Source organism: Microbacterium zouquanmingi (genome assembly GCF_052266695.1).
Classification (GTDB): Bacteria; Actinomycetota; Actinomycetes; order Actinomycetales; family Microbacteriaceae; genus Microbacterium.
The window spans coordinates 1-115343 of record NZ_JBQPQZ010000005.1 but is presented as its reverse complement, the minus strand read 5'-3'; the positions used below and the strand labels follow the sequence as shown (position 1 = coordinate 115343).

Here is a 115343-nt window from a genome sequence, read left to right as displayed (position 1 = left end):
GCGAAGAAGAGCACCAGAACGAAGAGCACGATCACGCCGACGAAGAGATATCCCGCGAAGTGCACGCGGTCGACGAGTTCGCGGAATCCGCCGGCTGCGAGCGAAGCGATGCTCACGTATGCGACGGCCCACAGCACGCACGCGGGTGCAGTCCAGGCGAGAAAACGGCGGTAGGAGTACTCGCTCATGCCGACAGTGAGCGGGACGAGGGAGTGCAGCACCGGGAGGAACCGAGAGAGAAAGATGGCGAGCCCACCGCGCCGCTGCAGGTAGATCTCTGCGCGCGTCCAGTTCTTCTCGCCGATCTTGTGCCCGATCCAGGAGCGCTGGATGCGTGGGCCGAGCCATCGACCGAGCCAGAAGCCGATGCTTTCGCCTATGAGTGCGCCGATGACAACCGCGATCGCGAGCGCGATGGCCTCGACGGGGCCGTCGACTCCCATCGATGCGATGATCACGATCGTGTCGCCGGGGACGATCAGCCCGATGAGGATGCTGGTCTCCAGCATCACCGCGAGACCGGCGATGAGTGTGCGGGCAATGGGATCAACGGCCTGCACGGCATCCAGAAGCCAGAGCAGGAAGTCGTCCACCCACATGAGGATACGCACCTTACGCTGAGATCGTGCCTCACGATCTCCTGCTCGCCGCCCGCCGCGTGGAAACGAGTGCGGATCTTGCGCTCGTGTTCGCTTCTCTGGCAGCGGACAGCGCCGACGTCTTCTGGTTGGATGCTGGCGCGGGAGCCACCGAAGGGTGGAGCATCCTCGGTATCGGCCAACCGGATGCTGAGGGGCCGGGGAGCGTGCGAATCGATGTTGATTCGGGGGAGGCGGATGATCTGCCCCCGTTCCGCGGAGGCTGGATCGGCTGGCTCGACTACGAATCAGGCGCCGCCGCAGCGGGCGCGCCGACGGGCCTTTCCGAGGGCGGCGCTGCATGGTTGCGGGTGAGCGCGGCGACAGCTGTGAACCACGCGACCGGCGCCGTCTGGGAACTCGGCGAGCCGCTGGTCACGAGCGACACAGCGACACCGAGGCATCCGGTGGCGGCGCCGCGTCACTTCGCTGCAGCCCGCCACACTCCGGTCGAGTACGCGTCGCTGATCGAGCGCTGCCGTGACGCGATTCGTGCGGGGGACGCTTACCAACTGTGCTTGACGACGCGATTCAGCGTCACAGGAGCTCACGATCCCATTGAGACCTACCTGCGTCTGCGTGAGGTCACTCCGGCGCATCACGGCGGATTCATCCGAATCGGTGACAGGGCTCTGCTCAGCGCGAGCCCCGAGACCTTTCTGCACGCGTCCGGTGGACGCATCCGCACTCGTCCGATCAAGGGCACCCGCCCGCGCGGGACAGATGAGGAGTCGGACACCGCCCTGGCCGCCGAGCTCCTCGCAAGCGCCAAAGAGCGCGCTGAGAATGTCATGATCGTCGATCTCATGCGCAACGACCTCTCGCAGATATGCGAACCCTCATCGATCCGGGTCGAGGGACTGTGGGAGGTGGAGTCCTATCCCGCCGTGCACCAGCTCGTGAGCACAGTGAGCGGTGTGCCGAAGGCAGGACTGACCGTGCAGAGGCTGTGGGATGCTGTCTTCCCAGCAGGGAGCATGACCGGGGCACCGAAACTGTCTGCGATGACACTGCTGCACGAGCTCGAGGCAGGTCGCCCGCGCGGCGTCTACAGCGGATGCTTCGGCTATATCGGCGCGGATGGTGCGATCGATCTGGCGATGGTGATCCGCAGCATCGTCATAAGTGAGCACAGTGCTGTCATCGGCGCGGGTGGAGGGATCACCTGGGGGTCGATCGCTGCCGATGAGGTCGATGAAGTGGCGACCAAGGCGAGGGCGCCATTGGCGGCTCTCGGCGCCGAGCTTCCTGAAGAGTGGCGTGGCGACTGATCCGATATCCTGGAACTTCTTGACTGTTCGTCACGCCGCTTCCTGAGATTGGCCGTTCGTTGTCTGAAATCCACGCTTCCTCCACCGAGGCCACCGACGAGTCACAGTCGGTGCACGCCATCCAAGCCAAGTGGCAGAAGTACTGGGCCGACAACGATACGTTCCTCGCCGGCGGCGCGGACGACACGCGCCCGCGCAAATACGTGCTGGCGATGTTCCCCTACCCCTCGGGTGATCTGCACATGGGGCACGCCGAGAACTACCTCTACTCCGACATCGTCGCGCGTTTCTGGCGCCACCGGGGGCACAACGTGCTCAACCCCATCGGTTGGGACTCCTTCGGTCTGCCCGCTGAGAACGCCGCGATCCGTCGCGGCGCAGACCCGCGGGAGTGGACGTACCAGAACATCGACCAGCAGAAGTCGGCTTTCAAGTCATACGGCGTCTCGTTCGACTGGTCGCGCGAACTGCATACCTCTGACCCGGAGTACTACCAGTGGAACCAGTGGCTGTTCCTGCAGCTGCACGAGCGCGGGTTGGCGTACCGCAAGAAGAGTCCGGTCAACTGGTGTCCGAACGACCAGACGGTGCTGGCGAACGAACAAGTCGTCGACGGTCGCTGCGAACGCTGCGGCGCCGAGGTCATCAAGAAGAAGCTGACCCAGTGGTACTTCAAGATCACCGACTATGCGGACCGGCTGCTCGATGACCTCAACCAGCTCGAGGGTCGCTGGCCCCATCGCGTGCTGCAGATGCAGCGCAACTGGATCGGTCGCTCTGTCGGTGCAGACGTGGACTTCCGCATCGAAGGGCGCGATGAGCCGATCACTGTCTTCACGACCCGTCCTGACACTCTGCACGGCGCAACGTTCTTCGTGGTCGCGCCGGATGCGGACCTCGCTACTGAACTCGTCGCGACATCGTCGCCGCAGGCGCAGGAGTGCTTCCGCAGCTACCTGGCCGATGTGCAGAAGACGACCGACATCGACCGTCAGTCCAGCGACCGCCCGAAGACCGGCGTGTTCCTGGAGCGCTTCGCAATCAACCCTGTGAACGGCGAGAGGCTGCCGATCTGGGCTGCCGATTATGTGCTCGCAGACTACGGTCATGGTGCGGTCATGGCTGTGCCTGCGCACGATCAGCGTGACCTCGACTTCGCGCGTGCCTTCGACCTACCGGTCAAGGTGGTCGTTGACACCACGGCGCCCGTCACCGGCGCGATGCCCGTCATCGATGTCGACGACGACGGTGTGCCGATCGAGCCCGCCGATGACCAGCATCCCTCGGTCACCGGAATCGCGCTCTCTGGCGAGGGGCGCATGATCAACTCGGGTGATTTGAACGGCCTGTCCAAGCGCAATGCCGTCGCTCGTACGATCGAGCAGCTCACCGCTGCCGGCACCGGCCGCGCTGCCAAGAACTACCGCCTGCGCGACTGGCTGATCTCCCGCCAGCGCTTCTGGGGTACTCCGATCCCGATGCTTCACCACGAAGACGGTTCGGTGACCCCGGTACCTGCAGATCACCTGCCGGTCAGGCTGCCGAGCGTCAAGGGCCTCGACCTCTCACCGAAGGGCTCGTCGCCGCTGGGCGCCGCAGAGTCGTGGGTACGCACTGTCGACCCGGTCTCTGGTGACCCGGTGCTGCGCGATGCCGACACGATGGACACCTTCGTCGACAGCTCCTGGTACTTCTTGCGGTACTTGTCTCCGAACAGCGATCAGTTCGCCTTCGACCCGGCCGAGGCGGCGCGATGGGCTCCCGTCGACACTTACGTCGGCGGTGTCGAGCACGCGATCCTGCACCTGCTCTATGCGCGCTTCATCACCAAGGTCCTGTTCGACATGGGACTGATCGACTTCACCGAGCCGTTCAGCAGCCTGATCAACCAGGGCATGGTGATTCTGAACGGCGCGAAGATGTCCAAGAGCAAGGGCAACCTCGTGCTCTTCGAAGATGAGCTCGGCGCGTACGGAGCTGACGCCGTGCGCGTCGGTATGGCCTTCGCGGGTCCTGTGGAAGACGAGAAGGACTGGGCGGATGTCTCAATGACCGGCGCGCAGAAGTTCTTGGCGCGTGCGTTGCGACTGAGCCACCAGGTCTCGAGCCCGGTCGATGTTCTGTTCAAGGACGGCGACGCCGTGCTCCGTCGCGGCACGCATAGATTGCTCGCCGATGCTCCGGCACTCGTCGAGCAGACCAAGTTCAACGTTCTGGTCGCCCGCCTCATGGAGCTGGTGAACCTCACTCGCAAGACCGTCGACACCGGCGCGGGTGCTGCTGATCCTGCCGTGCGCGAAGCATTGGAGACTGTCACGGTGATGCTCGACCTCATCGCCCCGCACACCGCGGAGGAGATGTGGGAAGCGCTCGGACACGAGCCGTCGGTAGGTCTTGTGACCTGGCGTCAGGCGGACCCGGCGCTCCTCGTCGAAGACACGATCACCGCTGTCGCGCAGGTGAACGGAAAGGTGCGGGCGCAGCTCGAAGTGCCGGCGAAGATCACGGCGGACGAGCTTGAAGCGCTCGCTCGCGGCGATGAGCGCGTCATCCGCGCGATCGGTGACAAGGAGATCGTCAAGGTCATCGTCCGCGCCCCGAAGCTGGTGAACTTCGCCGTCAAGGGCTGACTCGCGTCCCCGGTGCCACGCGCCGTCGACTCGTTCTGCACATCTGACGCGCTTGCGAAGTTGTTCGGGATGCCGTCGTTCGACGGGTTCGGACGCGTTCATCGCCGTAGCGTGGCGGGGTGCCAGCCCGTGATTCCGCGCCTGCGACCCCCGCGCGGTCGCGTCTGCGGCTGAGCATCGGCGCGGCGGTTGTGCTTGGCCTGGTCGTGCTTTCCGGTGCCGTGGGTCTCGGGATCATGCGCGGCCAGGCGCAGCCGTCACAGACGGTGCAGATCGCAGCCGAGGAGGGGGCCGAAGACGCCGTCGAGGGTGGCGAGCTGTACGTGCATGTACTCGGGCAGGTCCAGCAACCTGGACTCTACGTACTCGAGTCGGATGCGAGAGTAGTGGATGCTCTCGCTGCCGCCGGCGGCACTCTCGACGATGCAGATCTGCAGGCTGTCAACCTCGCCCGTCTCCTGAGCGACGGCGAGCAGCTGGTCGTTCCTATGATCGGTGCAGCAGCAGAAGGAGGAGGGTCAGGCGTCGTCGGAGATGACCTCATAGATCTCAACAACGCCGACCAGGCGGAGCTCGAGACTCTGCCGCGCATCGGCCCGGCGATCGCGCAGAGAATCATCGAGTGGCGCGAGACCAACGGGCGCTTCGGATCGGTTGACGATCTGCTCGCTGTGTCGGGCATCGGTGAGAAGCTGCTCGCGGGCGTTCGGGACTTGGTGCGGGTGTGAACGGCGGCACCCGCGTGCGTGATCTGCGACTCGTGCCGCTGGCTCTCCTCATCTGGGGTATTGCTCTGCTGTGCGTTTTCGTGCCAGAGATCTCCTGGTGGGTGGTGGGAGTCGCCGGCATCGGTGGTGTGATCGCGCTGCTGTTGATGTGGCGGCGAATGGATGGCGCTCGCCCGCAGGGAGGGCTTGCTGCCGTGATCCTTCTCGGGATGTCGGCCGTGGCGATGACTGCGGGCTTCGCGGTACCGCAACGCGACGCTGCCACTGAGCTCAGTGGGCGGGTCATCGAGGTGGTCGGTGAGATCTCGTCCTCATCATCGAAGGGTGCTGATGGTCGGCTCTGGTTCGACGTGCAGACGATGCGAGCAGGCACGCTCGGTGCACCGGAGCCGCTCTCGGTGCCGATCCGCGTCGGAGTCGACCCGGAGAGCGGGCTCGATCTCGGGGCTGTCATCCGGATCGCGGGAGACACGATGGCGACTGATCCGGGTGAACGGGCAGTGCTCGTGGTCTTCGGGATGCGGGTCGAGATAGTGCAACCTGCTCAGGGCGCGTTCGGTATCGCCGCTCAGGTGCGGGAGGACTTCGTCGAGCGTGCCACGAAGCTTCCTGAACCGGGCGCTGGCCTCCTGCCCGGGCTCGCTGTCGGCGACACCAGGGCAGTGACCGAGGAGCTCAATGCGGCGATGCTCACCAGCGGTCTGAGCCATCTGACCGCCGTCTCCGGCGCAAACTGCGCGATCGTCGTGGGCGCCGTCTTCTGGCTGGTCGGACTGTGCGGGGGCGGACGCGCACTGCGCGTGGTGCTGGCGCTGGCTGCGCTGGCAGCATTCGTCGTGCTCGTCACGCCTGAGCCGAGCGTCATTCGAGCTTCAGTGATGGCTGCGCTCGCGATGCTGACGCTGCTCTGTGGAAGGCCGGGTGCCGGTGTGGGAGTGCTGTGTCTTGCTGCAGCCGGCATTCTCATCTCCGACCCGTGGCTCGCAGCCACGCCGGGCTTCGCGCTGTCGGCGGCCGCAACCGCAGCGCTGATCGTTCTCGCGCCGCCGCTCGCCAGGGGAATGTCGCGATGGATGCCGCAGCCGCTGGCCCTCGCGATCGGCATTCCGGTCGCGGCCCAGCTGGCGTGCGGCCCGATCATCGCGCTGTTCGCCGAGCAGCAGTCGATCATCGGCATCCCGGCGAACATGCTCGCAGATCCAGTGGCTCCCATCGCGACGGTCGTGGGGCTGCTGGCCTGTCTTGCCGCTCCGATCCCACCGCTGGCGGATCTGCTCGCCGCATCCGCCTGGCTGCCCGCCGCATGGATCTCGGCGACGGCGACGGTGTCGGCTGCGGTGCCAGGGGGGACAGTCCTGGTGCTGCCGGGGATCGGCGCGGCGCTCGTCGTTGCGATGCTGAGCGTCGCAATCGGTTTCTTGCTCGCCGGCACTACGCCGTTCGCGGGTGCGCTGGCACGTTGGGCGCGGATCGCGTCTGTCGGCGTGGTGGTCGTAGCGAGCGGATTGCTCGGAGCGCGGGTGCTGCTCACAGGCCCGCTCGTAGGCGTCACCGTTCCGCAGTCTTGGTCGATCTCCGCCTGCGACGTCGGCCAAGGCGATGCGCTCGTCTTGCGTTCTGAAGAGCGCATTGCGCTCATCGATACCGGGATGGAGCCCGAACCCCTGTTGACGTGTCTGAGCGCTCTCGGCGTCGACCGCATCGATCTGCTGGTCCTCACACACTTCGATGCCGACCACGTCGGTGCGGCGGGGAGCGTGGTCGGCAGGGCTGACACGGTGCTCCACGGGCCCACGGCGTCATCGGATGAACGCCACCTGCTCGAGGACTTCGAAAGCGCGGGAGCGCGGGTGGTATCGGCATCTGCGGGGATGCAGGGCAGTCTGGGCGGCGCGCAGTGGCGTGTACTGTGGCCGCGCCCCAACTCTGCAGCGTTCCCAGCGGGCAATGACGCGAGCGTCGTGCTGGAGTTCGATGGCGGGGGAGTTCCGCGCTCGCTGTTCCTCGGTGATCTCTCCGCGGTGCCGCAGAGAATGCTCACCGCGAGTCTGCACGGGAACTACACGGTGGTGAAGGTCGCCCATCACGGCAGTGCAGACCAGGATCCAGGTCTGTATGCGGCAGCCCATCCCCGCGTCGCGATCTTCAGCGCAGGCGCCGACAACGATTACGGACATCCGAGAACGGAGACGATTGACATCACCGCGTCCTTGGGCGCGCTCACGCTGCGAACCGATCAGCAGGGGCGAATCCTGATCGGCCTCGATGGTGAGGCTCTGACGGTGTGGACAGAGCGCAATGACGCCCCCGGCGGGGCGGATGATGTCGGCGACGCCGAGTAGGCTCTTACTCATGGCCGCACCTCGTTCCTCAGCTCGTGGCGGCGCGAAGGCGACGAAGGTCGCGCAGGTGTCCTGGCGCGAGCCTCGACCTGCTCCTGTCGTCCTCGTCTCGGGCCCAGAAGAAGTCTGTGCGGAGCGTGCGACCGCGGGGATCCGCGACTATCTGCGGGCCGAAGATCCGGCGCTCGAGGTCAGTGACGTTCGCGCCGACGATTACGCTCCAGGAACACTGCTTGCGCTCACGTCACCATCGCTGTTCGGCGAACCGCGGTTGGTACGGGTCTCCGGCGTCGAGAAATGCACGGATGCCTTCATTCAAGAGGCTGTCTCGTATCTCGAGCACCCGCAGGAGGGTGCGACCGTGATCCTGCGCCACACCGGAGCGAGCGTGCGCGGTAAGAAGCTGCTCGATGCCCTGCGAGGCGGCTCAGGCGGCGGCATCGAGATCGCGTGTCCGACGATCAAACGCGATAGTGACCGGGTCGACTTCGCTGCTGGCGAGTTCAAGGCCGCCCGCCGCAGAATCGCCCCCAACGCCCTGCGAGCACTCGTCTCTGCCTTTGCCGACGATCTCACCGAGCTCGCCTCCGCGTGCCAGCAGCTGCTCCGCGACGTCGACGGCGACATCAGTGAGGAAACGGTCAACAAGTACTACGGCGGCCGCGTCGAGGTCTCGGCCTTCGTCGTCGCCGACACCGCGATCGCCGGTCGCTATGGTGAAGCGCTCGTGGCGCTGCGGCACGCGCTCGACTCCGGTGCTGATCCGGTGCCGATGGTCGCGGCTTTCGCCATGAAACTGCGAACGATGGCCCGGGTTGCCGGTCAGCGCGAACCCAGTCGCAGTCTCGCCCAGAGGCTCGGGATGAAGGACTGGCAGGTCGATCGTGCCCGTCGCGATCTGAGCGGGTGGAATGAACGATCGCTCGGTCTTGCGATTCAGGCGACGGCCAGAGCCGATGCTGAGGTGAAGGGCGCGGCTCGCGATCCGATCTTCGCACTGGAGCGGATGGTTGCTGTCATCGCCACTCGCACGCCGTTCGGCGAATGAACACCGAAGGCCCGTTCCCTTGAGGGGAACGGGCCTTCGAAATTCAGTGTGAGAACTGAGCTCAGAGAGCAGCAACCTGCTTGGCAAGCGAAGACTTGCGGTTCGCGGCCTGGTTCTCGTGGATGACGCCCTTGCTGACGGCCTTGTCGAGCTTCGTCGACGCCACCTGCAGGGTTGCCGATGCGACAGCCTTGTCACCGGAGGCGATGGCCTCGCGGGTCTTGCGGACATGAGTCTTGAGCTCGGACTTGACGGCCTTGTTGCGCAGGGTCGCCTTCTCGTTGGTCTTGATGCGCTTGATCTGCGACTTGATGTTTGCCACGCGTGGAAACTTTCGTTCAGGGATGGATGGAGTGTGTCGTAAGCAGGAAGAGGGCTGCTGTCCGACGGTCGTGAGGGATAAACCCACACGCAAGCCAAGAATCAAGTCTACCAGGTCTGCGGACTTTCCTTTGCCCGCCTCTCGCGCTGAGCGATTCGGATGCGGCAAGCTGGGCATACCCGAGCAAAGGAGCTCTGTATGACGGATGCGTCGATTCCGACCTTCCACGTGCCTGCGGGAATCCGCTGGTCTGCAGCGACAGCGGCTTTTCAAGTGGAAGGAGCCCGAACCGCTGACGGACGCGGAAGATCGATCTGGGATGACTTCGTCGATACACCGGGGCGCGTGCTCGATGGGTCCGCTGCAGAGCCCGGGCCCGAGAGCTACCACCGGGCGCCCCAGGATATTGCCCTGCTCCGCACTCTCGGCGTCGACCGGTACCGCTTCTCGATCTCGTGGGTGCGTGTGCAGCCGGACGGGGTGGGTGCCGCATCCACGGCGGGGATCGCCTACTACGACCGACTCGTCGACGGTCTGCTCGAGGCCGGCATCACACCATTCCCGACGCTCTATCACTGGGATCTGCCTTCCATGCTCGAAGCGGAAGGAGGATGGCTCGCCCGCGACACCGCAGAGCGTTTCGGAGAGTACAGCACGATCGTCGCGCAGGCTCTGGGCGACCGGGTCAAGGACTGGTACACGATCAACGAACCGGTCTCGACCTCGCTGCAGGGTTATGCGATCGGCGAGCTCGCCCCCGGCAAGCAGCTGCTGTTCGGCTGCCTTCCCACCGTTCACCACCAACTGCTCGCGCACGGTCGTGCTGTTGCCGCGCTGCGGGCGCACGGTGCGCAGAGCGTCGGCATCGTGAACAACCACACCTGGGTCAGGCCCGCGGCCGATACGGATGCTGATCGCACTGCCGCTCATCTGTACGACCTCATCCACAACAGACTCTTCGCTGAGCCCGTACTCACCGGCAGCTATCCGGATCTTTCGCCCTTCGGGGCGGAGATGCCGATTCAGGAGGGCGATATGCAGGCGATCGCCGCGGCATCCGATTTCTATGGCGTGAATTTCTACAATCCAACGACGATCGCGGCTGCGCCCGAGGGCGCGCCGGTTCCGTTCGTTCAGGTGCCGACTCCCGGTGCGAAGCACACCGGATTCGGCGAGCTGTGGCCGGTTGAGCCCGCCGCGCTCACCGCATTCCTTGTCGATGCGAAGAAGCGCTACGGCGACGCGCTGCCGCCGATCATCATCGGGGAGAACGGCGCTTCATTCCCCGAACCCGACAAGACCGATTCGCGTATCGACGATAGTGACCGGGTGTCATATGCTGCGGGCCACATCAGTGCGGTGGCGGATGCGGTGGCGCAGGGCGTCGACGTCGAGGAGTACACCGTGTGGAGCCTGCTCGACAACTTCGAATGGGCCGAGGGCTTCACCCAGCGCTTCGGTCTCGTGCACGTCGATCAGGAGACTTCCGTGCGCACGCCCAAGGCCTCGTTCGAGTGGTACCGCGCTCTCATCGCAGGCACGCGATGAGTGGTGTGCCCGCACGACAGGGCCTCTCGCCACGAAGCGGCAGAGTCGGTGGCGCGTGGATGACGCTGTTCGGCCTGGCGTGGCTGGCGGTGTGGACGGTTCAGCTGACCCCTGTCCAACTGCTCCTGCCGCTGCAACTGGACACACCCGGCGGGCCCGCAGACTGGATCACCGGCGTCATCTGGTCGGGACTCATTCTCTCGATCGGCGGACTGGCAGGTGTGATCGCGGGGCCGCTGGCAGGGGCGCTCTCTGACCGCACGCGTTCCAGGTGGGGGCGACGTCGGCCCTGGATGATCGGCGGGTCGCTGCTGACGGCGGCATCGTTGCTCTTGACCGGTTCCGCAACCGACCCGGTTGCCGTCGGCGCAGCCTGGGTCGGCGTATCGATCGGCGTGGCGGTGGTCTCCGCGTCGCTGACCGCCATGATCGCCGACCAGATCTTCGCGCAGCGCGGCGCGGCATCGGCCCTTGTGAGCTCCGCGCAGGCCGTCGGAATCGTCGTCGGAGTGGGTGCTGTGGTGCTGCTGGGCTTGGGCATCGGGGCGAGTTACGTCGCACTGGCAGGATTCATCCTCGTCGTCGGCATCGGAACCGCGTTGTTGCTGCCGGATCCGAAGGCCGCGCACACCATCACGCCCTCGGCGCAGCAGACGTGGCGCGAGCGACTCGGTGCACTGCAGGACCGCAACTTCGGGTGGGTGCTCGCCAGTCGTCTCACCGTGAACCTCGGAAACGCGCTCGGCACCGCGCTGCTGCTGTTCTTCCTGCTGTACGGCGTCGGGTCGCCCGCTGACCGCGCAGAGGACGACCTTCTGGTGCTCATCGTGATCTATACGGTCTTCGTCGTCGCGGCATCCATCATCGCCGGATCGATCTCCGACCGCACGGGAAAGCGGAAGTCCATCGTGATCATCGCGGCGCTCGTGCAAGCGCTCTCGGCGGTGATGATCCTGATCTCGCCCACCTTCACCGGTACCGCCATCGCAGCCGGCGTCATGGGTGTCGGATACGGCGCGTACATGGCAGTGAGCCTCGCGCTTGCCACCGATCTGCTCCCGCGTCCAGAGCATCACGCACGTGATCTGGGTGTGGTGAACGTCTCAGCGAACCTCGGTCAGCTGCTGGGGCCGCTGCTGGGCGCCGCACTTGTGGCACTGGTGGGCGGATTCTGGCTGCTCTTCCTCACTGCAGGAGTGCTGTCTGTCCTCGGCGGGATCATGACGATCGCAGTGCACCCTGCGACTGCGTCGCCTGGTTCTGAAGAGTTGCCACAGCCAGATCCAGCAGCGCGTTGAAGACTCGTGGCCGCATCGCGGTCACGAGGTGCGAGGTGCGAGGCACGACGATGAGCTCGGAATGCGGAGTGAGCCGCTGGAAGAGGCGCTCCTGCATCCGCAGCTGATCGAACTGTCCGTTGATCCACCACAGCGGCATGTGCAGGCGTCGCAGGTCCGCGGCGAGTTCGAGCCCGCCGAGGCTGGCGAGGGCGAGATCCTGCGCGTCGAGCGCGTAGCCGCCGGCGCCGAAGTCCGGTCTGGTGTCGTCGGGGAGAGTAGCTGCGAGCACGCGGTTCGTCAGCCACATGCCCTGATCGGGCAGGGCGTTGAAGGTTCGCGCGAACGTGCGATACGTCGCAAGAGCCGCGCCGCGCGGAAACGAGGTGCACGATGCGCCGATGAAACCGGCGACGGGGGGAGCAGCTTCGGCTCCCGCATAAGCGACCGAGACCAGGCCTCCCATGGAATGGCCGACGAGGAGCACGGGACCTCTGGCCGCGGCATCCTGAACGGCCTCATCGACGGTTGTGAACGCGCCGTCGAGGGTGAAGGGCTCCGCCATGCGTGATCCATGACCCGGGAGGTCAACCGCAACGGCGGGGATGTCGCGCTCGGCAAGATGCTCGAGCTGTGAACGCCACATGGTGCGAGACGTGCGGATGCCGTGGACGAGGACGACCTGGATACTCACAGCTCCAGCATACGAGCCGCTGGAACACGAAAAAGCGGGGCCGCAGGTAGAACCTGCGACCCCGCCTTCACTGTCGAAGTATTACTTCTCCCAGCCCATGTCCTCAACGGGCTGGACGCCGAAGCCGTCCAGGCCCACGTAAGGCTCAGGGGTGAGGTTGGCAAGACCGGTCTTGACAGCCGAGATCGACGGGCCGTTGTAGAGCGGGATGAGGCCCCACTCCTGGAAGATCTCCGCCTCGAGCTTCATGGCTGCGGCCGTCTGCTCGTCAGCGGTCGTCAGCGACTCGACCTCGTCGTGGATGCGCTGGTCCATCTCAGGCGTCTGGACGCCGGAGAGGTTCAGGCCCATGTCCATGCAGTACAGCTGGCAGAACCAGGCAGCACCGAACGGGTCGGACGAGGTGAAGCGCAGGGACGCGATGTCCCAGTTCTTCGAGGTGTAGTCGTTCGAGAAGTCGGTCGACGGGCGAACGTCGATCTGAACGTCGATGCCGACAGCCTTCTCCTGTGCCTGCAGAGCCTTCGCAAGCGCTTGGATCGTCGGGTCATCGCTGAAGATGGGGTACACGACAGACAGCTTCTCGCCGTCTTTCTCGCGGATGCCGTCTTCGCCCTCGACCCAGCCAGCCTCGTCTAGCAGCTTCTTGGCGGCGTCGGGGTCGAACTTCCAGCCGGCCTCGGACAGTGCGTCCTCGTAGCCGGGCTGGAACGGGAACAGCGTGAGGGAGCCGGCGGGCGCCTCTTCGTAGTCAAGACCGTTCCAGGCGATCTCCTTCTGCTGGTCGATGTTGACAGCCTTGAAGAACGCCTCGCGGACCTTGACATCCGCGAACTGCGGCTTGTCGGCGTCAACCTCGAGCAGGGTGCTCGCGGTCTGCGTGGAGCGGTAGATGGTGATGTCCTTCATGTCCTTGACCTGCTCCATGCGGTCCTTGGTGCCGACACCGACCATGTCGATCTCGTCAGCCTTGAACGCGTTCATGGCAGCCGAAGCCTCGAGTGCGGTGAAGGAGACCTTGTCGAGCAGCGGCTCGTTGCCCCACCACTCGGGGTTGGGCACGAACGAGACGTAGCCGGCGTTGGCGTCGAACTCGTCGATCATGTACGGGCCTGCGCCCCACTCAGCGTGCGGGTCGCCGATCATCGCCTCGTTGAAGGTCGCCGGGTCGTTCAGTGCGGGGTGGATGATGCCCGTGAGGAACGGCATCTCCGGCCAGGCGAACTCGCCGTCGAACGTGACGATCGCGGTCTTCGCGGTGTCTCCCTGCTCAACCGAGGCGATGTTCTTGTAGCCGTCGGTCGCATTCGGGTTGAACTCTTCGTTCGTGCCGTTGTTGGCCTTCCACGTCGCCTCGATGGCGGTCCAGTCCATCTGGGAGCCGTCGTTCCAGTGCGCCTCATCCGTGAAGGTGAAGGTGATCTGGGTGTTGCCGTCGACCGTGTCGATCTTCCACTCGTCGAGGTACGCGTCGTTCTTGTACGGGGTGCCGTCATCCTTCTGCAGCAGGATCTGCGGCATGTACCACGCGGCGATGCGGGCAGTGTCGGCAGAACCATCTCCGTTGAAGGCGTTCAGCTGCTCTGGGATCTCGTTGATCGCGAAGCGGGCTTCCCCGCCCGTCTTCAGGTTCTCGCGAGGCTGCGGGTTGTAGTCCGAGGCTTTCGTCTCGACGGGCGTGTTGCCGCTGTCACCGTTGCTGCCGGTGTCAGCTGCACAGCCCGCAAGGGCGAGTGCGAGGGCTCCGCTGAACGCGAGCGCCCCCATCAGCTTGTGCTGCTTCATGGTGCTCCTTTCGCCTTTCGGCGTGTCATAAGGCGAGAATAGTTCGCACGGTGGCCGAATTCACTGTGAGCACAGTGAATCGCCCTTAACTGTTATCGGACGGTGACCGAGCGTTACCGGCCGTTAACAATTCAACGGACGACAGGCTCCGCCTGCATGGTCTCGGGGTTGAAGATGAGTCGCTCGCGGCTGCGCTCGATGTCGGGATCTGGTACGGGAATCGCCGAGAGCAACGCCTTCGTATAGGGATGCTTCGGATTCTCGAAGATCTCCTGCACGTCACCGTGCTCGACGAAATCGCCGAGATACATGACCGCGACGCGATCTGCGATGTGCCGAATGACCGAGAGATCGTGCGCCACGAACAGGTAGGACAGGTCGAGCTTCGCCTTCAGCTCGTCGAGCAGGTTGATGACACCGGCCTGGATCGACACGTCGAGTGCGGAGACCGGCTCATCGAGCACGATGATCTTCGGGTTGGTCGACAGTGCACGGGCGATGCCGATGCGCTGGCGCTGGCCACCCGAGAACGCGCCGGGGAAGCGATCGACGTGTGCCGGGTTGAGTCCTACGAGGTCCATCAGCTCTTTGACGCGACGGTGCACTTCGTCCTTCGGCGTTCCGATGGCACGCAGCGGTTCGGCGATGACGTCCGCGACCGTCATGCGCGGGTCGAGCGCACCCATCGGGTCCTGGAAGACGATCTGGATGTCGCGACGCACCTGTCGCTCGATCTTGCGGCTGGTGATGTCGTTGACACTGGTGCCGTTGATGATGATGTCGCCGTCTTGCTGCTTGACGAGGTCCATGATCTGCAGGAGCGTTGTGGTCTTTCCAGAACCGGACTCACCGACGATGGCCATCGTCTCGCCCTCGCGCACGTCGAACGTGACGTTCTTGACGGCGTGGACTTCGCCGACCCTGCGCTTGATGAAGGCGCCCTTCATGAGCGAGAACGTCTTGTTCAGGTTGCGCACGTCAAGAGTGACAGGGCGCTCCTCACGCGGTGTGCGCGTCAGGACGCTCTCGGGAACCTCGCGGATGGGGTAGACCGGCAGCCCGCCGAGCTGTCCGCCGTCTTCGATCTCGTTTGCACGGATGCAGGCGACCTGGTGCGAGGCTCCGGTACCGGTCGCGACCTCCATGAGGTCGGGCTCACGGGTGCGACAGGCATCGATCACGATCGGGCAGCGATCAGCGAACGGGCAGGCGTCCGGCAGGTTGATCAGCAGGGGAGGGTTTCCCTTGATCGGAACGAGTGGTTCCTTCTCGGCCTTGTCCACGCGCGGGATCGCACCGAGAAGTCCGATCGAGTACGGCATCCGCGTGTGGTGGAAGAGCTCGCCGACAGGGGCATGCTCGATCGGCTTGCCCGCATACATCACCATGACGTCATCGGCCATGCGCGCCACAACGCCCATGTCGTGAGTGATCATGATGGTTGCAGCCCCCGTCTCGTCCTGAGCCTTCTCGATCAGATCGAGGATCTGCGCCTGGATGGTGACATCCAGAGCAGTCGTCGGCTCGTCGGCGATGATGAGCTTCGGGTTGTTCGCCATCGCAATGGCGATCACCACGCGCTGGCGCATGCCGCCGGAGAACTCGTGCGGGAAGCCCTTCATACGCTTCTCCGGTTGGGGGATACCGACCAGACGCAGCAGCTCGACCGAGCGATCCCACGCCTGCTTCTTGGACAGACCGCGGTGCACCGTCAGCGCCTCGATCAGTTGATCGCCGATCGTGAACACCGGGGTCAGCGAGGTCAGCGGATCCTGGAAGATCATCGCGAGGCCATTGCCGCGAATGACGGACATCTGCTTGTCTGTCTTGCCGAGCAGCTCCTGCCCGTCGTACATGATCGAGCCGGTGACCTTGGCGTTCTCATCGAGAAGCCCCATGATCGCAAGCGAGGTGACCGACTTTCCGGAGCCGGATTCACCGACGATACCGAGCGTCTTGCCGGCTTCCAGATCGAAGGAGACGCCGCGGACGGCATCCACGCGTCCTGCCTCTGAGGCGAAGCTGACCTTGAGGTCGCGGACCGAGATGATGGCGCTCATGCGCGGCCTCCTGCCGCCGAAGTCGGATCGAGGGCATCGCGCAGACCGTCTGAGACCAGGGCCATCGAGACGGTGAGCAGCGTCAGTGCCGCCGCGGGGAAGTAGAACAGCCACGGTGCGCTGGTGATGGTGTTGGCGCCGGTACCGATGAGGGATCCGAGCGAGACATCCGGGATCTTCACGCCGAAGCCGATGAAGGACAGTCCCGTCTCTGCCATGACCGCGCTGACGATTCCCAGCGTGAAGTTGATCACCAGGAGAGAGCCGATGTTGGGCAGCAGATGGCGCATCACGATGCGCATTCCGGAGACGCCCATGTAGCGCGCCGCATGCACGTACTCACGCTCACGCAGTGAAAGGGCCGTTGTCCAGACCACGCGTGCCGGGAAGTACCAGCCGACGACGAACACCATGATCAACGAGATGACCAGCCAGTTTCCGCCTGCGCGGTTCGACATCAGCGAAAGGATGAGGAAGCTGGGGATCACCATCATGAAGTGGATGACGGTGAGGGTGATCTTCTCTGTCCACCCGCCGAAGTAGGCAGCTGCCGTGCCGATGATGGCCGAGAGGATCGTGACGCCGACCGAGACAGTCACGGCGATCATCAGCGAACGTTGGGTGCCGAGCGCCACCTGGGCGAACGTGTCGTTGCCTGCTGCTGTCGTTCCGAACCAGTGGTCGGCGGATGGGCCGGTGCCGAGGTTCAGGAAGTCGAGTTCGATGTGATCGTAACGCCCGATCAGCGGTCCGATGATCGCGAACAACACGAGCAGAACGAAGATCACGATGCCGGCGACGGCGGGCTTGTTGCGCATGAAGCGCCGCGAGTAGAGCGTCCATTTCGACATGGGCTTGCTGGTGGTCTCAGCGAGCACCGAATCGGTGGGGGCGTGCACTGTGGGGTCGATCATGTCGCTCATGGTCAGCTCACCCGCACTCTCGGGTCGAGGGCAACGACCGCGACATCGGAGAGGATCGCCCCGATCGCGGTAAGAAGTCCGGCGAAGGCCGCGGTGGCGACGACGCCGTTGATGTCGCTCTTGTTGATGGTCTCGAGGAAGTACTTGCCCATACCGTTCCAGGCGAAGATGATCTCGGTCAGGATCGCGCCGGTGAACACCCCGGGGATGCTGAAGGCAACCTGGGTCGCGACAGGGATGAGCGAGGTGCGCAGTGCGTGCTTGCGAATGGCCTGCTGCTTGGTGAGGCCCTTGGCGCGAGCGGTGCGCACGTAGTCGGCGTTGATGTTGTCGAGCAGCAGTGAGCGCTGCAGGAAGTGCGTGCCCGCGTATCCGACGATCACCAGCGCGATCGTCGGCAGGGTCAGATGCTGCAACTTGTCTATCAGCACCGGGAAGAAGCCTTCGACACCCTTGCTGGAGGCTCCGGTGACGTAGAAAATGCGGGTGCCGACGAGATTGTTCAGGCCGATCGCGAGCAGCACGATGCCGAGGGCCGCGACGATGATGTTGATGTTCATCGTGATGATCGACGTCGCCTGGCCGATGCGGTCGGCGAGCTTGTACTGGCGCGACGCGGTGTACACACCGAGTGCGATGCCGAGCACGGTCATGAGGACCGTGGCTCCGAGCACGAGCTCGGCGCTGACCCACATGCGGTAGCCGATCTGCTCGTTGACTGATCCTCCGGTGGGGCTCACGCCCCAGTCCCAGCGGAACAGGATCGAGCTGAACCAGTTCCACCACCTCTCCCAGATCGGCACAGTGTCACTGAGGTTGCGTGGTTCGAGGAGGTTGACGATCTGCTCTTCACTGAGCGGAGGTCGTCGACCGACGAAATTGTTCCTCGGGTTGAGGAAGCCCCAGGCGAGGAAGAACGTGATGTTTGTGGCGATCACGATCATCATCAGCCAGCCGAGGGTGCGGCGCAGGAGATACTTGATCAAGATGGTGTCTTTCTCTTTGCAGGCGCGCTCGGGATCGACCGATACGACTGGTACGGAGTCGGGCTGCAGCTGAAACTCAATGTCATCGAGTTGTACAGAGCAACCTCGCGAGACTATCACCGCAATTGCCCGATTGAACATCAGAAGCACGCGAATCGAGCATTGGGAGCCCCTCACGTAGACTGTCGAGGACATGTCACCACGCGCTCTCACTCCGCTCTCGCCTGCCGCGACGCCGCCCTCGCAGATCCGAAACTTCTGCATCATCGCTCACATCGATCACGGCAAGTCGACCCTCGCGGACCGCATGCTCCAGATCACCGGTGTGGTGTCGGATCGCGACATGCGCGCGCAGTACCTCGACCGTATGGATATCGAGCGCGAGCGGGGCATCACGATCAAGAGCCAGGCAGTGCGGATGCCGTGGGCAGGGCAGGACGAGACCTTCGCGCTGAATATGATCGATACGCCCGGTCACGTCGACTTCACCTACGAGGTTTCGCGTTCTCTTGCGGCCTGCGAGGGTGCCATTCTGCTGGTCGACGCAGCGCAGGGCATCGAGGCGCAGACTCTTGCGAACCTCTACCTCGCGCTCGAGAACGATCTGCACATCATCCCGGTGCTGAACAAGATCGACCTCCCTGCCGCAGACCCCGATCGATTCGCCAAGGAGCTTGCCGACCTCATCGGGGGCAAGCCCGAGGACGTACTGCGCGTTTCCGGCAAGACCGGACAGGGCGTAGAAGAGCTGCTCGACCGCATCGTCGCTGACATCCCGGCTCCGGTGGGAAACGCGGATGCTCCGGCCCGAGCCATGATCTTCGACTCGGTGTACGACTCCTACCGAGGCGTTGTCACCTACGTCCGAATGATCGATGGCAACCTCTCGCCGCGAGAGCGGATCCAGATGATGTCGACCAACGCCAACCACGAACTGCTCGAGATCGGCGTATCGAGTCCTGAGCCGATCCCCTCGAAGGGACTCGGTGTTGGCGAGGTCGGCTACCTGATCACCGGCGTGAAGGACGTGCGCCAGTCCAAGGTCGGCGACACGGTCACGACCTCGCGCGCTCCGGCGACCGAAGCCCTGGCCGGCTACACCGACCCGAAGCCGATGGTCTTCTCCGGCGTCTACCCGATCGACGGCAGCGACTACGGTGACCTGCGCGAGGCGCTCGACAAGCTCAAGCTGTCGGATGCGTCGCTGCAGTACGAGCCGGAGACCTCGGTCGCTCTCGGATTCGGATTCCGTTGTGGGTTCCTGGGTCTTCTGCACCTCGAGATCATCACGGAGCGCCTCAGCCGCGAGTTCGGGCTCGATCTGATTACCACCGCTCCCAGCGTGATCTACGAAGTCACCACAGACACCGGTGAGACCGTCGTCGTCACCAACCCGAGCGAGTACCCTGATGGCCGAGTCGCCTCCGTCGCCGAGCCGATGGTGAAGACAGCGATCCTGCTGCCCAAGGACTACGTCGGAACCGTGATGGAGCTATGCCAGTCTCGTCGCGGGGCGCTCCTGGGCATGGAGTACTTCAGTGAAGAGCGCGTCGAGCTCCGTTACATGATGCCGCTGGGTGAGATCGTGTTCGACTTCTTCGATCACCTCAAGTCCAAGACGCAGGGCTACGCGAGCCTCGACTACGAGCCCGCGGGGCAGCAGACCGCAGACCTGGTGAAGGTCGACGTGCTGCTGCAGGGTGACAAGGTCGACGCATTCAGTGCCATCGTCCACCGGGAGAAGGCATATGCATACGGCACGCTCATGACTGAGCGGCTTCGCAAGCTCATCCCTCGTCAGAACTTCGAGGTTCCGATCCAGGCGGCCATCGGTGCCAGGATCATTGCCCGCGAGACGATCCGCGCCCTGCGCAAGGACGTGCTCGCCAAGTGCTACGGCGGTGACATCAGCCGTAAGCGCAAACTGCTCGAGAAGCAGAAGGAGGGCAAGAAGCGCATGAAGATGGTGGGCCGCGTCGAGGTTCCGCAGGAGGCGTTCATCGCTGCGCTCTCCGGCGACGTCGAGACCAAGGACAAGAAGTAACGGACCCCGACGGCGGGATTCCTTCAGGTAACACAAGTAGTCTGGATCTCATGCGGCGCGGGACTTTCCGAGACGGCACGGTGGACTATGCGGCCGTGGGAGCAACCCATGCGCCCGATCTCATGCAGTATCCACCGGAGCGAAGCATCCCGGCTGAGGCGAGCTGGCGCCTGGGCAGCGGCGAGGAGCGCTTCCGCACTGCGGGAGATTCGCTCCTGTCATGGACCGCGCAACGTGCAGCGGGTCTGAGCGTCGAGGATGTGCGCCCTGCATCCGGGCCGGCATACGCCGGTGTGAGCTTTGACGCTGAAGGAAACCCTGTCGCGCCGGTGAAGCGCGAAATCGAGCAGCGATTCGACGCTGAGGGTACCCCGTTCGCGGGCCCCGGGATGACTCTCCGGCTGCACGGACGCGTCGCCGGCATGAGCGCAGACGCGCAGCTGCGCGTGATCTCGGCCACCGAGGACCCGCGGTGTATCAGCCTGGTGCTCGGCACCGTCGATGGCTCTGTAGTCAGCGGCGAGGAGCTGTTCCAGATCGACTGGCATGAGGAGACCGACGAGGTCTGGTTCACGGTGCGAGCGTTCGACGCTCCCAACTCCGTGCTCTACCGCTTCATTCCTGGTCTTGTGAAACGGCGCCGCAAAGAGCTCTTCGCCCGCTACCTGCGTGCGATCTCGCCGCTGTATGCGACGCCGCTCTGATGGCGGGTCCTCTTCCGATCGGTGATCCAGCCCCCGTCGACGGCCGCCTGCCTGCAGACCTGCCTATTGATCTGAACGTGCCGTTCTCGGCATATCTGCATGTGCCGTTCTGCCGCGTCCGCTGCGGATACTGCGACTTCAACACCTATACGTCGGGTGAGCTGCGCGGCGCCCGGCAGGATGAGTACGCCGACACTCTCTTGACGGAGATCTCGCTGGCACGCCGTGTCCTTGCAGAGGCGGGCGCACTGCGTCCGATGGACACGGTCTTCTTCGGCGGGGGGACTCCGACGCTGCTCCCAGCCGGGGACCTCGCGAAGATGCTGGATGCCGCGGTATCCGCCTTCGGAATCGCAGACGGCGCTGAGGTGACCGTAGAAGCGAACCCCGACACCGTGACGCCCGACGTGGTGCGCACCCTGGTGGATGCCGGGGTGACCAGGCTCTCGATCGGAATGCAGTCTGCGGTTCCGCACGTGCTTGCCGCCCTTGACCGCACTCATCAGCCAGAGAACGTGCGCACTGCTGTGGATGCTGCAAAGGATGCTGGACTCGCGGTCAGCGTCGATCTGATCTACGGCGCACCCGGGGAGTCGCTCGCCGATTGGGAAGCTTCGCTCGACGCGGCCATCGCGCTGGACTCCGACCACATCTCCGCCTATGCACTGATCATCGAAGACGGCACGAAGCTCGCGCGGCAGATCCGCCGGGGCGAGGTCGCCACACCGGACGACGATCTCCAGGCAGATATGTACGAGCTCGTCGATGCGCGGCTCGCCGATGCGGGGTTCGACTGGTACGAAGTGAGCAACTGGGCGCGCCCTTCGACGGGCTCAGGGAACGAATCGGACAATCGATCCCGGCACAACCTCGCGTACTGGCGGGGGAACGACTGGTGGGGCTTCGGCCCCGGCGCCCACAGCCACGTCGCAGGACTGCGCTGGTGGAATGTGAAGCATCCGGCGGCGTACGCGCAGCGGCTCGCGGCATCCGAATCTCCCGCGGCAGGAACCGAGCGCCCCGATCGGCGATCGCATCTTCTCGAACGCGTGCTTCTGGAAACAAGGCTTTCAGATGGCATGGCCATCTCCGACCTCCCAGAGGGCAACCGGGCGGGTGTGGCAGGACTCATCGCTGATGGTCTCGTCGACGCGGCAAGCGCTTTCGCTGGCCGGATCCGGCTGACTCTCAAGGGCCGTCTGCTCGCCGATGCCGTTGTACGCGAGCTGACTGACTAGCCGAACGGGTAGAATTGGCACTCTTAGCGTGTGAGTGCCAGCAGAGAGGAGCGCATGATGGTCAGTGAACGTGGACTTCAGGTGCTCCGTGCGATCGTGCAGGACTATGTCGAGACCCATGAGCCCGTCGGCAGCAGATCGATCGTTGATCGTCACTCTTTCGGAGTCTCGGCGGCGACGATCCGCAATGACATGGCACTCCTCGAAGATGAAGAGCTCATCGCTGCACCGCACACGTCATCGGGTCGAGTCCCCACCGACAAGGGCTACCGCGTCTTCGTCAACCACCTCGCCCAGCTGCGTCCGCTTTCGGGCGCCCAGCGCGGTGCGATCGAGTCGTTCCTGACGGAGCCTGCCGATCTCGATGACCTGATGGCTCGCACCGTGCGGGTGCTCACTCAGCTCACCGGCCAGGTCGCACTCGCGCAGTACCCCTCTTTCGCCCGCGCCCACCTGACGCACATCGAACTGGTGCCGCTTGCACCCAATCGGCTTCTCGTCGTGCTCGTCACCGATGCCGGCGGCGTATCGCAACGGATCGCCGGACTGCCCGTCGATCTCGACGATTCCGACGTCGCAGTGCTGCGCGCACGGCTTTCCGCGCTGCTCACCGGACAGACGGTTCGCGAGGCGACGGACAGGGTGCAGACGCTCCTCAGTGACAGCACGGGGGCGAACACCGACAAGGCGCTCCAGCAGCTGGCCGTCATCATCGGCGAAGAGCTGGCGGAGTTCCGTCAGGAGAAGCTGGTCATGGCAGGGGCTGCGACTCTCGCTCGTCGTGAACAGGACTTCCGCGGCAGCATTCACCCACTCCTCGAGGCGATCGAGGAACAGGTGACGCTGCTGCGTCTTATGAGCGAGATGGTGCCAGACGAACACGGCCTCGCAGCCAGCATCGGCGCAGAGAACGAGCCGTTCGGGCTTCCGGAGGCATCGATCGTGGCGAGCAACTACCTGGCACCGGGTGGAACGGCGCGCGTCGGCGTCATGGGGCCGACGCGGATGGACTATCCGAGCAATCTCGCGGCGGCACGGGCGGTAGCCCGCTATCTGTCGCGGCTGCTCGACGAAGACGAAGCGGGCCGCTGAGCGGCGCGCGACAACAGCACGCAGACGCAGGAAGGTGATTGTGGCGGACCACTATGAGGTTCTCGGAGTGTCACGGGACGCATCGACGGACGAGATCAAGAAGGCGTACCGAAAGCTGGCACGTCAGCTGCACCCCGATGTGAACCCGGGGGAGGATGCGGCCGAGCGGTTCAAGCTCGTCACGCATGCCTATGACGTACTCAGCGACGACGATTCCCGGCGACGCTACGACATGGGCGGCGGAGACAGCGCAAGCGGCGGCGACTTCGGCGGGTTCGGTGGCTTCGGCGACATCTTCGAGACCTTCTTCGGAGCATCGCAGGGCGGCGGCCGCGGTGGTCGCCCCCGCTCACGCAAAGAACGCGGCCAAGACGCGCTCGTGCGTGTCACCCTCGATCTCGGCGACGTCATCTTCGGCGCGCACCGTGACATCGAGGTCGACACCGCCGTGCTCTGCGAGACCTGCCAGGGTTCGTGCACGCAACCGGGTACGCAGCCTGTCACGTGCGACATCTGCCATGGCACCGGCCACGTGCAGCGCCAGGTGCGGAGCCTGCTCGGCAATGTCGTGACCTCTGCGCCGTGCGGGAGCTGCCAGGGCTACGGCACAGTCATCCCGCACCCGTGCGGAACGTGCAGCGGACAGGGGCGCGTGCGCTCGCGTCGGACTGTTGCACTGGACATCCCGGCCGGCGTCGAGACGGGACTGCGTCTGCAGCTGCCCGGATCGGGCGAGGTCGGTCAGGCCGGTGGCCCGAACGGCGACCTGTACATCGAGGTCACGGTCTCTCCTCACGCGGCGTTCAGCCGCGACGGCGACGATCTGCTGGCAACGCTCGAGGTGTCGATGGCCGATGCCATCCTCGGCACCGAGACCTCGATCGACGGACTCGACGGCAAGGTCGATCTGGAGATCCGACCCGGCGTGCAGTCCGGCGACGTACTGACCATCAAGGGTCGCGGGATCACTCCTCTGCGGGGCAACCAGCGCGGAGATCTTCGCGTGGGGGTGCAGGTCGTGACGCCCACGAAGCTCGACTCCGCGCAGCGCGCGCTCATCGAGGACTTCGCCAAGAAGCAGAAGTCGCCTGATCCGCAGCTGGCGCAGTTCCAGCAGGGGCTGTTCTCCAAGCTGCGCGACCGATTCCGGCACTGATATGGCACTGCACTTTCTCGTAGACGGATCGTCCGATGCCGGCATCGGCGACACCGTCTCGCTTTCAGGTGCGGAGGCCAAGCACGCAGCCGTGGTCCGCCGCGTGCGCGTGGGCGAGTCGGTGACCATCGGAGACGGCCGCGGCAGATGGCTCGAGGGCACGGTGCGGGATGTGTCGGCATCCCGCGTGGATGTCACCATCACCGCGCGTGCCGTTGTGGATGCTCCGGCCGTGCGCCTCATCCTCGTGCAGGCGCTTGCCAAGGGCGATCGTGACGAGCTCGCCGTACAGGCGGCTTGCGAACTCGGGGTCGACGAGGTGATTCCGTGGCAGGCCTCGCGCAGCATCTCGCGCTGGGAGGGCCCGAAAGCCGCCAAGGGCCGAGAACGCTGGGCGACGATCGTGCGCGAGGCGGCGAAGCAGGCGCATCGTTCGTGGGTGCCGGGCGTCACCGAGCCGCTCACGACAGGGCAGCTGGCAGAGTTCGCAGGACAAACCCGGATGCTCGTGCTCGATCCGACCGCGACGGTACGGCTCTCGGAGATCACCGTCGCCCCCGACGCGCAGCAGGACATCGTTCTCGTCGTGGGTCCAGAGGGCGGGATCAGCCCTGAGGAGCTCACGAAGCTGGAAGCAGCCAGCGCTGAGCGCGTGCGTCTGGGAGAAACGGTGCTTCGCACCTCCACCGCCGGGCCCGCGGCGATCGCCGTGCTGTCGGTGGCTCTGGGCCGCTGGTGAGGGCGCCGCATAGAATGAGCACATGAGCGAACCATCGATCTTCACGCGCATCCTCAGTGGAGAGATTCCCGGGGACATCGTGATCGAGACCGAAAAGGTCTTCGCGATCCGCGACATCAACCCGCAGGCTCCGCTGCACATGCTCGTCATTCCGAAGACTGAGCAGTATCGCGATGTCACGGAGCTCGCCGCAGGCGACCCCGCGCTCTTGGCCGACATGGTCGCCGTCGCGAAGCAGATCGCCGACGAGCACGCGAACGGCGAGTATCGTCTGATCTTCAACAACGGACCCAGCGCCGCGCAGTCCGTCTTCCACGTGCACGCTCACGTGCTCGGCAATTTCGAGGAGAACAAGCTCGTTGGCTTCTGACGAATCGAACACCCCGCCTGTGGCAGAGCGCATCTACGCCGACGGCGTCGCCATGGTGCAACTGCTCGGCCCACAGGACCGGCTGCTCCGCATGCTCGAGAAGCAGCATCCGGATGTCGAGGTTCATGTGCGCGGCAACGAGATCACACTCAGCGGAGAACCGGGCCCCGTCGCGGCGGCGAAGGCTCTGGTCAATGAGCTGATCACGATCACCCGCGAGGGTGCAGACCTCGTTCCTTCTGACGTCGAGACATCGGCCAGGCTCATGCGCAACGAGACGGGGCCGCGTCCGAGCGAGGTGCTCGGTGAGGCCATTCTCTCCACGCGCGGCAAGGTCATCCGTCCGAAAACGGCGGGCCAGAAGGAGTACGTCGACGCGATCGAAGAGAACACGATCGTATTCGGAATCGGTCCCGCAGGAACCGGCAAGACTTACCTTGCGATGGCGAAGGCCGTCCAGGCCCTGCAGCGCAAAGAAGTCACTCGCATCATCCTCACCCGTCCCGCGGTGGAGGCAGGCGAACGGCTCGGCTTCCTGCCAGGCACACTGACCGACAAGATCGATCCGTACCTGCGTCCGTTGTACGACGCGCTGAACGAGATGATGGACCCGGAGATCGTGCCTCGCCTGATGGCGACGGGAACGATCGAGGTCGCCCCGCTCGCATACATGCGCGGACGCACCCTCAACGACTCGTTCGTCGTGCTCGACGAAGCACAGAACACCACGCCCGAGCAGATGAAGATGTTCCTGACGCGCCTCGGGTTCGGCACGAAGATGGTCGTCACCGGCGACATCACGCAGGTCGATCTTCCGCAGGGAGCATCCGGCCTGCGCCTTGTCACACGGGTGCTCGACGAGATCGATGACATCCATTTCAGCAGGCTCACCAGTGACGATGTCGTGCGCCACTCGCTCGTCGGTCGAATCGTCGACGCGTACAGCGAGTATGACGAGCAGCGCACCGCGGCACGGCAAGAACGTGAGCAGGCGCATGAATTCGCCAATCGCGCAGATCGGCGCGCGACCCCGCGCCCCGGCCCCCGCGATCGCCAGCCCAGACGAGGACACTCATCATGATCGAGATCAACAACGAGTCGGCCATCGAGGTCGATGAGACGGTTCTGCAGCGCCTCACCGATTTCAACCTCGCGCAGCTGCACGTCAGTGCGGATGCTGAGGTCGCGATCGTCCTCGTCGACGAGGGTGCCATGGAGGCTCTGCACGTTCAGTGGATGGACGAACCCGGCCCCACAGATGTACTGAGCTTCCCGATGGACGAGCTGCGCCCAGGCACGGAGGACCGGCCGACGGCTCCTGGCCTTCTCGGCGACATCGTGCTGTGCCCGCAGGTTGCGGAGGCCCAGGCCCAGACGGCCGGCCACACTCTGATGGATGAACTCATCCTTCTCACGACTCACGGGCTTCTGCACCTGCTTGGGTTCGACCATGCTGAGCCCGACGAGGAGCGTGAGATGTTCGGTCTGCAGAAGGAGCTCATTGCGGGTTTCGCGCGCGCTGAACGCAGCCGATGACCGAGATCCTCTTCTTGATCGCCGCTGTGCTGCTGGTGGCGTTCGGCGGTCTCATGGCCGCCATCGATGCGGCATACGGGGTGACCTCTCGCGCCGATCTCGATGAGATGGCACTCGAAGGACGCCACTCTGTCGCGCTCAGTCGCATCGCGGACGACCTCGACGCTCACGTGAACGCTGTCTCCTTCATCCGAGTGCTCGTCGAAGTGACCGCGGCGGTGCTCGTGACCGCGGCGTTCACGATCATGTTCGAGAACGTGTGGTGGGCGATGCTCGCCGCTGCGGTACTGATGACGGGAATCACGTTCGTCCTCGTCGGTGCCAGCCCCCGGACTTTCGGACGGCAGCGTTCGGAGACGATGATTCGGAGGACGGCGTCGATCATCCGCGGTCTTCGGGTCATTCTCGGGCCGGTGGCCCAGGGGCTCGTGGTGCTGAGTGACAAGGTGACTCCTGGCGCCGGCCGCAGCTCGTTCACGAGCGAGGATCAGCTGCTGAGCATGGTCGATGAGGCAGCATCCAACGACCTCATCGAAGAAGACGATCGCGACCTCATTCACTCGGTCTTCGATTTCACAGACCAGTTCGTGCGCGCCGTCATGGTGCCCCGCACCGACCTGGTCACCGTGGATGCCGCGGCCACCACCGATGAGGCGATGTCGCTGTTCCTGCAGCGTGGGGTGTCGCGGATGCCGGTGGTCGATGACGACGCGGATGATGTGGTGGGCGTCCTCTACCTTAAGGATCTCGTCCAGTTCGCTTATCGCGATGACACCGCATGGCGGACGGCGTCTATTCGCCCGATCGCCAGGCCAGCAACGTTCGTGCCGGAATCCATGCGCGCGGAGACCCTGCTTCAGCAGATGAAGCGCGACGCCGTGCACGTCTGCCTCGTCATCGACGAACACGGTGGCATCTCCGGTCTCGTCACCCTCGAGGATCTCATCGAAGAGCTGGTCGGTGAGATCTCCGACGAGTATGATCGCGCGGCGGCAGAGATCGTGGAGCTCGGCCCGAACCAGTACCGCGTCAGCGCGAGACTGTCGCTGGACGATGTCGGCGATCTGTTCGGCATCGAGCTCGAGGATGAAGACGTCGACTCCATCGGCGGTCTTCTGGGCAAGGCAGTGGACCAGGTTCCGCAGCCGGGCGTCACCGCGACCATCGATGGACTCGTACTGACCGGAGGTGCATCGCGCGGTCGAGGACGCGGCATCGCAACAGTTTTTGTGGAGCGGGCTGCCGCACCAGCAGAGGAGACAGAAGATGACTGAGAACACCCGAAGCGGGTTCGTGACGTTCGTCGGACGCCCCAACGTCGGCAAGTCCACGCTGACGAACGCGCTCGTCGGCGAGAAGATCGCGATCACCAGTGAGAAGCCGCAGACGACCAGACGCGCGATCCGCGGCATCCTGAATCGCCCAGCCGGTCAGCTCGTGATCGTGGACACGCCTGGTATCCACAAGCCTCGGACACTGCTCGGCGAACGGCTCAACGATCTCGTCGAGCAGGTGCTGGGAGATGTCGATGTGATCGGCTTCTGCGTGCCGGCAACCGAGAAGGTCGGTCCCGGCGACCGTCGCATTGCCGCGTCGCTGGATGGATACTCCCGCGCCAAGAAGATCGCGATCGTTACCAAGACTGACGTCGCCACGCGCGACCAGATCACCGAGCGACTCTTGGAGGTCGATTCACTGCGGGAGGACTGGGCCGCAGTCATTCCGCTCTCAGCGCTCACACGCGAGCAGCTCGACGTTCTCACCGACGAGATGCTGGTGCTCATGCCGGAAGGGCCAGCGCTGTATCCGGAGGGCGTCGTGACCGACGAGTCCGTCGAAGATCGCATCGCCGAGATGATTCGCGAAGCAGCGCTCGAGGGCGTGCGCGATGAACTGCCGCACTCCATCGCCGTGATCGTTGATGATATCGCCCCGCGAGAGGGCACTGACCTCACCGACGTGCACGCTCAGATCGTCGTCGAGCGCGACAGCCAGAAAGCGATCATCATCGGACGAAAGGGCTCGCGCCTCGCGGATGTCGGAAAGCGCGCGCGTGTCGGGATCGAAGAGCTTCTCGGCACCAGGGTCTTCCTCGGTCTGCACGTGAAGGTCGCCAAGGAGTGGCAGCGCGACCCCAAGCAGCTCGGCCGGCTCGGGTTCTGAGACAGAGGCGCCGCAATGGCGAAGCACTGGATCGCAACAGAGCCGGGCACCCCGGACAGCTGGGTATTCGTCGAGTACGAAGTGCCGGCGCCGGGTCCTGGTGAGATCACCGTTCGGGTGCGGGCGGCGGGGATGAATCCGGCTGATCGCAAGCACCTCGCACGCCAGGGCGTGGAGTTCCCCGTGGCGATCGGCTACGAGGTCTCCGGCGAGATCGTCGCCATCGGCGCAGACACCGTCATCGGATCGGGACCGGCTGAGATCGGTGAAGAGGTGGTCGCGTTCCGCGTCAGCGGCGGCTACTCCACAGAGGTCACGATTCCTGCGGAGAAGGCCTTCGCCAAACCGACCACGCTCACGCACGCGGCTGCGGCGAACCTGCTCCTGGTCGGCACGACCGCTGCCGAGATGCTCGCCGCCGTCGATGCGAAGGCAGGGGATACCGTACTCCTCCACGGTGCATCGGGCGCGGTCGGCGTGAGCGTGCTGCAGCAGGCGGCGCGCCAGGGCATCTGCGTGGTCGGCACTGCCAGCGAAGCGCGCTTCGATGACGTGCGGCGCTTCGGCGGCATCCCCATCGCGTACGGCGACGGCCTCGCTTCGCGCGCTCGGGATGCGGCGGGTGCACACTTCAGCGCGGCCCTCGATGCCGCGGGAACCGATGAAGCAGTCGATGCCTCGCTCGAGCTCGTCGCCGACCGCAGCCGCATCGTCACGATCGTGACGCCGACGCGCGCGGAACGCGACGGGTTCCGTTGGATCGTCGGGGCGCTCCCTGAGAGCACGCGCTTCCGCGACAGCATCCGTGGTGATCTCGTCGATTCGGCCGAGCAGGGACTGCTGGAGGTTCCCGTCGCACGCACCTATCCGCTCGCAGATGCGGTCGAGGCCACCCGCTTCCTGGCGGAGGGGCACCCCGGCGGGAAGATCGCGCTCATCCCTTGATCCGAGCAGGCGGTTTGGTGAATGTCTGGCGCGGGGGAGTACTATCGGAGCATGCCATTCGGCGGTCTGCTTCTTCTTAGTAGCCGCGACGAGTCCTAAAGCCAGGGCCTTCCTCGTCGCGGCGCTTGTGTTGGCCCGATAAATCTGACGAAGAGAAGAAGCCCACCATGCAGAACTCCCAGCGCCCGTCCTCGATGCCGATCCACAAGTATCGGCCCTTCCACGAGCAGATCTCGGTCGATCTCCCGGACCGCACGTGGCCGTCCAAGCGCATCACTGAAGCACCCCGCTGGTGCGCCGTCGACCTTCGCGATGGCAACCAGGCACTCATCGACCCGATGTCGCCTGAGCGCAAGCGCGTCATGTTCGAGCTGCTCGTCAGCATGGGCTACAAGGAGATCGAGGTCGGATTCCCCTCGGCCAGCCAGACGGACTTCGATTTCGTCCGTCAGCTGATCGAAGAGAACCTCATTCCTGATGACGTCACGATCCAGGTGCTGACCCAGGCGCGCGAACACCTGATCGAGCGCACGTATGAGTCGATCAGGGGTGCGAAGCAGGCGATCGTGCACCTGTACAACTCCACCAGCGTGCTGCAGCGCGAGGTGGTGTTCCGCTCTGACAAGCAAGGCATCATCGATATCGCGCTCGAGGGTGCACGTCTGTGCAAGAAGTACGAGAAGACGGTGCCAGACACCGAGGTGTACTACGAGTACTCGCCCGAGTCGTACACCGGCACCGAGCTGGAATACGCGCTCGAGGTGTGCAACCAGGTCATCGAGATCTTCGAGCCGACGCCCGACCGCAAGGTCATCATCAACCTGCCGGCCACCGTCGAGATGGCGACGCCGAACGTGTACGCGGACTCGATCGAGTGGATGAGCCGGCGCCTGGCGCACCGCGAGAACGTCATCCTGTCGCTGCACCCGCACAACGACCGTGGCACGGCTGTCGCCGCCGCCGAACTCGGCTACATGGCAGGCGCTGACCGCATCGAAGGATGCCTCTTCGGAAACGGCGAGCGCACCGGAAACGTCGACCTCGTGGCCCTGGGCATCAACATGTTCACGCAGGGCATCGACCCGCAGATCGACTTCAGTGACATCGATCAGGTCAAGCGCACGGTCGAGTACTGCAACCAGTTGCCGGTGCCTGAGCGCAGCCCGTGGGCCGGCGACCTCGTCTTCACCGCGTTCAGCGGATCGCACCAGGACGCCATCAAGAAGGGCTTCGAGGCGATGGCTGCCCGCGCCGAGGCGGAGGGCAAGACCGTCGACGAGATCGAGTGGGCGGTTCCGTACCTGCCCATCGACCCCAAGGATCTTGGCCGCTCGTATGAAGCGGTCATCCGTGTGAATTCGCAGTCGGGCAAGGGCGGCGTCGCGTACCTGCTGAAGACCGACCACGCGATCGATCTGCCGCGCAAGCTCCAGATCGAGTTTTCGGGTGTCGTGCAGTCGATGACCGATGCCGAGGGCGGCGAGGTCACCAGCGACCAGATCTGGTCGATCTTCAATGACGAGTACCTGCCAGCCGAAGCCGACGACGCGAAGTGGGGCCGGTACGAGCTGCTGGGCACGCAGACGCGCAGCGACATGTCGGGAGAAGTCGTGCTCGATGTGACGCTCCGCGACGGCGACGGAGAGCATGACGTCACCGCAGAGGGCAACGGTCCTGTCGCCGCCTTCGTCGAGGTGCTGCGCGGCCAGGGCTTCGACATCACCGTCTACGACTACGTCGAGCACGCTCTCAGCGCCGGCGGCGACGCGCAGGCGGCGGCCTATGTCGAGCTGCAGGTCGACGACCAGCGTCTGTGGGGCGTCGGCGTCGATGGAGATATCTCGACCGCATCGCTTAAGGCGATCGTCTCCGGAGTCAACCGCGCGATCCGCACGCGGGATCTGCAGCTCGCGACGGTCTGACAGCTGACGCAGCAACGCCCCCTCGGTCATCGGCCGAGGGGGCGTTGCTCATCTCGGCATCAGCCCCTGCGGCGGGAGCCACCGCTCAGGCATCGTGGCGTAGCCATGCTGTCGCCACCCCTCGTAGGCCGCAACGGCTGCGGAGTTCGAGAGATTCAGCGACCGGATCTGGTCCAGCATCGGGATGCGCACCGCATCGGTGATGCGCGCGTCGTTCAGCACCTCGTCGGGGAGTCCCGTCGTCTCGGTGCCGAACAGCAGCGTGTCGCCCTGCTCATACGAAACGTCGGAGAACGAACGTTCAGCCCGGCCGGTGAACGCGAAAAGGCGCCCGGTGCCGTGCACAGTGACGAAGTCGACCGCGGTATCGAAGTCGGGGTGCACGTAGACCCTGGCAAGGTCGTGGTAGTCGAGCCCGGCGCGGCGCAGGTGCGCGTTGCTGAGGTCGAAGCCGAGAGGCTCCACCAGATGCAGGGCTGCGCCGGTTGCGGCGACCATGCGGATGGCATTGCCGGTGTTGGGCGGAATCAGGGGATTGTGAAACATCACGTGGAACACCCTGACATTCTCTCGCACGGGGGATAATCAAGGGGTGCCCACCTATCGAGACGAAGCGGTGATCCTGCGCACCCACAAGCTCGGTGAGGCGGATCGCATCGTCACCATGCTCTCGCGCCGGAACGGCAAGATCCGTGCGGTGGCGAAGGGTGTGCGCCGTACCTCCTCGAAGTTCGGCTCGAGGCTCGAGCCGTTCATGGTGGCCGATGTGCAGCTCTATCGAGGACGCTCACTCGACATCGTGCAGCAGGCGGAATCGCTCGGGTCGTACGGCAGCGAGATCGCCGCGCATTATGAGCGGTTCACCTCTGCCAGCGCCATGGTCGAGACCGCGGATCGTCTGAATGACTCAGAGGCGACGCCGCAGCAGTATCTGCTGCTCGTCGGTGGACTGCGAGCCCTCTCGCGAGGCGAGCACGCTGCCCGCAGCATCCTGGACTCCTACCTGCTGAGAGTGATGGCGCTTTCTGGATGGGCGCCGTCACTGGATGATTGCGCCCGATGCGCGGCGACAGGGCCGCACCGGAGCTTCGTCGTACAGCTGGGTGGGATGGTCTGCGTGAACTGCGCACCTGCGGGCAGCCCGCGCGTGGCGGAGTCGACGATTGCTCTGCTTCGTTCGTTGATCCGCGGTGAGTGGGATGCCGTGGACGCGGCAGCAGCTTCGGACACCGCCGCCGCTTCAGGTCTGGTCTCGGCGTACACGCAGTTCCACCTGGAGCGAGGAATCCGCTCGCTCGCCCATGTCACAGGCCCCGATCGAGAGGGAGTCTGTTGACCCCGAAGCCCTACACGCACAAAGACGCCATCGCCTATCGGTCGCTGGACTGGACCGGCGTATACCCGCCGAAGTTCCCGAAGGTGCCTGAGCACGTCGCGATCGTCATGGACGGGAACGGCCGGTGGGCAAATCGCCAGGGCCTCACCCGCATCCAGGGTCACAAGGCAGGCGAAGAGGTGCTGCTCGATGTCGTCGCGGGTGCCATCCAAGCGGGTGTGAAGCACCTGTCGGTCTACGCGTTCTCGACGGAGAACTGGGCGCGTTCGCCCGAAGAGGTGCGCTTTCTCATGGGGTACAACCGTGACGTGCTGCACCGCCGCCGCGATCAGCTCAACGAGTGGGGTGTGCGCGTGCGTTGGGCTGGTCGCAAGCCGCGCCTGTGGGGCTCGGTCATCAAAGAGCTGCAGTATGCCGAGAAGCTCACCGAGGCCAACGACGTGCTGACCCTCACGATGTGCGTGAACTATGGCGGGCGCGTTGAACTCGTGGATGCCGTGCGCAGACTCGCCGCGGAAGTTGCAGCCGGAAAGCTCAAGCCGAACGCGATCAGCGAGAAGATGATCCGTCGGAATCTCTACGTGCCGGATATGCCCGATGTCGATCTGTTCCTGCGTTCATCGGGGGAGCAGCGCACCTCGAACTTCCTGCTGTGGCAGTCGGCGTATGCCGAGATGGTCTTCCTCGACACGCTCTGGCCGGACTTCTCTCGCGAGGAGCTCTGGCGCGCGATCGAGATCTACCTGTCGCGGGACCGGCGCTTCGGCGGCGCAGTGGATGCGCCAGATACGGCCTGAGCGCGCAGCCAGCGCTCCGTCTCGCGCGGATGAGCGAGGCGCACGATCGTCAGGTGCGGGAACTGCGTCATGATTTCCGGCATCCGATCGTCCCATTTGAAACGCGTGTCGGTCTGCCAGCGCATGATGTCGTTTTCGCCGGTCCAGGCATCGCGGCTCCACAGGGCAGGCTCGACGTTACCGTTCCACAATCGGGTGCGGAACAGCCGGCGATTCAAAGTGCGAGTGATCAACCGGCGTCGCACCAGCGACCATGGGTAGTCCAGCCAGACCATAAGGTCGGCTCGCACCGGCAGGATCTCGTTGGTGCCCTTGCCGGTGTACTGCCATTCGGTGACCCAGCGGGAGGTTTCGGCGAAGGCGCGCACGTCGTTGAGGAACTCCGGGCGCGGCGTCCAGTTCGGGCCGTGGTGGAGGGCGTCGATCTCGTGGTGCTCGAGACTCCACAGCGTCGCGATGCGTCCCGCGAGTGTCGTCTTCCCCGAGCCGGTGACGCCGGCGATCAGCACTCGCTGCGGGTGGATTGGCAGCGGATCATCGGCGGAGAGCATCCGAAGATTCTATCCGCGGAATACATGCCGCCGCCGGTCGGTTGCACCGGTTGTGACTGAACCCATCTCCATCGACATCTGGTCCGACATCGCCTGCCCCTGGTGCTACATCGGCAAGCGCAATCTCGAGGCGGGCCTCGCATCCCTTCGACAGGCTCAGGGATCAGGAGGGGATGGGGAAGACATCCCGCAGGTGAATGTCACCTTCCACTCCTTCGAGCTGTCTCCCGACACTCCTGTCGACTTCGACGGCGATGAGATCGACTTCCTCGCCGGGCACAAGGGAATGCCCCGCGAGCAGGTGGTGCAGATGCTCGACAACGTCACCGACGTCGCGAAGAACGCCGGTCTCGAGTACCGGTTCGACCTGCTCAAGCACACCAACACCGTCAAGGCGCACGAACTGCTCCACCATGCCAAGGCCGAGGGGCTGCAGCACGAGATGGAGGAGCGGCTGATGTCCGCATACTTCACTGAGGGCAAGCACGTCGGCCGCATCGACGACCTCGTCGAGCTCGCGGTCGAGGTGGGGCTGGATGCCGACGCCACCCGTGACGCGCTCGAGAACGACAGGTACCTGCCGGCAGTCCGCCAGGACCAGGCGCAGGCGCGGTCCTACGGCATCCAGGGCGTGCCGTTCTTCGTCATCGACGGCCAGTACGGCATCTCCGGTGCGCAGCCGCCGGCCACCTTCGAGAGCGTGCTGCGCGATCTATGGGCGAAGCGCGGAGAGCTGGCCGACGAGGACGAAGACACCAACGCCTCGGTCTGAGCGTTTCGGACTGATTACGCGACAGGCCGCCAGATCAAGGCGCCCGATGCGCTGGTCTCTGCCGTGCGAGCGAGCGGGCGGCTGCCTTCGATGACAGCGACCCCGCGGTCGCTGGCTGCGGTGATGAGCTGCTCGCGCAGCTTCTTCCAGGCCTTCATGCCGTTGAGTGTCCCAGCGAACTCGATCGCACGCGAGCAGCGGTGCGACGATGGACCGGGCGGTTACCTCATCGGCGTTGAACGTGAGCGTCGCGCCCAGACCGTCGTCAGCAGCCTGTCGATCCTTCTTCGCTTCCCAGCGCTGTGCTCCGGCACGACTCCTAGTGAGTCAGCGCGCTCTCGATCGCCTCGACGATCTCGGGGGAGTCGGGCTTCTGCTTCGGGCGGAAGCGCTTGATCTCTCCGTCGGGCAGCACGAGGAACTTCTCGAAGTTCCACTCCACGCGGCCCGCCTTTCCGCTGGCATCCGGTGTCTGCTTGAGGGTTTTGTAGAGCTCGACCGCGCTGCGGCCGTTCACCTTGACCTTGTCATTGATCGGGAACGTCACGCCGTACGTGGCGGAGCAGAACTCCTGGATCTGCTCGAGTGACCCTGGCTCCTGGCCCATGAACTGGTTGCACGGAAAGCCCACGACGCTGAATCCGCGGTCGCCGTAGGTGCGCTGAAGCTCTTCGAGCTGTTCGTACTGCGGCGTGAGTCCGCACTTGGAGGCCACGTTGACGACCAGAACCACCTCGGTGCCGAGGTCATCGAGAGTCTTCTGGGCTCCGCTGGCATCAGTGAACGGGATCCGGCGCACGAGGGAATCAGTCATATCCACACCCTACGTCCCGATGCGACGCAGGGCGCTGGGGGATGGGAGAATGAAGAGGAGATGACTATTGCCGCAGCACCCGCCCGCGCACTGCGCATCGGCCCGATCGACCTCGACGTGCCGGTCGTTCTCGCGCCCATGGCAGGGATCACGAACACCGCTTTCCGTCGTCTGTGCCGAGAATACGGAGCCGGACTCTACGTCAGCGAGATGATCACCTCGCGCGCGCTCGTCGAACATAACGACACGACGATGCGCCTGATCCAGCATCACGAGTCAGAGACGCCGCGCTCGATCCAGTTGTACGGCGTCGACCCGAAGACGATCGCAGAGGCCGTGCGCATCATCGTCGCCGAAGATCACGCAGACCACATCGATCTGAACTTCGGTTGCCCTGTTCCCAAGGTCACCCGCAAGGGTGGGGGAGCAGCCCTCCCATGGAAGACGAAGCTGTTTGCAGACATCGTCGACCAGGCTGTGAAGGCCGCAGGTCCCCTGCCGCTGACGGTCAAGATGCGCAAGGGCATCGACGCGGATCACCTCACCTTCATCGACGCGGGGCGTGCGGCAGAAGACGCCGGCGCCGCAGCTGTGGCCCTGCATGCGCGAACTGCCAGCGAGTTCTACTCCGGCCACGCCGACTGGAGCGCGATCGGTGAGCTCAAGCAGGCCGTCACCAGCATCCCGGTGTTGGGAAACGGTGACATCTGGTCTGCTGAGGATGCTGTGCGGATGATGGCCGAGACGGACTGCGACGGCGTCGTCGTCGGACGAGGATGCCTCGGTCGCCCCTGGCTGTTCGGCGACCTCGCCGCAGCGTTCGGAGCGCCGTCGCGTTCGGTCGACGCCACCCTCGGTTTTGTCGCCGATGCCTTCCGCCGGCATGCGGAACTGCTGGTCGACTTCCTCGAGGACGAGGATCACGGATGCCGCGACATCCGCAAGCACGTCGCCTGGTATTTCAAGGGCTATCCGGTAGGCAGCGATATCCGCACCGGCCTTGCGACCGCACAGAGCCTCGCGCACATCGACGAATTGCTCGGGCAGCTCGATCATGACGCTCCGTACCCCGGTGCGGATGCTGAAGGACAGCGCGGCCGCGCCGGCCGTCCCAAGCGTCCGGCGCTGCCGGACAAGTGGCTCGAGTCGCGCGAGATCGCGGCCGATACCGGTGAGATGCTGCGTGGAGCGGAGATCGAGAACAGTGGCGGTTGACATCGCGTCCGACACGGGCGCTCGGGCCGACGGATACGAGCCGCGCGATGCCGAGCGATTCTTCACCCAGGCTCACCGATCAGAACGCGACGACTTCGCGCGTGATCGCGCGCGCGTGCTGCATTCCGCGGCGCTTCGACGCCTTGCCGCGAAGACGCAGGTGCTCAGCCCCGCCAGCACGGCGGACTTCGCGCGCAACCGTCTGACCCATTCGCTCGAAGTCGCGCAGGTCGGCCGTGAGCTCGCGGTCGCACTCGGAGTCTCGGCAGATGTTGTCGATACCGCCTGCCTCAGTCATGATCTCGGACACCCGCCGTTCGGACACAACGGCGAACGCGCGTTGAACGACTGGGCGGCGCCCATCGGAGGGTTCGAAGGGAACGCGCAGTCATTGCGCATTCTCACCCGCCTTGAAGCCAAGGTTCTCGACGCGGACGGTCATTCCGTCGGCCTCAACCTCACCAGGGCAAGTCTCGATGCCACGTGCAAATACCCCTGGACAGTCGACAACCCCGTGCCCGACCCGGGTGGGCGGCTGAAGTTCGGCGTGTATCCCGAGGACGAGCCGGTCTTCCGCTGGATGCGTGAGGGAGCGCCGGGACGCCTGCGGTGCATCGAAGCCGAGATCATGGATCTCTCCGACGACATCGGCTACTCGGTTCACGACTTCGAAGACGCGATCGTCAACGGCTACCTCGACGTCGCTCAGCTCTCCGATCCCGCCGAACATCACGCGCTCGTCGGCCGCATCCAGCAGTGGGTGGGTTACGACTTCACTCGTGAAGAGCTGGCCGATGCGCTGTACCGGCTCACGAACCAGGAGATGTGGCTGAAGTCCTTCGATCGATCGCGACAGGATCTCGCCCGTCTCAAGAACCTCACCAGTGATCTCATCGGTCGTTTCGCGCGGGCAGCGGTGACGGCGACCCGCGATGCGTACGCGGGGTCCTCTCTGGTTCGCTACAACGCGCACGTCGTCGTGCCGCGAGTCGTCGAGACGGAGATCGCCGTGCTCAAGGGGATCATGGGGCAGGCGATCGTGACGATCGATGCGCGCAAGGGTGTGTACAAGGAGCAGAGGCGGGTGCTCACGCGCCTCGCCGACGCGCTGTGGTCAACGGATGCGCTGTGGAACGCAGGCGCCGACGTGCTCGAGCCTGCCTTCGCGGCCGATTTCGTTGCGGCACAGACGGATGCCGAGCGGGCGCGCGTCGTCGTAGACCAGATCGCAAGTCTCACCGACCAGACAGCACTCGACTGGCACGGGCGACTGGTGGGCGACGTCGACCCCGCCGAGGTCGGCATCTGGACTCCGCGCACTGCCCGTACCGGCACGCGGGCCCAGACACACGGTCCGGTGCGCCTCTCCGAAGGCGTGCACTGATGGCCCGCATCCGCCAGGCAGACGTCGATGAGGTCAAATCCCGGACGAACATCGGTGACATCGTCGGCGAGCGTGTGTCGTTGAAGTCTGCGGGAGTCGGCTCCCTCAAGGGTCTCTGCCCGTTTCACGATGAGAAGAGCCCGAGCTTTCACGTACGGCCGCAGGTCGGTTTCTACCACTGCTTCGGGTGCGGCGAATCAGGCGACGTCTACTCGTTCCTGCGGGCGATGGATCATGTCAGCTTCACCGAGGCGGTCGAGCGGCTCGCCGGTCGCCTCGGCTACACGCTGCACTACGAAGACGGCGGCGCGGCCCCCGAGACGAGCGGTCGCAGTCGCCTCTACGCGGCGAACACCGCAGCGGCCGAGTTCTTCCGCACCCAGCTGCTGACGGCAGAAGCAGAGACCGCCCGGCGCTTCCTCGGTGAACGCGGCTTCGACGCCGGCGCTGCTGCGCACTTCGGCGTCGGTTACGCGCCGCGTGGCTGGGAGGGCATGATGAAGGCGCTCACGGCAGAGGGCTTCACTCGCGACGAGCTCCTGGCGGCAGGCCTCGTCTCTCAAGGGCAGCGTGGCGTGTACGACCGCTTCCGCGGCCGACTCGTCTGGCCGATCCGAGATGTCACGGGTCAGACGATCGGATTCGGTGCGCGCAAGCTCTACGACGACGACCAGGGGCCGAAGTACCTGAACACCCCCGAGACGATCATTTACAAGAAGGCTCAAGTCCTGTACGGACTCGATCTCGCCAAACGTGACATCTCACGCGGCGACCCGCGCAGAGTCGTCGTCGTCGAGGGATACACCGACGTCATGGCCTGCCACCTCGCCGGCGTCACCACCGCGATCGCGACGTGTGGCACGGCTTTCGGCTCCGAACACATCAAGGTGCTGCGCCGCGTGATGGGCGATGACTCCAGCTCGGGCGAGATCGTGTTCACCTTCGATGGCGATGAAGCCGGTCAGAAGGCGGCATTACGTGCCTTCAGCGAGGACGATCGATTCAACGCGCAGACCTTCGTCGCTGTTGCACCCAACGGCCTCGACCCGTGCGATCTGCGTCTGCAGCGTGGCGATGCTGCAGTGCGGGGCCTCATGGACGCCAAAGTCCCGATGTTCGAGTTCGCGATCGATCGCAAGCTCGCGAGTTTCGACCTCGCCACCGTCGAGGGGCAGGTCGGTGCGTTGCGCGCCGCAGCGCCCATCGTCGCAGAGATCCGCGACCGTCTGCTGCGGCCGGGGTATGAGCGGGTGCTGGCCAGGCGTCTCGGCATGGATCCGACCGAGGTGCATACCGAGGTCGAGCGGGCCGCCCGCGGTGCGGGCGCTGCCCGTGCACAGAATCCAGGTCAGCCGAAGGCGCCGTCTTCGGACGCAGCGCCAGCTGCCCCGGAGCTGACGTTGGCAAGTCTTCCCCGCACCGCGGATATCGCGCTCGAGCGGGGAATGCTCATGGGGGCTCTCCAATACGGTCATCAGGTGGACCAGGAGATGCTTGCGCGTGCCCTGGGTGAACCGTTCCGGCATCCCGCTCTTGAGGCGGTGCGCGAGGCCATTGCGGCCGCACCTGACCGCATCAGGACGGGGTGGTCGATGGATGCCGTGAACACCGTCCGGGAGCCGTACCGGTCGTTGGCCGGTGAGCTGCTGATGAGTCCGTTCCCCGCGAGAGACGAGGCCGGAGCTGTGGCATCGACTGCGGATCTTTCGCGGCGCATGATCGTGCGTGGCCTCGCACGAGAGAAACAGGAACTGCTCGGTGCTATTCAGCGGGTGCCGGCAGATTCCGATGGTGGGCGTGCGCTCCGCATGCGGTTGCGTGACATCGACGCCGAGCGTCAGCGCTTCGCCGAGTCGTAACGCGGTCTCCCGGGTGGTGCACGAGAGGATGGGCTAATGTCACGTAGACCTCACTCTCCGAATGTGATCGACTGCTCCGACCTCGTCATCGATCGGATCGGGCACAGCGCACCCACCCGCGCGGTCGACGGCGTGACATTCGCGTTGCCCCCCGGAGAGCTCATCTGCATTGCAGGCCCTACCGGCTCCGGAAAATCGACTCTGGTCGCAGCTCTTGCCGGATCGACTGATCCCTCTGTGCGCGTGGTGGGCGGACATGCAGAAGTGTGCGGTGTGAACATCCGAAAGCCCGGGCGCCGTCACCGCGAGCTCACGTACCTGACCGGGTACATTCCTCAGGCGGCCGGGGCCGATCTTCCTCCGACGCTCACTGTGAGCGAGGTCATCGCCGAGCCGATCTTCATTCGCGAGAAGCGTGTGAACAGCAGAGCTCTCTCCATCCGCGTCGCCACACTTCTCGATGAGATGCACCTGCCGCTGGGAACAGCGGCGAAGTTCCCTTATGAGCTGAGCGCGGGAATGCGGCAGCGCGTGGCCATTGCGCGAGCGTTCGTGCTGGAGCCGAAGGTGCTCATCGCCGACGAGCCGCTTGCCAATCTCGACCTCGAAGTGAGACCGGTGGTGTTCGACGCGATCACCCGTCGCCGGAAGGAAGAGGGGATGGGCGCGCTGATGGTGACCAATGATGCGGCTTTCATCCGGGAACTCGATGCGGAGACGCTGATGCTGCGCGGCGGCCACGTGGTGGCCAGAGGGGTCGGCAAAGACCTACTGTGGGTGCCGGGCGCGCAAGCTGATTCGCCCGGCTGGTGACCGGCAGCACGACACGCCCGACCGGGCCCGTCGATGTCACAGAGGGGCGTGGGAGTTTGCTAGGATTGTGGAGTTGCCTCGGCGACGAAGCATAATCCCCGATAGCTCAATTGGCAGAGCAGCCGGCTGTTAACCGGCAGGTTGTTGGTTCGAGTCCAACTCGGGGAGCAGCATGAAGAAGGCCCCATCCTGTGGATGGGGCCTTCTTCATTGAGCGGGAGAGCTCAGCGCGCCGCGCCCTTGAATGACCCGGTCACGTCGAGCGCTGTCATCCCGGTCGTGTCCTCCGGGTCCGGGTCGTAGATCATGCACTGGATCAGGCGGTCGTTTGCCTGGGTCCAGGTCTCGTCCGTCGGAGTTATCCACCGGAGTGCGAGGGCTGATTCGAAATAGTCCACGCCGACGAAGTCAGCGAAAGCCGGTACGCACTGCGCTTCGATCTCGGTCAGAATCTCCTCTTCGGCGGGCAGGTGGTCGGTCGTGAGTTCGAACTCGAAGAACACCTCGTCGCTGTGGGGATCTGCACACGGCACCACGTCGATCTGAGTGATGTCGCCGGCCGAGTCGAACGCGGGGATGCAGTCACCCACCGACAGCGAGAAGATGTCGATGCGCGCATCTTCAGTGACCTGGTTATCTGCGTTCCGCTGGGGATCGCTGCCGTCACCCGTGATGGCCGCCAGCATGCTGCAGCCACTCAGTGCGAGGCTCAGCGCGAGAGCCGATCCCACTATGGCGATTCGGTGCTTCGTGTGCATCAGGGGTCAGCCTTCCAGGTCGTCGACACCGGGCATCCATTGCGCGCCCGGCCGTCCCCAGCCACGCTTGCGCGCGATCTTCTGAACGGTCTTCCAGTCGCTGTCAGAGAGCCGGTCAATGTACAGAATGCCGTCGAGATGATCGAACTCGTGCTGCATGATCCGCGCGCGCCAGCCATCGACCTCGATGCGCACTGCTGTGCCGTCGAGGTCGATCCCCGTCACCAGAACGCGATCCGCCCGGCGAAGAGGGAACCTTTCGCCCGGCACGGACAGGCAGCCCTCGGACTCCTCGTCGGGATCGGGAGACCCAGGCTCGGGCGGCGACATCCACAGCACCGGGTTAATGATCACGCCGCGCCACGGCTGGTCATCGTCGTCCACGTACGCGTAGGTATATATCCTCAGCGGTTCACCTACCTGCGGGGCCGCGAGTCCGACGCCTGGAGCGGCATCCATCGTCTCGAACATGTCGCCGACGAGCAGGCGGATCTCATCCGTGATCTCATCGACTTCGGATGCGGGGGAGTGCAGGACGGGATCGCCCATGATGCGAATCGGAAGAACAGCCACGCCACAACACTACTGTCCGCGGATAGGCAGGTAGGGTTTTAGTGTGAGCCCCGAGGTGTGGATGTCAGTTGATGAAGTCAGCGATCAGCTGGTCGGGGCTTTCCAGAACCCCGCCCTCCTTCTGGGCATTCCGCTCGCTCTCGCCGGCGCCGTCTGCATGTCGTTCGGCGCGCAGTATCAGCATCGTGGCGTCACCAAAGTCGAACGACTCAGCGGTGCGAACGGTGCGACGGGGCTCAGCGCACGCCAGGTCAAGGGGCTCCTCACTCGGCCGTCATGGCTGATCGGCACGCTGCTGCTCGGCCTCGCGATCATCTTCCAGCTCGCGGCTCTCGCGGTTGCTCCTCTGATCGTGGTGCAGCCTCTCGGGGCGATCGCTCTGGTCATCACCACACTCCTGAATGCGCGTGTGTCGGGGCACTCTCCGACGAGGAAGTCCGTGACGTCGATCATCGCCTGCGTTGGCGGTATCTTCCTGTTCGTGTTCCTCGCGGCCATCTTCGCCACAGAGAAGGACGTGACGACCCAGAACCTCTTTGTCATTCTCGCGGCCCTGGTACTGGTGATCGTCGTTCTCGGGGCCTGCTGGCTGATTCTGCGGCACCGGATGCGGGCCCTGTTCTACGTGATCGGCGCCGGCGTCCTGTACGGATTCGTCGCGACCCTCGCGAAGGCGATCATCAAGCGCGTGCAGGCCGAGAACTTCGACTGGTTGACCCTGGTCTGCGTGGTCGCGCTCATCGCGGCGACGATCGTCGGCGCATACTTCGTGCAGACCGCTTACAGCTCGGGCCCACCGGACCTCGTCATCGCCGGCCTCACCGTCGTCGACCCGCTGGTCGCGGTGATCATCGGCATCGTCGTGCTCGGCGAGGCGGCAGCAGCGCCCGCATGGGCGATGGTGGCGTTCGTCGTCATCGGGGCTGTCGCGGTATGGGGAGTGGTCGGACTCGCCCGGTACCACCCGCAGGTGCTCAGCGACAGTCAGGATCTCGGGATCACGCGCGGAAGCAACGGGACGCCGGGATCGTCGACGAGCCCCGAGAACGGTCAGTAGGCCTGATCGATGAGGTCCTCGGCGACCTCAGCAGCTGCGGCCTCATCGACGAAGAAGATCGTGCGCTTGCGGCCCTTGGCACCCGCCGCAGGCACGTTCGTATAGCTCGCACCCGCGAGCGCGAGCCCGAGCGCCGAGGCTTTGTCTGCCCCGGTGAGTACGAGCCACACGCGCTTCGACGAGTTGATGACGGGCCGGGTGAGGGTTATCCGCTCCGATGGCGGCTTCGGAGAGTCGCGCACCGGCAGCACCGAGGCATCCGTTTCAGTGACTTCCGTGCGATCGGGGAAGAGCGATGCGATATGACCGTCGGGTCCGACACCGAGGAAGCACACCGCGAATGACGGCCATGGCTCATCCTCCGTGCCGAACCGGGCGAGTTCTGCCGCGTATGCGGCGGCAGCCTCATCGAGGGTCAGACCGCTGTCGGCCGCGGGGGCCTCATGCACGTTCTCGGCAGGAACAGAGATGTGGTTCAAGAGCGCGTTTCGCGACTGCAACGCGTTTCGATCGGCAGCATCTCGGGCGACGAAACGCTCATCGCCCCACCAGAAGTGCACCAGAGACCAGTCGATCTGCGCAACCTTCGCATGCGCTGCCACGGACTGCAGCACCGCCGGTCCCATCGACCCACCGGTGAGGGCGATATGGGCGATGCGACCATTGCGAGTGCGCGCCTTCACCCTGGTGAGGAACCGGTCGGCGACTCGGGCAGCGACTGCTGCCGGAGTCGGCTCGACGACGACGAGCTTCTCAGCGGATCCTGCTTCCATGCGCTTCAGGCTACCGCCTCCGGTGGCCCCAGCTGCTCCCAGCCCGCGGTGATCACACGGCCGTAGAGCACATCGGGGTCGAGCCGGCGCAGCTCCTCGGCAAGGCACTCGCGCAGTGTGCGGCGCGGGAGCACCAGGTCATGATCGGGCTGGTCGGGCTGGGTGAGCACCGCCACGCCGGGCTCGGTGCGCTCCAGCAGGATGTCGCCGCTCGCACGGCTGAGACGCACCGACTTGATTCCCTCGGACCAGAGCTCTGGGTCCTCATACGACCAGCGAACCGGCACCTGCAGCGCCAGCTGCAGCCATGCTGCCAGCAGGGCGGTGGACGGCGATCCGGCAGCGCCTCGCACGTCGACCGCAGTCACGGCCTCGAACGGGGGCTGGTCGAGAACTGCGGCCAGCTGCTCACGCCAGTGCGTGAGTCGAGTCCATGCCAGGTCTGTGTCGCCAGGTGCGTGGGTGCGCCCCCGGAGGGAGAGCCGATCGCGCACATCGGGTGTGGTCGCGGCATCGGTGATACGACGTTGCGCGATCTTTCCTAGCGGAGAAGATGCCGGATCGGAAGGAGCCTCATCGGGCCACCATGCGACAACTGGTGCGTCGGGAAGCAGCAGCCCGGTGATGAGGCTCTCCTCATTGCTCGCTGCGTCGCCGTAGGCCCTCAGCACGATGACCTCACTCGCCCCGGCGTCTCCGCCGATGCGGATCTGCGCATCGATGTGCGCATCGCCTTCGCCTGTGGTCACCACGATGACGCGCATCGGGTGCTCGCGCGACGCATCGTTGGCCGCGTCGATCGCCGCCTCTGCAACGCCGTTGCGCGCCGAGATGACGAGTGTCAGTACGCGGCCGAGGGCGACTGCGCCGCCCTCTTCACGCACCTTCACGAGCTGCTTTGCAACCTTGCTGACGGTGGTGTCGGGAAGATCGATGATCACGGGCGTCTCCAAACTCGTCCGTCGCGGGCAAGAAGCGCGTCAGCGGATTCCGGGCCCCAGGAACCGGGGGCGTACTGCTCCAGAGGGCCGCCCTCGCCGGCCCAGTACTGTTCTACCGGGTCGAGGATCTTCCAGCTGAGCTCGACCTCTTCATGGCGGGGGAACAGAGGTGGGTCTCCCAGCAGCACGTCAAGGATGAGGCGTTCATATGCCTCTGGGCTGGCCTCGGTGAAGGCGTGGCCGTAGCCGAAGTCCATCGTCACGTCGCGCACGTTCGTGCCGGTGCCAGGAACCTTGGAACCGAATCGGATCGTGACGCCCTCATCGGGCTGGACGCGGATGACCAGTGCGTTCTGGCCGAGCTCAGCGGCATTGCCGCGTCCGAACAGGTGCTCGGGGGCCCGGTTGAACACCACAGCGATCTCGGTGACGCGCCTGCCGAGGCGCTTTCCGCTGCGCAGGTAGAACGGCACACCAGCCCAGCGACGGTTGGCGATCTCGAGCTTGATGGCCGCGTAGGTCTCGGTGATCGAGGCCGGGTTCATGCCGTCTTCTTCAAGGAAGCCGTCGACCTGCTGACCGCCCTGCCAGCCGCCTGCGTACTGCCCGCGGGCGGTGGCAAGAGACAGGTCTTCTGGGAGCTTCACCGCCGCGAGGACCTTCTCCTTCTCTGCGCGCAGGTTCTCGGCGGAGAGGCTGATGGGCTCTTCCATCGCCGTGAGTGCGAGCAGCTGGAGGAGGTGGTTCTGGATCACGTCGCGGGCGGCGCCGATACCGTCGTAGTATCCGGCCCGTCCGCCGACACCGATGTCCTCGGCCATCGTGATCTGCACATGGTCGACGAAGTTGCGGTTCCAGATCGGCTCATACAGCGCATTCGCGAAGCGCAGCGCGAGGATGTTCTGGACCGTCTCCTTACCGAGATAGTGGTCGATGCGGAAGATCGAGTCCGCAGGGAATGCCACCTCGAGAGCCTCGTTCAGTGCACGTGCGGATTCGAGGTCGTTGCCGAAAGGCTTCTCGATCACGACGCGACGCCACTGGTCGTCACCGCGGTCGTCGCCGACCAGGCCGGATTCCTTGAGCTGCTTGGCAACTAGCGGGAAGGACTTCGGCGGAATCGACAGGTAATAGGCGTGGTTGCCCATCGTGCCTCGTTCGACGTCGAGCCTCTCGACGGTCTCGCGAAGCTTCGCGAACGACTCAGGGTTGTCGAACTCGCCGGAGACGAAACGGATGCCCTGCAGGAGCTGCTGCCAGGTCTCTTCGCGGAACTCGGTGCGGGCGTGCTCTTTGACGGCGTCGTAGACCACCTTCGCGAAGTCTTGGTCCTCCCAGTCGCGCCGGGCGAACCCGACGAGCGCGAACCCGGGTGGCAACAGGCCACGGTTGGCGAGGTCGTAGACCGCCGGCATGAGCTTCTTGCGGGACAAGTCGCCGGTCACACCGAAGATCACCAGGGCACTGGGTCCTGCGATTCGATTGAGACGGCGGTCATCGGGGTCGCGCAGCGGGTTGTGGCCGCGTGATACGGGAACGGTCATCGGTGGGGGATGCTCCAGGTGGAAGGATTATTTCTGGGCGGCTTCGAAAAGAGTGAGTACGTCAGCTGAGTCGTCCGTAATGGTCAACGTCACGACAGGGCGACCGTGTTCCGCGAGTACTGCTGCGTCACCGATCGCCTGAGCCTGGATGAGCTGACCATAGGTGAACGGACGCCCGGGGATCTCGAGGTCGACGTCGGTGCGCTCGAGGATCTGCAGGAAGACTCCCTGCTCCGGTCCGCCCTTGTGATACTGGCCGGTCGAATGCAGGAAGCGCGGGCCCCAGCCGAACGTCGTCGGTCGTCCGCAATCAGCGGCGACCAGCTCTCGCAGACCCTGGAGCTGCGGAATCTCGATGCGATTCACGTAGGCCTGGATCGCAACGTAGCCGTCTTCGGGAAGACGAGCCCACAGCGCATCCATGACGGCTTCGATGTCGCCCGACTCGGTGAGTGCGGCATCCGATGCGCGCACCTCGATTCCGTTCTGGACGAATGCCGGGGCGACAGCCTCGGGGCGGGAGTCGAGAAGACCGCGTGCGGCGACCTTCGCGGATTCGACATCGGGCTGGTCGAAGGGGTTGATGCCGAGCAGTCGGCCAGCGATCGCCGTGGCGTACTCCCACACGATGAAGTTCGCTCCGAGCGAGCCGCTGACGAGGATCTCGCCCTGGTGGCGTTCTCTGAGGTGGAACTGGTTCGCGTCATCGACCAGGCGCACGATCTGCAGATCGACCGGCAGCTCGTCGAGCTCAGGCGAGACGGGCAGGAGGACGACGGGCAGGATGCCGGTGCCGTTCTTTCCCGTCGATTCTGCGACCAGCTGCTCGATCCAGTCCGGGAGCCCCACGATGTGGGTGCCGTCCGTGACGAGACCGAGCTTGTCACGCCGCGGCTGTGTTGCGGCGATCGCCGCTCCCAGCCGAAGTGCGGGGTTATCCGCCTGGTCGATGGCCACCTGCAGCAGCGTCGCCTCGGCCTCGTCGAGGAGCTCGTCGATGTCGACGCCGGCGAGTCCAGAGGGCACGAGGCCGAACGCTGTGAGTGCCGAGTAGCGGCCGCCGACGTTCGGGTCTGCATTGAAGACCCGGTAACCGGCTTCGCGTGCGGAGATGTCCAGGGGAGAGCCGGGATCGGTGACGACGACGATCCGCCCGACCGGGTCGATGCCGATGTCGCGGAACGCCGTCTCGAAGGTGCGCCGCTGCGAGTCGGTCTCGATCGTGGAGCCCGACTTCGACGACACGACCAGGACTGTCTCGGCCAGCTTCTCATCCAGCGCCGCGAGCACCTGGCCGGGGGCAGTCGAATCGAGGATGGTCAGCGGCACACCTGCGGTCTGGGCGATGACCTCGGGTGCAAGAGAGGATCCACCCATGCCCGCGAGCACGACGCGGCGCACGCCCGCGGCGCGAAGCTCGTCGCGCAGAGCGACGATCTCGGCCACGAGCGGGCGCGAAAGCGAGACAGCCTCGACCCAGCCCAGGCGCTTGGATGCCTCTTCTTGAGCATCTGCACCCCACAGGGTCGAATCGAAGGCGGTGAGGCGCGAGGCGACGAGTTCGTCGACGAGGTGCGGAACAACGTCTTCGATGGCGGCCTTGGCCGCACCGGAGGCATGGATGGAGATAGTCATCGCTGAGCCTTGAGACCCTCTGCTACCTGCGTGAGCAGGTCATGCCAGGAATCGATGAACTTGGCCACGCCCTCGTCCTCGAGCACCTGGGTGACATCGGCGAAGTCGACGCCGACCTTCTCCAGGCCCACGAAGACGTCGCGGGCCTCTTCGTAGCCTGCGGTGATCGTGTCGCCGCCGATGACGCCGTGGTCGAAGGTTGCCTCGAGAGTCTTCTCGGGCATGGTGTTCACAACGCCCTTGGCGACCAGCTCGGTGACGTAGAGCGTGTCGGGGAGGGCGGGATCCTTGACACCGGTGGAGGCCCACAGCGGGCGCTGCAGGTTCGCACCGGCGTCCAGAAGCGCCGTGGCGCGATCGCCGGCGAACGTCTTCTCGAACAGCTCGTAGGCGAGACGTGCGTTTGCAAGGCCCGCCTTGCTCTTCAGTGCCAGCGCCTCATCGGTGCCGATCACTGCAAGGCGCTTGTCGGTCTCGGTGTCGACGCGAGAGACGAAGAAGGATGCAACGGACTCGATCGTGGACAGATCGATGCCGGCGGCCTTGGCAGTCTCAAGGCCGGTGAGGTAAGCCTCGATGACCTCCGCGTAGCGCTCCAGGCTGAAGATGAGCGTGACGTTGATACTGATGCCCGCACCGATCGCCTGCGCGATGGCCGGAAGTCCCGCCTTGGTGGCCGGAATCTTCACCAGCAGGTTCGGGCGATCGATCTTGGCCCACAGCTCCTTCGCCTGCGCGACGGTGCCGTCGGTGTCGTGCGCGAGGTCGGGGGAGACCTCGATCGATACGCGACCGTCGACGTGGCCGGAGGCCTCCCACACCGGGCGGAAGACGTCGAGCGCTGCGCCGACATCCTGCGTGGTCGCGGCGAACACTGCTTCTTCTGCGGTCGCACCGGAGGCCGCGAGCTCAGCGACCTGCGCGTCGTACGACGTGTCGTTCTTATCGGTGATCGCGTTCGCGAAGATCGTCGGGTTCGTGGTGACGCCCGTGACGTTTCGGGATTCGATCAGCTCGGCAAGGTTGCCGGAGTTGATGCGGGTGCGCGAGAGGTCGTCCAGCCAGATGCTGACGCCGGCGTCGTGAAGCTGAGAGGTGGGGGTGCTCATGCGTTCTCCTTGATGGTCTCGCGGGCCGCCTCGACGACGGCTTCGGCGGTGATGCCGAACTTCTGGAACAGGGTCTTGTAATCGGCGGATGCGCCGAAGTGATCGATTGCGATGGAGCGGCCGGTGTCGCCGACGATGCCACGCCAGGTGAGGGCGGAGCCTGCTTCGACCGAGACACGGGCCTTGACGCCCTTCGGCAGGACGGACTCGCGGTACGCAGCATCCTGCTCGTCGAACCACTCCAGCGACGGAGCCGAGACGACGCGAGCGTTGATGCCCTCGCCGGCGAGCGTCTCCCGAGCGGCCACCGCGAGCTGCACCTCGGATCCTGTGGCGATGAGGATGACGTCCGGGGTGCCGCTCGGAGCCTCAGCGAGCACGTACGCACCCTTGGCAGTGTTGTCGGCCGACGCGAATGCGTCACCCGATGCTGCGCCTTCACCACGCACGAAGTTCGGCACGTTCTGGCGGGTCAGGGCGATACCGGTCGGGCCCCCGTGGCGACGGAGGATCTCCAGCCACGCGGCTGCCGTCTCATTGCCGTCCGCGGGGCGCACGACAGTGAAGTTGGGGATCGCGCGGAGCGTTGCGAGCTGCTCGATCGGCTGGTGGGTGGGGCCGTCCTCGCCCAGTGCGACGGAGTCGTGCGTCCACACGAAGATGCTCGGGATGTTCATCAGCGCAGCCAGGCGGACAGCGGGACGCATGTAGTCGCTGAAGATCAGGAACGTGCCGCCGAAGGAGCGGGTCTTGCCGTGCAGCGTGATGCCGTTGAGGATCGCTCCCATCGCGTGCTCACGGATGCCGAAGTGCAGCACGCGGCCGTAAGGACTGCCCGACCACTCGTTGGTCGTCCACTCGGTGGGGATGAACGACTTCGCACCGGCGATGGTGGTGTTGTTGGATCCTGCGAGGTCGGCGGATCCGCCCCACAGCTCGGGAAGCTCGGGGGCGAGGGCATTGATGACCTTGCCGGATGCTGCACGCGTGGATACCTCGGTGCCGCCCTCGAACGCGGGGAGGGCCTTCTCGATGCCTTCGGGCAGCGCCTGTGCCTCGAGGCGGTCGAGGAGAGCCTTGTTCTCGGGGTTCGCAGCTGCCCAGGCGTCGAAGTCAGCCTGCCAGGCCGCACGAGCCGCTGCCGCACGTGAGGCGAGTTCGCGGGTGTGCGCGATGACGGCGTCCTCGACGACGAAGCTCTTCTTCGGGTCGAATCCGAGGACCTCCTTGGTCGCTGCGACCTCGTCGGCACCCAGCGCGTTGCCGTGCACCGACTCTGTGCCGGCCTTGTTCGGAGCCGGGTAGCCGATGATCGTCTTGAGGATGACCAGGGTCGGCTTCTCGGTCTCTGCCTTGCCCGTCTCGATCGCGTCGAAGAGCTCCTGAGCGTCTTCGATGTAAGCGCCGGTGCGAGTCCAGTCGACCTCGAGCACCTGCCAGCCGTACGCACGGTAGCGGGCAGCGACATCTTCGGTGAATGCGACGTCGGTGTCGCCCTCGATCGAGATCCGGTTCGAGTCGTAGATCGCGATCAGGTTGCCGAGTTGCTGGTGGCCGGCCAGTGAGGAAGCCTCGCTGGTGACGCCTTCCTGCAGGTCGCCATCGCCGGCGATGACGTATACGAAGTGATCGAACGGGCTCGTGCCCGCGACTGCCTCGGGGTCAAACAGACCGCGCTCGTAGCGTGCGGCATAGGCGAAGCCGACCGCGGAAGCGAGCCCCTGGCCGAGGGGGCCGGTGGTGATCTCCACGCCCTTGGTGTGGCCATACTCAGGGTGACCCGGCGTGAGCGATCCCCAGGTGCGCAGCGCTTCGAGGTCGCTCAGCTCCAGGCCGAACCCGCCGAGGTAGAGCTGCACGTACTGGGTGAGCGAGGAGTGGCCGACCGAGAGGACGAATCGGTCGCGGCCCAGCCAGTCGGTGTCATTCGGGTCGTGGCGGAGTACCCGCTGGTAGAGCAGGTACGCAACAGGCGCGAGGCTCATCGCGGTGCCTGGGTGACCGTTGCCGACCTTCTGCACGGCATCCGCCGCAAGAATTCGCGCGGTATCCACGGCGCGTCGGTCGATCTCTTCCCACTGCAGTTCGGTCACGGTCATGCCCTTTCCAACAACTTACGAGGGCGCCCGATTCCATAGCGTTCCGCGTCGTCGGGGACAAATGCACAGCGCCGGGCGCGCGAGTGATTTTCAGCTTAGCGTCGTGCCGATGGTCTCGATACGACATTTCGTTCTCTTGCATACCAGTGCAGATAGCCTGCATTAGACTGGAGAAGTTGTCACAGCGCGTGCGGAGGAGGCGATCGGTATCTCGACCATGTCCCAGCCGACGGCGGTGAAGAAGCCGATCGGTCAGACGATCAAGGCTTATGTCGCACTGACGAAGCCGCGTGTCCTTGAGCTTCTGCTTGTGTCGACGGTGCCTGTCATGTTCCTCGCTGCGGGCGGCATGCCGAATCTCTGGCTCGTGCTCGCCACGGTCATCGGCGGCGCGATGAGTGCCGGTTCTGCCGCATCGTTCAACATGTACATCGACCGCGACATGGATGCGCACATGCATCGGACGCAGAACCGTCCCATCATCACCGGTCAGGTCACGCCGCGCGCTGCGCTGATCTTCTCGTGGGTGCTCGCCGTCGCATCGACCCTCTGGCTGCTCGCGACGACCAACCTGTTGACTGCTTCGCTCTCGGTCGCCGCGATCTTCTTCTACGTCGTGATCTACACGCTGATCCTCAAGCGCCGCACCGAGCAGAACATCATCTGGGGCGGTATCGCCGGATGCTTCCCCGTCGTCATCGGCTGGTCTGCTGTCACCGGCGACGTGGCATGGCCCGCCATCGTGCTTTTCGTGCTCATCTTCCTGTGGACTCCGGCACATTACTGGCCGCTGTCGATGAAGTACCGCGATGACTACTCCGGCGCGGACGTTCCCATGCTCGGTGTGACCCGCAACGCGTCCCAGGTAGGCCTCCAGGTGATCCTCTACGCATGGGCCACCGTGGCATGCTCGCTGCTGTTGATCCCCGTCGCAGACATGGGGCTGGTGTACACGGTTTCCGCTCTCGTCTTCGGCGGCTGGTTCATCTACGAGTCGCACCGCCTGTATGACCAGGCGGTGCGAGGCTCGAATCCGCGTCCGATGCGTGTGTTCCACGCATCGATCACCTACTTGACGCTGGTCTTCGTGGCGGTCGCGATCGACCCGCTGCTGCCGTTCTGATCCGGTTCTTCGAGCTCTGACGTATCTTCGAGCTCTGACGCCTCTTCTGGCGCTGAGAATTCGATCTCAGCGCCTCCGTCGCTCTCTTCGAAAGTCGCGGGAGTGGGCGAGGCCACAACGGCCCTCACCGCCGCGAGGCCGAGTGCGAGCAGGGCCCCGATGATGCCCGCTGCGAGAACCGCGGCGCCGGCTGTGATCCACGCCTGTCCGACGTAGACCTCGATGTTGGTCGCGCTGCCGTCGAGAAGGGTCCGCTGCATCGTGCTCGTGTTGTCCAAGACGAGCCAGCCGCCGACGAACGCGGCGACGAGGGAGAGCGCCAAGAGAAGCCAGTAAGGGATGCTGCGCGAGAGCGACGTGTTCTTCATGCCCGCCAGCATCCACAGTCTTCTGATGCAGACGCGATGTGCGCGCTATGGGCGGGCTGGGCGCTTCAGCCGAAGGACGACGACCGTGTACGCCGCAGCCGACAGCGCCGCGAGAACCATGTGGATGCCGACGAGAAGCGCCGGCAGCCCTTCCCGGGCCTGCCAGACGCCGACGAAGATCTGCACGCCCACAGCGATCGCAAGCGTGATGAGCCAGTATCGCGGCTGCAATCGCAGCACCCAGGCCGAAATGACCAGGGCGGCGATGAGCGCCGCGAGGATGTACCCGGGCCACGAGTGCACGTGCGCGAGCACGGTCGCGTCGAAGCCGTCCCTGATGACGTTGGCGTCGCCGGAGTGCGGGCCGGAGCCGGTCGTCAGCACGCCGAAGAAGATCGTGGCAGCCAGGGCGAGGCCCGTCAGGTGCGAGAGCCCAGCGAACCAGTGCGGAACCACGCTGACGCGCTGCACATCAGGTTCTTTCATGCGCACGAGGAAAGCCGCGGTCACGCACACGAGCGCGAGCGAGGAGGCGTAATGGAACCCGACGATGAACGGATTGAGCCCGGTCAGCACAGTGATGCCGCCCACGAAGGCCTGTGCGACGACGCCGATCAGCACGATCCACGCCAGTGTCGTCAGATCACGACGGGCGGAGGTGATTCGCAGCGAGTGCACGGCACCCAGGATCGTGACCAGGATCAGGCCGAGCGTGAAGAACGGGAAGGCTTCATCGGTGAACAGCAGGGCCACCGCATAGGAGACGAGGCCCGTGACGATGCCAGCCAGAGCGAACCACAGTGCCGCCCGCAACGAGCGGCGCCCGCCCACCGCGTGCAGAGTGAGCAGCAGCACCGCGATGGCGAGGATGCCGACGAGTCCGGTCATGGTGCGGTTGCCGAACTCGATGAGACCGTGGATTCCCTGCACCTCGTAGATCGGCACGAGCGATTCAGGAGTGCACAGCGGCCAATCCGAGCAGCCGAGTCCCGATCCGGTGAGGCGCACGGCGCCACCGGTGCCGATGATGATCACTTCGGCGATGAACGACAGCCAGGCGAACACGCGCAGCGGACGACCGATGACGGCCGATGGTTGTCCCTTTCGAGTGGAACGGACATCGGGGGCGACGATCTCGGGCATGTGTCCTCCGGTCCGCGCCTGGACACACGGACACGGCCCGGATGTCAGGGGAACCTGTAGAATCGGATTGTTGCGATGCATGCCCGCTTGGCGAGAAAGCACCGTTAACAGTTTAGGCGCGAAGATCGCGTCCGTGATGAGGCCCACCAGCGGCACCGAAGCACATCGCCACAGATGTGATTCGACGTGTCGGGGCGGATGACACCGTTTGGGCCCAACGAGGAGAGTGTGATGTCCGATGTGCTGATCGACCGTCCAGAGCTCGATGGTCTGGGGGTGTACGAATTCGGCTGGCACGATGAAGACGCCGCCGGTGCTATCGCGAAACGCGGACTCTCCGAGGACGTCGTCCGCGGAATCTCAGGTCTCAAGAGCGAGCCGGACTGGATGCTGAAGACTCGTCTGAAGGGCCTGCAGCTGTTCGGACGCAAGCCGATGCCCACCTGGGGCGCGGACCTCAGCGACATCGACTTCGACAACATCAAGTACTTCGTCCGGTCCACAGAGAAGCAGGCGCAGTCCTGGGAAGATCTTCCCGCCGAGATCCGCGACACTTACGAGAAGCTCGGCATTCCCGAGGCTGAGCGTCAGCGCCTGGTCGCCGGCGTTGCGGCACAGTACGAGTCCGAGGTCGTCTACCACCAGATCCGCGAAGACCTCGAGCAGCAGGGCGTCATCTTCATGGACACCGACACGGCGCTTCGCGAGCACCCCGAGTTCTTCGAAGAGTACTTCGGCACCGTGATCCCCTCTGGGGACAACAAGTTCGCCGCTCTCAACACCGCAGTCTGGTCGGGCGGCTCCTTCGTGTACGTGCCCAAGGGCGTTCACGTCGAGATCCCGCTGCAGGCGTACTTCCGCATCAACACCGAGAACATGGGTCAGTTCGAGCGCACCCTCATCATCGCCGACGAAGACAGCTACGTCCACTACATCGAGGGCTGCACCGCCCCGATCTACAAGTCGGACTCACTGCACTCCGCTGTGGTCGAGATCATCGTCAAGAAGAACGCTCGCGTTCGCTACACGACGATTCAGAACTGGTCGAACAACGTCTACAACCTCGTCACCAAGCGTGCGGTCGCTCACGAGGGCGCCACCATGGAGTGGGTCGACGGCAACATCGGCTCCAAGGTCACGATGAAGTACCCGTCGATCTACCTGATGGGCGAGCACGCCAAGGGCGAGACGCTCTCGGTCGCATTCGCCGGCCCGGGACAGCACCAGGATGCCGGCGCGAAGATGGTCCACATGGCGCCGTACACGCAGTCGTCGATCGTGTCGAAGTCGATCGCGCGTGGTGGCGGTCGTTCGGCTTACCGAGGCGAGGTCCGTGTGGACCCGGCCGCTCACCATTCGGCGAACTCCGTGGTCTGCGACGCGCTTCTGATCGACACGCAGTCGCGTTCCGACACCTACCCGTCGATCGACATCCGCGTCGACGACGTGCAGCTCGGCCATGAGGCCACGGTCTCGAAGGTCAGTGCGGAGCAGCTCTTCTACCTGCAGTCGCGCGGTTTGGAAGAGACCGAGGCGATGGCGATGATCGTGCGCGGCTTCATTGAGCCGATCGCACGCGAACTGCCGATGGAATACGCCATGGAGTTGAACAAGCTCATTGAAATGGGCATGGAAGGATCGGTCGGCTAAATGGCGGCCCAGGCTACCGCGCCCGCAGAGGCGCAGCACACGAACGCGCACACCGACCCGGCGGCTCAGCTGGCGAACTCGGGTTTCGTTCCGGTTCAGACCCGTTCGGAGCGTCCGCGCTCCTTCGACCCTGACGACTTCGGTGCGCCCACAGGCCGCGAGGTCAACTGGAAGCACACTCCCGTCGCGCAGCTGACTGCGCTGTTCAGCACCGCCGAGCAGAACGACGGCGTCACCTACGAGATCGAGGCCGGCGCGCAGTACGTCGCCGCTTCACTCGCTGCCGGTGACGCACCACGGGGAGAGTTCTTCGTTCCCGAGGACATCGTCTCCGCCGTCGCATGGCAGGGTGCCGATGCGGGCATGCACGTGCGCATCCCACGCGATGAAGAAGTTGCCGAGCCCGTGTTCATCACGATCACCGGCCAGGGTGCTGACCGGCGCGCCGATGCGCACATCGTCATCGAAGCACTCGAGAACAGCGCAGCGACGGTCGTGCTGCGCCACCTCGGTTCCGCGCAGTATGCGCAGAACGTCGAGATCCTCGCCCGACCGGGTTCACGTCTGACAGTCATCAGCGTGCAGCGCTGGGAAGATGATGCGGTTCACGCAGCGTCCCACCAGGCTCGCGTCGACAAGGATGCACTCCTTAAGCACTTCGTCATCAGCTTCGGCGGTGGCATTGTTCGCGTGAATCCGAACGTCGAGCTTTCGGGCACGGGCTCCGAAGGGCGCATGTACGGGCTGAGCTATGCCGACGCAGGACAGCACCTGGAGAGCCAGGTCTACCTGCACCACAAGGGTGCTCACACGATCGGTGACGTTCTCTACAAGGGGGCATTGCAGGGCGAGAAGGCACACAGCGTGTGGATCGGCGACGTGCTCATCGGCGCGGACGCCACCGGTACCGACTCGTACGAAGCGAACCGCAACCTGGTGCTCACCGAGGGCGCACGCGCCGACTCGATCCCGAACCTCGAGATCAAGACCGGTGACATCCTCGGCGCAGGTCACGCCAGTGCGACCGGTCGTTTCGACGATGAGCAGCTGTTCTACCTGCAGGCTCGTGGCATCGATGAAGAAGAGGCCCGCCGCCTGGTGGTTCTCGGCTTCCTCATCGATGTCGTGCAGCGCCTCGGCATTCCCGCTCTGGAAGAGGAGCTGCTCGCTGCGATCGACGCCGAGCTTGCGGCGGTGAGCGCATGACCGCTCAGCGCGCGTGCAGTGCAAGCGAGCTCGAGCAGGACACACCGCTGCGCGTTGAGCTCGACGGTGTGCCGATCGCCATTGTGAAGGACTCGAACGATGAGATCCACGCGATCGGCGACACCTGCACCCACGGTGCGATCTCGCTCTCCGAAGGATTCGTCGAAGGCGACACGCTGGAATGCTGGGCCCACGGCTCGCAGTTCTCGTTGCTCACCGGCATCCCCCAGAATCTCCCCGCTTATGAGCCCGTTCCGGTCTACGTCGTCACGATCGACGGCGACGACGTGCTCATTGATCCGACTGTGACGAAGGAAGTCTGAAATGTCTGTTCTTGAAATCCGCGACCTGCATGTCTCGGTCGAGACCGAGGCCGGGTCGACCCCGATCCTCAACGGAATCAACCTCACCATGAAGACCGGTGAGACCCACGCCATCATGGGCCCCAACGGCTCGGGCAAGTCCACCCTCGCGTATACGATCTCGGGTCACCCGAAGTACACCGTCACCGGTGGAACGATCACCTTCGACGGTGAGGACGTCCTTGCGATGTCCGTCGACGAGCGCGCACGCGCAGGGCTCTTCCTCGCGATGCAGTATCCCGTCGAGATCCCTGGCGTCACGGTCACCAACTTCCTGCGCACCGCCAAGACGGCACTCGACGGCGAAGCGCCCTCGATCCGCTCCTGGACCAAGGACGTCAAGTCCGCGATGACGAATCTGCGTATGGATCCGAAGTTCGCGCAGCGCAACGTGAACGAAGGTTTCTCGGGCGGAGAGAAGAAGCGTCACGAGATCCTGCAGCTCGAGGTGCTCAAGCCGAAGTTCGCGATTCTTGACGAAACCGACTCCGGTCTTGACGTCGACGCGTTGAAGATCGTTTCCGAGGGTGTCAACCGCGCGAAGGAGGCTACCGGTCTCGGTGTGCTGCTCATCACGCACTACACGCGCATCCTCCGCTACATCCGTCCGGAGTTCGTGCACGTCATCGTCGCAGGGAAGATCGTTGAAGAGGGCGGCCCCGAGCTCGCTGACCGTCTCGAGGAAGAGGGCTACGACCGCTTCCTCGACCCTGCTGCCCCGATCGAGGCGTAGGCTGAGGCCATGAGCGCGACTCTTGCACCTGAGAAGTTCGAAGAGGTCACCGAGGCTCTCAAAGACGTCATGGATCCCGAACTCGGGATCAACGTCGTCGACCTCGGCCTGATCTACGATCTGGCCTGGGACGATGAGAACGATGCCCTCGTCATTCACATGACGCTCACCAGCGCTGGCTGCCCGCTCACCGATGTGCTCGAAGAGCAGACCGCGCAGGCTCTGGACTCCGTCGTCGACCGGTTCCGCATCAACTGGGTGTGGATGCCGCCGTGGGGTCCCGAGAAGATCACGGACGACGGGCGCGACATGATGCGCGCGCTCGGCTTCGCGATCTGACGTGATCCAGAAGGTCTCGGCACTTCCGCTGGAGCAGCTCAGGCAGCGCACCAGCGAGAAGTGGCGTGAGTATCCCGAGGACGTTCTGCCACTGTTCGTCGCCGAGACCGACTTTCCGCTGGCTCCAGCGATCACCGCGGCGCTCGAGCGTGCGGTGCGCACGGGCGATACCGGTTATGTTGCCTCGCGCACCCCGCTCGCCGAGGCCTTTGTGGGCTTCGCGCAGCGTCGATACGGCTGGACACCGGATGCTGCTCGGATGCGGTCGACCGCCGATGTCAGTATGGGTATCGTCGAGATCTTGCGGCGGGTGACGAGTCCGGGGGACCGGGTCATCGTCACGACTCCCGTCTACCCGCCGTTCTTCGATCTCGTCGAAGAAGCTGGCGCCACCGTCGAACGTGTTCCGCTGCGCGACGTGGGTGATCTCTGGGAGCTGGATCTCGACGGCATCCGTATCGCGCTGGAGAACGGTGCGCGTGCGGTTCTGCTGTGCAATCCGCATAACCCGACCGGCACTGTGCACTCGGCGGCGTCTCTCGCGGCTCTCGCCGAGCTCGCGGCGGCTCACGGCGCTGCCGTGGTCTCTGATGAGATCCACGCGCCGCTTGCTCAGCCTGACTCGGGATTCGCCCCGTTCCTGGGCGTATCGGATGCCGCGCGCACCGTCGGCTACGCCGTCGTCAGCGCGAGCAAGGCATTCAACCTTGCGGGCCTCAAGTGCGCGCTGATGGTCACCGCCGCAGACGACACCACGCGGCTACTGCGAAGCCTGCCTATTGAGGTGGAATGGCGTACGGGTCAGTTCGGGATGCTCGCAGCCACTGCCGCTTTCGCGCCGGAGAGCGACGTATGGCTGGATGGACTGCTCGTCACTCTTGATGGGAATCGTCGTCTCATCGCAGACCTCCTCGCTGAGCACCTTCCCGGCGCGCACTATCGGATCCCGGATGCCGGCTATCTCGCCTGGATCGACCTCACGGATCTCGGCTGGGGCGCGAACCCCTCTAAACGCATTCTCCACGAGGCCAAGGTTGCCCTGCACTTCGGGCCGGCGTTCGGCGCCGAAGGGGCAGGCCATGTCCGGCTGAACTTCGGCACGAGTCCTGAGATCATCACCGAAGCGATCACCCGCATCGCCGCTCTCGGTCTGCGTGAATCTTCGCCCCGCGCATGAGCCTGCAGGCTGTCCCATCGATCTGGGATAGGGAGCGCGTCTGGGTCACGATCGGTGCGATCGCGCTGATCTTCTTCGCAGCGATTGAATCGCTCGCCGTCACCACCGTCATGCCCGTGGTCAGCGCGGCTCTGGATGGCGAAGCTCTCTACGCGGTGGCGTTCGCGGGGACATTGGCGACCAGCGTCATCGGCATGGTCGCATGCGGCGCGTGGTCGGACGCACGGGGTCCGCGTGGGCCTCTGTACGTCGCTGTGTCGCTGTTCATCGCTGGTCTGCTGATCTCTGGGTTCGCGTTCTCGATGGAGCAGTTCCTCGTAGGCCGCCTCGTGCAGGGTCTTGGTGCAGGTGGCGAGACTGTCGCACTCTACGTCGTCGTCGCACGGCTCTACCCGTCGCAGCTGCACGGACGGATCTTCGCGGCATTCGCCGCCGCGTGGGTTGTACCCGCAATGATCGGACCATTCCTGGCCGGCGCTGTTGCAGAGTTCCTCGACTGGCGATGGGCGTTCCTCGGCGTCGCGGTGCTCACCGCGATCGCTTTCGTCATGATCGCGGTCAGGCTTCGCGCGCTGGAGCTCGGTGGCGGCGACGCCTCCAGCATCAAAGGTCTCACCCGTCGGCTGCTGCTCGCGGTCCTTGTGGCAGTGGCTGCTGTCGCCGTGGGCCTGACTGCCGACGCTCCGCCGACGGTGGGGTGGCCGATCGCGCTCATTGCGCTGGTCGTGATCGGGTTCGCCGTCGTGCCACTGCTGCCCAAGGGCACACTTCGCGCCGCCCGAGGACTGCCGAGCGTGGTGCTCGTGCGAGGTCTCGTCGCTGGCGCATTCTTCGCCACCGAGGCGTATATCCCGTATCTGCTGATGGCCGAGTTCGGCTTCACTCCGACCTGGGCGGGAATCGCGCTGATGTTCGCGGCCTTCGCCTGGGCCGGGGGATCCGCGATCCAGGGGCGGTTCGGCGAAGAACTCGGCAACCGCCGCATCGCCTTCATCAGCCTCGCGCTGCTCCTCGTCGCCGTCATGAGTGTGCTGGTCACTGCCCTGACCGCCGCGAGCCCGCTCATCGTCGTGATCGGCTGGGCACTCGCCGGCGGCGGCATGGGGCTGCTGTACCCGCGGCTCACCGTGCTGACGCTGGCATACTCCGCACCGGGGAATGCAGGGTTCAACTCTTCGGCACTCTCGATCTCCGACGCCACGGGCTCGTCGGTTGCCGTCGCTCTCGCCGGGCTGGGTGTTGCGACGCTGGGCGGAGGCGCGGGAGCATTTCCGCTCGTCTTCGTCTTCTCGGCCATCGTGCTGCTGTTGGCGCTGCTTCCGGGATTCCGGCTCGGTCGCGGAGCTGAACTGAGCTGAGGGGACCGTGCGAGCCGCAGCGCGGCGATCATCAAGAGCACGGCCAGTAGTGCTGTGAGCGGTGTCGCGCCGAGGACCAGAAGTTCAGCGATGGCGGCGATGCCAAGTGCAGATGCCGCGGTGAGGCGCACGGTGGACCGTGTTGCCCTGGGAGTGGGACGCGCTTCGATCCGTGCCAGAGCCCAAGCGACCAGCGCTGTCAAGGTGAAGACGACGGCAAGCCACAGCGGACGCGTCATCCACCACCCGAGACTGCTCGGCTCTGGCAGCAGGATGCCAGTGGTCATCGCGAACACGGCGCTCGCGCCAGCCATCGCGAGCAGCACGGGCATGTGCCAGAGATAGATCGTCATCGCACGCGGTGTGACGAACTTGCGCAGGTGCCTGCCCAGAGGCATCCTGCTCCAGGCGTTCAGCCGCTCGCGCAGGAGCGACATCAGCATGGTGTGCGCCACGCCGACGAACAGGAGCGCTGTCGTCGGCGGGTTGATGTTCTCGATGAGATCGGAAGAATAGATGCCCGCAGTGACGCTGAGGATGAGCCCGCCCAAAGCGGCGAGCGCGATGACCGCGCGCATCCGGCGGGACACCGACCCGATTCGCCCGTCGGCGAGGAAGAATCCCACCTGCTGCAGTGCGAGCCACACGAATGCGAGGTTCAGGAAGCCGAGTGCATCGACCCCGGTGAAGAACCGCACGGCATCGACGACCGCGGCGCCGGCGACGAGAAGTGCGATCGTGCACCAGGGAGCGCGCTCATGAGCGCGCATGAGCGCGGGCATTAGCACCTGGCAGAGCAGGAACACCCCGAGGAACCAGAGCGGCTGTCCGAATCGGAACCCTGCGATTCCCACCAGGTCTCCTGGTACGCCGTACGCGAGGAGCGCGGTAAGACCGATAGCGACGATTCCGACAGTCCACACGGCAGGCAGGAGAAGGCGATGGATCCGCGCGGCGACGAAGGCCGATGCTGTGCCGCCGCGATTACGTGAGCGGATGAACGACGTGTAGCCGGCGAACCCGGCGATCACGAAGAACAGCGGCATGACCTGAAGCAGCCAGCTCAGCGGTGCGATCCACGCTGACCCATCGCTCGCGTTGGCGAACATGGGACCGGCATCGGTCACTGTGACGCCGACCATGAGCGAGTGGATCAGGACGACTCCGACCACGCAGAAGGCGCGGACGAGGTCGATGCCGGTATCTCTGGCGCCACCGGACGACGACGCAGCTGGCGTAGGCGTTCGAGTGGTGATCGGACGCAGATCCGCGATGGCCATGTGATTCCTCCTCAGTAGGTGTCTGAGGAGGTTATGAACCTGATGCCGGTGGCCGCATCACACGATGGTGCCGACCTGCCCCATACCGTCGTACGGGGTCTCAGGCGGGTTCAGCGAGGCCGGTGTCGTACGCGAAGATCACGGCCTGCACGCGGTCGCGTGCGCCGATCTTCGCGAGCACCTTGCCTACGTGCGTCTTCACTGTCTGCTCGGCGATGAACAGGGTAGAAGCGATTTCGCCGTTGGAGCGTCCTTGGCCGATCAGCACGAGCACCTCGCGCTCACGATCGGTGAGTTCGGCAAGCAGGTTCGTGGATGCTGTGGTCCGTGGCTTCTGCGTGGCGAACTGCGCGATCATGCGGCGGGTCACGCTCGGGGACAGAAGAGCATCGCCGGCGGCGATCACCCGTACGGCGTGCACCAGCTCTTCTGGGAGAGCATCCTTCAGCAGAAATCCGCTGGCGCCCGCCTGCAGCGCATCGTAGATGTAGTCGTCGATGTCGAACGTCGTGAGCATGAGGATGCGCGGCACCTTGGCGGCGGCGTAGCCGGGGCCGAGGATTCGACGCGTGGCCTCTATGCCGTCCAGCTGCGGCATTCGCACATCCATCAGGATCACGTCCGGATCGACGCGTGCCGCAAGAGACACCGCTTCGAGCCCGTCGGAGGCTTGCCCTGTCACGGTGATGCCGTCGTGTGCGTCGAGGAGCGCGGCGAAGCCCGCTCTGACCATTGCCTGGTCATCGGCGATGAGGACTTCGATCGTCACGGGCATCCTGCCGTCATGGTGTTCCTTCCAACGATGCGTTCGGATGCCGCGGCATCCGCGCTGTCACTGTCCAGAGCCCCTCGGCATCGGGACCTGCAACGCAACTGCCATCGAGGAGCATGGCACGCTCTTGCATGCCACGCAGTCCATGACCGCCCGGAACCTCGGTTGCTTCGGTGTCGTACGCGTTGCGTACGACGAGTGTCACATCCGTGTCATCCGCTGACAACGATACCGAGATCGGGGACCCGGGGGAGTGTCGGAGGGCGTTGCTCAGCGCTTCCTGCGTGATCCGATAGATGGCAAGCTGCGTGGCGGTGGAGACATCGCCGCTGACGGCGTGGTCCAGCGATACTGCGGCCCCTGCACGGCGGGTCGTCTCCACGAGCGTGGGGACTTCTTCGATGCCGTAATGCGGTGCGAGTTCTGCGGTTTGATCTTCTGTGCGGAGCACACCGAGAATGCGGCGCATCTCAGTGAGCGCCCCCCGAGCGGATGCAGCGATGTCATCGAACTCGGACACGGCATCCGGTGCGAGACCGGGGACTCGGTACCGGGCTGTGGAGGCCTGGACCTGGATGAGCGACATACTGTGCGCCACGACGTCATGCAGTTCGCGCGCGATGCGGGTGCGCTCCTCGACGAGTTCGCGCCTGGACTGTTCCTGTGCAGTGTTGGCCCGCTCGCGGGTGAGCTCCTCGCCGAGCCGAAGACGTCCGGCGAGCAGGAGCGCTATCAGGTAGATGCCGGCGACGATCGAGGTTGTGACGATCAGAGAGTTACCGCTCGGAATGGACGGCTGCATGATCGCCGCGATGACGCCGGCGGCACTGCCGAGGGCGAACTGGATGAGCCCGGGTCGCCAGCCCCGCCGGAATGTCACGGTCGCGACGACGACGACGAAGGCGATCAGCATCGGCACCGACCACGGCCAGGGTGCGCTCACCGACGCCTCGCGCGAAACCATCAAGGGGAAGAGCACCGCCGACACCGTGAACAGGATCACGGCGAGGTTCGGATACCAGAGCGAGACCAGTGGCGCGCCGACCGCCGCGAGCGCGAGAGCCATGGTGACCGCGACCGGTGCGCCGTAGATGGCAGCGTGCACGGGCACGAGCACGGCATAGAGGATCACGGCGATCACGGCCAGGATCACGGTGAGCACGAAGGTGCGGTCGCGTGGCAGAACGTTGCGGTGTCTCCCGCGCTTGCTCTTGGTCGCCTCCATGGGAGTCATCCTGTCACCTCAGCGGTGGCGTGCTCGGACAGCTCGCTCTCCGCAGCAGCGCGCTCCGCTGCGTCCTGGTCCCGTCGGCGACGGCGAATCGTCGTCACCCGGTCGATCACGAAGCCGATGATCAAGGCCGCAGCGATTCCGATCACGGCGCTCAGCAATGGCTGATCCACGAGCCATTTCCCGGCGAGGAGGCCGATGCTGACGCTGTAGATCGCCCATGAGACTGCCGCCACCATGCTGATCGGCAGGAAACGCCGCCACGGATATCCGAGTGCACCGGCAGACATGTTCACCGCAACGCGGCCGACCGGGATGTACCGGGCGCCGAGGATGAGCGGAGCGCCGCTGCTGGTCAGTCGGCTCTGCGCACGTGCGAACACCGCGGCAACGCGAGGGCGTCGCATCCAGGCGAAGCGGGTCGTGCCCACAGAGCGGCCGATGGCATACGCGATGTTGTCGCCGATCAAGGCGCCGAGGGCTGCGAGAGAGACCAGCAGCACGAGATCGGTACCACCGGTGGATGCTGCGACCGCAGCCGCGGCAACGAGCACCGTCTCGCTCGGAATCGGCGGGAAGAAGCCGTCGATCACTGCTGTCGCGAAGATGACCAGATACAGCCACGGAGAGGCAACCGCCTGCATGATGAGCTCGTTGATGATGTCCACGAGGAGAACCTACGTGCGAGGTTCAGCACACCACATCACCCCCGGGTATCGATCCCGTCATACTTCAGGGGGGTCTTGAGCATCGGGGATCCGCGCAGGCGGCGCGACGTATACTGAGGGGCTGGTCCGGTGTCTTCACACTTCGCGGGCCGCTCCATCCCCCCTGACGAAACGGACAATTGCTGTGCTTGCCGTGCACGACCTCGAGATTCGCGTTGGCGCCCGCCTCCTTATGGATGGCGTGTCGTTCCGCGTCTCCGACGGCGACAAGATCGGACTGGTCGGACGCAACGGCGCCGGCAAGACCACTCTGACGAAGGTGCTCGCGGGTGACCTGCTGCCTTCGGAAGGCAAGGTGACGAAGTCCGGAGAGCTGGGCTACCTCCCGCAGGACCCCCGCTCGGGCGATCCGGAGATGCTCGCGCGCACCCGCATCCTGGATGCACGAGGTCTCGGCACCATTCAGCTGGGTCTGAGCAAAGCTGCCGAAGACATGGCATCCGCTGACCCGGCCGTCGCCGAGAAGGCGATGCGTCGCTTCGGCAACCTCACCGAGCAGTTCGAGGGCCTCGGCGGCTACGCGGCCGAGGCTGAGGCCGCATCCATCGCGAACAACCTCTCACTGCCCGATCGCATCCTCGATCAGCCGTTGAAGTCGCTCTCCGGCGGGCAGCGGCGACGCATCGAGCTCGCGCGCATCCTGTTCTCCGATGCCGAGACGATGATCCTCGATGAGCCGACCAACCACCTCGACGCCGACAGTGTCGTGTGGCTGCGCGAATTCCTGAAGAACTACAAGGGCGGGCTGATCGTGATCAGCCACGATATCGAGATCGTCGGCGAGACTGTGAACCGGGTGTTCTACCTCGACGCCAACCGTCAGAGCATCGACATCTACAACATGAACTGGAAGAACTACCTGCGCCAGCGGGTGGCTGACGAGGAGCGCCGCAAGAAGGAGCGCGCGAACGCCGAGAAGAAGGCGACTTCGCTGCAGCAGCAGGCCGCCCGCTTCGGTGCCAAGGCATCCAAGGCTGCGGCTGCGCACCAGATGGTCGCGCGCGCAGAGAAGCTGCTCGCCGGTCTGGACGACGTGCGCGAGGTGGATCGGGTCGCAAAGCTCCGGTTCCCGAAGCCGGCGCCCTGCGGCAAGACGCCGATGATGGCGTCAGGCCTGTCGAAGTCGTACGGTTCGCTGGAGATCTTCACCGATGTCGACCTCGCGATCGACCGCGGCTCCAAGGTCGTTGTACTCGGCCTCAACGGTGCCGGCAAAACCACGCTGCTACGGATGCTGGCTGGCGTCGATGAGCCGGACACGGGGGAGCTGCAGCCGGGATTCGGCGTGAAGATCGGCTACTACGCGCAGGAGCACGAGAACCTCGACGTCGAACGATCCGTGCTGCAGAACATGGTCTCGGCGGCTCCCCACATCACCGAGATGGAGGCGCGGCGCGTACTGGGTTCGTTCCTGTTCACCGGTGACGATGTGCTCAAGCCCGCCGGGGTCCTCTCTGGCGGCGAGAAGACTCGTCTGTCGCTCGCGACGCTGGTCGTGTCATCCGCGAACCTGCTGCTGCTCGACGAGCCGACGAACAACCTCGACCCCGCGTCGCGCGAAGAGATCCTCGACGCACTCGCGCACTACGAGGGTGCAGTCGTGCTCGTCTCGCATGATCCCGGTGCTGTTGCGTCCCTGAACCCCGAGCGCGTTCTGATCCTGCCCGACGGCGTCGAGGACATCTGGAACCAGGAGTACCAGGACCTCATAGAGCTCGCCTGACGCGCTTTTCGCGTGAGACAGGCATAACGGAGCAGCACGATAGCGTCGAAGCATGGTGGATCAGCGATTGGCGAAGTCGTTCGAGAGCATCGGCGAGGAGTACGACCGCTTTCGGCCCGGCTTTCCGGATGCCGCAGCCGAGGACATCGTGCCGAAGCGGGTGGATGCTGTGCTCGACCTTGGCGCCGGCACGGGCAAGTTCACTGAGCTGCTGATCGAGCGCGCTGATCGGGTGGTTGCTGTCGAGCCGTCGGCGGCGATGCTCGATGTGCTGCGGGCGAAGCTCCCGTCGGTGGAGTCACTGGACGGTGGTGCCGAGAGCATCCCGCTTCCAGATGAGTCCGTGGATGCCGTCACCGTCGCGCAGGCTTTCCACTGGTTCGATCGGGATGCCGCATGCACCGAGATCCGGCGCGTGCTGGTGCCAGGTGGGACGCTGGGACTGCTGTGGAACCATTCCGACCCGGACTGCACGTGGGATCGAGCCTGTCACCGTGTCGCGCATCCGGCGGTCAGCACTGAAGCTGACTCGACGACGGCAACGGCTGTCGATGAACTGCCCGGATTCGTGTTCGATCACCACACAGAGATCGCCTGGTCAGAGCACATCACGCGAGAGGACTATCTGCGGCGCTGGCTCACAGTCAGCAGCTTCCTCGCAGCTGAGGAAGCGACGCGCACCGCGATGATCTCCGAACTCGCCCGCATCCTCGACACCGATCCGGCGACTGCGGGGAGGGCGGAGTTCACCCTCCCGATGGTGACCGAGGTGTTCGTCTACTCACGAGCCGGGAGCGTGCGGGACGACGTCGCTACTTGACGCCGAGGAAGCTGCGGTCGGTCAGAACGATCGGGCCGTCGGCGGTGATCGCCACCGTGTGCTCGGAGTGTGCGCCGCGTGAGCCATCCGCACTGCGGAGAGTCCACCCGTCGGCATCGGTGCGCAGTTCGTCAGTGGTTTCCAGGAACCAGGGCTCGAGCGCGAGAACGAGACCATCGCGCAGTGGGAAGCCCCGGCCTGCGCGGCCGTCGTTCGCCACGTGCGGGTCGCCGTGCATGGTCCGCCCGACACCGTGTCCGCCGAAGTCGGTGTTGATCGAGTAACCCTCGCCGTGCGCGATGGTGGCGACAGCAGCAGAGATATCGCCGATGCGGTTGCCGACCGTGGCGGCGGCGATCGCCGCATCCAGCGCGCGCTCGGTCGTATCGATCAGGCGCAGATCCTCTTCGCGTGCGGTGCCGACGACGAAGGAGACCGCTGAGTCGGCGACCCATCCATCGACCGCGACGGCAAAGTCCAGCGAGACGAGATCGCCGTCGCGCAGCGTGTAGTCGTGGGGGAGTCCGTGCAGCACGGCGTCGTTGATCGACGTGCAGATGACTTTGCCGAACGGGCCGTTGCCGAATGACGGCGCGTAGTCGATGTAGCAGGATTCTGCTCCGGCCTTGCGGATCAGCTCGTGTGCCCTGCGATCGATCGACAGCAGATTCGTGCCGATCTTCGTCTCGTCGCGCAGCGTCGCCAGGGTTTCGGCGACGAAACGTCCCGCAGCCTTCATCTCTTCGATCTCGGCCGGGGTGCGCAGTTCGATCATGGTGTTCCTCTCGTCTTCTCCATTCTCCCTGATCCAGACGTGCACCCGCTCACAGCGAACACACGAACCCGCGCATGCCTGCGCAAGTACGATCAGAGCATGTGGTTGCGAGGCGCTTTCTATCGCTGGATGTTCCCGGCGGCCGTCATTCTGCCGCTGTGGCTGCTGATCGGCTGGGGGATCTTCAACGCCGGCGGGTGGGCCTTCCTCTGGGTGCTGTTCATCGCGATCCCGTCGGTCTTCATCGGTCAGCTCGTTCTGACCCTCCTGCAGCGTGCGCGTACTTCTGCGCGTGAGACGCGCATGGCGTCGTGGTGGGATGTGCTCGGAATCGGCGTCTGGCATCTGCTGACCATCGCAGTCGGGTGCTACCCGCAGGCGTGGTTCCCGCTCCTGTTGACCGCCGCGATCGTCGTGGCTCTTGCGCTTTTCTGGCTGATGTTGTGGCAACTGTGGGGCGAAGCGCGGGCAGCGGGCTCCAGCATCCGATTCATGACGTCGGCCACGACGGACGCCAGCTTCGAGCCCCGTCATCACGCTCCCGCCGATGGCGAGGTCTTCGTCATCCGGGAGAAGCCCGCCTCCGAGAACTGACGCGGTTTTGTCGGATCCCGGATCCGTGGCAGAATGGTTGTTTGTGCCGTGACCGACTCTGCCTCAGGGGAGTCCGCGTGCGCTTCATGCGCCGTTCAGCACACACTTCACGTATTCCTTCCATATTCATGCATCCGACCTGTGGCGAGTGCAGAGAGAGACGATCATGCAGATCCTGGACGCCGTCGACGCGGCTTCGCTCCGTTCCGACATTCCCGAGTTCCGTCCCGGCGACACCGTCAAGGTGCACGTCAACATCACTGAGGGCTCCCGCTCCCGCATCCAGGTCTTCCAGGGCGTTGTCCTCGGTCGCCAGGGTGATGGCGTGCGCGAGACTTTCACGGTCCGCAAGATCAGCTTCCAGGTGGGCGTCGAGCGTACCTTCCCGGTGCACTCCCCGGCGATCGACCACATTGAGGTCGTGACTCGTGGTGACGTGCGTCGCGCGAAGCTCTACTACCTCCGCAACCTGCGCGGCAAGAAGGCCAAGATCAAGGAGAAGCGCGACAACTGATCGCCGCTTTTCGTACACAGCACCCCGAGACACAGCGTCTCGGGGTGCTGTGTTCTCTGCGGAATGTGCGAACCTTGAAGGTGCCGTCGTCCGCGGTGTGAACAACCCCTGTTAAGGAATACGATGACCTCTGAACCCGTCCCGGACGTACCGGCGAAGCGACGGCGCGGGGTCTGGATCTTCCTTCGCGACGTCCTGGTGATTATTGTCATCGCCGCGCTGGTGTCGTTCGTGGTGAAGAGTTTCGTCGTGCGGTCGTTCTATATTCCGTCGGCATCGATGGAGAAGACGCTTCTGGTGAACGACCGGATCCTCGTCGACGAGCTCACCCCGCGCTGGACCGGTTACGAACGCGGCGATGTCGTTGTGTTCACCGATCCCGGCGGATGGCTTCCCGTGCAGCAGAAGGCACCGCCTCGCCCACTGATCATCGAGTGGTTCGACGGGCTGCTGACCCTGGTCGGACTCTCGTCCTCTGACAGTGAGGACCACCTCGTCAAGCGCATCATCGGACTCCCGGGCGACCACGTCGTGTGCTGCAACTCGCTGGGGCAGATCACGATCAATGGCGCACCCATCGATGAGCTGTCTTATCTGAACCTTCCTGAGGGTGACACCGCGGCATCTAACGAGCCGTTCGATGTGACCGTTCCAGAGGGCTCGATCTGGGTGCTCGGAGACAACCGCGATCGCTCGCAGGATGCGCGTGCTCACCAGGATCTGCCGAGCGGCGGCTTCGTGCCGCTGGACAATGTGGTCGGCAAGGCGTTCCTCACCACCTGGCCGCTCTCGCGCATCGGCACGATCGATGGGCACCACGACATCTTCAACGGCGTCCCGGATCCTGAATGATGACGGTCGCGACGCCACGGCTCACTCTCGAGCGGAAGCTGCTTGCAGAGTACGACCTCATCATCTCGCTTGACGAGGTGGGGCGAGGCGCCTTGGCAGGCCCCGTCGTCGTCGGTGCTGCAATGATGGATGCTTCTGGTGCGCGTCGTCGCGTGCCGGAAGGACTCCGCGACTCGAAGCTCGTCACGGAGAAGCGCAGGCCCGATGTCGCGGCCCGTGCAGCGGCATGGGTGCAGGCATCGGGAACCGGGTGGGCAAGCGCTGCAGAGGTCGACGAGGTGGGCATCATGCGCGCGCTGGGGCTTGCCGCATCGAGGGCGGTCGACGCGATCGCAGCGCTGGGGGCCGTGACCGAACGGACCTTGGTCATTCTTGATGGCAATCACGACTACCTCTCGCGCGTGCACGCGACTCCCATCGAGGTGCGAACAGTCATCAAGGGCGACCGCGATTGCGCCTCGGTCTCGGCAGCCTCTGTCATCGCGAAGGTCGCGCGTGACTCGTATATGGCACAGCGGCATGACGAGCATCCGATGTATCAGTGGAATCGCAACAAGGGCTACGCGAGTGCAGAGCATCGTGCGGCGATCCGCGACTGCGGCCTTTCGCCGCTGCACCGTTCCTCATGGGCGATCGCTGATGCCCCGACGCTGTTTTGAACTCATAGGATGGACTCATCATGGATGAAGAGGCATTCGACGACTACGACCGCGATCTCGAGCTCGCGCTGTTCCGCGAATATCGCGATGTGGTGGGTCAGTTTCAGTACGTCGTCGAGACCGAACGCCGGTTCTATCTCGCTAACGAGGTGAACGTCGTCCGGCGGGACACCGAGCACGATTTCTACTTCGAGATCTCGATGGCCGATGTGTGGGTCTGGGATATCTATCGTGCTGATCGTTTTGTGAAGGCGGTGCGCGTACTCACCTTCAAGGACGTCAACGTCGAAGAACTGCAGCGCCGAGAGTTCGAGATCCCGGAAGACCTGTCGCTCGACGGCAAGTGACTTCTCCTGCACGGATCGAGCTCTAGAGCTCGTATCCACGGTTCACGGGTTTACGGTGAACGCCGCAGTGCGGGGCAGTCCAAGCTGTCTGCATGGCAGCGAAAGACATCTTCGGGCGTGCAGGCGAGGACCGCGCCGCTGAGCACCTGAGCGAGCACGGCTACCAGATCCTCGCGCGCAATTGGCGTTGCTCGCAGGGCGAGATCGACATCATCGCCGAGCGTGCGGGCGTGATCTGCGTCGTCGAGGTGAAGACGCGTACGAGCCTGAGTTTTGGGCATCCGTTCGACGCCGTCGACGATCGCAAGCGCGAGCGGCTCTGGCGTCTCGGCTACGCCTGGTGCCGAGACCACGCCGAACTGGCGAAGAATCGGGTGCTGCGCGTCGATGTGATCGGCATCGTCGGTGCGGACCCGCGCGCGGGCGCGCTGGAGCACCTGGTGGACCTGCGATGAGGACCGCGCGCACGTGGGCGGTAGCGCTGAGCGGGGTTGACGGGCACCTCGTGGAGATCGAGGCGGATGTCTCCAACCAGACACCCGGGTTCAAGATCGTCGGGCTGCCGGATAAGGCGCTGGGCGAGGCCGCTCAGCGGGTGCACAACGCTGTCACGAACGCTGAGCTCGAGCTCACCAGACGCCGGCTGACCGTCAATCTGTCGCCGGCGAGTCTGCCCAAGCATGGCAGTGGGTTCGACCTCGGCATCGCGATCTCCGCTGTTGCGACAGGGGGCGTGCTCGACGCCGACTCGATCGCCCGCACGGTGCACATCGGAGAACTCGGTCTCGATGGCCGGGTGCGTCCGGTTCCGGGAGTCCTGCCTGCCGTCTTCGCCGCGTCGCGAGCCGGTTTCGATCGGGTGATCGTGCCGCACGCGAATGAAGCGGAAGCACGTCTGGTGCCGGGGATGCAGGTGCAGGCGGCGACGACGCTCGCCGAGGTCGCAATGTGGCACGGTGCCGACGTCGCGGTAGCCGATGTCGAGCCAGTCCGCGCCGAGTTCGCAGCCTCGTCCGCGCAAGAGATGCTGGACCTCGCAGACGTCGTCGGCCAGGAAGAGGCGGTCGAGGCGTTGATCGTCGCGGCGGCAGGTGGGCATCATCTGCTCATGAGCGGGCCACCAGGTGCGGGCAAGACCATGCTCGCGCGCCGGCTGCCCGGCATCCTGCCGCCGCTGACAGAAGACGAGGCCCTGGAGGTCGCCGCCGTCCGTTCGCTCTCCGGCGCGCCCGTGAATGTGCTCGATGAGCTGCCGCCGCTGGAGGCGCCACACCACAGTGCTTCGGTCGCCGCGCTGGTCGGTGGCGGGTCGCGCGCGGTGCGCCCTGGTGCGATCGTCAGGGCGCACCGCGGCGTCCTGTTCCTCGACGAGGCTGCGGAGTTCTCGCGCGTAGCGCTGGACGCCCTGCGGCAGCCGCTGGAATCCGGTTCCATCGAGATCGATCGTGCCGGGTTCCGCGCGCGCTTTCCGGCGCGGTTCCAGCTCGTGCTGGCCACCAACCCGTGTCCGTGCGGCAACTACGGCGTCCGCGGCGCGGAGTGCATCTGCCCTCCCATCGCGATCCGGCGGTACTCCGCACGCCTTTCCGGACCGCTGCGCGACCGCATCGACATCGACCTCCAGGTCGCGCGTGTGGCGGCATCGCGGGCGACGTCGAGTGAGCGCGCGGCGATGACGAGCGCGGATGCCGCCACCCAGGTGACGGCGGCGCGCGCACGCGCCGCGCACCGGTGGGCACAGACGCCCTGGAAGCTGAACGCGGAAGTGGCTGGGGCCCGGCTGCGCCAGGGAGCGCTGCGTCTGCCGCACGACGTCCGGGCGCCGCTGGACCGGGCGCTCGAGCGCGGACAGCTGACTCTCCGGGGCTACGACAGGGTTCTGAGACTCGCGTGGACCATGGCCGATCTCGCCGGAGTGGACATGCCGGGGCGCGACGAGCTGGGACGCGCGTTATTCCTGAAGAGAGGACTGATCGCATGATCGACGCACTGCTCGGCGACGCCGAGACCCGACGTGCCGCGCTGGCGGCGCGCCCGGATGACGACCCTGCCCAGACGCTGGCCCGGGTGGCGTGGGGTGTGGTGGCAGAACCGGGCGATGGAGTCGCCGGCGCGGTGATCGCCGAGTTCGGAGCAGCCGAGGCACTGCGATTCGCGCTGTCGGACGAAGCTTTCGGTCTCGCCGAGAAGGCCGTTCAGGAAGGTCGGCGGCGATGGGCTCCTCGCGCACAGCCCAGAGCGATCCGCGATGCGCTAAGAGGCGCACGCGAAGCAGGAGCACTCCTCTTGCTACCCGGCGACCCAGAATGGCCCGGCGCACTCCACGACCTCGGCGACCACGCGCCGGCGCTGCTGTGGGTGCGCGGAGAGCCCGCTCTCTTGTCAGCGGCGAGTCGGGTATCGATCGTCGGTGCCAGGGCTGCGACAGCCTACGGCGATTCAGTGTCGGGTGAACTCGCCGGCGATCTCGCCGCGACAGGCAGCGTCGTCGTCTCCGGTGGCGCCTACGGCATCGACGGCACCGCACATCGCGCCGCGCTCGGCGTCGGCGGCGACACGGTCGCCTTTCTGGCGGGCGGCGTGGACCGCGCCTACCCCGCCGGACACCAGCAGCTGTTCGAGCGCATCCGCTCCGCAGGGGCGGTCGTGAGCGAGCTGCCGTGCGGCGCCGCGCCGACGAAGTGGAGGTTCCTGGCGCGCAACCGTCTCATCGCCGCGCTGGGGGATGCCACCGTCGTCGTCGAAGCCGGGTGGCGGAGTGGTTCGCTGAACACTGCCGGGCACGCGTCGTCGCTGGGCCGCCCACTCGGCGCCGTGCCAGGACCGGTGACTTCCGCCGCCTCCGCCGGGTGCCACCGGCTGATGCGCGAGTACGACGCACAGTGCGTCACGAACGCCGCTGAGGTGCGGGAACTGATGGGCGTTGAACCGGCGGGCACCGCAGGCGCGCAGTCGCGGACAGACCCCGACCAGACCCGGCTGCTCGATGCCATGAGCACGAGAACCGCGCATCCTCCTGCGGAGCTGGCTCGGATCGCCGGACTGTCGGAGGAGCGTACCCGATCGCTGCTGGGCACGCTGAGCCTCGAGGGCCACGTGGTGCCGAACGGCGCCGGGTGGTGCGCTGCGACGGCATGATCAGCTCAGCCGGTACCCGACACCGCGAACGGTCTCGATGCGCTCGGCGCCGATCTTCTGCCGCAGGTACCCGACATAGACATCCGCCACGTTCGAGCCAGGGTCGAAGTCGTAACCCCACACCCGGCTCAGCAGCTGCTCGCGGCTCAGCACCTGCCCTGCGTGGCGGATGAGCTCCTCCGCGAGGGCGAACTCGCGCGCCGACAGCTCGACTGCATGATTTCCGACCCGTGCCCTCCGGGTGCGGATGTCGAGATGCAGGTCACCGTGCGACAGATCGGAACCGCCGACCTGCTCATCCCGTCGCATCCGCAGCCGGATGCGTGCGAGCAGTTCGTCGAAGCGGAACGGCTTGCCCAGATAGTCGTCCGCGCCGCCCTCCAGACCCGCGATCGTGTCGTGGAGCTCGACCCGGGCCGTCAGCATGATCACGGGCAGTTTCGAACCGGACCCGCGAAGCCGCTCCAGCACCTCGAACCCGTCGAAGCCAGGGAGGTTCACGTCGAGCACGAGCAGATCGAACTCATCGGTCTGCGCGAGGTCCAGCGCCTCCGGGCCGGACGCGGCGACGCGCGTCGCGAAGCCTGCGGCGCGCAGTCCCTTCTCGATGAAGCCCGAGATGCGCGGCTCGTCGTCGGCGATCAGAATGGATGCCACGATTCATCGGCCTCCTTCGTCGGCGGGATTCCCGGGCTGCGGCTGCTCGGGCAGCGGGGGGCGTGGGGGGATCACGAGATCATCGGCGGCGTTCTCCTCCCGCTGTCCGGACACGAGGCGCGGCACGCTGAGCACGAAGAGCGCCCCACCGCCGGAGGCATCCTCCACCCGGGCCGACCCATGGTGCGCTCGCGCGATCACCTGCACGATGTGCAGGCCGAGTCCGCTGCCGCTGCGCGCGGAAGCGTCGGCGCCGCGGTGGAACCGCTCGAACACATGCGGCTTGACCTCATCGGGGACGCCGGGACCTCGGTCGCGGACCCAGAGGTCGATGTTCTCCCCGGCCACGCTGTCTCCGGCGACTCTGCTTCCGATCTGGACCGTCCCGCCGCCGTGCGTGACCGCGTTCTGCGCGAACTGCAGCATCGCCTGGGTGATCCGCTCGGCGTCCAGCATCGCGAGGCTCTCGGCCACGGGGCCGAGCTCGACCACCGCGCCGTCGATACCCCGGGCCTTGCGAGCGATCTGGCGCACCAGATCGGCGGCGTCGATCTGTCTGGGCTGCACCGGGCTTGGACCGTGCAACGCCGCCGCAGAAGCGAGATCCTGCACGAGGCGCCCCATGCGGTCCAACTCGTCGACGGCGAGTTCCTGGGTCTGGCGGGCATCGGCGGGATCTGCGGGATCCATGACCTCGAGATGCCCGCGCACGATCGTGATGGGCGTCTTCAGCTCGTGACCGACGTCGCTGAGCAGGCGGCGTTGCGACTCGAGCGCGTCGTCGATCCGGTCGAGCATGTCGTTCATCGTCTCGGACAGTTCGGCGACGTCGTCGTTGCCGACCACGGGGAGCCGTTCATCCAGCGACTGCACGGATATCCGGTTCGCAGTCTCGCGCATCTGCCGCAGCGGCCGGAGCAGTCGCGACGCGACGATGGACCCCGTGGCCGCAGTCACGATCAGCGCGATCGCGGACGCCCACAGGAACATGACGGCGGAGTCGTTGATCTCGGCGAGTTCGGCGTCGAGATCATAGACGAGGACGAACACCACCTCGGCAGGGTCGGGGGAGCCCTCGATCACGATCGGGGCGGCAAGATACTGCCATGTCGATGCTCCCTCGACGTAGGTGGCGATGAGCGGTTCGGCGCTACGCAGCAGTGTGTCGACGTGACGGGCGAAAGCGGCTTCGTTCTGCAGATCGAGATCGAGTCGGATACCGGGCACCGTCGTGATGACGCCGTCCACCATGCCCATCGCGCCTGTATTGTCGTCCGGGCTCATCCGCTGCACGATCGCAGCCAAAGCGGCCGACGACGATGTCCACAGCTCGCCCTCATCGCCGGCCTCGACGATGAACCGCGCCGAGTCGAGGTTGTCGTGCAGCCGCGCGTCGACCTGTTCGAGGATGCGCTGCCGTTCGACGAAGTACACCGACAGACCGACAGCGAGCAGGCCGATGGCGGTGACTGCGGTGATCGCCGCGACGATGCGCGTGCGCACCGAGATCGCCAGACGACGGCGTGCGGGCGCGGTGCTGACTTCGGTCACCTTTCAAGTATCTCGGCCGGGCAGTGCGCCAAGTGCTTAGGTAAGAGAGATCTCATCCAACTGAGGTCCGGGACGTGCTGGAATCGAAGGATGAGTCAACCCGACGCAGACGTGCAGTTGCTGGCATCCGCACTCGATCTCGAGCCGGATGCTGTCGGCATCCGCTCTCGTGAGCCCCTGGGAGCCGGGTCCGTGACCGGAATGCAGGTGCAGGGCGACGAACGGCTGCTGTACTACCTCGACACCTCCGCGCTCCCCGTGCGAGCCGAGACCGGCCTGGTCGCGATGGATGGTCCCCAGCCGACACGAATCTGGCAGCATCCCGCCGACCCCCATCTGCCCGCACTGGCACCCGTCGCCTTCGAACACGCCGCCGGTTCACTGCTGGCACGGCTCGGGCTCGGCGCCCAGGCCGCGCCGGTGCTGATCGCCTATCGGCCGGGACGACGTGCCGTGCTGAGCGTCACCACCGCTGCCGGCGCGGTCTGGCTCAAGGTCGTGCGTCCCTCTCGCGTGGAACGGATCGTTCGCGCCGGGGCTGCAGCCGCCGCAGCCGGAATCCCCGTGCCCGCGGTGCACGGCTGGTCGGAGGAAGGCCTGATCATCATGGCGGCCGCCGAGGGGCAGCCGGCCACGGACGTGGAATGGGACCCGCGGGAGTTGCTCGACCATGTGGATGACCTGCGCGCGCGCCTGGCACGCGCTGCGTGGGACCATCGCTCCGCAGGGATCCTGGGACGACTGGAGTGGTACGCCTCCCGCGGCGACGATCGAGTCGCGGCGGTCCTCGCCGACGCCCAGCGACTCGTCGAGGGTTCGACAGGTGAGTCCTCGATCGCCGTTGTGCACGGCGACCTCCACTTCGGCCAGCTGTTCCTCGACGCCGACGGCATCAGCGGCGTGATCGACGTCGACACTCTCGCGCTCGGAGAAGCCGCAGAAGACCCGGCGGCCTTCCTGTCGCATGCCATCGCGAGCGCCCTGCTGACGAACGGCGCCGCCCGCGAACGCGTATGGGCGCTCGCGGATCTCGCAGCCGGGCGCTGGGCGGAGGACGCTCGAGTGAGAGCACTGACGCTGATCCACCTCGCCGGGCACATGATCGCGGCGGGAGAGCGCGGCGACAGCGCCCGCGTCACAGCCCTCGTCGATGCGGCACGAGCCGTCACCGCGGGAGAAGCGCCGTCGAGCAGCGGGGCTAAGAACGCTCTCATGGACAGTTTCGAATCGCCTTAGCGGGGCCGACCACGATGGTAATCGTCACATCCAAGCCGTCATCCCGGCGCAGACACAGGAGATGAGAATGAACAGCAAGAAGTGGATCGTCTACGGAATCACGGGCCTCGCAGGGCTCGGAGTCGTCGCGGGCGGCGCGGCCGCCGCGGCGAGCACCATGGATCTGAAGACGACCGATGGCACCGTCGTGTCTGGCGGTGCCATCACCGATCGAGGTGGAGTGCTCGACGCCAGCACAGTGCAGCTGCGTGAGACGAACTCTTCCGTGACCGTGATCAGCACGCTTTCGGCGGCATCCGTGCAGTCCGCGGCGTCCGCGCACAGTGCTGCGAGTGCGGCATCCGCTCCAGCATCCGCGCCCAGTGCCGAGTCCGCTCCGAGTGCGGCGTCGGTTCCGAGCCCGGCATCGGCCCCGAGCGTCGCATCGGCGCCGAGTGCCGGATCCGTCGCCAGCGCGCCGTCGGCCTGATCCGAAACGGCGGGGATGCCCCGAGGCCCGCGTGCCTCGGGGCATCCCCGTGCGCGGCGAGGCATCCGTGCCAGGAGAGCGCACCACGGCATGCTGGACGAATGGAGCTCCCGGCAGCGGTGAACGCGTTCACCACGCATCTCGCGCAGGTGCGACGGCTGTCGCCCGCGACGGTGCGCGCGTACCGCTCCGACCTGCGTGATCTGGCCTCCTCGACCGGCGATGCGTCGCTGAACGAGGTGGACCTGGAGATGCTGCGTGACTGGCTCTGGCGAGCGACGCAGCGCGGAGATGCCAGATCGACTCTGGCGCGCCGCGCGGCGGCCGCACGCTCGTTCTTCTCATGGGCGAAGGACGAAGAGCTCATCGATGTGGATCCTGCGCTCCGGCTCATCGCGCCCAAGCGCGGCCGCACACTGCCGGTGGTCGCGTCCAAGGACGGGATGCGCGAGCTGCTGGATGCTCGTGTCACCGCCGCCGCCGACGGCGACCCCGTGGCACTTCGCGATCACGCCGTTCTCGAACTGCTCTACGGATCCGGCATGCGCGTCTCAGAGCTCTGCGGACTTGATGTCGACGACATCGACCTGGAGCGGTCGACGGCACGTGTGTTCGGCAAGGGGGCGAAGGAGCGTGTGGTGCCCTTCGGGCTGCCGGCGGGCAGATCGGTGGGCGCCTACCTGACACGCGCCAGGCCCGCATTGATCGCACGGGCGACGAAGACGACGCCGGCGATGTTCCTCGGCGCCCGCGGAGGCAGGATGGGACCCCGCACCGTGTACGCGCTTGTCGCGGAAGCGCTCGGTCCGATCATCGGGGCGGATGCCGCCGGTCCGCACGCATTGCGGCACTCGGCCGCCACGCACCTGCTCGACGGCGGTGCCGACCTTCGCGCCGTGCAGGAGATCCTCGGTCATGCGAGCCTCGGAACCACCCAGATCTACACGCACGTCTCCTCTGAGCGGCTCACAGCGACCTACCGACTGGCCCACCCCCGCGCGTGATCGCCTCGCAGCAGGGGAGAAGGATCGCCCGGGGCACATCGCCGAACATCAGCATCGGATTGATATAGCTACCGTTCATGCGCACACCGATGTGCAGGTGGCCGGCAGCGGAGTGCCCGCCCGTCACGACGGTGCCAATCTCGTCGCCGGCCTGCACGACCGTGCCAGGAGCGAGATCCGACGCCACCGGTTCGAACGTCGACACGATCCCGCCTCCGTGGTCGAGCGTGATCAGCGGCCGATCGACGACGACTCCGCGGAACGCCACGATGCCGTACGCAGGTGCACGCACGATCGCACCGGCACCCGCGACGATGTCGACACCGCGGTGCCCGGGGCCGTAGTCGTGCACAGGTGCCACGAACGGTTCTGCCACCTCTCGGGCGGCGTCGACGGGCCATCGCCACGATGCCTCCGGAGCCTCCTCCGAACCGGGCGCGGCGGCCGCGGCGGGCAGCAGCATCATCAGCACAGCCAGGGCCATTACGCGCATTCCGCGTGAGCATCTTCTCGTGTGGGAGGTCGGCATTCCTCCATGGTGTCTCGCCGCGCAGACAGCATGGCCGCGTCCAACCCTGAACGGTGGAGAAACCGAGAACAGGGCTGCCCGTGCAGACGCAGTGGGTGCGTCAGCATCCTGTACACTTGAGGTCGCACCTCGATTTCGGGGTGACTACGCGTGCCCAAAGCGATCGACGTCCGCAAAGACACAGATCGTGGTATCCACTCCCTCAGGTCCTGCTCTCGCGAGCGGGTGGGAATGTGCCGGGCACCAGGACTGCCGATCGCCCGATCGGCGAAGAACCTCAACGGCGCAAGGCGCCAGAAACAGGAGACGACCATGGCTGTGGTCACCATCCGCCAGCTGCTCGACAGCGGCGTTCACTTCGGACACCAGACCCGTCGGTGGAACCCGAAGGTCAAGCGCTTCATCCTCACCGAGCGCAGCGGCATCCACATCATCGACCTTCAGCAGTCGCTCGGCTACATCGACTCTGCTTACGACTTCGTCAAGGAGACGGTTGCCCGCGGCGGCACCATCCTCTTCGTCGGCACCAAGAAGCAGGCGCAGGAGATCCTCGCAGAGCAGGCGACCCGCGTCGGCCAGCCCTTCGTGAACCAGCGCTGGCTCGGTGGCCTCCTCACCAACTTCCAGACGATCGCAAAGCGTCTGTCCCGTATGAAGGAGCTCGAGGAGCTCGACTACGAGAACCCGGCAGCTTCCGGCTTCACCAAGAAGGAACTGCTGCTCAAGAAGCGCGAGCTCGACAAGCTGCACAAGTCGCTCGGCGGCATCCGCAACCTCACCAAGACGCCTTCGGCTCTCTGGGTCGTCGACGCCAAGCGTGAGCACCTCGCGATCGATGAGGCCAAGAAGCTCGGTATCCCCGTGATCGGCATCCTCGACACGAACGCTGACCCGGACGACTTCCAGTACCCGATCCCCGGTAACGACGACGCGATCCGCTCCGTCTCGCTGCTGACCCGCATCATCGCTGACGCCGCGGCCGAGGGTCTGCAGCAGAAGCACAACCCCGAGTCCGGCGACGCTGAGCCGCTGGCCGAGTGGGAAGCTGAGCTCCTTCAGGCGCCGGCCGAGGAATCCACCAACGTGGAAGAGTCCGCTGAGGCGCCCTCGGATGCCGCAGCAGACAAGGCTGACGCTGCAGAGAAGGCCGCTGAGCAGGAGCTCGTCATCGACGAGTCCGCTGCTGACGCAGCTGGCGCAGCCGCGGCAGACGCCAAGTAATTTCGCGTACACACACCTAACGAAGCAAGGAGCCACCACACATGGCCAACTTCACCATCGCCGACATCAAGGCGCTGCGCGAGCAGCTCGGCACCGGAATGGTCGACACCAAGAAGGCACTCGAAGAGGCTGAGGGAGACCGCGAGAAGGCGGTTGAGATCCTTCGCCTCAAGGGCGCCAAGGGTAACGCTAAGCGTGCTGACCGCTCCACCAGCGAGGGGCTTGTCGTCTCGCGTGAGCTGGACGGCGCTGTGACGCTCGTCGAACTCGCCTGCGAGACCGACTTCGTCGCGAAGAACGAGCGTTTCATCGCGCTGGCAGACAAGATTGTGGAGGCCGCGTCTGCTGCCAAGGCAGACACTGTCGACGAAGCCCTCGCGGCAAGCGCTGGCAGCCAGACCGTGGCTGACCTCGTCTCGGACGAGGCAGCGATCATCGGTGAGAAGGTCGAACTGCGTCAGGTTCGCACCATCACCGGCGACTCGGTCGAGGTCTACATGCACCGCACGAGCAAGGATCTGCCTCCGCAGATCGGTGTCGTCGTCGCCTACACGGGTGACGACGCCGAGACCGCTCGCAGCATCGCTCAGCACATCTCGTTCGCCAACCCGTCCTACCTCAGCCGCGAAAACGTCCCCGCCGACGCAGTCGAGAAGGAGCGCGAGATCGTTACCGAGATCTCCCGCAACGAGGGCAAGCCCGAGGCTGCTCTGCCGAAGATCGTTGAGGGCCGCGTCTCTGCATTCATCAAGCAGGTTGCACTGCTCGAGCAGGACTACGCCAAGGACAATAAGCTCTCTGTCGCCCAGGTGGCGAAGGACGCCGGTATCACCGTGACGGACTTCGCGCGCTTCAAGGTCGGCGCGTAGCATCGTCGAAGGGGTTCGGATCATCAAGATCCGAACCCCTTCTTCATGCCCAAAAGGCACTATCTTGAATCGGGACGAGAGGATCACCTACCCATGACTGAACGCACCGGACGCCGTCGCGTCCTTCTCAAGCTCTCCGGGGAAGCCTTCGGCGGAGGTCAGCTCGGGGTCAACCCCGACGTGGTCAGCCAGATTGCACGTGAGATTGCCGCTGCGGTCTCCGAAGTCGAGATTGCGATCGTCGTCGGTGGCGGCAACTTCTTCCGCGGTGCAGAGCTCAGCCAGCGAGGTATGGATCGCGGTCGTGCCGACTACATGGGAATGCTCGGCACGGTGATGAACGCCCTCGCCCTGCAGGACTTCCTCGAGCAGGCCGGAGCGCCGACCCGCGTACAATCCGCGATCTCGATGACGCAGGTGGCAGAGCCGTACATCCCGCTGCGCGCTGAGCGCCACATGGAGAAGGGGCGCGTGGTCGTCTTCGGCGCCGGTGCAGGCCTGCCGTACTTCTCCACCGACACGGTGGCCGCACAGCGTGCCCTCGAGATCGGCGCCCAAGAGGTGCTCGTGGCGAAGAACGGCGTCGATGGGATCTACACTGCCGACCCGAACAAGGACGCCACCGCGACACGCATTGAGCAGGTCACGTATCTTGACGCCCTCCAGCGTGGACTGAAGGTCGTCGATTCGACCGCTTTCAGTCTCTGCATGGACAACAAGATGGACATGCGCGTGTTCGGCATGGAGCCGGCAGGCAACGTCACCCGCGCGCTCCTGGGCGATCCGATCGGCACGCTGGTCACCGCCTAGGCGGTGATCGCACTGTTGTTACCGGGACACGAGCGTGTACCCGGATAGAATTGCAAGCACCCTGATGATTAGGAGTCACCGTGATCGCGGATGTCCTCGCTGAAACCACCTCTCGTATGACGCGTGCCGTCGAGGCCGCGAAGGAGGACTTCGCCACCGTGCGCACCGGTCGCGCGAACCCGCAGCTCTTCCAGAGGCTGATGGTCGACTACTACGGTTCGCCCACGCCTCTCGCGCAGCTTGCATCGCTGGCGAACCCAGAGGCACGATCGCTGATCGTCACCCCCTACGACAAATCGGCGCTCAAGGCCATCGAGCAGGCGATCCGGGACATGCCGAACCTCGGCGCGAACCCCACCAACGACGGCAACATCGTGCGCATCACCATGCCTGAGCTCACCGAGGAGCGTCGCAAGGAGTATGTCAAGCTCGTCCGTTCCAAGGGCGAAGACGCGAAGGTGCGCGTCCGCGGCGTTCGTCGCAAGGCGAAGGACGAGCTCGATGCGCTCAAGGACGAGGTCGGCGAAGACGAGGTCGCTCGCGGGGAGAAGGAGCTGGACGTCCTGACCCGTCAGCACGTCGATCTCATCGACGATGCGCTCAAGCGCAAAGAGACCGAGCTGCTCGAGGTCTGATCAGGCATGAAGGAGTCGATCGGAGACGCTGACGAGGGCCAGCCGCTGACGCGGCGGGAGGCTCGCGAAGAGGCGACCTCGAACGGTGCTTCCCCGACCCCGGTGATCGAGGAGGCAGCAGTGCCTCCCAAGCCGCCTCTTCCTCGGGCGGCAGAGCGTGCCATCGACCCTGCCGCTGCGATGCGTGAGCAGTTGCGCTTGGCACGCGGCGACTTCGGGACGCATGTCAACCAGGCCCGTGAGCACCTCGACCAGGCCAACGAGCGCATCAAGGCGCGCACTGGACGTGATCTGATCCTCGCGACTCTCGTCGGCCTCGCCTTCGGCGCCGTTCTTCTGGCGTCGTTGCTGTTCATCAAGGAGCTCTTCATCCCGATCGCTCTGGCGATCGCGGTCCTGGGAATCTTCGAGTTCACTCGGGCGCTGCGCAGTGCCGGACGTCGGATCGATATTGTCCCGCAGGTCGTCGCGGGCGTACTTGTCGTGCTGGCCGGCTATTTCGCGCCGGTGTGGCTCACCTGGGTCACGCTGCTGTTCGCGGTGGTGCTGGTGATCGTATGGCGCCTGTTCACCCAGATGATCGTCAAAGACGGTCGAACCTACGGGGATGTCCTCACGGATGCCGTGGTCGGCGGCTTCGTGCAGATCTATGTTCCCTTCCTCGCTGCCCTGGCCCTCATGCTGCTGCGCCAGGAAGGTGGGCAGTGGTGGGTACTGGGGTTCATCGCCGTCGCCGTTGCATCTGACACCGGTGCGTACGCGGCTGGAGTTGCGATCGGCAAACATCCCATGGCGCCGCGCATCAGCCCGAAGAAGACCTGGGAAGGCTTCGGCGGTGCGGTGATCGCGGCGACCGCAGCGGGTGTGCTGCTGGCGCTGTACCTGCTCGAGATCCCGTGGTGGGCCGGTGCGATCTTCGGTGGAGCGATCCTGCTCTCGGCAACGCTGGGAGATCTCGGTGAGTCGATGATCAAGCGCGATATCGGCATCAAGGACATGAGCTCCTGGCTTCCCGGTCACGGCGGAATGCTCGATCGCGTCGACAGCATCCTGCCCTCGACGGTGCCGGCGCTTATCCTCTACTTCCTCTTCTCTCCCTGGGCGGTGCTCATTTGACTTCGGATACCATCGAGAACGTGACGCAGAATCAACAGTCTGGCTCGTTCCGGACCGTGGGTCGCGGCCGCGGCTACCACCCGGCAGCGGTCGACCAGTTCCTGAGCGCCGCACGCGAGAGCTTCGAGACAGGCGGGGCAGAGCTCACGGCGTCGGATATCCGCGTGGCCTCATTCCCTCTCGTCAAGGGCGGTTATGCGATCGCAGACGTCGATGCGGCCCTCGGACGCATCGAAGACGCGTTCGCAGCCCGGCAGCGCGAACGTGTCGTCCGTGAAGGCGGTGCCGAGGAGTGGGTCGTTCAAGCCCGCGAAGAGGCGCAGGTCATCCTGGACCATCTCGCACGCGGTCGTCGCAAGAAGTTCGCACGCACGGGAGTTCTCTCATTCGGCTATCGCGTTGACGAAGTGGATCACGTCGCAGCGCGAATCGTTCGCTTCCTGCGGGACGGCGATGAGCTGAGCGTGGAGCAGCTGCGTTCGGCAGCGTTCCGGATGCAGCGTCATGGCTACCGCGAAGAACAGGTCGATGCGCTGCTGGACGCCACGATCGACGTCATGCTCGCCGTCCGCTGAGGCTCTCATGGTGAACTCAGGTCCTGCTGGTTAGAATGGGGCCTATTGTGACTTCTGGTACCGAGATCGATCCCCGCAGCGCAGATGCCGCGCAGGTCGCTTCCGCTGACCCGAGTGCATCGGGTGCGTCGAAGCGGGTCCCTGCTCCGCGGCAGCGGACACACAGGCGCGGACTTGTTGGCGCCCTGGCGGCATTCGGCGTCGTCGCCCTTGCCGCAGCCGTCGTCGCACCGACTGGCATGGCATTGGCAGAACAGCCCGAGGTCGACGTCGAGACGCCGTTCTCGCTCGCGGTGCAAGACACACAGGATCTGACCGTGACCGTCGAAGGTGCCACCATCGCGCCTGTGACCCGCGGGGTCTTCGAGGTGTACGTCACGCCTACGCCCACACCGACCCCTGAGCCTGAGGTCGCATCCACCGAGGAACGGGACTCTGGTTCCTCAGGTGGCGGCGGCGGAGGTCCGGTGTACTACACGGGCGGTGGTGCTCCGGCCGAGTGGATGGCGGCAGCCGGAATCCCCTCGAGCGACTGGGGCTACGTCGACTACATCGTCTCCAAGGAGAGCGGCTGGAACCCGAACGCCACCAACAGGTCCTCCGGGGCGTGCGGCCTCGTACAGGCGCTGCCCTGCAGCAAGGTCCCCGGCAACGGGTACGACCCCGTCGACAATCTCCGTTGGGCGAACGGCTACGCCACGGGTCGCTATGGCAGCTGGGCCGGCGCCTACAACTTCTGGATCAGCAACAACTGGTGGTAATGCTCCGCTATGCCACGCTCGAACCGCAGGCGCCGGGAGAACCCGGGCGCTGATGATTCATTCCAGCGCCTCGTAGCGGGCTGGAAACGCAGTGAAGTCCGGCAGGGACGTGAGTGGATCGTGCAGCCGATCTCGGCGCAGCAGTCGACCAAGGAGTACATCTGTCCTGGTTGTCGCGGAGTGATCACTCCTGGCACCGCCCACCAGGTGGTCTGGCGGGCCGACGGCGTGCTCGGGGATGCTGCAGATCTCGCGGCGAGACGGCACTGGCACACGCACTGCTGGCGCGTCGCCCGCATATAATCATCGCTCGTTCATACGGGGGATGAGCACCTGCCGATAGATGATCAGGATGCTGGCCGCCACCGGGATCGCGATCAGTGCGCCGAGCAACCCGAGAAGAGAGCCGCCGGCAAGCGCTGCGACAACGACAACAGCACCTGGGACCGACACCGCCCGACTCATGATGCGCGGTGAGATCACATATGCCTCGATCTGCATGTAGATCAGATAGTAGATCCCGGCTGCCAGGGCAGTGGCGGGTGAGCCGAGACCGGGGATGAGGCAGGCGAGCACGATGATGGTCGAGCCGGTCAGTGTGCCCACGAGCGGAATCAACGAGAAGAAGAACGCGATCACGGCAAGCACTGCGGCGAATGGGGCACCGATGATGTTCAGGTAAATGGCACTCAGAACACCGTTGATCACGCCCATGGTCACCTGCCCCATGACGTAATACCCGACCGAGTCCGTGATCTGCTCGGCGAGGTCGATGAATCTCGGTCGCTTGGACGCAGGCACCAGCTGGTACACCGCGCGCTTGAGTGAAGGCGTCGAAGCGGTGAGGTAGATGGTGAGGATCAGCACGATGAAGGCGCCGAAAAGTCCGGTCACGATCGAGACGCTCGCGTTGATCACGCCACCGGTGATGTCGCCGAGGTTGTCGATGAGCCAGTCCTGCGACTCGGTCAGCACGCGCTCGACGTCGAGATCGGGGAAGAGGCCGGTGATCCATACCTCGACGTCGGAGGCGAAGGTCGGCCTGGTCACCAGCTGAAGGATCTGGTCGATGAGCTGGCTGACCTGGGCGATGATCACGGGGAGCACGATCAGCACGATTCCGGCGAAAACACCGAGGACCAAGATCAGCGTGATGAGAACAGCGAGCCAGCGGGGGAGTCTGCGACGCTCGAGGAAGGCGATCACCGGCTCGAGGCCGAGGCTGAGGAAGAGCGCAGTGCCGACGTACAGCAGGACCGTCGACAGCGACTCGACGCTGCCGATCAGCAGGATGCCCAAGCCCACGCCGAGGGTGGCTACGAGCGCGGTGCGGAACGGGTTATGGAGTTTCATCTGCTCTCCTCCGGAAGACTGCTCTCAGATTACTCGCCGAGAGACGGTGGGTTTCGGCGACGTGCCGCGTCAGGGTGGCTCCTCGTGGTGAACACACAGCCTGTTTCGCTAGTCTGAAATGTCGAGCGGGAACCCGGACGCGGCGTTCGGGTTACGTAAGGAGTCTTTTCGTGCGTTTCGTATGGGCCGTCGTGGCCTTCGTCTTGGCCACGCTTCTCATCGGAGCGGGCATCGCTCAGCGAACCGTGTTCATGGGCCCCACAGCACAGCAGGCGGAGCTGAACGTCGAACAGCCGTCACCGTTCGTGCTCGTCGATGGGGCAGTGTTGCGTGAGAATCCCGGACAGCAGACGCTGCTGATCCGCGGTGACGGTGACCTGTTCGCAGCCTACGGTCGGACGGCCGACCTCGAGGCCTGGCTCGCTGACGCCACCTACACCTCGATCACCCTCGACAAGGCGGGCGCCACCAAGAGTGCTCTCGTCGAGCCGGTCGCGGACGCGGAGAGCGATGCACCGGGCGAATCGGATGCGACGCCGACTCACGCACCGACCGGCGATGCAAGCACCGAGTCCCCTGCTGCTGGCGAGCCCGGCCGCAGCCCCGTCGGTTCCGATCTCTGGCTCGACTCATTCAGCGAGCAGGATCAGCTGATCACGGACATGCAGCTCCCAGAGGGGATGAGCGTGCTCATCGCCAAGGACGGCACTGAGGATGCTCCCACCGACATCGTCGTGTCGTGGCCACTTGACGCTTCCACGCCGTGGGTGGGCCCGCTCATCGCGGCTGGAGGTGCGGTCCTGCTGTTCGGGCTCGTCATGTACGTACTGGCGATTCGTCACCAGCGTCGTGGACGTGGTCCTCGGCGCAAGGGTCCCGGTCCTCTTCCTGCCACGGAGCCGATCAGCGTCATGCCCGCCGAGGACCGAGAGCGGATCGAAGCAGCCCCGACGGATGCTGCGCCAGAGCCGCCCGAGCCGTCAGACCCGTCTGCTGAGAAGGGCTCCGCGCCGGAGAAGAACGAACGTCGCGTGCTCACGCCGCGGCGAGCCCGTCTCGTCCTTCCGGCGCTCGGCGTCACCGCCCTGATGCTTGCTGGATGCTCGAGCGACTCGTGGCCGCAGATCAGTGAGGCCACGCCCAGTCCTTCACCGACCGAGACGGTCATCACGCCCGATAACCAGAAGCCCCCAGCCGTCACCGAGGCCCAGGCCTCCCGCATTCTTCAGGAGATCTCCACGACGCTGGAAGAAGCCGACGCGGCAGGAGACATCGAACTGGCCGGCACCCGGCTGGAGGGTCCAGCTCTCGCCGCGCGCGAGACCGAGTACAAGCTTCGCGCCGCGCTCCCGGATCGTGCTCTCCCAGCGAAGATCCCCACTGAGACGATCGAAGTGCTCCTGCCGCAGGCCACCGATTCGTGGCCACGCACTGTCCTTGCGCTGAGCAAGGACAAGAGCGACGACACCGTCCCCCCGGTTATTCTCACGATGACCCAGGCCGATCCGTGGGCACCGTACAAGGTGTCGAATATCGCTGAGATGCAGGCATCCACTGAGGTTCCGCAGCTTGCACCCGCATGGTTGGGCACCAGCCTGATCACAGAGAGCGCTGAGGCGTTCCTCACCCTGTCGCCGGATGAGCTCGCCGGTGCATTCGCCGACCTCGTCGACGCCGGAGACGCCAGCGAGTATCGTGCGGACTTCGATCCGGCCACCATCGAGTTGGCTGAGTCGATCGTGGCCAGCCGTGGTGCCGTGACGCAGGCCCTCATCGACAACGGCGCGGCCGAGACCTCTTCTGCGGCATTCGACATCGCTCCGAGCGCCGATCTGCCGGTCGCACTGGCAACGCTCGACAGCGGCGCGATCGTTGCCGTCTCTCTCGTGGACAGCGAGACCATTACGCCGACGTCCGCCGACGCTGTGATCAGATTCGGAGAGAACGCCGAAGCGAAGACGCTCACCGGGGTTGAGGAGTCCGCGAACGGCGTCGTCACGACATACGGTTTGCAACTCTTCTTCTCCGTACCCAGCCAGGGCTCGACGCAGCAGATTCGACTGCTCGCCGTGCACCAGGACATTCTCAATGTGGAAGTGATCAAGTGAGCGATATCTCTGCTGCAGCCCTTCGCGGCGCTGTCGACCTCTCGTCCCTGCGTAACCGCCCGGCTGAATCTGCTGGCGCGGAGCAGGCGCCGGCGGACGGTGCAGCTGCCGCGCATACCGGGTTCGTCGTCGATGTCACGGACGCGACTTTCGCGCAGATCCTTGAACTGTCGCGCACTGTGCCCGTGGTCGTCGATCTATGGGCCGAGTGGTGCGGCCCGTGCAAACAGCTGAGCCCGATTCTCGAGAAGGTCGTCACGGAGCTGGCAGGCCGGGTTGTGCTCGCAAAGGTCGATGTGGATGCCAATCCGCAGCTCGCCCAGAGCTTCCGCGCGCAGTCGATTCCGATGGTCGTCGCACTCCTCGGCGGCCAGCCGGTGCCCATGTTCACCGGCGCTGTGCCGGAGGAGCAGGTGCGTCAGGTGTTCGACCAGCTGCTGCAGGTGGCTGCGCAGAACGGCGTGACCGGCAGCGTCGGTGGCGAGCAGCAACCTGAGGACCCTGCGGACGGAACCGAACAGCCGGAGGCGGCCCCGCTTCCGCCGCTGCACGCTGAGGCATTCGCAGCGATCGAGAACGGTGACTTCCGCGCTGCGATCACCGCGTACGAGAAGGCTCTGGCGGAGAACCCTCGCGATGAGGATGCTCGGGCGGGTCTCGGCCAGGTGCGACTACTCGACCGCGTTCAAGGGCTCGATCTGCAGGAGGCGCGCGCCGCGGCTGCGGCTGCACCACAGGACATCCAAGCGCAGTTCGCCGTCGCCGACCTCGACATCTCCGGTGGCCACGTCGACGATGCGTTCGGTCGTCTTCTCGACCTGTTCGCAGTTCTCCCCTCGGAAGAGCGTGCACCCGTTCGTGAGCGTCTTGTTGAGCTCTTCGGCTTGATCGGCCTGGACGACCCGCGGGTGGCTGTGGCGCGCAACAGGCTTTCCTCGCTGTTGTTCTGAGGCGCCTGGGTCAGAGTGTCGGCCGATATCGCAACCAGAGCGTTGCGAGCGGCGGCAGCGTGATCTTCGTCGTCGGTGTGGCGTGTGTGTCTGACGCATGTGCGGCGACGCGTCCGAGGTTGCCGATTCCCGATCCGCCGTACTCGAGCGCATCGGTGTTGAGGATCTCCTCCCACACTCCGACGAGGGGCACGTCCAACTCGTGATTGGCTTTCTCGACGCCGGCGAAGTTGCTGATCACGATCACCCGTCCGCCGTGCACATCACGGCGCTCGAACGCGATCACGTTGGGATCCCAGCGGGGTGCGCCGAGTCGCCTGAAGCGCGTGCTGTCGCCGTCACGTTCCCAGAGCGGCGCTGTGCCCCGGTACACGCGATTCAGCGCTCCGACGAAATCTTGCAGCTGGGCGTGGGCAGGCTGATCCAGCAGCCACCAGTCGAGTGGTCTGCCTTCTGACCATTCGGCGATCTGACCGAACTCCTGTCCCATGAACAGCAGCTTCTTGCCGGGGTGTCCCCACATATAAGCGAGGTAGGCGCGAACGTTCGCGAGCTTGTGTGCGTGGTCGCCCGGCATCTTCGAAACCAGCGAGCCCTTGCCGTGCACGACTTCGTCGTGGCTGATAGGAAGCAGATAGTTCTCCCCGAACGCGTAGACGAATGAGAAGGTCATTTCGCCCTCGTGGTGCGCCCGATGCAGGGGATCACGGGCGATGTACTGCAGGGAGTCGTTCATCCAGCCCATGTTCCATTTGAAACCGAAGCCGAGCCCGGCATGGTCGGTGCGTGCTGTGACACCGGGGAAGCTGGTGGACTCTTCGGCGATCATGACGATGCCGGGATGGGTGCGATATGCAGCCGCGTTGACTTCTTGAAGGAAGCGGATCGCTTCGAGGTTCTCGCGTCCACCGTGGACGTTGGGTTCCCACTCGCCGTCGCGCCGCGAATAGTCGAGGTAGAGCATCGATGCGACCGCGTCTACCCGCAGGCCGTCGATGTGGAACTCCTCGAACCAGTACAGTGCATTGGCGACCAGGAAACCGCGCACTTCGTTGCGGCCGTAGTCGAAGATGAGCGTGCCCCAGTCCTGGTGCTCGCCGCGTCGGGGATCGGGATGCTCGTAGACGGGACGTCCGTCGAAGCGGGCGAGCGCGAACTCGTCCTTCGGGAAGTGACCCGGCACCCAGTCCAAGATCACCCCGATGCCGGCCTGGTGCAGCTGATCGATCAGATACCGCAGGTCATCGGGGGATCCGAACCGAGCGGTGGGTGCGTAGTAGCCGCTGACCTGGTAGCCCCATGAGCCGCCGAAAGGATGCTCCGCAAGCGGCATGAACTCGACGTGCGTGAAGCCCGTCTCGATGACGTGTGCGATCAGCGGCTCGGCGACGTCGCGATAGCCGAGCCCGCCACGCCACGATCCGAGGTGCACTTCGTAGACGCTCATCGGCTGTGCGACCGCGTGGGTGGCCGCGCGACGAGTCATCCATGCGCCGTCCTTCCAGCTGTAGGCAGAGAAGGGGACGACGGATGCGGTCTCGGGCGGCACCTGCGAACGCTGCGCCATCGGATCGGCTTTGAGGATCCACGTTCCATCCGGAGTGAGGATCTGGTACTTGTACACCGTCCCGGGCGAGATGCCCGGGATGAACAGCTCCCAGACTCCGCTGGATCCCATCGAGCGCAGCGTGTGGCCCTCGCCGCTCCAGTCGTTGAACTCTCCGACGACTCGGACCGCCTGTGCATTGGGCGCCCATACGGCGAACGAGATGCCGATCTCGCCGTCGATGAGGTGGGCGTTTGCCCCCAGGACCTCCCAGAGCCGCTCATGGCGGCCCTCGGCGATCAGGTGGAGATCGAGCTCGCCGACTGTCGGCAGGTGGCGATACGGGTCGCCGGCGACCCGTTCCGGGCCACCGTCGTACGCCGTCGCAAGACGGTACGGTGCGGGCGAACCCGGATGGCTGCCTTCCCAGATGCCATCGGAGGTATGTGCGAGCGGCACGCGGGTGCCATCGTCGAGCACTGCGATGACGGAGTCTGCGAGCGGACGCCGCGCGCGGATGACGGTGCGGCCAGGACCGCCGTCGTCACCAGCGGGATGCGGACCGAGCACATCGTGCGGCATGTGGTGGGCGCCCGCGGCGATGGCGCACCAGCCTGCCGATCCGGGGGCATGCACGGACTCGCTCATGTGCTGCTCTTCACGTGGAGGATGTGCACGGGATCTGTGAACGCATCAAGTCGCACGTAGTTGTGATCAGACCAGGTCCAGACCGCGCCGGTGATGAGATCTTCCACTTCGTACCGGTCGCCGAGAGCGATGCCCCAGATCGTCGTGTCGAGGTGCACGATCGTCTCACGCACGGAGTGCGGATCGACGTTGGCGACGACGATGATCGTGTCGGAGACGCCGTCTGCGGTGAACGCGCCGTCGAGATGCTTCGAATACACCAGGATGCTGTCATCGTCGCTCCAGTGCACCGAGAGGTTGCGCAGCTGGCGCAGCGCGGGGTGACTGGCGCGAATGGCATTCAGCCTGCGCAGGTACGGTGCGAGCGAGTCTCCGGTGCTCTCTGCCGCGGCGAAGTCCCTGAACTTGTACTCGTACTTCTCGTTGTCGATGTTCTCTTCAGAACCGGGACGGGCCACGTTCTCGAACAGCTCGTAGCCGGCGTACACCCCGTAGAGCGGAGCGGCGGTGGCAGCGATCGCTGCCCGAATCCTGTACGCGCCGCGACCGCCGTACTGCAGATACTCGGTGAGGATGTCGGGGGTGTTCACGAAGAGGTTCGGTCGCAGATAGTCGGCGGTCTCTGCGGCGAGCCCGGTGAGAAATTCTTCGAGCTCAGACTTCGTATTGCGCCAGGTGTAGTAGGTGTAGCTCTGCTGGAAGCCGGCCGCCGCGAGAGCACGCAGCGGAGCGGGGCGGGTGAACGCTTCAGCGAGGAACACCGCGCCGGGTTCGCCAGCTGTGACTTCGGCGATCAGCCACTCCCAGAACTGCAGCGGCTTGGTATGAGGGTTGTCCACGCGGAAGGTCTTCACGCCCTGCGCGATCCAGTGCCTGACGATGCGCAGCACTTCGGCGCAGAGGCCTGTCGGGTCGTCATCGAAGTTCAGCGGATAGATGTCCTGGTACTTCTTCGGTGGGTTCTCGGCGTAGGCGATCGTGCCATCGGGGAGTGCGGTGAACCATTCCGGGTGCGATGCCACCCACGGATGATCGGGGGAGGCCTGCAACGCGAGATCGAGCGCTACTTCGATTCCCGCCTTCTGCGCTTCGCGCACGAAGAAGCGGAAGTCGGCCGGAGTCCCGAGGTCGGGGTGAACGGCATCGTGCCCGCCAGAGGCTGCGCCGATCGCCCAGGGCGATCCGGGATCAGCAGGACCAGCATCCAGGGTGTTGTTGGGCCCCTTGCGATGCGCGTGACCGATCGGATGGATCGGCGGCAGATACAGCACATCGAAGCCGAGGTCCGCGACCCTCGCGAGGCTTTTCACCGCGGATCGGAAGGTTCCGCTCTTGACGGTGCCATCTTTGAGCTTCCTGGCGCCCTCGGAACGAGGGAAGAACTCGTACCACGCACCCACGCCCGCACGGGTGCGCTCGACGACGAGCGTCTGCTCAGCGCTCACCGAGGAGAGCGAGAACAACGGCTGCTCGGCGAAGACGGTCGCAAGGGCAGGATCGCCGGCTGCGGTGAGGGCGGCACCCGCATCGCCTCCAGCGAGGACCGCGGCCAGCTTCTTCAGCTGCGCGCGTTCATTTACCGGCCTTGTGGTCTCAGCCGCCGCTCTGGCCAGGAGCTCGCCGCCGATGGCGCCCATCACCTCGACATCGACGCCGGCTGCGATCTTCACGGAGGCAGCGTGCGCCCAGGTGGCGAAATCATCGCCGAACGCCTCGAAGCAGTACCGCCATGTGCCTTGAGCATCGAGGGCGATATCGGCCTGCCAGCGATCGGTGCCATCGGCGAGTGCAGTCATCCGATGCAGAGACTCGACACCCATCGGACTCGTGAGTCGAACGTGCACGCCGATGCGGTCGTGGCCTTCTCGGAAAGCCACGACGCCGAACGGCACGACCTCGCCGGCGAACGCTTTGGCAGCGAATCCGCCAGGGACAGCAGGTGTCGGATCGGAAAGCGGGATGCGCCCGGTCCGCGTGAGAGCAGACGAGTGCGTGGCCCGCGGACGCAGTGGAATCTGTGCGGGACTTCGAAGCTCCGCCGAACGATCTGCTGAACGTGTGACCACACCCTGAATGTACCGCGCCGGGCACCCGGGGAGAACCCGGCTGGCCGCGAAGAATCAGCTCTACTCGACGCGGAAGAGGCGCATTGATGTGCCGGGCGTCGGCACGACCTGTCCCGGAGCGAATTCTTCCGCTGTGGATGCCGGCCGCTCGTCTGCGCTCGACCACAGGGAAGTGAATTTCGCCGCACCGGCCAGCGTGGTCGGCAGGATCACATCGATCGGCTCTTCGGTGCCGTGCACGATCAGAAGAGTGCGATTGGTCTTCTCATGCACGGGCGTTGATTCCGCGACGTACTGGAGCGTGCGGTTGCCCGGATCGGTCCACTGCGCTTCTTCCATGCTCTCGCCGTTCTGGTTGAACCAGTCCATGTTCGAGGCGTTCGGCGTATGAACATCGCGCCGCGCGTAACGGCTGGGACGAAGCGCTGCGTTCTCCCTGCGAAGCCGGGTGAGCGTGGAGACGTGGGTGCGCAGATCCTCTTGCCATGGTTCGAAGTCCCAGCTGAGCCAGGTGAGATCTGAATCATGCGCGTACGCATTGTTGTTGCCGTTCTGGGTGCGACCCGTCTCATCTCCGGCGGTGAGCATCGGGATGCCCGCTGAGAGCAGCAGCGTCCCCAGCAGGTTGCGCATCGCCTTGCGGCGAGCGCTGAGAATCGTCGGGTCGTCGCTAGGGCCCTCGACACCGTGGTTGAAGCCGCGGTTCATGTTCGCACCGTCGCGGTTGTTCTCACCGTTGGCCTCGTTGTGTTTGACGGCGTAGGTCACCAGATCGTTGAGGGTGAATCCATCATGCGCGGTGACGAAGTTGATTCCGGCGAGTGGGCCGCGCTCTTTGCTGAAGGTGTTCGATGAGCCGGCCAGACGCGTGGCAAACCCGCCGATGCCGACGGGCGCAGAAGCGCGCCGGGCGTAGTCGATGTCGCTCAGCCAGAAGTTGCGCACACGGTCGCGGTAGCGATCGTTCCATTCGTGCCACCCATCGGGGAAATTCCCGGTCTGCCACCCGCCGAGCCCGACATCCCACGGCTCCGCGATGATCTTGACGTCGGCCAGCACGGGATCTGCGCTGATGGCTTTCAGTAGCGGATGCTCTGGCGAATACTCATGCGCAGCATCCCGACCGAGCGATGTGGCGAGGTCGAACCGGAAACCATCGACCTGCATCTCATCCGCCCAATAGCGCAGTGAATCCAGGACCAGCCTGGCCCCGGCATCCGTCGCGGTGTTCAGAGTGTTTCCACACCCGGTGGTGTCGATATAGACACCATCAACCTGCTGACGGTAATACGTGGCGTTGTCGATGCCGCGCAGGCTCGTGCGCGGACCTCCGATCCCCTCCTCCGATGTGTGGTTGTAGACCACGTCGAGGATGACCTCCAGGCCCGCTTCATGCAGAAGCCGCACCATGCCCTTGAACTCGGTGATGACGGCATCAGGACCCTGCTTGCGTGCCTCTTCGGTCGCATAGGCCGCGTGCGGGGTGAAGAAGTTCAGGGTGTTGTAGCCCCAGTAGTTCGATAGTCCGCGATCGAGCAGCCGAGGCTCTGAAGCGAAGCTGTGCACGGGGAGCAGCTCGACGGCGGTGACCCCGAGAGAGTGGAGATGATCGATCATCGCCGGATGAGCGAGCCCGGCGTAGGTGCCGTGCAGGGCCGGTGGGATCTCGGGGTGACGCTTGGTCGTGCCTTTCAGGTGCGCTTCGTAGATGACGGTGTTGTCGAGGGGAATCTGCGGTTTGCCCACACCGCCCCAATCGAAACCGTCAGAGATGACGACCGAGCGCCAGTCTCCGTACCCGTCGCCCTGGGCGAGCCCGCGTGCGTAGGGGTCGAGCAGCAGCGTCGCAGGATTGAATGTGTTGCCAGGACCGTGCGGACCGTCAACTCTCAGTGCGTAGCGCGTGCCGGGGGAGAGGAGATCGGTCGTCGCTTCCCACACACCGCCCGAGCACTGTTCCAACGGCACCGTGTCGGTGACCCAGTCGAGATCGACCTCATCGAACACGACGAGTTCGATCGATGCGGCGTGGTGCGACCAGACGCGCAGAGTCGCGACGCCATCGTGCAACTGCACGCCGAGGTTGTCGAGGGCCGTGCCGCCTGGCGAGGTGAAGTCGGACATGCCTTACAGAGTATGCGGCAGAAGGTCGTGCGCCGACCAGGCGAAAATGCGGGAGAGTTAAGGGATGCGGTTCTATCTCGACCACGCGGCGACGACTCCGTTGCGCCCGCAGGCGCGCGAGGCGTGGCTTTCCGCCTCCGAAATCGTCGGCAACGCCTCCTCGACGCACGGGGCGGGTCAAGATGCCAGGCGACTGCTCGAAGAGTCGCGAGAGGGCATCGCCGTAATCCTGGGCTGCGACCCGATCGAAATCGTGCTGACCTCTGGCGGAACAGAATCGATCAACACCGCGCTGCGCGGGATGTGGGCGTCACGGCCGGCATCGGCGGATGCCATCGTGCTGCCGGACGGCGAGCATCACGCCACGATGGACACCGTCGCAGCCCTCGCAGCAGAAGGCGCGCACGTGCGCGCGGTTTCACTCACGGACACCGGACGAATCGATCCGGATGCCTTCCGCGAGAGCCTTCCCGGTGCGGCCCTCGCAACCGCACTGGTCGCGAACAATGAGGTCGGAACGATCAACGATGCAGTGGCACTCTCGCGAGAGGCCGCAGCCGCGATGGTTCCGCTGCACCTGGATGCGGTCGCAGCCCTCGGTCACATCCCGCTGTCGTTCCGTGAATTGAGGGCGGATGCTGCGCCAGGAGCAGGGTTGGTGGCGATGAGCATCGCCGGGCACAAGATCGGTGCCCCGGTCGGCATCGGAGCGCTCGTCGTCGCCCGTACAGCGAAGATCTCCGCACTGCTGCACGGCGGGGCGCAGCAGCGTGGTCTGCGTGCAGGCACCCAGGATGTTCCGGGGGCAGCGTCCTTCGCCGCGGCTCTGGCTGCGGCAGAGGCGGAGCGCGAGTCGGAGCACAGCAGGCTGAGCATGTTGCGTGACCGGTTGGTCGACGGCATCCGCTCGGCTGTTCCGGCAGCTCGATTGCTCGGCGATCCCAGCGACCGCTTGCCGGGCAACGCGCACTTCCTCTTCCCCGGGGCCGTCGGGGAGAGCCTGCTCTTCCTGCTCGATGTGGCGGGACTTGCGGCATCCACCGGCTCTGCGTGCCAGGCCGGCGTCGCCGAGCCCTCGCACGTCGTGATCGCCATGGGCGGCAGCGAGCGCGACGCGCGAAGCGTGTTGCGCTTCACCCTCGGACGCACCTCCGCAGATGCCGATGTCGATGCGGTCCTCGCGGTGATCGGGGAAGCATATTCACGGGCATCCGGGGCCCGTACAGCCGGCGGATCGTAAACTGGACCCATGCGGATTCTTGCGGCGATGAGTGGCGGCGTCGATTCTGCGGTTGCGGCAGCCCGCGCCGTCGAAGCCGGACACGACGTCACCGGCGTGCACCTTGCGCTCTCCCGAGCGGGGGGAACGCTGCGCACCGGCAGTCGCGGCTGTTGCACGATCGAAGACGCCATGGACGCCAGGCGCGCGTCCGACATGCTCGGCATCCCGTTCTACGTGTGGGACTTCTCCGAGCGTTTCCGCGATGACGTGATCGACGACTTCATCTCCGAGTATCAGGCCGGACGTACGCCCAACCCGTGCATGCGCTGTAACGAGAAGATCAAGTTCGCCGCGCTCCTCGAGCGCGCGATCGAACTCGGCTTCGACGCAGTGTGCACCGGGCACTACGCGACGCTCGTAGACGGCGAGAACGGGCTCGAGCTGCACCGTGCCTCGGACAACGCGAAGGACCAGTCGTATGTCCTCGGCGTTCTCACCGCGGAGCAGCTGGCGCACACCTACTTCCCGCTGGGCGAGACGCCCTCGAAGGCGCTGGTTCGCGCTGAAGCCGCTGAGCGGGGTCTGAGCGTCGCGCAGAAGCCGGACAGCCATGACATCTGCTTCATCCCCGACGGCGACACCCGGGGCTGGCTGGCCGAGAAGGTCGGCGCAGAGCAGGGCGAGATCCTCGACCGGAACGGTGATGTCGTCGGCTCGCACGACGGTGCCCACGCATTCACTGTGGGGCAGCGGCGCGGGCTGAAGCTCGGCGTCCCGGCATCGGATGGAAAGCCGCGATTCGTGCTCGAAGTGCGTCCCGTCTCGAACACCGTCGTCGTCGGCCCCAAGGAAGCCCTCGCGATCGGTGAGATCTCGGGGGAGCGGCACTCGTGGGCGGGCGCCGCACCCACCTCGAGTGAGTTCGACTGCGATGTGCAGATCCGTGCGCATTCAGAGCCCGTTCCCGCGCGTGCGACTGTGGCGGCGGACGGCGTCACCGTGGTTCCCGAAGTGCCGCTGGATGGTGTAGCTCCCGGTCAGACCGCTGTGCTGTACGTCGGCACGCGTGTGCTCGGCCAGTTCACGATCGACCGGACAGTCTCTGCGGTACCGGTCGACGCCTGAAAAGCCGAGTGATGTCGGCACCCGCTCGTAGACTGATCGAGTGCCGGAGAACATCTCACTGCAAGACGCTCGCATCGAGGCTGAAGAGCTGACGACGCGCATCCTCGAAGCGAAAGACGCGTACTACGGGCGTGACACCTCGCTGGTCGATGATGCGACATACGACGGCTGGATGCACCGGCTCGACGACCTCGAGCGTCTGCACCCCGAACTGCGCGGGCAGGACTCCCCGACGCAGATGGTGGGCGCAGCTCAGGCCACGGGCCTTGCGACGATCGAGCATGCCGAGCGGATGCTGAGTCTCGACAACGTCTTCTCCGTCGAAGAACTGCGTGAATGGGCGGCGAAGACTCGCGCGGCGGCTGGTCGCGATGTTGCGTGGCTCACCGAGCTGAAGATCGACGGGCTCGCCATCAACCTGCGGTACGAGAACGGCGTGCTCACCTCAGCGGCCACACGCGGCGACGGACGGGTCGGTGAGATCGTCACCGAGAACGCGCTGCGCCTCGCCGATATCCCGAAGCAGCTCAGCGGTGAGGGGCATCCCGAGGTCGTCGAAGTGCGCGGCGAGGTGTTCATCCCCGTTGCGGCGTTCGAACGGCTCAACGCGGCTCAGGCTGCGTTCCGGGAACGTGCATATTCCGATGCCTTGGGAAAGTGGGAGGCGCGTGGAGGTGCGAAGCGCCCGTTCGAAGAAGACAAGGCGCGAAGTGCCGCGGCGCGCCGATTCCCCGCTTTCGCGAACCCGCGAAATGCCGCCAGCGGCGGGCTGCGTCAGCAGATCGACAAGAAGGATGGCCTCGAACTCGAAGCCGGCCTCCTGCGAATCGAATCGCTGTCGCTGTACGTGCACGGCATCGGGGCGTGGGAGAACCCGCCGGTAGCCGCGCAGAGCGAAGTGTACGAACTTCTCGCCTCATGGGGGCTGCCGACCAGCCCGCATTCCAAGGTGTGTCATTCGATCGATGAGGTCACCGAGTTCGTGGCGTACTTCGGAGAGCACCGCCACGATATCGAGCACGAACTCGATGGCATCGTGGTGAAGGTCGATGAGCTCGCGCTGCACGACGAACTCGGAGTGACCAGCAGGGCTCCTCGGTGGGCGATCGCCTACAAGTACGCGCCGGAAGAGGTGCAGACGACGCTGCTCGATATCGTCGTCTCAGTGGGGCGCACTGGACGCGCCACGCCGTTCGCGGTGATGGCCCCCGCGCACGTGGCAGGGTCAGTTGTCCGTCAGGCGACTCTGCACAACAAGGACGTCGTCAAAGCCAAGGGCGTCCTCATCGGCGACACAGTCGTGCTCCGCAAGGCGGGCGATGTCATCCCCGAGGTGCTGGGGCCGGTCGTCGAGCGTCGCGACGGCTCCGAGCGCGAGTTCGTGATGCCCGAGAACTGCCCGGAGTGCGCAACACCGCTGCGAGCCATGAAAGAGGGCGATATCGACCTCCGGTGCCCCAACGCCAGGTCCTGCCCCGCCCAGGTGCGCGGACGCGTAGAGCACATCGGTTCGCGCGGTGCGCTCGACATCGAAGCCCTCGGTGAAGTCACGGCAGCAGCGCTCACCCAGCCGAGCATTCCATCGCAGCCGCCCCTCGACACCGAGGCCGGACTGTTCACGCTGAGTCTCGAGCAGATCGTGCCGATCGAAGTCGTCGTCCGTGATGCAGAGACCGGGCTTCCCAAAGAAGTCGACGACGGCTCCGTCAAGACTCGTGCGCCCTTCCGCCGCAACCCGACCGCGGCAGAGAGGAAGCGGGGAGTGAACTCTTCCCAACCCTCATCGCAGGCGACGAAGCTGCTCGCAGAGCTCGAGAAGGCGAAGACCAAGGAACTGTGGCGCCTGCTCGTGTCGCTGAATATCCGCCACGTCGGGCCTGTCGCTGCCCGCGCCCTGGCGCAGTGGTTCGGTTCCTTGGACGCGATTCGCGCTGCCTCAAGAGATGAGCTGGCAGCGGTCGACGGCGTCGGCGGAATCATCGCCGACTCGCTGCTGGCGTGGTTCGACATCGATTGGCATCTCGACATCGTCGAGCAGTGGGCCGCGGCGGGCGTGCAGTGGGCAACGCCTGGACACCCCGGGCCCGGCGCAGCTGTCGCTGAGGACGGCGTGCTCGATGGCCTCACGGTCGTCGCGACCGGTTCTCTCGATGGCTACACCCGAGACGGGGCGCAAGAGGCGATCATCAGGGCCGGCGGCAAGGCGGCATCCAGCGTCTCGAAGAAGACGGACTTCGTCGCGGCGGGTCCTGGTGCTGGTTCGAAACTCGCCAAGGCAGAGGAGCTCGGCATCCGCATTCTGGATGCTGCCCAGTTCCACACTCTTGTGACCGAGGGCCCTGACGCGCTGGGTTGACTCCCGCGAGAATTGCTCTGCGCGACGAAAATCGCCCTGCCACGCGGATTCTCAGCGGGCAGGGCGATTCTCACTGTGTGAAGCGGCTCAGTCCTTGTGGCGCGGCTTGCGGAACGGCTTGTCGTCGCGGGCGGGGCGGTCCCCGTAGGAGGGGCGGTCGCGGCGCTCGTAACCACCGCGGGATCCGCCGTCGCTGGCGCCGCGGCGCCCGGGAGCACCGCGGTCGGCCTTGATCTCGATCAGACGGCCCGAGATGCGCGTGTCCTTGAGCTTGTCGAGGACTGCAGGGTTCATATTCGAGGGCAGTTCGACGATGGTGAAGTCCGGCTTGATGTTGATCGCACCGAAGTCATCGCGGCCGAGTCCGCCCTCGTTGGCCAGCGCACCGACGATCTGTCGCGGCTCCACACGGTGTCGGCGGCCGATCTCGATCCGGTACGCAGCGTAGTCACCGCGCCCACGACGTTCACGCGGCTCGCGGGCCGGGCGGTCGCCGCGGTCGCGATCGTTGCGCGGACGGTTGTCGCGAGCGACAGCCGCGGTGAGCGGGTCGTTCTCAGGGTCGAGCAGCAGCGGCGTTGCACCCTGTGCCACGACAGCGAGGGCCGCGGCGACGTCAGCCTCGGGAACATCGTGGTTGCGCACGTAGTGCGCGACGATGTCGCGGAAGGCCTCGATTCGTGCGGTCTCGGCGAGAGCCGCGGTGATGCCGTCGTCGAAGCGCGCGAGACGTGTGGTGTTGACGTCATCGGTGCTGGGCAGCGTCATCTGGGTCGGCGCCTGGCGGGTCGCCTTCTCGATGCTCTTGAGCAGGTATCGCTCGCGCGGAGTGATGAAGCTGATTGCGTCGCCGGTGCGGCCGGCACGGCCCGTGCGACCGATACGGTGCACGTAGGACTCGGTGTCGGTGGGGATGTCGTAGTTGACGACATGGCTGATGCGCTCGACGTCAAGCCCGCGAGCAGCGACATCGGTGGCGACGAGGATGTCGAGCTTGCCGTCCTTGAGCTGGTTGACGCTGCGCTCACGCTGAACCTGTGCCACGTCGCCGTTGATCGCCGCTGCGGAGTAACCGCGTGCGCGCAGCTTCTCGGCGAGAGTCTCGGTCTCGTTCTTCGTGCGGACGAAGACGATCATGCCGTCGAAATTCTCGACCTCGAGGATGCGGGTGAGGGCGTCGACCTTCTGCTGGTACGAGACGACGAGGTAGCGCTGCGTGATGTTCGTGGCGGTCGCCGTCTTGGACTTGACCGTGATCTCTTCTGCATCGCGGAGGTACTTCTGCGCGAGCCGTCGGATCTGCGCGGGCATGGTCGCAGAGAACAGTGCGACCTGCTTCTCTTCGGGGGTCTGCGCGAGAATCTGCTCGACGTCTTCAGCGAAGCCCATCTTCAGCATCTCGTCGGCCTCATCGAGCACGAGGTACTTCAGCTCGGAGAGATCGAGGGTTCCCTTCGCGAGGTGATCCATGATGCGACCGGGCGTGCCGACGACGACATGCACTCCGCGGCGGAGGGCCGACAGCTGGACGCCGTATCCCTGGCCGCCGTACACGGGGAGGACGTGCACGCCTTTCATCTTCGCGGAGTAGGACTCGAACGCTTCGCACACCTGAAGGGCGAGCTCACGGGTCGGCGCGAGCACGAGTGCCTGCGGAGTCTTCTGCGCGACGTCGAGGCGTTCGAGCACTGGCAGTGCGAACGCGGCGGTCTTTCCCGTTCCGGTCTGTGCCATGCCGACGACATCCCGTCCGCCGAGAAGCGTCGGGATCGTGGCCGCTTGGATCGGCGAGGGTGTCTCGTAGCCGAGGTCGCGGATGGCTTTCAGGACCGGCCCGGTGATGCCGAGCTCCTCGAATCCGGGAAGGGTGGGGGATTCGTCAGTGGGCTCGTTCAGAGATGCGTCTTCAGGGGTCACCGACTAAGGGTAGCGCCCCGGGTGGCACGTTCCCTGTGAAGACGCAATCTCAGGCGGAGCCGGTGAGCGCGAGGATCTTGTCTTTGACCTGTCGGCGCAGAACTTTTCCGATGAGTGACTTCGGGAGCTCGTCGACGACGAACAGCCGACGCGGCACCTTGTAGGGGGTGAGGATGCTGCGCGCGTACTCGCGGATGGCCTCCTCATCAAGTTCAGCACCAGCATCCAGAACGATGGCGGCGACGACCTCTTCTCCGGAATGATCGCTCGGCAGACCGACGACGGCGACGTCGTCGACGGACGGATGCTGACGCAGCGCGTTCTCGACCTCTGTGGGGGAGACGTTGAACCCGCCGGTGATGATGAGTTCTTTGATCCGGTCGATGATCCGCACGAAACCGGCGTCGTCGATCGTGACGATATCGCCGGTGCGGTACCAGCCCTCGGCGAAGGACTGTTCGGTTGCCTCCGGATTGCCGTAGTAGCCGGAGAAGACCTGTGGACCACGCACGACGAGCTCTCCTGGCGCACCGGGCTCGACGTCCTGCGTGGGGTTGTCCGGGTCGACCACTCGGCATTCGGTTCCGGGCAACGGAAGGCCGATGGTCCCGGCGACACGGTTCTCGGCCACGGGGTTCGCCATGAGCACGGGGGAGCATTCGCTCAGCCCATACCCCTCGACGAGGTAGCCGCCGCTGGCCTCTTCGAAAGGCACGACCAGTTCGTGCGGCAGCGCCATCGCGCCCGAAATAGCCACTTCGGTGCCTGCCAGAGAGATGCCCTTGGCCTTCGCTGACTTCAGCAGGCGGTCGGCGATCGGGGGCACGAGCGGGAGGAACGTCGGCGGATGCTTCTTCACGACGTCGAGCACGAGGTCGGGGTCGAACTTCGGGAACAGCACCAGACGCGCGCCCATCGACATCGCGAACGTGAGGCAGAGAGTGAGCCCGTAGGCGTGGAACATCGGCAGGACGGCGTAGACGACGCATCCATAGCCGCGCTTTATCGATGGCACCCAGGCGCGCGCCTGCGCTGCGTTGGCCAGCAGGTTGCGGTGGGTGAGGGATGCCCCCTTCGGGGTGCCGGTGGTGCCCGAGGTGTACTGAATGATCGCGAGGTCATCGGTGGCGGGCCGCGGATACGATGACGGCAGCGGCTCGGACCCGACGATCTGCTCCCACAGCGTCGTGCCGCGGACCTTCTCGGTCAGGGCAGCGCGCGATTCGCGAGCCTTGGCAACGGGAAGCCGGAGGGCTGCACGAGTGCGGAGGGGCATTGCGGCGGTGATGTCGACGGAGATGAGCGATGGCACCGCCAGATCTTCCGGGAACTCCTGCACGGTTGCGACGACCTTGTTCCACACGATCGCATGCTTCGCCCCGTGATCTTCGAACTGTTTGCGCAACTCACGCGGCGTGTAGAGCGGGTTGTGCTCGATGACGACAGCACCGAGGCGGAGCACTGCGTAGAAGGCGATGATGTGCTGCGGGCAGTTCGGCAGCACGATCGCCACCGGGTCGCCGGACCGGATGCCGCGGGCGTAGAGCCCTGCCGCCGCGCGATCGATCGCCGACTGCAGCTGCGAGTAGGACGTTTCGCGACCGAAGAACTCCAGAGCCGGAGCATCCGGGTAATCGCGTGCCGAGGCTTCGACGATGTCGACGAGCGATCCCGTCACCGGAGGAAGATCTTCGGGAACTCCCTCTGCATAGCTGGCGATCCACGGACGAGGGGGGTGATGCGTCGTCATGCTCTTCACCCTATTCGCAATGCAGGCAGGAGGTCTGTGCGACGCCAACTAGACTGAGACGGTGTCTGAAATCACCCCTGAACTTGTACGCCATCTCGGCGTGCTCGCGCGCATCCAGCTGAACGACGACGAGGTGACGCGGCTCACGGGCCAGCTCGACGCCATCGTCGACAACATCGCGAAGGTCTCCGAGGTGGCGACCGCTGACGTCGCTGCCACGAGTCACCCCATCCCGCTCGCGAATGTCTTCCGACCCGACGAGGTCGGCGAGACGCTCACTCATGAGCAGGTGCTGCAGAACGCACCGGATGCCGCGGACGGCCGGTTCCGCGTGACCGCCATCTTGGGAGAAGAACAGTGAGCGACATCATCCGCTGGACCGCCGCGGAGCTCGCCGACAAGCTTTCCGCGGGTGAAGTCTCCAGTCGCGAAGCGACGCAGGCGCATCTCGATCGGATCGCCGCCGTCGACGGTGACGTGCACGCATTCCTGCATGTGAACGAGGGGGCTCTCGCCGCAGCCGACGCTGTCGACAGCGCCCGTGCCGCGGGGGAGCAGCTGCACGCGCTCGCCGGCGTTCCGCTCGCGATCAAGGACGTCCTGGTCACGAAGGACCAGCCGACCACCAGCGGATCCAAGATCCTCGAGGGATACATGTCGCCGTACGACGCGACCGTCGTCGCTCGTGCGCGCGCTGCCGGCCTCGTGCCGCTCGGCAAGACGAACATGGACGAGTTCGCGATGGGCTCCTCGACCGAGTTCTCGGCGTACGGACCGACGCGCAACCCCTGGGACCTCGACCGCATCCCCGGCGGCTCCGGAGGCGGTTCGGCTGCGGCCGTTGCGGCGTTCGAAGCTCCGCTCGCCCTGGGCTCTGACACCGGAGGGTCGATCCGCCAGCCTGCCCACGTCACCGGAACCGTCGGCATGAAGCCCACTTATGGCGGCGTGAGCCGCTACGGCGCGATCGCTCTGGCATCGAGCCTCGATCAGGTCGGACCTGTGACTCGCACGGTGCTCGATTCAGGCCTCCTGCACGATGTCATCGGTGGGCACGACCCGCAGGATTCGACGTCTCTCGCTGACCAATGGCCGTCGTTCGCCGATGCAGCCCGCGAGGGTGCGCGTGGTGACGTGCTCAAGGGACTCAAGGTCGGTGTCGTCAAGGAGTTCCCGGACTCCGGCTTCCAGCCAGGGGTCGCGGCGTCCTTCCGCGCATCGCTCGACTTGCTCGAGGCGAACGGCGCCGAGATCGTCGAGATCTCCACGCCGCATTTCGAGTACGGCGTCGCCGCGTATTACCTGATCCTCCCCGCTGAGGCATCCAGCAACCTGGCGAAGTTCGACTCCGTGCGCTTCGGTCTTCGCGTCACGCCGGAAGGCGGCGCAACCGTCGAAGACGTCATGTCTGCGACGCGTGAGGCCGGCTTCGGCGACGAGGTCAAGCGCCGCATCATCCTCGGCACCTACGCGCTCTCGGCGGGCTACTACGACGCCTACTACGGCAGTGCGCAGAAGGTGCGAACGCTCATTCAGCAGGACTTCGACAAGGCGTTCGCCGAGGTCGATGTCATCGCGACGCCGTCGGCCCCGACGACGGCGTTCAAGATCGGCGAGAAGATTGACGATCCGCTGCAGATGTACCTGAACGACCTCACGACGATCCCTGCGAACCTTGCGGGTGTCCCTGGTATCTCGATCCCGTCCGGGCTCGCGGACGACGACGGCCTGCCCGTCGGCATCCAGTTCCTCGCCCCCGCACGCGAGGACGCTCGTCTCTACCGTGTGGGCGCGGCGCTCGAGACCGCACTCGTCGACTCGTGGGGAGCCCCGCTGCTCACCCGCGCCCCCGCCCTTCGACAAGCTCAGGGACCAGCAGGAGGGAACCGCTGATGGCCGCCGCAGCCAAGCTGATGGATTACGACAAGGCCCTCGAACTGTTCGAGCCGGTGCTCGGGTTCGAAGTGCATGTCGAGCTCAACACGAACACGAAGATGTTCTCGGCGGCGCCGAACCCCGCCAACGAGATGTACCACGCGGCAGAGCCGAACACACTCATCGCTCCGGTCGATCTAGGTCTTCCCGGCGCGATGCCGGTGGTGAACGAGACAGCGATCCGGTCATCGATCAGCCTCGGTCTCGCGCTGAACTGCTCGATCGCGGAATCGAGCCGCTTTGCGCGGAAGAACTACTTCTACCCCGACCTCGGCAAGAACTATCAGATCTCGCAGTACGACGAGCCGATCGCGTACGAGGGCTCAGTGGTCGTCGAGCTCGAGGACGGCACACTCGTGACCGTGCCGATCGAGCGCGCGCACATGGAAGAAGACGCCGGCAAGCTCACCCACATGGGCGGCGCCACCGGACGCATCCAGGGCGCGGAGTACTCGCTGGTCGACTACAACCGTGCGGGCGTTCCGCTCGTCGAGATCGTCACCGACATCATCTTCGGCGCGGAGCACCGCGCCCCGGAGGTCGCGAAGGCGTACGTCTCCACGATCCGCGACATCGTGCGCAGCCTGGGTATCTCCGAAGCTCGCCTTGAGCGCGGCAACCTGCGCTGCGACGCGAACGTGTCACTGCGACCGCGCGTCGCCGAGGGCGAAGAGCCTGCGCCGCTCGGCACCCGCACCGAGACGAAGAACGTCAACTCGATGCGCTCTGTCGAGCGCGCGGTCCGCCATGAGATCCAGCGCCAGGCGCAGATTCTCGCTGATGGTGGCACCATCACACAGGAGACGCGTCACTGGCACGAGGACACCGGCACGACCTCACCCGGTCGACCGAAGTCGGATGCTGACGATTACCGCTATTTCCCTGAGCCCGACCTGCTGCCGGTGCAGCCGACCAGCGCGCTGATCGAGGAGCTGCGGTCGCAGCTGCCGGAGCAGCCTGTCGCGCGCCGTCGCCGCCTGAAGACGGAGTGGAACTTCACGGACCTGGAGTTCCAGGACGTCCGCAACGGCAACCTGATCGACGAGGTCGAGGCGACGATCGCCGCTGGGGCCACTCCGGCTGCCGCGCGCAAGTGGTGGACGGGTGAGATCTCTCGCCTCGCGAACGCGCAGGACAAGGACGTCGCAGGCCTCATCACGCCCGAGAATGTCGCTGCGCTGCAGAAGCTCGTCGATGACGGCACGCTGACTGACAAGCTCGCACGTCAGGTGCTCGAGGGCGTCATCGCCGGAGAGGGCACGCCCCAGCAGGTCGTGGATACTCGCGGTCTTGCTGTCGTCTCTGACGACGGTGCGCTGATCGCCGCTATCGATGAGGCTCTCGCGGCTCAGCCTGATGTGATGGCCAAGATCAAGGACGGCAAGGTTCAGGCAGCCGGCGCCATCATCGGTGCGGTCATGAAGGCGATGAAGGGGCAGGCGGATGCCGCTCGCGTGCGTGAGCTGATTCTGGAGCGCGCCGCTCAGTAGTCGTCGGGCCCCGACACTTCGGGGGCCGCGCGCACGGATGTCGGACCGATTCGCGTGATTGATCCGACATCCGTCGCTTGCGCCCCCAGACCGGGGGACGGATGTCGGTGGTTTCAGCGAGAATGGAACCATGGGGCGCGGTGACGGACGAGGCAGGCTCGTCTCTGCTGACGGAGCAGACGACACCGGCACCCGCATACTTCATGTCGACATGGACGCCTTCTACGCGGCCGTCGAGGTGATGGATGATCCCTCGCTGCGCGGGCTGCCGCTAATCATCGGCAGCCCGGACGGGCGTTCGGTCGTCTCCAGCGCCTCCTACGAGGCGCGCAGGTACGGCGTGCGCGCCGCGATGCCGGTGAGTCAGGCGATGAGGTTGTGTCCCACGGCGAAGATCGTGATGCCGCACTTCGACCGCTATCAGGCCGTGTCACGTCAGGTGATGGCTGTCTTCGAATCGATCACGCCGCTGGTGGAGCCGCTGTCGGTCGACGAGGCCTTCCTCGATGTACAGGGTGTGAGGCGACTGTGGGGGAGTCCGGGGCAGATCGCGCGCCTGGTCAGGGAGCGGGTGCAGGCCGAGGTCGGCATCAGCTGCAGCGTCGGTGTCGCCGCGACCAAGCACGTCGCGAAGATGGCATCGACGATCTCAAAGCCCGACGGGATGCTGATCGTGGCCGCCGCGGACACGCTCGACTTCCTGGCGCCGCGCTCGGTGCGGACGATGTGGGGTGTCGGGCCGAAGGCCTCGGATGCTTTGGAGGCACGTGGCATCCGCACGATCGGCGACATCCGCGACTCGCCGCAGGACATGCTCGACCGCGCTGTCGGACCTGCGTTGGGGGCGCGTATCGCGCAGCTCGCGCGCGGAGAGGACGCCAGGACCGTCGAAACCGATCGGGTCGAGAAGAGCGTCGGGCATGAAGAGACGTTCGACGTCGATGTGACCGACCGGGAGTTCCTCCGGGCGGAGCTTCTCCGACTGGCCGACCGGGTCGCCGTGCGACTGCGGAAGGCCTCATGGGAGTGCGCCACCGTGGCGATCAAGATCCGCTTCGACGACTTCGCCACGTTGAGCAGGTCTCAGACGCTCGCAGAGCCCACATCCGTCGGTCAGCGGATCGGCGAAGCGGCGCAGACGATGTACGAGTCGATCGACCGTCGCGATCCCGTCCGGCTGGTCGGGGTGCGCGCTGAGAAGCTGCGTCCGGCCGGTGGAGCGGCCTTCGCGCTGTGGGATGAAGACGAGCACTGGCGCAAGGTCGAAGGCGCCCTTGACAGTGCGCGGGCTCGATTCGGCAGTGCGACCATCACTCGCGCCCGACATGTCGGCCGTGGGGAGGGTCGCGGAACGGCGCGACACCCGAAGGACCACGGAGTCGACTGAATGCCCACGCAGAGCCTTCGTCGGCTAGCGTGTAGTCATGCCGAACATTGCACTGGACATCGGAAAGCAAGTCACCTCCTTCGGCGTGAAGAGCGCCTACGGCGAGCCGCAGGACGTCGATGGTGTGAGCATCACTCCCGTCGCGCTGACCTGGGCTGGTTTCGGCGGCGGCGCTGATCAGGACGACAACGGCGGCGGCGGTGGAGGCGGGGTATCCATTCCGCTCGGCGTATACGTCCGGCGTGAAGAGGGCCTCAGATTCGAGCCCAACATCGTTGCTCTGCTCGCTGTCGCGATCCCGTTCGTGTGCGTCGCCGGGCGTGCGCTCTCGCGCGTGATCCGTGCGCTCAAGAAGTAACGATCCGCTCGCACAAGCTCTGCAGCGCGGTGCGGCATCCGTCATCGACGCGGTCGTGGCAGTGGAGGCATCCAACCCGGTTGTGGTGATCGACGGGCGTGCTGGTGCGGGAAAGACGACCCTGTCACGGATGGTCGCTGCGAATTGGCCTGTGGCCGGACGACCTCAGCTGATCGCACTCGACTCGCTGTATCCAGGCTGGGACGGCCTCGACGCCGGCGCAGAGCGGGCACTGCACGATATTCTGCGACCTCATGCGCGGGGGCTGCTGAGCACCTGGCGGCGGTGGGACTGGGATCTCGAAGTCGAGGCGGAGGCGCATGCCGTCACCCCAGCTCTCGGTGTCATCCTCGAGGGCTGCGGAGCACTGACTCCGGCATCTGCGCGCTTGGCTGACGTGTGCGTGTGGGTCGAATCTCCCATGACATCACGTAAGCGCAGAGCGCTCGAGCGTGACGGAGATGGGTTCCGACCGCATTGGGAGCGGTGGGCGAAGCAAGAAGAGCGACACATCACCAGGGATTCGCCGCAGAAACTGGCGACCGTGACGGTCACTCTTCCGTAGTGGGCGGGGCACCGCCACTAGCGACCTAGGTCTATACCTGCATGGCGGTTGGCCGCCACCCATCGCCGACGAGGAGTTCGAGCCCGCATGACCAGATCCCATCACACCATTCGACGAGCCTGCGCAGCAGGTCTGGTCGCCGCAGTCCCCGGGACAGGGCTGCTCCTCACTCCCGTCGCGGCGTACGCTATGGCAGACGGCACGCCGACCGTACACTCCGTGAACGACGAGGCGACCCTCGTTGCCGCGATCAATCTGGGGAAGTAACGCCTTTGGGCAGCTCGGTGATGGCACGACGCCGAACGTCTCGACACCGCAAGCGGTAGCCTCGCCCGGCGACGTCGAGTTCGTCGCGCTGAGTGCGGGCACATTGCACTCGCTCGCGCTCGACGCGAACGGGAAGGCGTACAGCTGGGGTGATAATCGTTTCGGTGTGCTGGGCGATGGCACGGCTGTCCACCATTACACGCCGCAGCTCGTGCAGGGGCCGCAGCAGGTTGCTCACGTAACCGCTGTGGACTTCGGCGGAGAGCTCGGGTCAGCGCTGACGGACAACGGCGACGGCACCTACTCTGTGGTCTCGCCGGCACACGCGGCCTGCGCTGCCGATGTGAGCGTGGAATGGACTCTTGACGGGTCGCCTCAGACGCCGGTCAGCTACCCGGCGGGCTTCATGTTCACCGAGCTTCCCTCGGTCACTGACCCCGTGGATCTTTCGGGAACAGAAGGCGACACCGTGCAGTTCGAGGCGATCGCCGACGGCTGCCCTGCACCGGCCGCACTGACGTGGGAATTCTCCCGCGACGATGGTGCGACCTGGGAGCCGGTCACTGCGGACCCCACCGCAGACGAGACAGCGACGGGTCTGATGCTCAATGGCATCACACTCGCGCACGATGATCGGCAGTACCGGGCCATCGCAACGAACAGCGTCGGGTCGGTGCACAGCGCCTCCGCGACCCTGACAGTTGCGCGTGCAAGCACAGGTGGCGTGGAGAGCCCTGCCACGGGCGATAGCGCGCCCCCGAAAACTGAGATCGCGAAGACCGGAGGCTCCGACTCTTCGGCTGCGCTCGCTGTGGGGCTTGTCTTGCTCCTCGCGGGTGGGCTCAGCGTGCTCTGGATACGCGCGCGACGCAGGCACATCGCTGAGTAATAGCGTGTGATGCACGTAACGTGGGTGCGCCGGGGAAACTTCTGATTCCCCGGCGCACCTGTCTTCTGGCGTCTCAGCCGAGTTCGTCGGCGAGGGCGATCATGGTATCCAGCCGGAACCCGAGCCAGTGGAAGACGTGGAACCGAGAGTCATCTGTGTCTTCGAGGTCGGAGTCATCGGTGATGTGCAAGCGGCTCGCGATGATCAGCCGCAGAGCGGTCAGAGTGCGCAACCAGGCATCGATCTCGTGACTACTGACGACAACCTCGACCTCGGAGCGCTCGCCTTGCTCATCAGCGGGGTCGAGGAAAGGATCGAGGGCGCCGCGCACCAGCGCAGCATCGGCGGTGCGGCGGGCGAGCAGGTCATCGCGCGTCGCCATCGTGAACTCGACGGATGCCTCGGCATCCTCAGGGTACGGATTCGGGGTCAGGCGTGCGACGGCCGGATCACGCTCACTGTCTGTCGCCGTGATCACCTCGGTGAGCTGATCGACGAGGTCGGCGAGATTCACGATCTCTATCATCGCCAGAGGCATCCGGATTTCTGTCAGTGTCATTGCGGAGCCTTTCGGACCGTCGCCCACAGCCCGTAGTCGTGCATGGCCTGAGCGTGCAGCTCCATGGTCTCGCGGGGGCCGGTGGAGACGATGGCATGCCCTTCGTGATGGACGGCCAGCATGAGGGTGGTGGCGTGCTCGTGCGAGTACCCGAAGTAGGTGCGGAAGACACGGGTGACATAGCTCATGAGATTCACGGGGTCGTTCCACACGACGACCTGCCAGGGGTCGAGCGGTGCCGCGCTCAGATCGACCAACTCGTCGAGATCTGGGGTTGCAATCGGCGTGCTCATGCCCACCCCAACTCGTGCAGCTGCGCGTCGTCGATTCCGTAGAAGTGCGCGATCTCGTGAACGAGTGTCGTGTGCACTTCGTCGCGGAGCTCGTCCTCGTTGTCGCACTGCGCGAGGTGCGGCTCGCGGTAGATCACGATCCGGTCAGGAAGCTCGCCCATCCCGTACTGACCGCGCTCGGTCAGAGCCAGCCCGTCGTAAAGACCGAGCAGGTCCAGGCTGCCGTCCTCGGGACGCTTCTCGACGACGAAGATGACATTGTCGAGGCCATCGACCATCTCGTCGGGCAGCCGGTCGAGCTCGTCGATGACGAGTTCTTCGAAGGCCGCAGCATCCATGTCCATTGCTCACAAGCCTACGGCTCGCGGCAGTCAATTGATGAACAGCAGGAGGGCTGCGACGAGCAGGAAGAGCGCACCGAAGATGATGTTGAGGACGCGGATGCCGCCGCGTGATCGAGTCAGCGTTCGGAACGGTCTCGCGGCGGTCGCGAAGAAGCCCCACATGACGATCACATCGACCGTGACGACCGTTCCGATCAGGATGAGGTACTGGGGGAGTGCTGGTTCGTCGAGGCGGATGAACTGCGGCACGAAGGCGAGGAAGAACACAATCGCCTTCGGGTTCAGCACGTTCACCCAGAAGCCGCGTCGCATCATCGACAAGCGGCCTTCTCGATCGGGAGCAGCACCATCGGATGCCGCGGGTTCAGGCACGCGGGCGAAGATCATGCGGATGCCGAGATACGCGAGGTACGCGGCACCGGTGTACCTGACGATGTCGAACAGGAGCGGTGAGCGGGAGACCAGCAGGCCGACCCCCGCCGCGATGATGATGACGTGCACGATCAGCGCGAGCTGCTGACCGATCACTCCCCATACCGAGCGGCGCCAGCCCTGCGCGATCGCATTGGACATCGTGTTGATGGCGCCTGCGCCGGGGGTGAAGCTGATGACGGCGGATGCTGCGAGGAGGGAGAGCCAGACAGTCAGCGACACCAGGCAATTCTAGGGGTGGGATCGTATCGCCGCGACGAGCGTGAATGAGTGCCTAGCGCCGAAACGAGAACGAGGTGTGAACCCTGACTGGTTACACAGTCGAAGGTTCACACCTCGTATATCTGGGGTGGCTAACGGGGCTTGAACCCGCGACCCCCGCGACCACAACGCGGTGCTCTACCAGCTGAGCTATAGCCACCATGTGTCAGCCGGAGCAGACAACCCGTCTAGTCTATTACACCTCTGAAGCGAACGATGACACCGTGCGCTCGGAGATCGCACGCGCCTCGTCACTCGACGGCCCAGGTGCGTCGACGAAGACCGCCTCACGGTAGTACTGCATTTCTCGAATGGACTCGAGGATGTCTGCCAGAGCGCGGTGACCGCCGTTCTTCTCGGGTGCCTGGAAGAACACTCGCGGGTACCACCGGCGTGAGAGTTCTTTGACGCTGGAGACGTCGACGTTTCGGTAGTGCAGCCACTGGTCGATCTGCGGCATGTACTTTGCGAGGAACATGCGATCGGTGCCGATCGTGTTGCCTGCAAGAGGCGCCTTGCGTTCTTGAGGGACGAAGCGCTTGATGTACGCGAGCGTCTGCGCCTCAGCATCCGCGAGTGAAACGCCCGCGGGAATCTCTTCGATCAGGCCGGAGGTCTTGTGCATCTCGGTGACGAACTCGCCCATGTTCGCGAGTGCCTCGTTGCTGGGGTTGATGACGACCTGGAAACCGGGATCGACCGGTCGCAACTCGAAGTCGGTTATCACGACGGCGATCTCTACGAGCTCATCGATCGAAAGATCGAGTCCCGTCATCTCACAGTCGATCCAGACGAGTCGGTCGTTCTCAGACGCAGATACCATGTCCTCATTCTAATGAGGGGACTGCTGACGGTTTAGTTGACTCGTCTTGTTTGGGGTTT

109 protein-coding genes, 2 tRNA genes and 1 pseudogene (1 of these 112 running past the window's edge) are annotated in these 115343 nt (G+C 65.2%); 71 read left to right on the top strand and 41 right to left on the bottom strand.

Annotated elements, in window-relative coordinates; genetic code table 11:
- A protein-coding gene (locus tag ACTU6U_RS12010; RefSeq protein WP_443469343.1) for a DedA family protein crosses the window boundary here: on the bottom strand, positions 1–593 show its 5' portion. Its footprint begins 85 nt before the window's first position; 593 of the gene's 678 nt are visible here — the first part of the coding sequence; its start codon is at positions 591–593; the stop codon falls past the left edge of the window.
- A 32-nt stretch (positions 594–625) separates the two neighbouring features.
- On the opposite strand from ACTU6U_RS12010, the gene ACTU6U_RS12005 reads away from it, so the two are divergent.
- The 5 genes from ACTU6U_RS12005 to holA all read left to right on the top strand — a co-directional run bounded on the left by ACTU6U_RS12005 (position 626) and on the right by holA (position 8657).
- Complete coding sequence (locus ACTU6U_RS12005) at positions 626–1909, top strand: anthranilate synthase component I family protein (protein ID WP_443469342.1); 1284 nt, start codon at positions 626–628, stop codon at positions 1907–1909.
- A gap of 59 nt (positions 1910–1968) precedes the next feature.
- Positions 1969–4539, top strand: coding sequence for a leucine--tRNA ligase (leuS, locus tag ACTU6U_RS12000; protein ID WP_443469341.1), 2571 nt, complete (start codon positions 1969–1971; stop codon positions 4537–4539).
- Positions 4540–4658: 119 nt separating this feature from the next.
- A complete protein-coding gene (locus ACTU6U_RS11995) occupies positions 4659–5267 on the top strand; it encodes a helix-hairpin-helix domain-containing protein (protein ID WP_443469340.1) in 609 nt (202 codons plus the stop codon).
- 14 nt (positions 5268–5281) lie between these two features.
- Complete coding sequence (locus ACTU6U_RS11990; RefSeq protein ID WP_443469339.1) at positions 5282–7609, top strand: ComEC/Rec2 family competence protein; 2328 nt, start codon at positions 5282–5284, stop codon at positions 7607–7609.
- Between the two features lie 10 nt (positions 7610–7619).
- Positions 7620–8657 (top strand): DNA polymerase III subunit delta, encoded by a 1038-nt coding sequence (holA, locus tag ACTU6U_RS11985; protein ID WP_443469338.1) that lies wholly within the window; start codon positions 7620–7622, stop codon positions 8655–8657.
- Between the two features lie 61 nt (positions 8658–8718).
- Here the strand turns inward: holA and rpsT are convergent, their stop codons facing one another.
- Positions 8719–8979: a 30S ribosomal protein S20 gene (gene rpsT / locus ACTU6U_RS11980; RefSeq protein ID WP_443469337.1), complete on the bottom strand. Its 261-nt coding sequence runs from the start codon at positions 8977–8979 to the stop codon at positions 8719–8721.
- A 198-nt stretch (positions 8980–9177) separates the two neighbouring features.
- Between rpsT and ACTU6U_RS11975 the strand changes: the two genes are divergently transcribed.
- The gene (locus ACTU6U_RS11975) at positions 9178–10527 is read left to right on the top strand and encodes a GH1 family beta-glucosidase (RefSeq protein WP_443469336.1); all 1350 of its coding nucleotides are present in this window, start codon (positions 9178–9180) and stop codon (positions 10525–10527) included.
- Between the two features lie 5 nt (positions 10528–10532).
- A complete protein-coding gene (locus ACTU6U_RS11970; RefSeq protein ID WP_443469335.1) occupies positions 10533–11825 on the top strand; it encodes an MFS transporter in 1293 nt (430 codons plus the stop codon).
- Here ACTU6U_RS11970 and ACTU6U_RS11965 read toward each other — a convergent pair.
- The 5 genes from ACTU6U_RS11965 to ACTU6U_RS11945 all read right to left on the bottom strand — a co-directional run bounded on the left by ACTU6U_RS11965 (position 11746) and on the right by ACTU6U_RS11945 (position 18252).
- Positions 11746–12498, bottom strand: coding sequence for an alpha/beta fold hydrolase (locus ACTU6U_RS11965; RefSeq protein ID WP_443469334.1), 753 nt, complete (start codon positions 12496–12498; stop codon positions 11746–11748). The two genes, ACTU6U_RS11970 and ACTU6U_RS11965, sit on opposite strands and share 80 nt — an antisense overlap.
- Before the next feature lie 81 nt (positions 12499–12579).
- Complete coding sequence (locus tag ACTU6U_RS11960) at positions 12580–14283, bottom strand: ABC transporter family substrate-binding protein (RefSeq protein WP_443469333.1); 1704 nt, start codon at positions 14281–14283, stop codon at positions 12580–12582.
- Positions 14284–14414: 131 nt separating this feature from the next.
- Entirely contained in the window at positions 14415–16343 is a 1929-nt protein-coding gene (locus ACTU6U_RS11955) for an ABC transporter ATP-binding protein (protein ID WP_443469332.1), read from the bottom strand.
- The gene (locus ACTU6U_RS11950; protein ID WP_443469331.1) at positions 16340–17266 is read right to left on the bottom strand and encodes an ABC transporter permease; all 927 of its coding nucleotides are present in this window, start codon (positions 17264–17266) and stop codon (positions 16340–16342) included. The genes ACTU6U_RS11955 and ACTU6U_RS11950 overlap by 4 nt, the downstream gene beginning before the upstream one ends.
- 2 nt (positions 17267–17268) lie before the next feature.
- On the bottom strand, positions 17269–18252 hold the full coding sequence (locus ACTU6U_RS11945) for an ABC transporter permease (RefSeq protein ID WP_443469330.1): 984 nt from the start codon (positions 18250–18252) through the stop codon (positions 17269–17271).
- A 193-nt stretch (positions 18253–18445) separates the two neighbouring features.
- Here ACTU6U_RS11945 and lepA point away from each other — a divergent pair, with 193 nt between their 5' ends.
- The 13 genes from lepA (at position 18446) to leuA (ending at position 32161) form a co-directional block, all read left to right on the top strand.
- The gene (lepA, locus tag ACTU6U_RS11940; protein ID WP_443469329.1) at positions 18446–20296 is read left to right on the top strand and encodes a translation elongation factor 4; all 1851 of its coding nucleotides are present in this window, start codon (positions 18446–18448) and stop codon (positions 20294–20296) included.
- 50 nt (positions 20297–20346) lie between these two features.
- Positions 20347–21000 (top strand): DUF1990 domain-containing protein, encoded by a 654-nt coding sequence (locus tag ACTU6U_RS11935; RefSeq protein ID WP_443469328.1) that lies wholly within the window; start codon positions 20347–20349, stop codon positions 20998–21000.
- Positions 21000–22238, top strand: coding sequence for a radical SAM family heme chaperone HemW (hemW, locus tag ACTU6U_RS11930; protein WP_443469327.1), 1239 nt, complete (start codon positions 21000–21002; stop codon positions 22236–22238). Before ACTU6U_RS11935 ends, hemW begins: the two co-directional genes overlap by 1 nt.
- 57 nt (positions 22239–22295) lie before the next feature.
- Entirely contained in the window at positions 22296–23330 is a 1035-nt protein-coding gene (gene hrcA, locus ACTU6U_RS11925; RefSeq protein WP_443469326.1) for a heat-inducible transcriptional repressor HrcA, read from the top strand.
- A gap of 40 nt (positions 23331–23370) precedes the next feature.
- Complete coding sequence (gene dnaJ, locus ACTU6U_RS11920; RefSeq protein ID WP_443469325.1) at positions 23371–24486, top strand: molecular chaperone DnaJ; 1116 nt, start codon at positions 23371–23373, stop codon at positions 24484–24486.
- 1 nt (position 24487) lies between these two features.
- Positions 24488–25225: a 16S rRNA (uracil(1498)-N(3))-methyltransferase gene (locus ACTU6U_RS11915; RefSeq protein ID WP_443469324.1), complete on the top strand. Its 738-nt coding sequence runs from the start codon at positions 24488–24490 to the stop codon at positions 25223–25225.
- 22 nt (positions 25226–25247) lie between these two features.
- Positions 25248–25595 (top strand): HIT domain-containing protein, encoded by a 348-nt coding sequence (locus tag ACTU6U_RS11910; protein ID WP_443469323.1) that lies wholly within the window; start codon positions 25248–25250, stop codon positions 25593–25595.
- Positions 25596–25647: 52 nt separating this feature from the next.
- The gene (locus ACTU6U_RS11905; RefSeq protein WP_443469499.1) at positions 25648–26676 is read left to right on the top strand and encodes a PhoH family protein; all 1029 of its coding nucleotides are present in this window, start codon (positions 25648–25650) and stop codon (positions 26674–26676) included.
- A complete protein-coding gene (gene ybeY / locus ACTU6U_RS11900; RefSeq protein WP_417511696.1) occupies positions 26670–27131 on the top strand; it encodes an rRNA maturation RNase YbeY in 462 nt (153 codons plus the stop codon). Before ACTU6U_RS11905 ends, ybeY begins: the two co-directional genes overlap by 7 nt.
- Complete coding sequence (locus ACTU6U_RS11895; RefSeq protein WP_443469322.1) at positions 27128–28405, top strand: hemolysin family protein; 1278 nt, start codon at positions 27128–27130, stop codon at positions 28403–28405. The genes ybeY and ACTU6U_RS11895 overlap by 4 nt, the downstream gene beginning before the upstream one ends.
- The gene (era, locus tag ACTU6U_RS11890) at positions 28398–29294 is read left to right on the top strand and encodes a GTPase Era (RefSeq protein WP_443469321.1); all 897 of its coding nucleotides are present in this window, start codon (positions 28398–28400) and stop codon (positions 29292–29294) included. Before ACTU6U_RS11895 ends, era begins: the two co-directional genes overlap by 8 nt.
- Positions 29295–29309: 15 nt before the next feature.
- Complete coding sequence (locus ACTU6U_RS11885) at positions 29310–30239, top strand: NADP-dependent oxidoreductase (RefSeq protein WP_443469320.1); 930 nt, start codon at positions 29310–29312, stop codon at positions 30237–30239.
- 167 nt (positions 30240–30406) lie between these two features.
- A complete protein-coding gene (gene leuA, locus ACTU6U_RS11880; protein WP_443469319.1) occupies positions 30407–32161 on the top strand; it encodes a 2-isopropylmalate synthase in 1755 nt (584 codons plus the stop codon).
- A 48-nt stretch (positions 32162–32209) separates the two neighbouring features.
- Here leuA and ACTU6U_RS11875 read toward each other — a convergent pair whose 3' ends face one another.
- Positions 32210–32719: a tRNA (cytidine(34)-2'-O)-methyltransferase gene (locus tag ACTU6U_RS11875; protein ID WP_443469318.1), complete on the bottom strand. Its 510-nt coding sequence runs from the start codon at positions 32717–32719 to the stop codon at positions 32210–32212.
- Positions 32720–32753: 34 nt separating this feature from the next.
- Between ACTU6U_RS11875 and recO the strand changes: the two genes are divergently transcribed.
- Both recO and ACTU6U_RS11865 read left to right on the top strand, forming a co-directional pair.
- Positions 32754–33497, top strand: a complete 744-nt coding sequence (recO, locus tag ACTU6U_RS11870) for a DNA repair protein RecO (RefSeq protein WP_443469317.1) — start codon at positions 32754–32756, stop codon at positions 33495–33497.
- Entirely contained in the window at positions 33494–34294 is an 801-nt protein-coding gene (locus ACTU6U_RS11865; RefSeq protein ID WP_443469316.1) for an isoprenyl transferase, read from the top strand. Before recO ends, ACTU6U_RS11865 begins: the two co-directional genes overlap by 4 nt.
- Here ACTU6U_RS11865 and ACTU6U_RS11860 read toward each other — a convergent pair.
- Positions 34237–34845, bottom strand: coding sequence for a P-loop NTPase family protein (locus ACTU6U_RS11860; protein ID WP_443469315.1), 609 nt, complete (start codon positions 34843–34845; stop codon positions 34237–34239). The genes ACTU6U_RS11865 and ACTU6U_RS11860 overlap by 58 nt on opposite strands.
- Before the next feature lie 52 nt (positions 34846–34897).
- Between ACTU6U_RS11860 and ACTU6U_RS11855 the strand changes: the two genes are divergently transcribed.
- A complete protein-coding gene (locus tag ACTU6U_RS11855) occupies positions 34898–35617 on the top strand; it encodes a DsbA family oxidoreductase (RefSeq protein WP_443469314.1) in 720 nt (239 codons plus the stop codon).
- Between the two features lie 14 nt (positions 35618–35631).
- Here ACTU6U_RS11855 and ACTU6U_RS11850 read toward each other — a convergent pair whose 3' ends face one another.
- Both ACTU6U_RS11850 and ACTU6U_RS11845 read right to left on the bottom strand, forming a co-directional pair.
- The gene (locus tag ACTU6U_RS11850) at positions 35632–35775 is read right to left on the bottom strand and encodes a hypothetical protein (RefSeq protein WP_443469313.1); all 144 of its coding nucleotides are present in this window, start codon (positions 35773–35775) and stop codon (positions 35632–35634) included.
- A 161-nt stretch (positions 35776–35936) separates the two neighbouring features.
- Positions 35937–36431: a glutathione peroxidase gene (locus ACTU6U_RS11845; protein ID WP_443469312.1), complete on the bottom strand. Its 495-nt coding sequence runs from the start codon at positions 36429–36431 to the stop codon at positions 35937–35939.
- A 60-nt stretch (positions 36432–36491) separates the two neighbouring features.
- Here ACTU6U_RS11845 and dusB point away from each other — a divergent pair, with 60 nt between their 5' ends.
- The 5 genes from dusB (at position 36492) to ACTU6U_RS11820 (ending at position 41870) form a co-directional block, all read left to right on the top strand.
- Positions 36492–37646 carry a tRNA dihydrouridine synthase DusB gene (gene dusB / locus ACTU6U_RS11840; protein WP_443469311.1) on the top strand — a complete coding sequence of 385 codons (1155 nt, stop codon included), beginning with the start codon at positions 36492–36494 and terminating at the stop codon, positions 37644–37646.
- Positions 37636–39030 (top strand): deoxyguanosinetriphosphate triphosphohydrolase, encoded by a 1395-nt coding sequence (locus tag ACTU6U_RS11835; protein ID WP_443469310.1) that lies wholly within the window; start codon positions 37636–37638, stop codon positions 39028–39030. The genes dusB and ACTU6U_RS11835 overlap by 11 nt, the downstream gene beginning before the upstream one ends.
- A complete protein-coding gene (dnaG, locus tag ACTU6U_RS11830; protein ID WP_443469309.1) occupies positions 39030–40889 on the top strand; it encodes a DNA primase in 1860 nt (619 codons plus the stop codon). The genes ACTU6U_RS11835 and dnaG overlap by 1 nt, the downstream gene beginning before the upstream one ends.
- 36 nt (positions 40890–40925) lie before the next feature.
- The gene (locus tag ACTU6U_RS11825) at positions 40926–41702 is read left to right on the top strand and encodes an ATP-binding cassette domain-containing protein (protein WP_443469308.1); all 777 of its coding nucleotides are present in this window, start codon (positions 40926–40928) and stop codon (positions 41700–41702) included.
- A 95-nt stretch (positions 41703–41797) separates the two neighbouring features.
- Positions 41798–41870: transfer RNA gene (locus tag ACTU6U_RS11820), tRNA-Asn, on the top strand.
- A gap of 56 nt (positions 41871–41926) precedes the next feature.
- Here the strand turns inward: ACTU6U_RS11820 and ACTU6U_RS11815 are convergent.
- Positions 41927–42460, bottom strand: a complete 534-nt coding sequence (locus tag ACTU6U_RS11815) for a septum formation family protein (protein ID WP_443469307.1) — start codon at positions 42458–42460, stop codon at positions 41927–41929.
- Between the two features lie 6 nt (positions 42461–42466).
- Positions 42467–43033 carry a peptide deformylase gene (def, locus tag ACTU6U_RS11810; protein WP_443469306.1) on the bottom strand — a complete coding sequence of 189 codons (567 nt, stop codon included), beginning with the start codon at positions 43031–43033 and terminating at the stop codon, positions 42467–42469.
- 61 nt (positions 43034–43094) lie between these two features.
- Here def and ACTU6U_RS11805 point away from each other — a divergent pair, with 61 nt between their 5' ends.
- On the top strand, positions 43095–44090 hold the full coding sequence (locus tag ACTU6U_RS11805; RefSeq protein WP_443469498.1) for a DMT family transporter: 996 nt from the start codon (positions 43095–43097) through the stop codon (positions 44088–44090).
- On the opposite strand, the gene pgl is transcribed toward ACTU6U_RS11805, so the two are convergent.
- Genes pgl through tkt form a run of 6 tightly spaced genes read right to left on the bottom strand, consistent with a single transcriptional unit; the run spans position 44084 to position 52191 of the window.
- Positions 44084–44863: a 6-phosphogluconolactonase gene (gene pgl, locus ACTU6U_RS11800; RefSeq protein WP_443469305.1), complete on the bottom strand. Its 780-nt coding sequence runs from the start codon at positions 44861–44863 to the stop codon at positions 44084–44086. The genes ACTU6U_RS11805 and pgl overlap by 7 nt on opposite strands.
- A 5-nt stretch (positions 44864–44868) precedes the next feature.
- Positions 44869–45804 carry a glucose-6-phosphate dehydrogenase assembly protein OpcA gene (locus ACTU6U_RS11795; RefSeq protein ID WP_443469304.1) on the bottom strand — a complete coding sequence of 312 codons (936 nt, stop codon included), beginning with the start codon at positions 45802–45804 and terminating at the stop codon, positions 44869–44871.
- Positions 45801–47348 (bottom strand): glucose-6-phosphate dehydrogenase, encoded by a 1548-nt coding sequence (gene zwf, locus ACTU6U_RS11790; protein ID WP_443469303.1) that lies wholly within the window; start codon positions 47346–47348, stop codon positions 45801–45803. Before zwf ends, ACTU6U_RS11795 begins: the two co-directional genes overlap by 4 nt.
- A 27-nt stretch (positions 47349–47375) precedes the next feature.
- Positions 47376–48983: a glucose-6-phosphate isomerase gene (locus ACTU6U_RS11785; RefSeq protein ID WP_443469302.1), complete on the bottom strand. Its 1608-nt coding sequence runs from the start codon at positions 48981–48983 to the stop codon at positions 47376–47378.
- Positions 48980–50092 (bottom strand): transaldolase, encoded by a 1113-nt coding sequence (tal, locus tag ACTU6U_RS11780; RefSeq protein ID WP_443469301.1) that lies wholly within the window; start codon positions 50090–50092, stop codon positions 48980–48982. The genes ACTU6U_RS11785 and tal overlap by 4 nt, the downstream gene beginning before the upstream one ends.
- Positions 50089–52191: a transketolase gene (tkt, locus tag ACTU6U_RS11775; protein ID WP_443469300.1), complete on the bottom strand. Its 2103-nt coding sequence runs from the start codon at positions 52189–52191 to the stop codon at positions 50089–50091. The genes tal and tkt overlap by 4 nt, the downstream gene beginning before the upstream one ends.
- Positions 52192–52393: 202 nt before the next feature.
- Between tkt and ACTU6U_RS11770 the strand changes: the two genes are divergently transcribed.
- Positions 52394–53314 (top strand): heme o synthase, encoded by a 921-nt coding sequence (locus ACTU6U_RS11770; protein WP_443469497.1) that lies wholly within the window; start codon positions 52394–52396, stop codon positions 53312–53314.
- Here the strand turns inward: ACTU6U_RS11770 and ACTU6U_RS11765 are convergent.
- Both ACTU6U_RS11765 and ACTU6U_RS11760 read right to left on the bottom strand, forming a co-directional pair.
- Complete coding sequence (locus tag ACTU6U_RS11765; RefSeq protein WP_443469299.1) at positions 53260–53682, bottom strand: hypothetical protein; 423 nt, start codon at positions 53680–53682, stop codon at positions 53260–53262. The genes ACTU6U_RS11770 and ACTU6U_RS11765 overlap by 55 nt on opposite strands.
- Before the next feature lie 45 nt (positions 53683–53727).
- Positions 53728–54825: a COX15/CtaA family protein gene (locus tag ACTU6U_RS11760; RefSeq protein ID WP_443469298.1), complete on the bottom strand. Its 1098-nt coding sequence runs from the start codon at positions 54823–54825 to the stop codon at positions 53728–53730.
- 231 nt (positions 54826–55056) lie between these two features.
- On the opposite strand from ACTU6U_RS11760, the gene sufB reads away from it, so the two are divergent.
- Genes sufB through ACTU6U_RS11725 form a run of 7 tightly spaced genes read left to right on the top strand, consistent with a single transcriptional unit; the run spans position 55057 to position 61650 of the window.
- Positions 55057–56475 carry a Fe-S cluster assembly protein SufB gene (gene sufB / locus ACTU6U_RS11755; protein WP_443469297.1) on the top strand — a complete coding sequence of 473 codons (1419 nt, stop codon included), beginning with the start codon at positions 55057–55059 and terminating at the stop codon, positions 56473–56475.
- Positions 56476–57681, top strand: a complete 1206-nt coding sequence (sufD, locus tag ACTU6U_RS11750) for a Fe-S cluster assembly protein SufD (protein ID WP_443469296.1) — start codon at positions 56476–56478, stop codon at positions 57679–57681. It abuts the gene before it with no gap.
- Positions 57678–58004, top strand: a complete 327-nt coding sequence (locus ACTU6U_RS11745) for a non-heme iron oxygenase ferredoxin subunit (RefSeq protein WP_443469295.1) — start codon at positions 57678–57680, stop codon at positions 58002–58004. The genes sufD and ACTU6U_RS11745 overlap by 4 nt, the downstream gene beginning before the upstream one ends.
- A 1-nt stretch (position 58005) precedes the next feature.
- Positions 58006–58776: a Fe-S cluster assembly ATPase SufC gene (gene sufC, locus ACTU6U_RS11740; RefSeq protein WP_443469294.1), complete on the top strand. Its 771-nt coding sequence runs from the start codon at positions 58006–58008 to the stop codon at positions 58774–58776.
- Between the two features lie 9 nt (positions 58777–58785).
- Positions 58786–59115 (top strand): metal-sulfur cluster assembly factor, encoded by a 330-nt coding sequence (locus ACTU6U_RS11735; RefSeq protein WP_417511530.1) that lies wholly within the window; start codon positions 58786–58788, stop codon positions 59113–59115.
- Between the two features lie 4 nt (positions 59116–59119).
- A complete protein-coding gene (locus ACTU6U_RS11730; protein WP_443469496.1) occupies positions 59120–60292 on the top strand; it encodes a MalY/PatB family protein in 1173 nt (390 codons plus the stop codon).
- Positions 60289–61650 (top strand): MFS transporter, encoded by a 1362-nt coding sequence (locus ACTU6U_RS11725; protein ID WP_443469293.1) that lies wholly within the window; start codon positions 60289–60291, stop codon positions 61648–61650. Before ACTU6U_RS11730 ends, ACTU6U_RS11725 begins: the two co-directional genes overlap by 4 nt.
- Positions 61651–61880: 230 nt before the next feature.
- Here the strand turns inward: ACTU6U_RS11725 and ACTU6U_RS11720 are convergent.
- From ACTU6U_RS11720 to ACTU6U_RS11705, 4 genes and pseudogenes are all read right to left on the bottom strand, one after another.
- Positions 61881–62792, bottom strand: a pseudogene (locus tag ACTU6U_RS11720) (acyltransferase family protein); the annotation flags it as partial.
- A 238-nt stretch (positions 62793–63030) separates the two neighbouring features.
- Positions 63031–63699 carry a response regulator gene (locus ACTU6U_RS11715; protein WP_443469292.1) on the bottom strand — a complete coding sequence of 223 codons (669 nt, stop codon included), beginning with the start codon at positions 63697–63699 and terminating at the stop codon, positions 63031–63033.
- Between the two features lie 13 nt (positions 63700–63712).
- Positions 63713–64936, bottom strand: coding sequence for a sensor histidine kinase (locus ACTU6U_RS11710; RefSeq protein ID WP_443469291.1), 1224 nt, complete (start codon positions 64934–64936; stop codon positions 63713–63715).
- Entirely contained in the window at positions 64933–65601 is a 669-nt protein-coding gene (locus ACTU6U_RS11705) for a DedA family protein (protein ID WP_443469290.1), read from the bottom strand. Before ACTU6U_RS11705 ends, ACTU6U_RS11710 begins: the two co-directional genes overlap by 4 nt.
- Positions 65602–65785: 184 nt before the next feature.
- Here ACTU6U_RS11705 and ACTU6U_RS11700 point away from each other — a divergent pair, with 184 nt between their 5' ends.
- Together ACTU6U_RS11700 and ACTU6U_RS11695 are read left to right on the top strand one after the other, a co-directional pair.
- On the top strand, positions 65786–67384 hold the full coding sequence (locus ACTU6U_RS11700; protein WP_443469289.1) for an ABC-F family ATP-binding cassette domain-containing protein: 1599 nt from the start codon (positions 65786–65788) through the stop codon (positions 67382–67384).
- A gap of 52 nt (positions 67385–67436) precedes the next feature.
- Positions 67437–68204, top strand: coding sequence for a class I SAM-dependent methyltransferase (locus ACTU6U_RS11695; RefSeq protein WP_443469288.1), 768 nt, complete (start codon positions 67437–67439; stop codon positions 68202–68204).
- On the opposite strand, the gene map is transcribed toward ACTU6U_RS11695, so the two are convergent.
- Positions 68197–68979 (bottom strand): type I methionyl aminopeptidase, encoded by a 783-nt coding sequence (gene map / locus ACTU6U_RS11690; protein ID WP_443469287.1) that lies wholly within the window; start codon positions 68977–68979, stop codon positions 68197–68199. The genes ACTU6U_RS11695 and map overlap by 8 nt on opposite strands.
- A gap of 99 nt (positions 68980–69078) precedes the next feature.
- Between map and ACTU6U_RS11685 the strand changes: the two genes are divergently transcribed.
- The 8 genes from ACTU6U_RS11685 to dprA all read left to right on the top strand — a co-directional run bounded on the left by ACTU6U_RS11685 (position 69079) and on the right by dprA (position 75083).
- The gene (locus tag ACTU6U_RS11685) at positions 69079–69573 is read left to right on the top strand and encodes an MFS transporter permease (protein WP_443469286.1); all 495 of its coding nucleotides are present in this window, start codon (positions 69079–69081) and stop codon (positions 69571–69573) included.
- A gap of 166 nt (positions 69574–69739) precedes the next feature.
- Complete coding sequence (rplS, locus tag ACTU6U_RS11680) at positions 69740–70087, top strand: 50S ribosomal protein L19 (RefSeq protein WP_417511551.1); 348 nt, start codon at positions 69740–69742, stop codon at positions 70085–70087.
- Positions 70088–70210: 123 nt separating this feature from the next.
- A complete protein-coding gene (gene lepB, locus ACTU6U_RS11675) occupies positions 70211–70939 on the top strand; it encodes a signal peptidase I (RefSeq protein WP_443469285.1) in 729 nt (242 codons plus the stop codon).
- On the top strand, positions 70939–71598 hold the full coding sequence (gene rnhB, locus ACTU6U_RS11670; RefSeq protein ID WP_443469284.1) for a ribonuclease HII: 660 nt from the start codon (positions 70939–70941) through the stop codon (positions 71596–71598). Before lepB ends, rnhB begins: the two co-directional genes overlap by 1 nt.
- A 20-nt stretch (positions 71599–71618) precedes the next feature.
- Positions 71619–71945 (top strand): DUF2469 family protein, encoded by a 327-nt coding sequence (locus ACTU6U_RS11665; RefSeq protein WP_443469283.1) that lies wholly within the window; start codon positions 71619–71621, stop codon positions 71943–71945.
- A gap of 92 nt (positions 71946–72037) precedes the next feature.
- Entirely contained in the window at positions 72038–72400 is a 363-nt protein-coding gene (locus tag ACTU6U_RS11660; RefSeq protein WP_443469282.1) for a YraN family protein, read from the top strand.
- Positions 72397–73926: a YifB family Mg chelatase-like AAA ATPase gene (locus ACTU6U_RS11655; protein WP_443469281.1), complete on the top strand. Its 1530-nt coding sequence runs from the start codon at positions 72397–72399 to the stop codon at positions 73924–73926. Before ACTU6U_RS11660 ends, ACTU6U_RS11655 begins: the two co-directional genes overlap by 4 nt.
- Positions 73923–75083: a DNA-processing protein DprA gene (dprA, locus tag ACTU6U_RS11650; protein ID WP_443469280.1), complete on the top strand. Its 1161-nt coding sequence runs from the start codon at positions 73923–73925 to the stop codon at positions 75081–75083. The genes ACTU6U_RS11655 and dprA overlap by 4 nt, the downstream gene beginning before the upstream one ends.
- Here dprA and ACTU6U_RS11645 read toward each other — a convergent pair whose 3' ends face one another.
- Positions 75084–75740, bottom strand: coding sequence for a response regulator transcription factor (locus tag ACTU6U_RS11645; protein ID WP_443469279.1), 657 nt, complete (start codon positions 75738–75740; stop codon positions 75084–75086). It abuts the gene before it with no gap.
- 3 nt (positions 75741–75743) lie between these two features.
- The gene (locus ACTU6U_RS11640; RefSeq protein ID WP_443469278.1) at positions 75744–77291 is read right to left on the bottom strand and encodes a sensor histidine kinase; all 1548 of its coding nucleotides are present in this window, start codon (positions 77289–77291) and stop codon (positions 75744–75746) included.
- Positions 77292–77381: 90 nt separating this feature from the next.
- On the opposite strand from ACTU6U_RS11640, the gene ACTU6U_RS11635 reads away from it, so the two are divergent.
- The 3 genes from ACTU6U_RS11635 to ACTU6U_RS11625 all read left to right on the top strand — a co-directional run bounded on the left by ACTU6U_RS11635 (position 77382) and on the right by ACTU6U_RS11625 (position 80000).
- Positions 77382–78527, top strand: a complete 1146-nt coding sequence (locus tag ACTU6U_RS11635) for a phosphotransferase (RefSeq protein WP_443469277.1) — start codon at positions 77382–77384, stop codon at positions 78525–78527.
- A gap of 67 nt (positions 78528–78594) precedes the next feature.
- On the top strand, positions 78595–78996 hold the full coding sequence (locus ACTU6U_RS11630; RefSeq protein ID WP_443469276.1) for a hypothetical protein: 402 nt from the start codon (positions 78595–78597) through the stop codon (positions 78994–78996).
- A 101-nt stretch (positions 78997–79097) separates the two neighbouring features.
- Positions 79098–80000 carry a tyrosine recombinase XerC gene (locus tag ACTU6U_RS11625; protein ID WP_443469275.1) on the top strand — a complete coding sequence of 301 codons (903 nt, stop codon included), beginning with the start codon at positions 79098–79100 and terminating at the stop codon, positions 79998–80000.
- Here ACTU6U_RS11625 and ACTU6U_RS11620 read toward each other — a convergent pair.
- A complete protein-coding gene (locus ACTU6U_RS11620) occupies positions 79963–80484 on the bottom strand; it encodes a murein hydrolase activator EnvC family protein (protein WP_443469274.1) in 522 nt (173 codons plus the stop codon). The two genes, ACTU6U_RS11625 and ACTU6U_RS11620, sit on opposite strands and share 38 nt — an antisense overlap.
- Before the next feature lie 357 nt (positions 80485–80841).
- Here ACTU6U_RS11620 and rpsB point away from each other — a divergent pair, with 357 nt between their 5' ends.
- From rpsB to ACTU6U_RS11580, 8 genes are all read left to right on the top strand, one after another.
- Positions 80842–81750, top strand: a complete 909-nt coding sequence (gene rpsB, locus ACTU6U_RS11615) for a 30S ribosomal protein S2 (RefSeq protein ID WP_443469273.1) — start codon at positions 80842–80844, stop codon at positions 81748–81750.
- Between the two features lie 41 nt (positions 81751–81791).
- Entirely contained in the window at positions 81792–82619 is an 828-nt protein-coding gene (tsf, locus tag ACTU6U_RS11610; RefSeq protein ID WP_443469272.1) for a translation elongation factor Ts, read from the top strand.
- A gap of 93 nt (positions 82620–82712) precedes the next feature.
- Positions 82713–83429, top strand: coding sequence for a UMP kinase (pyrH, locus tag ACTU6U_RS11605; protein WP_443469271.1), 717 nt, complete (start codon positions 82713–82715; stop codon positions 83427–83429).
- Between the two features lie 80 nt (positions 83430–83509).
- Positions 83510–84064, top strand: a complete 555-nt coding sequence (frr, locus tag ACTU6U_RS11600; RefSeq protein ID WP_443469270.1) for a ribosome recycling factor — start codon at positions 83510–83512, stop codon at positions 84062–84064.
- A gap of 6 nt (positions 84065–84070) precedes the next feature.
- Positions 84071–85180 carry a phosphatidate cytidylyltransferase gene (locus ACTU6U_RS11595; RefSeq protein WP_443469269.1) on the top strand — a complete coding sequence of 370 codons (1110 nt, stop codon included), beginning with the start codon at positions 84071–84073 and terminating at the stop codon, positions 85178–85180.
- 20 nt (positions 85181–85200) lie between these two features.
- Positions 85201–85755 carry a DivIVA domain-containing protein gene (locus ACTU6U_RS11590; RefSeq protein WP_443469268.1) on the top strand — a complete coding sequence of 185 codons (555 nt, stop codon included), beginning with the start codon at positions 85201–85203 and terminating at the stop codon, positions 85753–85755.
- A gap of 47 nt (positions 85756–85802) precedes the next feature.
- Entirely contained in the window at positions 85803–86516 is a 714-nt protein-coding gene (locus ACTU6U_RS11585; protein ID WP_443469267.1) for an aggregation-promoting factor C-terminal-like domain-containing protein, read from the top strand.
- A 9-nt stretch (positions 86517–86525) separates the two neighbouring features.
- Positions 86526–86819: an Rv1322 family protein gene (locus ACTU6U_RS11580; protein WP_443469266.1), complete on the top strand. Its 294-nt coding sequence runs from the start codon at positions 86526–86528 to the stop codon at positions 86817–86819.
- Here ACTU6U_RS11580 and ACTU6U_RS11575 read toward each other — a convergent pair whose 3' ends face one another.
- Complete coding sequence (locus ACTU6U_RS11575) at positions 86820–87869, bottom strand: AI-2E family transporter (RefSeq protein ID WP_443469265.1); 1050 nt, start codon at positions 87867–87869, stop codon at positions 86820–86822.
- Between the two features lie 170 nt (positions 87870–88039).
- On the opposite strand from ACTU6U_RS11575, the gene ACTU6U_RS11570 reads away from it, so the two are divergent.
- Together ACTU6U_RS11570 and ACTU6U_RS11565 are read left to right on the top strand one after the other, a co-directional pair.
- Positions 88040–89977 (top strand): DUF8094 domain-containing protein, encoded by a 1938-nt coding sequence (locus ACTU6U_RS11570; protein WP_443469264.1) that lies wholly within the window; start codon positions 88040–88042, stop codon positions 89975–89977.
- A complete protein-coding gene (locus ACTU6U_RS11565) occupies positions 89974–90927 on the top strand; it encodes a tetratricopeptide repeat protein (RefSeq protein WP_443469263.1) in 954 nt (317 codons plus the stop codon). The genes ACTU6U_RS11570 and ACTU6U_RS11565 overlap by 4 nt, the downstream gene beginning before the upstream one ends.
- A gap of 10 nt (positions 90928–90937) precedes the next feature.
- Here the strand turns inward: ACTU6U_RS11565 and glgB are convergent, their stop codons facing one another.
- The 3 genes from glgB to glgX are packed head-to-tail and all read right to left on the bottom strand — an operon-like array spanning position 90938 to position 97311.
- The gene (gene glgB, locus ACTU6U_RS11560; RefSeq protein ID WP_443469262.1) at positions 90938–93121 is read right to left on the bottom strand and encodes a 1,4-alpha-glucan branching protein GlgB; all 2184 of its coding nucleotides are present in this window, start codon (positions 93119–93121) and stop codon (positions 90938–90940) included.
- Positions 93118–95187 (bottom strand): maltotransferase domain-containing protein, encoded by a 2070-nt coding sequence (locus tag ACTU6U_RS11555; protein WP_443469261.1) that lies wholly within the window; start codon positions 95185–95187, stop codon positions 93118–93120. Before ACTU6U_RS11555 ends, glgB begins: the two co-directional genes overlap by 4 nt.
- A gap of 60 nt (positions 95188–95247) precedes the next feature.
- On the bottom strand, positions 95248–97311 hold the full coding sequence (gene glgX / locus ACTU6U_RS11550) for a glycogen debranching protein GlgX (protein WP_443469260.1): 2064 nt from the start codon (positions 97309–97311) through the stop codon (positions 95248–95250).
- A gap of 64 nt (positions 97312–97375) precedes the next feature.
- Between glgX and ACTU6U_RS11545 the strand changes: the two genes are divergently transcribed.
- Genes ACTU6U_RS11545 through ligA form a run of 3 tightly spaced genes read left to right on the top strand, consistent with a single transcriptional unit; the run spans position 97376 to position 102014 of the window.
- Positions 97376–98551: a cysteine desulfurase family protein gene (locus tag ACTU6U_RS11545; protein ID WP_443469259.1), complete on the top strand. Its 1176-nt coding sequence runs from the start codon at positions 97376–97378 to the stop codon at positions 98549–98551.
- Between the two features lie 9 nt (positions 98552–98560).
- Positions 98561–99658 (top strand): tRNA 2-thiouridine(34) synthase MnmA, encoded by a 1098-nt coding sequence (gene mnmA, locus ACTU6U_RS11540; RefSeq protein WP_443469258.1) that lies wholly within the window; start codon positions 98561–98563, stop codon positions 99656–99658.
- 40 nt (positions 99659–99698) lie between these two features.
- Complete coding sequence (gene ligA / locus ACTU6U_RS11535; protein ID WP_443469257.1) at positions 99699–102014, top strand: NAD-dependent DNA ligase LigA; 2316 nt, start codon at positions 99699–99701, stop codon at positions 102012–102014.
- A gap of 87 nt (positions 102015–102101) precedes the next feature.
- Here ligA and ACTU6U_RS11530 read toward each other — a convergent pair whose 3' ends face one another.
- Positions 102102–103931 (bottom strand): DEAD/DEAH box helicase, encoded by a 1830-nt coding sequence (locus ACTU6U_RS11530; protein ID WP_443469256.1) that lies wholly within the window; start codon positions 103929–103931, stop codon positions 102102–102104.
- A 49-nt stretch (positions 103932–103980) separates the two neighbouring features.
- Complete coding sequence (locus ACTU6U_RS11525) at positions 103981–105681, bottom strand: long-chain-fatty-acid--CoA ligase (RefSeq protein ID WP_443469255.1); 1701 nt, start codon at positions 105679–105681, stop codon at positions 103981–103983.
- Between the two features lie 61 nt (positions 105682–105742).
- Here ACTU6U_RS11525 and gatC point away from each other — a divergent pair, with 61 nt between their 5' ends.
- From gatC to ACTU6U_RS11485, 8 genes are all read left to right on the top strand, one after another.
- Complete coding sequence (gatC, locus tag ACTU6U_RS11520) at positions 105743–106042, top strand: Asp-tRNA(Asn)/Glu-tRNA(Gln) amidotransferase subunit GatC (RefSeq protein WP_443469254.1); 300 nt, start codon at positions 105743–105745, stop codon at positions 106040–106042.
- Entirely contained in the window at positions 106039–107574 is a 1536-nt protein-coding gene (gene gatA, locus ACTU6U_RS11515; protein WP_443469253.1) for an Asp-tRNA(Asn)/Glu-tRNA(Gln) amidotransferase subunit GatA, read from the top strand. Before gatC ends, gatA begins: the two co-directional genes overlap by 4 nt.
- Positions 107574–109106, top strand: coding sequence for an Asp-tRNA(Asn)/Glu-tRNA(Gln) amidotransferase subunit GatB (gatB, locus tag ACTU6U_RS11510; protein ID WP_443469252.1), 1533 nt, complete (start codon positions 107574–107576; stop codon positions 109104–109106). Before gatA ends, gatB begins: the two co-directional genes overlap by 1 nt.
- 130 nt (positions 109107–109236) lie before the next feature.
- Positions 109237–110493: a DNA polymerase IV gene (dinB, locus tag ACTU6U_RS11505; RefSeq protein WP_443469251.1), complete on the top strand. Its 1257-nt coding sequence runs from the start codon at positions 109237–109239 to the stop codon at positions 110491–110493.
- A gap of 37 nt (positions 110494–110530) precedes the next feature.
- A complete protein-coding gene (locus tag ACTU6U_RS11500) occupies positions 110531–110851 on the top strand; it encodes a hypothetical protein (protein WP_417511611.1) in 321 nt (106 codons plus the stop codon).
- A complete protein-coding gene (locus tag ACTU6U_RS11495) occupies positions 110835–111416 on the top strand; it encodes a nucleoside/nucleotide kinase family protein (protein WP_443469250.1) in 582 nt (193 codons plus the stop codon). The genes ACTU6U_RS11500 and ACTU6U_RS11495 overlap by 17 nt, the downstream gene beginning before the upstream one ends.
- Positions 111417–111503: 87 nt before the next feature.
- Positions 111504–111683 (top strand): hypothetical protein, encoded by a 180-nt coding sequence (locus ACTU6U_RS11490; protein ID WP_443469249.1) that lies wholly within the window; start codon positions 111504–111506, stop codon positions 111681–111683.
- A complete protein-coding gene (locus tag ACTU6U_RS11485) occupies positions 111658–112572 on the top strand; it encodes an LPXTG cell wall anchor domain-containing protein (protein ID WP_443469248.1) in 915 nt (304 codons plus the stop codon). The genes ACTU6U_RS11490 and ACTU6U_RS11485 overlap by 26 nt, the downstream gene beginning before the upstream one ends.
- 73 nt (positions 112573–112645) lie before the next feature.
- Here ACTU6U_RS11485 and ACTU6U_RS11480 read toward each other — a convergent pair whose 3' ends face one another.
- The 6 genes from ACTU6U_RS11480 to orn all read right to left on the bottom strand — a co-directional run bounded on the left by ACTU6U_RS11480 (position 112646) and on the right by orn (position 115284).
- A complete protein-coding gene (locus ACTU6U_RS11480) occupies positions 112646–113131 on the bottom strand; it encodes a DUF2017 family protein (RefSeq protein ID WP_443469247.1) in 486 nt (161 codons plus the stop codon).
- A complete protein-coding gene (gene clpS / locus ACTU6U_RS11475; RefSeq protein WP_443469246.1) occupies positions 113128–113424 on the bottom strand; it encodes an ATP-dependent Clp protease adapter ClpS in 297 nt (98 codons plus the stop codon). The genes ACTU6U_RS11480 and clpS overlap by 4 nt, the downstream gene beginning before the upstream one ends.
- A complete protein-coding gene (locus ACTU6U_RS11470) occupies positions 113421–113768 on the bottom strand; it encodes a metallopeptidase family protein (RefSeq protein ID WP_443469245.1) in 348 nt (115 codons plus the stop codon). The genes clpS and ACTU6U_RS11470 overlap by 4 nt, the downstream gene beginning before the upstream one ends.
- Before the next feature lie 27 nt (positions 113769–113795).
- The gene (locus ACTU6U_RS11465) at positions 113796–114422 is read right to left on the bottom strand and encodes a LysE family translocator (RefSeq protein ID WP_443469244.1); all 627 of its coding nucleotides are present in this window, start codon (positions 114420–114422) and stop codon (positions 113796–113798) included.
- 123 nt (positions 114423–114545) lie between these two features.
- A tRNA-His gene (locus ACTU6U_RS11460) sits at positions 114546–114621 on the bottom strand.
- 36 nt (positions 114622–114657) lie between these two features.
- Positions 114658–115284 carry an oligoribonuclease gene (gene orn / locus ACTU6U_RS11455; protein ID WP_443469243.1) on the bottom strand — a complete coding sequence of 209 codons (627 nt, stop codon included), beginning with the start codon at positions 115282–115284 and terminating at the stop codon, positions 114658–114660.
- Between the last annotated feature and the right edge of the window lie 59 nt (positions 115285–115343).

Excerpts from the sequence above, each read along its gene's own strand:
- ACTU6U_RS11825 (WP_443469308.1), top strand. The coding sequence starts at position 40,926 with ATGTCACGTAGACCTCACTCTCCGAATGTGATCGACTGCTCCGACCTC.
- holA (WP_443469338.1), top strand. The coding sequence starts at position 7,620 with ATGGCCGCACCTCGTTCCTCAGCTCGTGGCGGCGCGAAGGCGACGAAG.
- ACTU6U_RS11580 (WP_443469266.1), top strand. The coding sequence starts at position 86,526 with ATGCCACGCTCGAACCGCAGGCGCCGGGAGAACCCGGGCGCTGATGAT.
- hrcA (WP_443469326.1), top strand. The coding sequence starts at position 22,296 with ATGGTCAGTGAACGTGGACTTCAGGTGCTCCGTGCGATCGTGCAGGAC.
- ACTU6U_RS11655 (WP_443469281.1), top strand. The coding sequence starts at position 72,397 with ATGAGGACCGCGCGCACGTGGGCGGTAGCGCTGAGCGGGGTTGACGGG.
- ACTU6U_RS11735 (WP_417511530.1), top strand. The coding sequence starts at position 58,786 with ATGAGCGCGACTCTTGCACCTGAGAAGTTCGAAGAGGTCACCGAGGCT.
- ACTU6U_RS11955 (WP_443469332.1), bottom strand. The coding sequence starts at position 16,343 with ATGAGCGCCATCATCTCGGTCCGCGACCTCAAGGTCAGCTTCGCCTCA.
- ACTU6U_RS11915 (WP_443469324.1), top strand. The coding sequence starts at position 24,488 with ATGGCACTGCACTTTCTCGTAGACGGATCGTCCGATGCCGGCATCGGC.
- era (WP_443469321.1), top strand. The coding sequence starts at position 28,398 with ATGACTGAGAACACCCGAAGCGGGTTCGTGACGTTCGTCGGACGCCCC.
- glgX (WP_443469260.1), bottom strand. The coding sequence starts at position 97,311 with ATGTCCGACTTCACCTCGCCAGGCGGCACGGCCCTCGACAACCTCGGC.
- ACTU6U_RS11785 (WP_443469302.1), bottom strand. The coding sequence starts at position 48,983 with ATGACTATCTCCATCCATGCCTCCGGTGCGGCCAAGGCCGCCATCGAA.
- ACTU6U_RS11960 (WP_443469333.1), bottom strand. The coding sequence starts at position 14,283 with ATGAAGCAGCACAAGCTGATGGGGGCGCTCGCGTTCAGCGGAGCCCTC.
- ACTU6U_RS11635 (WP_443469277.1), top strand. The coding sequence starts at position 77,382 with ATGAGTCAACCCGACGCAGACGTGCAGTTGCTGGCATCCGCACTCGAT.
- ACTU6U_RS11760 (WP_443469298.1), bottom strand. The coding sequence starts at position 54,825 with ATGCCCGAGATCGTCGCCCCCGATGTCCGTTCCACTCGAAAGGGACAA.
- map (WP_443469287.1), bottom strand. The coding sequence starts at position 68,979 with ATGATCGAACTGCGCACCCCGGCCGAGATCGAAGAGATGAAGGCTGCG.
- lepA (WP_443469329.1), top strand. The coding sequence starts at position 18,446 with ATGTCACCACGCGCTCTCACTCCGCTCTCGCCTGCCGCGACGCCGCCC.
- rnhB (WP_443469284.1), top strand. The coding sequence starts at position 70,939 with ATGACGGTCGCGACGCCACGGCTCACTCTCGAGCGGAAGCTGCTTGCA.
- sufD (WP_443469296.1), top strand. The coding sequence starts at position 56,476 with ATGGCGGCCCAGGCTACCGCGCCCGCAGAGGCGCAGCACACGAACGCG.
- ACTU6U_RS11470 (WP_443469245.1), bottom strand. The coding sequence starts at position 113,768 with ATGGACATGGATGCTGCGGCCTTCGAAGAACTCGTCATCGACGAGCTC.
- pyrH (WP_443469271.1), top strand. The coding sequence starts at position 82,713 with ATGACTGAACGCACCGGACGCCGTCGCGTCCTTCTCAAGCTCTCCGGG.
- pgl (WP_443469305.1), bottom strand. The coding sequence starts at position 44,863 with ATGGAAGCAGGATCCGCTGAGAAGCTCGTCGTCGTCGAGCCGACTCCG.
- sufC (WP_443469294.1), top strand. The coding sequence starts at position 58,006 with ATGTCTGTTCTTGAAATCCGCGACCTGCATGTCTCGGTCGAGACCGAG.
- tal (WP_443469301.1), bottom strand. The coding sequence starts at position 50,092 with ATGAGCACCCCCACCTCTCAGCTTCACGACGCCGGCGTCAGCATCTGG.
- ACTU6U_RS11745 (WP_443469295.1), top strand. The coding sequence starts at position 57,678 with ATGACCGCTCAGCGCGCGTGCAGTGCAAGCGAGCTCGAGCAGGACACA.
- ACTU6U_RS11805 (WP_443469498.1), top strand. The coding sequence starts at position 43,095 with ATGTCAGTTGATGAAGTCAGCGATCAGCTGGTCGGGGCTTTCCAGAAC.
- ACTU6U_RS11815 (WP_443469307.1), bottom strand. The coding sequence starts at position 42,460 with ATGCACACGAAGCACCGAATCGCCATAGTGGGATCGGCTCTCGCGCTG.
- glgB (WP_443469262.1), bottom strand. The coding sequence starts at position 93,121 with ATGAGCGAGTCCGTGCATGCCCCCGGATCGGCAGGCTGGTGCGCCATC.
- ACTU6U_RS11885 (WP_443469320.1), top strand. The coding sequence starts at position 29,310 with ATGGCGAAGCACTGGATCGCAACAGAGCCGGGCACCCCGGACAGCTGG.
- zwf (WP_443469303.1), bottom strand. The coding sequence starts at position 47,348 with ATGACCGTTCCCGTATCACGCGGCCACAACCCGCTGCGCGACCCCGAT.
- tsf (WP_443469272.1), top strand. The coding sequence starts at position 81,792 with ATGGCCAACTTCACCATCGCCGACATCAAGGCGCTGCGCGAGCAGCTC.
- orn (WP_443469243.1), bottom strand. The coding sequence starts at position 115,284 with ATGGTATCTGCGTCTGAGAACGACCGACTCGTCTGGATCGACTGTGAG.
- ACTU6U_RS11525 (WP_443469255.1), bottom strand. The coding sequence starts at position 105,681 with ATGACGACGCATCACCCCCCTCGTCCGTGGATCGCCAGCTATGCAGAG.
- ACTU6U_RS11850 (WP_443469313.1), bottom strand. The coding sequence starts at position 35,775 with ATGAAGGCCTGGAAGAAGCTGCGCGAGCAGCTCATCACCGCAGCCAGC.
- dusB (WP_443469311.1), top strand. The coding sequence starts at position 36,492 with ATGACTATTGCCGCAGCACCCGCCCGCGCACTGCGCATCGGCCCGATC.
- ACTU6U_RS11910 (WP_443469323.1), top strand. The coding sequence starts at position 25,248 with ATGAGCGAACCATCGATCTTCACGCGCATCCTCAGTGGAGAGATTCCC.
- ACTU6U_RS11765 (WP_443469299.1), bottom strand. The coding sequence starts at position 53,682 with ATGAAGAACACGTCGCTCTCGCGCAGCATCCCTTACTGGCTTCTCTTG.
- ACTU6U_RS11490 (WP_443469249.1), top strand. The coding sequence starts at position 111,504 with ATGACCAGATCCCATCACACCATTCGACGAGCCTGCGCAGCAGGTCTG.
- ACTU6U_RS11695 (WP_443469288.1), top strand. The coding sequence starts at position 67,437 with ATGGTGGATCAGCGATTGGCGAAGTCGTTCGAGAGCATCGGCGAGGAG.
- ACTU6U_RS11725 (WP_443469293.1), top strand. The coding sequence starts at position 60,289 with ATGAGCCTGCAGGCTGTCCCATCGATCTGGGATAGGGAGCGCGTCTGG.
- ACTU6U_RS11625 (WP_443469275.1), top strand. The coding sequence starts at position 79,098 with ATGGAGCTCCCGGCAGCGGTGAACGCGTTCACCACGCATCTCGCGCAG.
- lepB (WP_443469285.1), top strand. The coding sequence starts at position 70,211 with ATGACCTCTGAACCCGTCCCGGACGTACCGGCGAAGCGACGGCGCGGG.
- ACTU6U_RS11545 (WP_443469259.1), top strand. The coding sequence starts at position 97,376 with ATGCGGTTCTATCTCGACCACGCGGCGACGACTCCGTTGCGCCCGCAG.
- tkt (WP_443469300.1), bottom strand. The coding sequence starts at position 52,191 with ATGACCGTGACCGAACTGCAGTGGGAAGAGATCGACCGACGCGCCGTG.
- clpS (WP_443469246.1), bottom strand. The coding sequence starts at position 113,424 with ATGAGCACGCCGATTGCAACCCCAGATCTCGACGAGTTGGTCGATCTG.
- ACTU6U_RS11630 (WP_443469276.1), top strand. The coding sequence starts at position 78,595 with ATGAACAGCAAGAAGTGGATCGTCTACGGAATCACGGGCCTCGCAGGG.
- ACTU6U_RS11860 (WP_443469315.1), bottom strand. The coding sequence starts at position 34,845 with ATGCTCTCCGCCGATGATCCGCTGCCAATCCACCCGCAGCGAGTGCTG.
- sufB (WP_443469297.1), top strand. The coding sequence starts at position 55,057 with ATGTCCGATGTGCTGATCGACCGTCCAGAGCTCGATGGTCTGGGGGTG.
- ACTU6U_RS11975 (WP_443469336.1), top strand. The coding sequence starts at position 9,178 with ATGACGGATGCGTCGATTCCGACCTTCCACGTGCCTGCGGGAATCCGC.
- dnaG (WP_443469309.1), top strand. The coding sequence starts at position 39,030 with ATGGCCCGCATCCGCCAGGCAGACGTCGATGAGGTCAAATCCCGGACG.
- ACTU6U_RS11845 (WP_443469312.1), bottom strand. The coding sequence starts at position 36,431 with ATGACTGATTCCCTCGTGCGCCGGATCCCGTTCACTGATGCCAGCGGA.
- ACTU6U_RS11895 (WP_443469322.1), top strand. The coding sequence starts at position 27,128 with ATGACCGAGATCCTCTTCTTGATCGCCGCTGTGCTGCTGGTGGCGTTC.
- gatB (WP_443469252.1), top strand. The coding sequence starts at position 107,574 with ATGGCCGCCGCAGCCAAGCTGATGGATTACGACAAGGCCCTCGAACTG.
- ACTU6U_RS11685 (WP_443469286.1), top strand. The coding sequence starts at position 69,079 with ATGTGGTTGCGAGGCGCTTTCTATCGCTGGATGTTCCCGGCGGCCGTC.
- ACTU6U_RS11665 (WP_443469283.1), top strand. The coding sequence starts at position 71,619 with ATGGATGAAGAGGCATTCGACGACTACGACCGCGATCTCGAGCTCGCG.
- ACTU6U_RS11950 (WP_443469331.1), bottom strand. The coding sequence starts at position 17,266 with ATGAGCGACATGATCGACCCCACAGTGCACGCCCCCACCGATTCGGTG.
- ACTU6U_RS11905 (WP_443469499.1), top strand. The coding sequence starts at position 25,648 with ATGGTGCAACTGCTCGGCCCACAGGACCGGCTGCTCCGCATGCTCGAG.
- ACTU6U_RS11595 (WP_443469269.1), top strand. The coding sequence starts at position 84,071 with ATGAAGGAGTCGATCGGAGACGCTGACGAGGGCCAGCCGCTGACGCGG.
- ACTU6U_RS11620 (WP_443469274.1), bottom strand. The coding sequence starts at position 80,484 with ATGGCCCTGGCTGTGCTGATGATGCTGCTGCCCGCCGCGGCCGCCGCG.
- ACTU6U_RS11575 (WP_443469265.1), bottom strand. The coding sequence starts at position 87,869 with ATGAAACTCCATAACCCGTTCCGCACCGCGCTCGTAGCCACCCTCGGC.
- rpsB (WP_443469273.1), top strand. The coding sequence starts at position 80,842 with ATGGCTGTGGTCACCATCCGCCAGCTGCTCGACAGCGGCGTTCACTTC.
- ACTU6U_RS11660 (WP_443469282.1), top strand. The coding sequence starts at position 72,038 with ATGGCAGCGAAAGACATCTTCGGGCGTGCAGGCGAGGACCGCGCCGCT.
- dprA (WP_443469280.1), top strand. The coding sequence starts at position 73,923 with ATGATCGACGCACTGCTCGGCGACGCCGAGACCCGACGTGCCGCGCTG.
- hemW (WP_443469327.1), top strand. The coding sequence starts at position 21,000 with ATGGCGGGTCCTCTTCCGATCGGTGATCCAGCCCCCGTCGACGGCCGC.
- mnmA (WP_443469258.1), top strand. The coding sequence starts at position 98,561 with ATGCGGATTCTTGCGGCGATGAGTGGCGGCGTCGATTCTGCGGTTGCG.
- leuA (WP_443469319.1), top strand. The coding sequence starts at position 30,407 with ATGCAGAACTCCCAGCGCCCGTCCTCGATGCCGATCCACAAGTATCGG.
- rplS (WP_417511551.1), top strand. The coding sequence starts at position 69,740 with ATGCAGATCCTGGACGCCGTCGACGCGGCTTCGCTCCGTTCCGACATT.
- ACTU6U_RS11935 (WP_443469328.1), top strand. The coding sequence starts at position 20,347 with ATGCGGCGCGGGACTTTCCGAGACGGCACGGTGGACTATGCGGCCGTG.
- ACTU6U_RS11500 (WP_417511611.1), top strand. The coding sequence starts at position 110,531 with ATGCCGAACATTGCACTGGACATCGGAAAGCAAGTCACCTCCTTCGGC.
- dinB (WP_443469251.1), top strand. The coding sequence starts at position 109,237 with ATGGGGCGCGGTGACGGACGAGGCAGGCTCGTCTCTGCTGACGGAGCA.
- ACTU6U_RS11710 (WP_443469291.1), bottom strand. The coding sequence starts at position 64,936 with ATGACTCCCATGGAGGCGACCAAGAGCAAGCGCGGGAGACACCGCAAC.
- ACTU6U_RS11480 (WP_443469247.1), bottom strand. The coding sequence starts at position 113,131 with ATGACACTGACAGAAATCCGGATGCCTCTGGCGATGATAGAGATCGTG.